The sequence below is a fragment of the Pedobacter sp. GW821-FHT01D05 genome, assembly GCF_059422505.1.
Genome location: NZ_JBWKXA010000002.1, coordinates 782,156 through 897,498, shown reverse-complemented (window position 1 = coordinate 897,498; position 115,343 = coordinate 782,156). Strand labels below are relative to the sequence as shown.

At 38.7% G+C, this 115,343-nt stretch carries 95 protein-coding genes and 1 tRNA gene (2 of these 96 running past the window's edge); 52 read left to right on the top strand and 44 right to left on the bottom strand.

The features are described 5' to 3' along the window. The 3 genes from AC07VK_RS11935 to AC07VK_RS11925 all read left to right on the top strand — a co-directional run. Positions 1–1,083, top strand: partial view of a discoidin domain-containing protein gene (locus AC07VK_RS11935; protein WP_492960614.1) — the 3' portion only. The gene continues 663 nt to the left of window position 1, outside the view; the window shows 1,083 of its 1,746 coding nt (coding positions 664–1,746); its start codon lies beyond the left edge, outside the window; its stop codon occupies positions 1,081–1,083. A gap of 289 nt (positions 1,084–1,372) precedes the next feature. Continuing rightward, a complete protein-coding gene (gene bglX / locus AC07VK_RS11930; protein WP_492960612.1) occupies positions 1,373–3,670 on the top strand; it encodes a beta-glucosidase BglX in 2,298 nt (765 codons plus the stop codon). Between the two features lie 151 nt (positions 3,671–3,821). Continuing rightward, positions 3,822–4,601, top strand: coding sequence for a carboxylesterase family protein (locus AC07VK_RS11925; protein WP_492960610.1), 780 nt, complete (start codon positions 3,822–3,824; stop codon positions 4,599–4,601). Positions 4,602–4,837: 236 nt separating this feature from the next. Here AC07VK_RS11925 and AC07VK_RS11920 read toward each other — a convergent pair whose 3' ends face one another. Both AC07VK_RS11920 and AC07VK_RS11915 read right to left on the bottom strand, forming a co-directional pair. Then, the gene (locus AC07VK_RS11920) at positions 4,838–5,566 is read right to left on the bottom strand and encodes a YebC/PmpR family DNA-binding transcriptional regulator (RefSeq protein ID WP_492954871.1); all 729 of its coding nucleotides are present in this window, start codon (positions 5,564–5,566) and stop codon (positions 4,838–4,840) included. A gap of 75 nt (positions 5,567–5,641) precedes the next feature. Then, on the bottom strand, positions 5,642–6,586 hold the full coding sequence (locus AC07VK_RS11915) for an NAD-dependent epimerase/dehydratase family protein (protein ID WP_492954870.1): 945 nt from the start codon (positions 6,584–6,586) through the stop codon (positions 5,642–5,644). Positions 6,587–6,855: 269 nt separating this feature from the next. On the opposite strand from AC07VK_RS11915, the gene AC07VK_RS11910 reads away from it, so the two are divergent. The 23 genes from AC07VK_RS11910 to AC07VK_RS11800 all read left to right on the top strand — a co-directional run bounded on the left by AC07VK_RS11910 (position 6,856) and on the right by AC07VK_RS11800 (position 32,291). Continuing rightward, on the top strand, positions 6,856–7,416 hold the full coding sequence (locus tag AC07VK_RS11910; RefSeq protein ID WP_492960608.1) for a sigma-70 family RNA polymerase sigma factor: 561 nt from the start codon (positions 6,856–6,858) through the stop codon (positions 7,414–7,416). A gap of 106 nt (positions 7,417–7,522) precedes the next feature. Then, entirely contained in the window at positions 7,523–8,545 is a 1,023-nt protein-coding gene (locus AC07VK_RS11905) for a FecR family protein (protein ID WP_492960606.1), read from the top strand. Between the two features lie 195 nt (positions 8,546–8,740). Further along, positions 8,741–11,671: a TonB-dependent receptor domain-containing protein gene (locus AC07VK_RS11900; protein ID WP_492960604.1), complete on the top strand. Its 2,931-nt coding sequence runs from the start codon at positions 8,741–8,743 to the stop codon at positions 11,669–11,671. A 49-nt stretch (positions 11,672–11,720) separates the two neighbouring features. Continuing rightward, positions 11,721–12,626, top strand: a complete 906-nt coding sequence (locus tag AC07VK_RS11895) for a TIM barrel protein (protein WP_492960602.1) — start codon at positions 11,721–11,723, stop codon at positions 12,624–12,626. A gap of 279 nt (positions 12,627–12,905) precedes the next feature. Further along, the gene (locus AC07VK_RS11890) at positions 12,906–13,490 is read left to right on the top strand and encodes a gluconate 2-dehydrogenase subunit 3 family protein (protein ID WP_215131336.1); all 585 of its coding nucleotides are present in this window, start codon (positions 12,906–12,908) and stop codon (positions 13,488–13,490) included. A 25-nt stretch (positions 13,491–13,515) separates the two neighbouring features. Continuing rightward, entirely contained in the window at positions 13,516–15,216 is a 1,701-nt protein-coding gene (locus tag AC07VK_RS11885; protein WP_492954865.1) for a GMC oxidoreductase, read from the top strand. Positions 15,217–15,297: 81 nt separating this feature from the next. Beyond that, entirely contained in the window at positions 15,298–16,455 is a 1,158-nt protein-coding gene (locus tag AC07VK_RS11880) for a Gfo/Idh/MocA family protein (protein WP_492954864.1), read from the top strand. 9 nt (positions 16,456–16,464) lie between these two features. After that, a complete protein-coding gene (locus AC07VK_RS11875) occupies positions 16,465–17,523 on the top strand; it encodes a sugar phosphate isomerase/epimerase family protein (RefSeq protein ID WP_492954863.1) in 1,059 nt (352 codons plus the stop codon). A gap of 94 nt (positions 17,524–17,617) precedes the next feature. Then, complete coding sequence (locus AC07VK_RS11870) at positions 17,618–18,004, top strand: c-type cytochrome (RefSeq protein ID WP_492960600.1); 387 nt, start codon at positions 17,618–17,620, stop codon at positions 18,002–18,004. Positions 18,005–18,035: 31 nt separating this feature from the next. Next, positions 18,036–19,493 carry a Gfo/Idh/MocA family protein gene (locus tag AC07VK_RS11865; protein ID WP_230146305.1) on the top strand — a complete coding sequence of 486 codons (1,458 nt, stop codon included), beginning with the start codon at positions 18,036–18,038 and terminating at the stop codon, positions 19,491–19,493. Between the two features lie 102 nt (positions 19,494–19,595). Beyond that, complete coding sequence (locus tag AC07VK_RS11860) at positions 19,596–20,276, top strand: 3-keto-disaccharide hydrolase (protein ID WP_426325563.1); 681 nt, start codon at positions 19,596–19,598, stop codon at positions 20,274–20,276. A 178-nt stretch (positions 20,277–20,454) separates the two neighbouring features. After that, complete coding sequence (locus AC07VK_RS11855) at positions 20,455–21,696, top strand: nucleoside permease (RefSeq protein ID WP_492954861.1); 1,242 nt, start codon at positions 20,455–20,457, stop codon at positions 21,694–21,696. A gap of 1 nt (position 21,697) precedes the next feature. Beyond that, on the top strand, positions 21,698–22,588 hold the full coding sequence (locus AC07VK_RS11850) for a hydroxypyruvate isomerase family protein (RefSeq protein ID WP_057933971.1): 891 nt from the start codon (positions 21,698–21,700) through the stop codon (positions 22,586–22,588). Between the two features lie 10 nt (positions 22,589–22,598). Then, positions 22,599–23,474, top strand: coding sequence for a sugar phosphate isomerase/epimerase family protein (locus AC07VK_RS11845; RefSeq protein WP_492960598.1), 876 nt, complete (start codon positions 22,599–22,601; stop codon positions 23,472–23,474). A gap of 9 nt (positions 23,475–23,483) precedes the next feature. Beyond that, positions 23,484–24,353: a sugar phosphate isomerase/epimerase family protein gene (locus AC07VK_RS11840; RefSeq protein WP_492954859.1), complete on the top strand. Its 870-nt coding sequence runs from the start codon at positions 23,484–23,486 to the stop codon at positions 24,351–24,353. 551 nt (positions 24,354–24,904) lie between these two features. Then, the gene (locus AC07VK_RS11835; protein WP_131530532.1) at positions 24,905–25,894 is read left to right on the top strand and encodes an aspartate-semialdehyde dehydrogenase; all 990 of its coding nucleotides are present in this window, start codon (positions 24,905–24,907) and stop codon (positions 25,892–25,894) included. 66 nt (positions 25,895–25,960) lie between these two features. After that, on the top strand, positions 25,961–26,563 hold the full coding sequence (locus AC07VK_RS11830; RefSeq protein WP_492960596.1) for a CDP-alcohol phosphatidyltransferase family protein: 603 nt from the start codon (positions 25,961–25,963) through the stop codon (positions 26,561–26,563). Positions 26,564–26,643: 80 nt separating this feature from the next. Next, positions 26,644–28,053 carry a D-alanyl-D-alanine carboxypeptidase/D-alanyl-D-alanine endopeptidase gene (gene dacB, locus AC07VK_RS11825; RefSeq protein ID WP_492960594.1) on the top strand — a complete coding sequence of 470 codons (1,410 nt, stop codon included), beginning with the start codon at positions 26,644–26,646 and terminating at the stop codon, positions 28,051–28,053. A gap of 43 nt (positions 28,054–28,096) precedes the next feature. Next, positions 28,097–28,618 carry a GNAT family N-acetyltransferase gene (locus tag AC07VK_RS11820; protein WP_492960592.1) on the top strand — a complete coding sequence of 174 codons (522 nt, stop codon included), beginning with the start codon at positions 28,097–28,099 and terminating at the stop codon, positions 28,616–28,618. Between the two features lie 62 nt (positions 28,619–28,680). Then, a complete protein-coding gene (locus AC07VK_RS11815; protein ID WP_492960590.1) occupies positions 28,681–29,532 on the top strand; it encodes a DUF2911 domain-containing protein in 852 nt (283 codons plus the stop codon). Between the two features lie 290 nt (positions 29,533–29,822). Next, a complete protein-coding gene (eno, locus tag AC07VK_RS11810) occupies positions 29,823–31,118 on the top strand; it encodes a phosphopyruvate hydratase (RefSeq protein WP_029278432.1) in 1,296 nt (431 codons plus the stop codon). Positions 31,119–31,284: 166 nt separating this feature from the next. Next, positions 31,285–31,584, top strand: a complete 300-nt coding sequence (locus tag AC07VK_RS11805) for an FtsB family cell division protein (protein ID WP_025145767.1) — start codon at positions 31,285–31,287, stop codon at positions 31,582–31,584. 92 nt (positions 31,585–31,676) lie between these two features. After that, on the top strand, positions 31,677–32,291 hold the full coding sequence (locus AC07VK_RS11800; protein ID WP_492954853.1) for a trimeric intracellular cation channel family protein: 615 nt from the start codon (positions 31,677–31,679) through the stop codon (positions 32,289–32,291). A gap of 143 nt (positions 32,292–32,434) precedes the next feature. Here the strand turns inward: AC07VK_RS11800 and AC07VK_RS11795 are convergent, their stop codons facing one another. Next, positions 32,435–32,983, bottom strand: coding sequence for an REP-associated tyrosine transposase (locus AC07VK_RS11795; protein ID WP_494939800.1), 549 nt, complete (start codon positions 32,981–32,983; stop codon positions 32,435–32,437). A gap of 248 nt (positions 32,984–33,231) precedes the next feature. Then, positions 33,232–35,316 carry a hypothetical protein gene (locus AC07VK_RS11790; protein WP_492960586.1) on the bottom strand — a complete coding sequence of 695 codons (2,085 nt, stop codon included), beginning with the start codon at positions 35,314–35,316 and terminating at the stop codon, positions 33,232–33,234. Positions 35,317–35,547: 231 nt separating this feature from the next. Here AC07VK_RS11790 and AC07VK_RS11785 point away from each other — a divergent pair, with 231 nt between their 5' ends. Continuing rightward, on the top strand, positions 35,548–36,255 hold the full coding sequence (locus AC07VK_RS11785; RefSeq protein WP_492954851.1) for a L,D-transpeptidase family protein: 708 nt from the start codon (positions 35,548–35,550) through the stop codon (positions 36,253–36,255). Between the two features lie 146 nt (positions 36,256–36,401). Here AC07VK_RS11785 and fabG read toward each other — a convergent pair whose 3' ends face one another. From fabG to sucD, 12 genes are all read right to left on the bottom strand, one after another. After that, positions 36,402–37,145 carry a 3-oxoacyl-[acyl-carrier-protein] reductase gene (gene fabG / locus AC07VK_RS11780; protein WP_492960584.1) on the bottom strand — a complete coding sequence of 248 codons (744 nt, stop codon included), beginning with the start codon at positions 37,143–37,145 and terminating at the stop codon, positions 36,402–36,404. A 175-nt stretch (positions 37,146–37,320) separates the two neighbouring features. Next, complete coding sequence (locus tag AC07VK_RS11775) at positions 37,321–37,485, bottom strand: GIY-YIG nuclease family protein (protein ID WP_492960582.1); 165 nt, start codon at positions 37,483–37,485, stop codon at positions 37,321–37,323. A gap of 135 nt (positions 37,486–37,620) precedes the next feature. Then, on the bottom strand, positions 37,621–38,697 hold the full coding sequence (locus AC07VK_RS11770) for an agmatine deiminase family protein (protein ID WP_492960580.1): 1,077 nt from the start codon (positions 38,695–38,697) through the stop codon (positions 37,621–37,623). Positions 38,698–38,856: 159 nt separating this feature from the next. Then, positions 38,857–39,732: a carbon-nitrogen hydrolase gene (locus AC07VK_RS11765; protein WP_116251669.1), complete on the bottom strand. Its 876-nt coding sequence runs from the start codon at positions 39,730–39,732 to the stop codon at positions 38,857–38,859. A gap of 434 nt (positions 39,733–40,166) precedes the next feature. Next, on the bottom strand, positions 40,167–42,134 hold the full coding sequence (locus AC07VK_RS11760; protein ID WP_492960578.1) for an SPFH domain-containing protein: 1,968 nt from the start codon (positions 42,132–42,134) through the stop codon (positions 40,167–40,169). Positions 42,135–42,741: 607 nt separating this feature from the next. After that, positions 42,742–42,963 carry a cysteine-rich CWC family protein gene (locus AC07VK_RS11755; RefSeq protein WP_492960576.1) on the bottom strand — a complete coding sequence of 74 codons (222 nt, stop codon included), beginning with the start codon at positions 42,961–42,963 and terminating at the stop codon, positions 42,742–42,744. Positions 42,964–43,138: 175 nt separating this feature from the next. Beyond that, positions 43,139–45,523 carry a ribonucleoside-diphosphate reductase subunit alpha gene (locus AC07VK_RS11750; protein WP_492960575.1) on the bottom strand — a complete coding sequence of 795 codons (2,385 nt, stop codon included), beginning with the start codon at positions 45,521–45,523 and terminating at the stop codon, positions 43,139–43,141. 190 nt (positions 45,524–45,713) lie between these two features. Then, entirely contained in the window at positions 45,714–46,685 is a 972-nt protein-coding gene (locus AC07VK_RS11745; RefSeq protein WP_025145778.1) for a ribonucleoside-diphosphate reductase small subunit, read from the bottom strand. A 455-nt stretch (positions 46,686–47,140) separates the two neighbouring features. Further along, a complete protein-coding gene (locus AC07VK_RS11740; RefSeq protein ID WP_492954845.1) occupies positions 47,141–47,521 on the bottom strand; it encodes a septal ring lytic transglycosylase RlpA family protein in 381 nt (126 codons plus the stop codon). Between the two features lie 144 nt (positions 47,522–47,665). Next, on the bottom strand, positions 47,666–48,169 hold the full coding sequence (locus AC07VK_RS11735; protein WP_492960573.1) for a methionine-R-sulfoxide reductase: 504 nt from the start codon (positions 48,167–48,169) through the stop codon (positions 47,666–47,668). 103 nt (positions 48,170–48,272) lie between these two features. Continuing rightward, positions 48,273–49,724 carry a WG repeat-containing protein gene (locus AC07VK_RS11730; protein WP_492960571.1) on the bottom strand — a complete coding sequence of 484 codons (1,452 nt, stop codon included), beginning with the start codon at positions 49,722–49,724 and terminating at the stop codon, positions 48,273–48,275. Positions 49,725–49,829: 105 nt separating this feature from the next. Next, the gene (gene sucD / locus AC07VK_RS11725; RefSeq protein ID WP_057931931.1) at positions 49,830–50,702 is read right to left on the bottom strand and encodes a succinate--CoA ligase subunit alpha; all 873 of its coding nucleotides are present in this window, start codon (positions 50,700–50,702) and stop codon (positions 49,830–49,832) included. Between the two features lie 638 nt (positions 50,703–51,340). Here sucD and AC07VK_RS11720 point away from each other — a divergent pair. Together AC07VK_RS11720 and AC07VK_RS11715 are read left to right on the top strand one after the other, a co-directional pair. Further along, on the top strand, positions 51,341–51,769 hold the full coding sequence (locus AC07VK_RS11720) for a cupin domain-containing protein (RefSeq protein ID WP_492954842.1): 429 nt from the start codon (positions 51,341–51,343) through the stop codon (positions 51,767–51,769). Between the two features lie 89 nt (positions 51,770–51,858). Then, positions 51,859–52,548 carry a VIT1/CCC1 transporter family protein gene (locus tag AC07VK_RS11715; RefSeq protein WP_492954841.1) on the top strand — a complete coding sequence of 230 codons (690 nt, stop codon included), beginning with the start codon at positions 51,859–51,861 and terminating at the stop codon, positions 52,546–52,548. A 211-nt stretch (positions 52,549–52,759) separates the two neighbouring features. Here AC07VK_RS11715 and rlmF read toward each other — a convergent pair whose 3' ends face one another. The 6 genes from rlmF to AC07VK_RS11685 form a co-directional block, all read right to left on the bottom strand. After that, complete coding sequence (gene rlmF, locus AC07VK_RS11710; protein WP_492954840.1) at positions 52,760–53,776, bottom strand: 23S rRNA (adenine(1618)-N(6))-methyltransferase RlmF; 1,017 nt, start codon at positions 53,774–53,776, stop codon at positions 52,760–52,762. A gap of 206 nt (positions 53,777–53,982) precedes the next feature. Further along, a complete protein-coding gene (gene dctA, locus AC07VK_RS11705) occupies positions 53,983–55,269 on the bottom strand; it encodes a C4-dicarboxylate transporter DctA (RefSeq protein ID WP_492954839.1) in 1,287 nt (428 codons plus the stop codon). A gap of 61 nt (positions 55,270–55,330) precedes the next feature. Beyond that, the gene (locus AC07VK_RS11700; protein ID WP_492954838.1) at positions 55,331–56,356 is read right to left on the bottom strand and encodes an isoaspartyl peptidase/L-asparaginase family protein; all 1,026 of its coding nucleotides are present in this window, start codon (positions 56,354–56,356) and stop codon (positions 55,331–55,333) included. A 57-nt stretch (positions 56,357–56,413) separates the two neighbouring features. Next, entirely contained in the window at positions 56,414–58,183 is a 1,770-nt protein-coding gene (locus AC07VK_RS11695; protein ID WP_492954837.1) for an ABC transporter ATP-binding protein, read from the bottom strand. Positions 58,184–58,306: 123 nt separating this feature from the next. Then, complete coding sequence (gene truA, locus AC07VK_RS11690; RefSeq protein WP_492954836.1) at positions 58,307–59,059, bottom strand: tRNA pseudouridine(38-40) synthase TruA; 753 nt, start codon at positions 59,057–59,059, stop codon at positions 58,307–58,309. A 73-nt stretch (positions 59,060–59,132) separates the two neighbouring features. Further along, positions 59,133–61,622: a prolyl oligopeptidase family serine peptidase gene (locus tag AC07VK_RS11685; protein ID WP_492960569.1), complete on the bottom strand. Its 2,490-nt coding sequence runs from the start codon at positions 61,620–61,622 to the stop codon at positions 59,133–59,135. Positions 61,623–61,904: 282 nt separating this feature from the next. Here AC07VK_RS11685 and AC07VK_RS11680 point away from each other — a divergent pair, with 282 nt between their 5' ends. From AC07VK_RS11680 to AC07VK_RS11655, 6 genes are all read left to right on the top strand, one after another. After that, a complete protein-coding gene (locus tag AC07VK_RS11680; RefSeq protein ID WP_492960567.1) occupies positions 61,905–62,372 on the top strand; it encodes a DUF4293 domain-containing protein in 468 nt (155 codons plus the stop codon). A 35-nt stretch (positions 62,373–62,407) separates the two neighbouring features. Then, a complete protein-coding gene (locus AC07VK_RS11675) occupies positions 62,408–63,190 on the top strand; it encodes a fatty acid desaturase family protein (protein WP_492954833.1) in 783 nt (260 codons plus the stop codon). Positions 63,191–63,745: 555 nt separating this feature from the next. Next, positions 63,746–65,650 (top strand): DEAD/DEAH box helicase, encoded by a 1,905-nt coding sequence (locus AC07VK_RS11670; protein WP_492960565.1) that lies wholly within the window; start codon positions 63,746–63,748, stop codon positions 65,648–65,650. A gap of 388 nt (positions 65,651–66,038) precedes the next feature. Beyond that, the gene (locus tag AC07VK_RS11665; RefSeq protein ID WP_492960563.1) at positions 66,039–67,883 is read left to right on the top strand and encodes an alpha-L-fucosidase; all 1,845 of its coding nucleotides are present in this window, start codon (positions 66,039–66,041) and stop codon (positions 67,881–67,883) included. Between the two features lie 156 nt (positions 67,884–68,039). After that, complete coding sequence (gene bshC / locus AC07VK_RS11660) at positions 68,040–69,626, top strand: bacillithiol biosynthesis cysteine-adding enzyme BshC (protein ID WP_492960561.1); 1,587 nt, start codon at positions 68,040–68,042, stop codon at positions 69,624–69,626. Between the two features lie 110 nt (positions 69,627–69,736). Beyond that, the gene (locus tag AC07VK_RS11655; protein WP_492960559.1) at positions 69,737–70,822 is read left to right on the top strand and encodes an Ldh family oxidoreductase; all 1,086 of its coding nucleotides are present in this window, start codon (positions 69,737–69,739) and stop codon (positions 70,820–70,822) included. Positions 70,823–71,056: 234 nt separating this feature from the next. Here AC07VK_RS11655 and AC07VK_RS11650 read toward each other — a convergent pair whose 3' ends face one another. The 10 genes from AC07VK_RS11650 to AC07VK_RS11605 form a co-directional block, all read right to left on the bottom strand. Beyond that, complete coding sequence (locus AC07VK_RS11650; protein ID WP_492960557.1) at positions 71,057–73,729, bottom strand: beta-glucosidase; 2,673 nt, start codon at positions 73,727–73,729, stop codon at positions 71,057–71,059. 2 nt (positions 73,730–73,731) lie between these two features. Further along, positions 73,732–75,156 (bottom strand): alpha-L-fucosidase, encoded by a 1,425-nt coding sequence (locus tag AC07VK_RS11645; RefSeq protein ID WP_492960555.1) that lies wholly within the window; start codon positions 75,154–75,156, stop codon positions 73,732–73,734. A 72-nt stretch (positions 75,157–75,228) separates the two neighbouring features. Further along, a complete protein-coding gene (locus tag AC07VK_RS11640; protein WP_492960553.1) occupies positions 75,229–76,812 on the bottom strand; it encodes a SusD/RagB family nutrient-binding outer membrane lipoprotein in 1,584 nt (527 codons plus the stop codon). Positions 76,813–76,841: 29 nt separating this feature from the next. Further along, positions 76,842–80,162: a SusC/RagA family TonB-linked outer membrane protein gene (locus AC07VK_RS11635; RefSeq protein WP_492954825.1), complete on the bottom strand. Its 3,321-nt coding sequence runs from the start codon at positions 80,160–80,162 to the stop codon at positions 76,842–76,844. A gap of 104 nt (positions 80,163–80,266) precedes the next feature. After that, complete coding sequence (locus AC07VK_RS11630) at positions 80,267–81,457, bottom strand: ROK family protein (RefSeq protein ID WP_492960551.1); 1,191 nt, start codon at positions 81,455–81,457, stop codon at positions 80,267–80,269. 148 nt (positions 81,458–81,605) lie between these two features. Beyond that, complete coding sequence (gene lepB / locus AC07VK_RS11625; RefSeq protein WP_492960549.1) at positions 81,606–82,799, bottom strand: signal peptidase I; 1,194 nt, start codon at positions 82,797–82,799, stop codon at positions 81,606–81,608. A 126-nt stretch (positions 82,800–82,925) separates the two neighbouring features. Next, entirely contained in the window at positions 82,926–83,660 is a 735-nt protein-coding gene (gene dapB, locus AC07VK_RS11620) for a 4-hydroxy-tetrahydrodipicolinate reductase (protein ID WP_086547546.1), read from the bottom strand. Between the two features lie 252 nt (positions 83,661–83,912). Then, positions 83,913–84,656 carry a DUF5683 domain-containing protein gene (locus AC07VK_RS11615; protein WP_492954821.1) on the bottom strand — a complete coding sequence of 248 codons (744 nt, stop codon included), beginning with the start codon at positions 84,654–84,656 and terminating at the stop codon, positions 83,913–83,915. Next, a complete protein-coding gene (locus AC07VK_RS11610) occupies positions 84,656–85,564 on the bottom strand; it encodes a ParB/RepB/Spo0J family partition protein (RefSeq protein ID WP_492960547.1) in 909 nt (302 codons plus the stop codon). The genes AC07VK_RS11615 and AC07VK_RS11610 overlap by 1 nt, the downstream gene beginning before the upstream one ends. A gap of 7 nt (positions 85,565–85,571) precedes the next feature. Further along, positions 85,572–86,375, bottom strand: a complete 804-nt coding sequence (locus AC07VK_RS11605; protein ID WP_492960545.1) for a ParA family protein — start codon at positions 86,373–86,375, stop codon at positions 85,572–85,574. 180 nt (positions 86,376–86,555) lie between these two features. Between AC07VK_RS11605 and AC07VK_RS11600 the strand changes: the two genes are divergently transcribed. Next, positions 86,556–87,077 (top strand): NADPH-dependent FMN reductase, encoded by a 522-nt coding sequence (locus AC07VK_RS11600; protein ID WP_492960543.1) that lies wholly within the window; start codon positions 86,556–86,558, stop codon positions 87,075–87,077. Positions 87,078–88,052: 975 nt separating this feature from the next. After that, positions 88,053–89,804, top strand: a complete 1,752-nt coding sequence (locus AC07VK_RS11595) for a HAMP domain-containing sensor histidine kinase (RefSeq protein WP_492960541.1) — start codon at positions 88,053–88,055, stop codon at positions 89,802–89,804. Between the two features lie 96 nt (positions 89,805–89,900). On the opposite strand, the gene AC07VK_RS11590 is transcribed toward AC07VK_RS11595, so the two are convergent. From AC07VK_RS11590 to AC07VK_RS11575, 4 genes are all read right to left on the bottom strand, one after another. Next, entirely contained in the window at positions 89,901–90,377 is a 477-nt protein-coding gene (locus AC07VK_RS11590) for an acyl-CoA thioesterase (RefSeq protein WP_116251707.1), read from the bottom strand. 516 nt (positions 90,378–90,893) lie between these two features. After that, complete coding sequence (locus AC07VK_RS11585) at positions 90,894–93,038, bottom strand: glycoside hydrolase family 97 protein (RefSeq protein ID WP_492960539.1); 2,145 nt, start codon at positions 93,036–93,038, stop codon at positions 90,894–90,896. Positions 93,039–93,199: 161 nt separating this feature from the next. Next, positions 93,200–94,453: a DUF2130 domain-containing protein gene (locus tag AC07VK_RS11580; protein ID WP_492954816.1), complete on the bottom strand. Its 1,254-nt coding sequence runs from the start codon at positions 94,451–94,453 to the stop codon at positions 93,200–93,202. A 91-nt stretch (positions 94,454–94,544) separates the two neighbouring features. After that, on the bottom strand, positions 94,545–94,925 hold the full coding sequence (locus AC07VK_RS11575; RefSeq protein WP_492954815.1) for an OsmC family protein: 381 nt from the start codon (positions 94,923–94,925) through the stop codon (positions 94,545–94,547). 113 nt (positions 94,926–95,038) lie between these two features. Here AC07VK_RS11575 and AC07VK_RS11570 point away from each other — a divergent pair, with 113 nt between their 5' ends. After that, positions 95,039–95,404: a YtxH domain-containing protein gene (locus AC07VK_RS11570; protein WP_426325679.1), complete on the top strand. Its 366-nt coding sequence runs from the start codon at positions 95,039–95,041 to the stop codon at positions 95,402–95,404. Between the two features lie 103 nt (positions 95,405–95,507). Then, entirely contained in the window at positions 95,508–96,254 is a 747-nt protein-coding gene (locus AC07VK_RS11565) for a YdcF family protein (protein ID WP_492960537.1), read from the top strand. A gap of 81 nt (positions 96,255–96,335) precedes the next feature. Here AC07VK_RS11565 and obgE read toward each other — a convergent pair whose 3' ends face one another. The 7 genes from obgE to AC07VK_RS11530 all read right to left on the bottom strand — a co-directional run bounded on the left by obgE (position 96,336) and on the right by AC07VK_RS11530 (position 101,881). Further along, positions 96,336–97,331, bottom strand: a complete 996-nt coding sequence (obgE, locus tag AC07VK_RS11560; RefSeq protein WP_029277724.1) for a GTPase ObgE — start codon at positions 97,329–97,331, stop codon at positions 96,336–96,338. Positions 97,332–97,486: 155 nt separating this feature from the next. Next, positions 97,487–98,062, bottom strand: a complete 576-nt coding sequence (locus AC07VK_RS11555; protein WP_492960535.1) for an adenylate kinase — start codon at positions 98,060–98,062, stop codon at positions 97,487–97,489. A 598-nt stretch (positions 98,063–98,660) separates the two neighbouring features. After that, entirely contained in the window at positions 98,661–98,924 is a 264-nt protein-coding gene (locus AC07VK_RS11550; RefSeq protein WP_492960728.1) for a DUF3471 domain-containing protein, read from the bottom strand. A gap of 41 nt (positions 98,925–98,965) precedes the next feature. Then, the gene (locus tag AC07VK_RS11545; RefSeq protein ID WP_492960533.1) at positions 98,966–100,003 is read right to left on the bottom strand and encodes a serine hydrolase domain-containing protein; all 1,038 of its coding nucleotides are present in this window, start codon (positions 100,001–100,003) and stop codon (positions 98,966–98,968) included. A gap of 231 nt (positions 100,004–100,234) precedes the next feature. After that, positions 100,235–100,308, bottom strand: a tRNA-Arg gene (locus AC07VK_RS11540). Positions 100,309–100,407: 99 nt separating this feature from the next. Further along, entirely contained in the window at positions 100,408–100,872 is a 465-nt protein-coding gene (locus AC07VK_RS11535; RefSeq protein WP_492960531.1) for a redoxin domain-containing protein, read from the bottom strand. 100 nt (positions 100,873–100,972) lie between these two features. Further along, entirely contained in the window at positions 100,973–101,881 is a 909-nt protein-coding gene (locus AC07VK_RS11530) for an SDR family oxidoreductase (RefSeq protein WP_492960529.1), read from the bottom strand. 161 nt (positions 101,882–102,042) lie between these two features. Between AC07VK_RS11530 and atpD the strand changes: the two genes are divergently transcribed. Both atpD and atpC read left to right on the top strand, forming a co-directional pair. Continuing rightward, positions 102,043–103,545 (top strand): F0F1 ATP synthase subunit beta, encoded by a 1,503-nt coding sequence (gene atpD / locus AC07VK_RS11525; RefSeq protein WP_029276465.1) that lies wholly within the window; start codon positions 102,043–102,045, stop codon positions 103,543–103,545. Positions 103,546–103,631: 86 nt separating this feature from the next. After that, positions 103,632–103,877: an ATP synthase F1 subunit epsilon gene (gene atpC / locus AC07VK_RS11520; protein WP_029276466.1), complete on the top strand. Its 246-nt coding sequence runs from the start codon at positions 103,632–103,634 to the stop codon at positions 103,875–103,877. Between the two features lie 64 nt (positions 103,878–103,941). On the opposite strand, the gene AC07VK_RS11515 is transcribed toward atpC, so the two are convergent. Continuing rightward, positions 103,942–104,811 (bottom strand): alpha/beta fold hydrolase, encoded by an 870-nt coding sequence (locus AC07VK_RS11515; protein ID WP_492960527.1) that lies wholly within the window; start codon positions 104,809–104,811, stop codon positions 103,942–103,944. Between the two features lie 477 nt (positions 104,812–105,288). Between AC07VK_RS11515 and AC07VK_RS11510 the strand changes: the two genes are divergently transcribed. The 11 genes from AC07VK_RS11510 to leuC form a co-directional block, all read left to right on the top strand. Continuing rightward, complete coding sequence (locus AC07VK_RS11510) at positions 105,289–105,426, top strand: hypothetical protein (RefSeq protein WP_492960525.1); 138 nt, start codon at positions 105,289–105,291, stop codon at positions 105,424–105,426. Between the two features lie 173 nt (positions 105,427–105,599). After that, positions 105,600–106,490, top strand: a complete 891-nt coding sequence (gene ilvE, locus AC07VK_RS11505) for a branched-chain-amino-acid transaminase (protein ID WP_131031715.1) — start codon at positions 105,600–105,602, stop codon at positions 106,488–106,490. A gap of 125 nt (positions 106,491–106,615) precedes the next feature. Further along, complete coding sequence (locus AC07VK_RS11500) at positions 106,616–107,194, top strand: O-methyltransferase (RefSeq protein ID WP_492960523.1); 579 nt, start codon at positions 106,616–106,618, stop codon at positions 107,192–107,194. A 244-nt stretch (positions 107,195–107,438) separates the two neighbouring features. Continuing rightward, on the top strand, positions 107,439–109,121 hold the full coding sequence (gene ilvD / locus AC07VK_RS11495; RefSeq protein WP_492954806.1) for a dihydroxy-acid dehydratase: 1,683 nt from the start codon (positions 107,439–107,441) through the stop codon (positions 109,119–109,121). Positions 109,122–109,168: 47 nt separating this feature from the next. Beyond that, positions 109,169–109,759, top strand: coding sequence for an ORF6N domain-containing protein (locus AC07VK_RS11490; RefSeq protein ID WP_492954805.1), 591 nt, complete (start codon positions 109,169–109,171; stop codon positions 109,757–109,759). A gap of 21 nt (positions 109,760–109,780) precedes the next feature. Next, a complete protein-coding gene (gene ilvB, locus AC07VK_RS11485) occupies positions 109,781–111,532 on the top strand; it encodes a biosynthetic-type acetolactate synthase large subunit (RefSeq protein ID WP_492954804.1) in 1,752 nt (583 codons plus the stop codon). A gap of 47 nt (positions 111,533–111,579) precedes the next feature. After that, positions 111,580–112,218, top strand: coding sequence for an acetolactate synthase small subunit (ilvN, locus tag AC07VK_RS11480; RefSeq protein ID WP_440827337.1), 639 nt, complete (start codon positions 111,580–111,582; stop codon positions 112,216–112,218). Positions 112,219–112,332: 114 nt separating this feature from the next. Then, positions 112,333–112,722 carry a glyoxalase superfamily protein gene (locus tag AC07VK_RS11475; protein WP_492954803.1) on the top strand — a complete coding sequence of 130 codons (390 nt, stop codon included), beginning with the start codon at positions 112,333–112,335 and terminating at the stop codon, positions 112,720–112,722. Between the two features lie 18 nt (positions 112,723–112,740). Then, positions 112,741–113,205 carry a DinB family protein gene (locus AC07VK_RS11470; RefSeq protein ID WP_492954802.1) on the top strand — a complete coding sequence of 155 codons (465 nt, stop codon included), beginning with the start codon at positions 112,741–112,743 and terminating at the stop codon, positions 113,203–113,205. 138 nt (positions 113,206–113,343) lie between these two features. Further along, complete coding sequence (gene ilvC / locus AC07VK_RS11465; RefSeq protein WP_029276477.1) at positions 113,344–114,825, top strand: ketol-acid reductoisomerase; 1,482 nt, start codon at positions 113,344–113,346, stop codon at positions 114,823–114,825. A gap of 107 nt (positions 114,826–114,932) precedes the next feature. Further along, a protein-coding gene (leuC, locus tag AC07VK_RS11460) for a 3-isopropylmalate dehydratase large subunit (RefSeq protein WP_492954801.1) crosses the window boundary here: on the top strand, positions 114,933–115,343 show its 5' end (the start). It continues 1,002 nt past the right edge of the window; the window shows 411 of its 1,413 coding nt (coding positions 1–411); it begins with the start codon at positions 114,933–114,935; its stop codon lies off the right edge, out of view.

The following is a 115,343-nucleotide window of genomic DNA, read 5'->3' as shown; positions in this document are numbered from 1 at the left end:
ACCAAACATAATGGCAAATATTATTTTCAATATGGGGCTCCAGGAACCGAGTTTAGTGGTTATGCTGATGGCGTGGTGGTTGGAACAAAACCTTTGTTTTATGATAGTCCATTTACCCCACAATCTGATCCTTTAAGTTATAAAAGCGGTGGATTTTCCCGCGGTGCTGGTCACGGTGCAACCTTTCAGGATAACGGCAAAAATTACTGGCACATCTCTACCAGCATTATCTGCGTAAAAAACACCTGGGAGCGTAGGATGGGAATCTGGCCAACGGGTTTTGATAAAGACGATGTGATGTGGACGAATACCGCCTTTGGCGATTACCCACTTTATTTACCCGCTGAAAGAAAAGAAGGTGGCCCTGCTGGCCCCGGCTGGATGCTCATTAACTATAAAAAACCCGTTACTGTTTCTTCAACTTTAGGAAGCTTTAATGCCAATAATGCTGTTGATGAAAGCATCAAGACTTATTGGAGCGCAAAAACTGCAAACAAAGGAGAATGGATCCAGACTGATCTGGGGAGCCTTGCAACCGTTACTGCCATACAAATTAACTATGCTGATCAGGATGCAGAATTTATTGGTAAACAGATCGGAATTTTTCACCAATACAAAATCCTTTGCTCAACCGATGGAAAAAAATGGACTACGCTGGTTGATAAAAGCCAAAACAAAACCGATGTACCGCACGATTACATCGAGCTCCAAAAGCCAGTTAAAACAAGGTTTATCAAAATGGTAAACATCCATATGCCAACCGGAAAATTTGCCATTAGTGGCTTACGTGTTTTTGGAAACGGAAATGGTGAAAAACCAACAACAGTTAAAAACCTGATTGTGCTGAGGACAGAAAAGGATAAACGCAGTGCCTACATCAAATGGGAACCCGTTGATCATGCATTTGCCTATAATCTTTATTACGGTACTGCACCAGATAAGCTATACAATTGCATCATGATCCATGATTTTAATGAGTACTGGTTCAAAGCAATGGACAGCCAAAAGGCATACTATTTTGCTATCGAAGCGATAAATGAGAATGGTGTATCGGCAAAAACCGAGGTAAAGAAAGTTGATTAATAAAAATACATAGCTCACACTCGTTCTAACGAGTGCGAAAATAACTAATCGCTTTTAGCGATTAATGTTAAAACACGATAAAATCGTAAAGCTATTTAGGCACTCGTTGGAAACGAGCGCCAGCTTAAATAAAAAAAGTTGATTAAATAAATGCTCACGCTCGTTTCTAACGAGTGTGAAAATAACTAATCGCTCTTAGCGATTAATGTTAAGACGATAAAATCGTAAAACCATTTAGGCACTCGTTGGAAACGAGCACCAGCTAATAAAAGAATAAAACACACATATAATGAAGAGAGCGAATATCCTGGTTGTTTTTTTAACCCTGCTTGTACTGAACGGATCAGCACAAACAAAAAAACTTGTTTCGACAGCAGATGCAAAGATGAATACCTTCATCAGCAACCTCATGGCGAAAATGACCGTTGATGAAAAAATTGGTCAATTGAACCTGCCAAGTTCTGGCGATATCACCACCGGACAGGCCAATAGTAGCGACATTTCAAAAAAAATAAGAGATGGACAGGTTGGTGGTTTATTTAACATTAAAGGAGTAGATAAGATAAAGGCAGTTCAAAAGATTGCAGTAGAAAACAGTCGAATGAAAATTCCTTTGCTTTTTGGAATGGATGTGATCCACGGTTACAATACTGTTTTCCCAATTCCCTTAGGAATGAGTTGCGTTTGGGACATGAATGCCGTACAAAAATCGGCAAGGGTTGCTGCAATAGAAGCCAGTGCAAGTGGAATTAACTGGACCTTCTCTCCTATGGTTGATATTTCGAGAGACCCACGTTGGGGCCGTATTTCGGAAGGAAGTGGCGAAGATGCTTATTTAGGTTCACAGATTGCCGCCGCCATGGTGAAAGGTTATCAAGGTAAACTTCAGGCTAATAACGAAATTTTAGCCTGCGTAAAACATTATGCGCTTTATGGTGCTGCCGAAGCTGGCAGAGACTACAATACCACCGATATGAGCAAAGTTCGCATGTACAATGAATATTTCCCTCCTTACAAAGCCGCTGTTGATGCAGGTGCAGCCAGTATCATGGCTTCTTTTAACGAAGTTGATGGCATCCCTGCAGCCGGAAGCAAATGGTTAATGACCGATGTTTTGCGTAACCAATGGGGCTTTAAAGGTTTTGTGGTAACCGATTATACGGGTATTCCTGAAATGATTGCACATGGTATGGGCGATTTACAAACTGTTTCAGCCCTGGCTTTAAATGCTGGCATTGATATGGATATGGTGGGTGAAGGCTTTTTAGGTACTTTAAAAAAATCATTGGCAGAGAAAAAAGTTGGCATGGCACAAATAGACAGGGCCTGCAGATTAGTGCTTCAGGCCAAATACAAACTGGGCTTATTTGCTGATCCTTATAAATTCTGTAATCCAGAAAGAGCAGAAAAAGAAGTTTTCAGCCCGGCTAGCCGCCAGGTTGCACGCGAAATTGCAGCTGAAAGCTTTGTATTACTAAAAAATAACAATAATGTACTTCCATTAAAAAAATCAGGTACAATTGGCTTAATCGGTCCATTGGCAGATAATACGGCCAATATGTATGGTACATGGAGTGTTGCAGCTCTTTTTGATAAATCGGTAACGGTACTTCAAGGTTTAAAAAATGTTTTGGGTGATAAAGCCAAAATTTTAACAGCACGTGGGGCTAATTTTTTAGCAGATTCTGCTATGGAGCACCGTTATGTAAACATACACAACCCTACTTACAAACGCGACCCACGGACCGAAGCTGAAATGATCAAAGAAGCGCTAGAGGTTGCTAAAAAATCAGATGTTATTGTGGCTACCATTGGTGAAGGTTCTGAATTTACAGGCGAAAGTAGCAGTGTAACCGATATCCAGATTCCTGAAACGCAAAAAAACCTGTTAAAAGCATTGGCTAAAACGGGTAAACCAGTAGTACTAGTCTTATTTACCGGCAGACCATTGGCATTAAACTGGGAGCAGGAAAATATTCCTTCCATTTTAAATGTTTGGTTCCCGGGTAGTGAAGCAGGAAGTGCAATTGCCGATGTACTTTTTGGCGATGTTAATCCTTCGGGTAAACTGAGTGCAACTTTTCCTCAAAATGTGGGTCAGGTACCTTTGTACTATGCACATAAAAACACCGGTAGACCATTGGCAGAGGGTAAATGGTTCGAAAAATTCCGTTCTAATTATTTAGATGTAAGCAACGATCCTTTATATCCATTCGGCTTTGGCCTGAGTTATGCTACGTTTAATTACAGCGATATTAAATTAAGTTCAAATACCTTAGCCAAGGGGAAAACGATCACCGCATCAGTTACTTTGAGCAATACAGGTAAATACGAGGGTAAAGAGGTCGTTCAATTATACATTCAGGATCTTGTGGGAAGTATTACCCGACCGGTTAAGGAGCTGAAAGGTTTCCAAAAAATTAATTTAAAAGCCGGAGAAAGTAAAACCATCACTTTTAATATTTCGGAGAACGATCTCAAGTTTTACAATGCTGATTTAAAATTCGTTGCTGAACCCGGCGATTTTAAAGTATTTATCGGAACAAATTCACGTGATGTAAAAGGGGCATCTTTTACACTGAAATAAAGACAATTAGGTTTGGTTATAAACCCTGAGCTATTGTAAAATAGCCAGGGTTTTCTATTTTTGTTAAATGAAACCATCATAATTTATCAAAAAAACACGTGGTAATAACAAATTATGATAGCTTCATTACGATTAAAAACACATTAAACAGATGAAAAAGATTATTCTAACTATCTGCATTCTTTTTTCTGTACTCTTTTTAAACGCTCAAGACTTAAAAAAATACGACAAGGGAAGCTATATCAAGGGAAAGGACTCTATTTACTACAGAATCCTGTTTCCCGAGAATTTTAATCCTGACCAAAAATATCCGATCATATTTTTTCTGCATGGAAGCGGAGAAAGAGGTAACGATAATGCGAGTCAACTGGTACACGGTGGAAAATTGTTCCTAAAAAACGATGTACGCAAAAATTTTCCTGCTATTGTTGTTTTCCCACAATGCCCATCAAACGATTTTTGGGCAAATGCCAATTTTGAGAAAGATGCCAAAGGTAAAAGGAGAATCAGTTTTGTAGAAGGTGGCCAACCAACCAAAATCATGCATGCGCTACAGGGCATGGTTAAAAACTTCCTTAATAAACCCTATATAAACAAAGAACAGGTGTATGTGGGCGGTTTATCTATGGGGGCAATGGGTACTTATGAGCTGTTAAGAAGAGAGCGCCGCAAATTTGCCGCTGCCATTGCCATCTGTGGTGGCGATAACACCAACAATATTAAAAAATATCAAAAAATACCGCTTTGGATTTTCCATGGCGCAAAGGATGATGTTGTTGATCCGGCATTCTCAATTGCCATCGCCGAGCGCTTAAAAACCGTTGGTGATGAGGTAAAATTTACCCTATATCCAAATGCCAACCACAATAGCTGGGACAGTGCCTTTGCAGAGCCAGAGTTGTTAAGCTGGTTGTTTTCGCACAAGAAATAGTAGATTAATTAAACCTCGCAGGTTTCCTTTCGATCGTCACCCTGAACCGAGCCTTAGCGAGCTCACCGAAGGTAATTTATTTCAGGGTCTTTCTTAGATAGATGCTGACCACGTAGTAGCTACAAGACAACTAAAAACACTATTTATACTTGTAAAACAAGTTCAGCATGACGATGATTGCACAAAAAAAGGCTTAAAGAAAAATCTTTAAGCCCTTGTAAATTATTCAATTGATATTACTCAGCCATGTTGTGATAAACGGCCTGCACATCATCATCTTCTTCTAACTTATCAATCAATTTCATTACATCAGCAGCTTGTTCTTCTGTAACTTCGTGATGCGATAAAGCAATACGTTCTAATTTAGAGCTTTTTAACTCAATACCTTTTTCTTCTAAAGCTTTTTGTAAAGAACCAAAGTTTTCGAAAGCACCCTGAGCAACTGCTACATCGTTTCCTTCTTCGTCAGCCTCAACATATAGTTCTTCTAAACCGGCATCAATCAGTTCAAATTCTAACTCTTCAAGGTCTAAACCTTCGGCCGGTACAAAACGGAAAACAGATTTGCGGTTAAAAACGAAATCTAATGATCCGGTTTTACCCAAAGAACCATCCGTTTTGTTAAAATAACTGCGAACGTTTGCTACGGTACGGTTGGTATTATCAGTAGCCGTTTCAATTAAAACCGCAACACCATGCGGCGCATAACCTTCATATACAATTTCTTCGTAATTGGCCATCGATTTATCAGAAGCGCGTTTAATAGCAGCCTCTACCCTATCTTTTGGCATGTTTACCGCTTTTGCATTTTGCATCGCCGTACGTAAACGCGAGTTGGTTTCCGGATGAGGTCCTGATTCCTTAACCGCCATTACGATATCTTTACCAATACGTGTAAACTGAACCGCCATTTTGGCCCAACGCTTAAATTTTCTCTCTTTTCTAAATTCGAATGCTCTTCCCATTTTTCGAGTATTGAGATATAAGATTTTGAGATAGGAGACCTTATGCCTTCAACCTTTCAACCCTCTACCTTTATATTATTTTTTTAAATTATTTAACATATCAATTGTCAGTTTCGATAAATCGAACGCTGGTTTCCATCCCCAATCTTTTGCCGCATAGTTATCGTCGATAGAACGTGGCCAGCTATTTGCAATTTGCTGACGGGGATCATTAGCGGCGTAAGATAATGTAAAATCTGGAATATGTTTTCTGATTTCGGCTGCTAAAACCTCAGGTGTAAAACTTACGCCACCAAAATTATAGCTGCTACGTACCGAAATCTGATCGGCAGGTGCATCCATAAGCTCAATAGTTCCGCGGATGGCATCATCCATATACATCATTGGCAATTCAGTTTCTGCATTTAAGAAACTCTGGTAACTGCCTTTTTTCAATGCATCGTGAAAAATATGGATCGCATAATCTGTTGTGCCGCCACCCGGGGCAGCTTTCCAGCTGATTAATCCTGGATAACGGATACTCCTCACATCCAATCCGTATTTTTGGTTATAATATTCGCACCAGCGCTCACCTGCCAGTTTGCTAATTCCATAAACTGTATTCGGATCCATTACGCAATATTGCGAGGTATTATCTTTTGGCGAATTCGGGCCAAATACAGCGATTGAACTTGGCCAATACACCTTTGCAGTTTTATATTCTAAAGCTAAATCTAAAACATTCAGCAAGCCGTTCATATTTAAATCCCAGGCTAATTTTGGATTTTGCTCACCTGTAGCCGATAATAAAGCCGCTAAAAGGTAAACCTGTGTTGGTCTGTATTTATGAAAAATGCCATTGATCATTTCTTTATCAAGTACATTCACAAATTCAAACGGTGCAGAGTTTTTGATGTCGTAATCTGGTCTGCGTATATCGCATGCAACCACATGATCATCACCATATATTTTACGTAACATGGTTACCAACTCGGTACCAATTTGCCCGTTAGAGCCTAAAACAACAATTTTTTCTTGCATAATTTTTTTGAGATTGAGCAAAGGTAAAAAAATGAGATAAAAGGCGATAAAATATTTATACTTAGTGTATCCTTGAGAGGTTAACCACATAAGTTATTTAATGGCCCGATTGTTTAATTGCCAATTGATAACTGCAAATTGCCAACTGAAAACTGTTAACTGACATCCCCAGCATTAGAACCTTTCAATATTGAAACAATCAAACTTGATTACATTTCAACATTAATTTTATTACATTTACTACACTTACCTGCATAACCAAATAACAAATGACTCACGCTGAGCCTGAAAAATCTAATGATTTACTTGATCGCTTAAAACAGGGCGATAAACAGGCTTACGAAAAAATATATTTTACTTATAGTAATGAGCTTTTATTGGCTGCCTACAAAAAAACAGGCGACAAGGTAATTGCTGAAGAATTGGTGCAGAATATCTTTATCTCCCTTTGGGAAAAGCGGCAGGAAGCAGTGATCAATAACCTCCAGGCTTATTTGTTCGGTGCCCTCAAGTTAAGTGTAATCAACCACATCAGGAGGCTCGTTATGGAGAATAAGTACATGGAGTACCAGACCCTAACCTATTCAGAAAACCATCATGATACCACAAACCTGGTCGATCTTCACGATCTATCTTCCATTATTGAAGAAGGAATTAATTCGCTCCCAAAAAAAACACAAGAGGTTTTCAGACTGAGCCGTTACCAACACCAATCTACCAAAGATATTTCTACTGGTTTAAACATTTCCGAAAAGGCGGTAGAATACCATATCACCCAATCCATTAAAAGGATAAAAGAATACATTAAAAATTTTTACATCTTTTTATAGCTGATTATCAGATAATTACAAATTATTTCAGCTTTTTCAGCTCCTACCTTTAGGGGTTCGCATTCATTGTGTTACTTGTATAGTATAGAGCCAAATATTCTTTCTTATGAACCAGAAATCATTTTACGATTTACTAAGCCGTTATGAAAACGGAAATTGTACCGAAGCTGAAAAGCTATGGGTAGATAAATGGTATCATAACTTAAATAACCAGAATTTTAAAGACTTATCATCAACTGCTCTCGAAGAAATGCAGATGAATGCTTGGCTCGGCATCAATAATATTGAGCAGAAACCAACAACCACATTAAAAGTTAAAAAGCTTTGGCCAAAATTGGCTATTGCAGCATCTATTATTGTTGCATTTTTTATTGCCGGTTTATATTTAACCAATTACAACCATGCCGAGCAATCTTTTATTGATGAAAATGAAGGCTTAAACTTAATCAGCAAAACCAATGATACTGATCGTTCCATCGTTATAGCGCTTAGCGATGAAAGCACAGTAACACTTAAACCGCAGGCCAATATTATTTATCCAAAGGCTTTTGCTTCCAATAAAAGAATGGTTTATTTAAAAGGAACAGCTTTCTTTTCGGTAAGTAAAAACCCTAAGCGTCCGTTTTATGTGTACAATCAAAAACTGGTTATACGTGTTTTGGGTACCAGCTTTTGGGTAAAATCATCAACAGATAAACTTCCGGCTCAGGTTGCGGTAAGAACGGGGAAAGTTCAGGTAGAGGAAAATCAGAAAAGTTCGCTATTCGTTTTCACTAAAGAAAAACTGGCTAAACCAATTCTGCTTACGCCAAATCAAAAAGGTGTTTTTGCCGACCACAAATTAAATAAAACATTGGTAAGCAAGCCTATTCCTTTGGCAGAGGCTTACAACATACCAACAAATTTGAGCTATAATTTTAAAGAAGAAAGCGTTAAAGAAATTTTCAAAACCTTATCTGAAGCTTATGGTATAGAGATAAAATCGGATAATGAGCAGATTTCGACCTATACTTTTACCGGAGATCTAAGCAAAAAAGGGCTATATGAGCAGCTCGACCTGATCTGTGGAACCATATCAAGCAAATATTACATCCAGGGAACCAGCATTGTGGTTTCCAATAAAAACTAACCAAATATATAAACATGATGAAGAAGAACCACAACACCAACAGCCCATAACCGCGGCTCCATTTTCCATAATATTTTTCTAAAAAACAAAGCCGACAATGTGGGGCATTGCCGGCGAGTTAAATACATCAGAAATGTATTCATGGTATTTCTATGTCCAATAAATCCAATCATTTAATGAACAATAACCAAATTTATGAAAAAAAATCAACTTATTTCGCTGGCGATATATGCAATGAGAGTTTCGATTTACCAAATACTTGCAATAATAATTTTTACTTGTGGTGCTTTTGCCAAAAATGTCGACGCACAAGATTTTCTGAACAAATCAATTTCGATCAAAGCCGATCAAACAGATATTAAAACCATTATAGAAAAAACAGAACACCTAGCCAATGTTAAATTTGTTTACAGCCCACAATTAATAAACTCCAACCGTAAAGTTTCTATTAATGTGGTTAACCAAAAACTTAAATACTTTCTTGAGAATTCGCTAAAACGTTATGACGTGGGATATAGGATAGTTAAAGATCAGATTCTGCTCTATTCTATTCCCGCCAATAACAACCTCGAACTACTAAAAGCCTTTGAAGGCATTGTTACCGGAAAAGTAACCGATAGTAAAGGGAATGCCATCCCTGGGGTATCGGTTACCGTTAAAGGGAAATCAATCGGGACCACAACCGACGAAAATGGTGCTTTTGCACTAAAAGGCTTAACTGTTGATAGCCGTGTCATCGTGGTGAGATACGTAGGTTTCATTTCCAAAGAAGTAAACCTATCACCAGGTAATGCCGACGAAAACCTAAATATCAGCCTGTCAGAAGATAACCTACAGTTGGAAAGTGTGATGGTAACCGGCGGTAATCCAAAGAAAAAGCTAGAAAGCAGTGTGGCCTTAACCTCGGTGAGCAATAAAGATATCACCAACAGAGCACCATTAAATAGTACCGATTTATTAAAAGCCATACCAGGTTTAACGGTAGAAAGTACGGGTGGAGACGGTCCGGGAAATGTTTGGGTAAGGGGCTTTCCGCAGCAGGGCGGATATATCTTTCTGGGCATTCAGGAAGATGGTTTACCGCTTTTACCAACAGGTTTCAACACCAACCCATCTGTAGATCAATACTATAAAACAGATTTAACCATTCAGAATATCGAAGCGGTTAGAGGTGGTAATGCCTCAATTATTCAGGCCAATACGCCAGGTGCTGTAGTGAATAACATCAGTTACGTGGGCGCCGATAAACAATATGGCCAGTTTAAATTTACCACTGGTTTTTCGCAAGGTTTATACCGTTTTGATGGGAATACCGGAGGCAAAATAAACGATCAGATTAAATATAACATTGGTGGTTTTTACCGTACCGATAACGGCGTGGTAGATCAGGGCTTTAATCCGGCCAACCAGGGCGGACAGGTTAAAGGCAACATGACTTTTAATTTTAAGAACAACAAGGGTTTTTTCAGGGTGTATGGTAAATACCTGAATGATAAAGTTCAGTTCTTACTAACGAGTTACTACCCTTACGATGGTACTGGCAAGCCAACCACTTACCGCGATTATAATATGGCTTCACAATCGATCCTACCTGTTCAAACCGAATGGAGTTATAACGATCCCGCAACCGGAAGCCATAATTTTAGTTTAACAGATGGTATCCATACCAAATTGGGCTCAGCTGGTTTACAGTTCAACTATTTAACCGATAATGGCTGGCAGATTGTAAACAATTTCCGTTATCAAAATACCCATACAAACTCAACCTATACTGTTCCTGCTGGAATTACAGCCAGAACAGTGGCTACACCTTACTATTACCCTGGAGGCGCCGTTGCACCGTTTGTAACTGGCGATTATGTAATTACATCAAACGCACAGGGACAAATTAACAGTGATGTTCAAATTGTTGATTATCTGGACCTGAAAAAGACCATTAAAAATCATAGTTTAAATATCGGTGCAGGTATTCACCAATACAATCGCGATGATTTACGCTATGCATTTAGGTCTTTTACAGAATTTAAAGAGCACCCAAGCATCATTTTGCAATCGCCAACAGCAGCAGAAAGAACCGTTCAAACCAAAAACACCTTTATTGGCAATACCAGAACATTATCAGCCTATGCAGGCGATGAGATTAAAATATCCGAAAAATGGCGTTTAGATATTGGAGCCAGAATTGACAACCAGAATGTTAAGGGGGACAGACCTTATTATGCACTTAATGCAAACGGCACAGTAAATATTGCAGCAGCAGCAACTCCAACCATATTGGGTTATACCAGCTATGATGAAACATTAACCAACTGGGCAGCATCAATTGGTGCAAATTATAAAATAAGCACTACGGCAAGTATGTTTGCGCGGGCTACAAAAGCCTATAACGCTCCTAATATAGGCGATTATAATGCTTCAGGATATAACGGTGCAAACATTAAAAAACGCCCGGTTTATTTAGGTGAAGTAGGTTTTAAATATGCCAAAAACAATCTGGCCATTTTTGCATCAGGAAGTTATTCTGCCATTAAAAATGTTTCATTAACGATTAATGTGCCTACAGCCGCAGCTGGCACACAGGCTTTGGTGGCCTTTGGCTCTACACGTACATGGAGTGCCGAGTATGAAGTTTCTTACAAAATATTCAAACCGCTGAGCTTGCGCTTAACCGGAACACTGCAAGATTCTAAATATACCGATTACGAAGCAAATACAAGTGGAAATGCCGCTGTAGCTGCCGAATTTGGCGACCGTGTATATAGTTTTACTGGAAAAAGAACCGAAAGGGTACCTGTATTGAATACAGAGCTAGGTGCCAACTATGATTACAAAAACTTTAACCTGTACGTGGCAGCCAATTATGTTGGCAGTCGCTTTACCTCACCTAGCGGCAGTTATGAACTCCCATCCTATGTGGTCATGAAAGCCGGAGCAGGATATAATTTTACGAAAAAGATTTCAATAAGATTTTGGGCAGACAACTTGTTAAATGCAAAAGTGTTGACAGAGGGCGATGTTCGCGGAGATCAGTTCAGAGATTTCTCAACCGTAACCCCTGGCACATTAATGATTGGCAGAACATTACTTCAACGTACGTTCTGGGGATCATTAGCTTATTCATTCTAACAAAATAAAACCGGAGTTTACGCTCCGGTTTTTTTAATTCTAAAACATCATGACAACAAGAAGATCATTTTTACAAAAGGTAAGCCTTGCTAGTGCAGCAGTTTTTTTAAGTCCATCATTAGTTACGAAGGCTTTAGCAGCGCCCGCTAAAGTTTCAAAAATCGGAATCGGACTTTTCACTTTAAGGGAACAGTTAACTGCTGATGTAAAAGCCACCATCGAACAGGTAGCTAAAATTGGGTATAACCAGGTAGAAACCTATTATGGTTATCCTGGCAAATACGAAATGAAAGGTTTTTGGGGTTTGGAAGCAAAAGACTTTAATACCTTATTAAAAGCAAATGGCCTCACTTCTCCTAGCGGCCACTATAACCTAACTGAATTTTTATCCTCTGGAGACGATAAAGTGCTAAAATCGCACATCGAAACCGCAGCCACCGTTAGCCAGAAATATTTCGTTATCCCAGCTTTGCCTACCGATATCAGGGCCAATGGAACATTGGATGATTACAAGCGCATGGCCTCAAAATTTAACCAGGCGGCTGAGCTTTGCCAAAAGTCAGGATTAAAATTAGCTTACCACAACCATAACTTCGAATTCAAAGATCAGGGCAATGGGGCTACAGGCTATGAAATCCTGCTCGCTGAAACCGATGCCAAACTGGTAGGTTTTGAACTCGATATCTTTTGGGCGGTAAATGCAGGTTTAAACCCTGTTGATATGTTCAAGAAAAATCCGGGCCGTTATAAAATGTTTCATGTTAAGGATATGGATAAAACAGACAAAGCAGTTTTCGTGGAAGTGGGTTCTGGCAGGATAGATTTCAAGCACATTTTTGCTGCCGCTAAATTGGCCGGAGTAGATTATATTTTCACAGAACAGGACATCATCAGGAAAGCACCTTATGAGAGTATAGCAGAAAGCTACAACTACGTCAAAAAAAACCTACTTTAAGCAGATTTTCCCCTTAAAAACCCGGTGTTTTTAGATTTATTAGTAAATAATATACTTACCAGTACTAAATGTACTTTTTACACCAAGTTAAATCGACATAAAAACACGGTTTAAATACTATTAGAGCGACAAAAAATCATTTATTTAGAATAATTCTACCAAGTAACAATCACATTGCACAGCGATAATTTAACTTAAAAAAGTTATTCTTTCCGTTATATTTTTTCTAATATTACTAATTCAACACATAAGTAACCAATATATAAAATCATAAAGACGATGCACAGAAGAGAAGCACTCAAAAACGTTGCATTTTTGCTGGGAGGAGCAATCTCAGCAAGTACAATGGGCGTTTTATTTGAAAGTTTTACGCTCCCGGAAAACGAAAAGAACTTTGTCCTCTATTCTTTGGAAGATGAAAAAATTTTTGCTGAATTCGCTGATATTATTGTTCCTACTACCAAATCGTCTGCGGGCGCCAAGGCTGCAGGTTTAGGGAAGTTTATCCCGATGATGATGAAAGATTGTTACCCTGCTACCATGCAAACCTCATTTGCGCAAGGTTTTAAAGATCTTCAGGCTAAATCAATGAAAGATTTTGGAAAAAGTTATATCACTTTAACACCAGCCGACCGTAAAAAACTAATGATCGATTTAAGGGCAATCGCGCTTGCCCAAAAAGAGAGCAAATCAGAAGAGAATAAAGATTTAGCTTACTTTTTTATTACCGCAAGAGATTTAACCCTACTTGGTTATTATTCTTCAGAAATTGGTTGCACCAAAGCACGCGAATATGTGCTTATTCCAGGCCGATATGATGGCAATGCGCCATTAAAACCAGGTCAAAAATCCTGGGCAACCTAATTTCTAACCACAACAACAAAACATCATGAATTTAAATACAAATTTAAAAGCAGAAAATACTTACGATGCTATTGTTATAGGATCGGGAATTAGCGGTGGCTGGGCTGCCAAAGAACTTACAGAAAAGGGCTTACGCGTGTTGATGCTCGAAAGAGGAATGAACATTGAGCACATTACCGGTTACGAAACGGCAATGAAAAATCCATGGGATTTTAAACATGCCGGAAAACTTACCGAAGAGCAAAAACGTACTCACCCGGTACAAAAAAGAGATTATCCTTACCAGGAAGCAAATGAAAAATGGTGGGTAAACGATTTAGAATGCCCATATACCGAAGATAAACGTTTCGATTGGTACCGTGGTTTCCACGTTGGTGGAAAATCGCTAATGTGGGGCCGCCAAAGTTATCGTTTAAGCGATCATAACTTTGAAGATAATGCAAAAGACGGACACGGAAGCGATTGGCCTGTTCGTTATGCAGAACTTTCACCATGGTACGATTATGCAGAACGTTTTGCGGGCATCAGTGGTTCAAAAGAAAACTGGCCTACCTGCCCTGACGGACAGTTTTTACCTCCAATGGATTTAAACATTGTAGAAAAATCGGTTAAGGCACGTATCGAAGAGCACTATAAAAGAGAAAGGATTATGATGATTGGCCGTGTTGCCAATCTAACGGTACCACATAAAGGCCGTGGCAATTGCCAGTACAGAAATTTATGTAGCCGTGGCTGTCCGTTTGGTGCCTATTTCAGCACGCAATCTTCTACCCTTCCTGCAGCTATGGCAACCAAACGTTTAACGTTAAGACCATACTCTATCGTAAATCATATTATTTATGATAAAGACACTAAAAAAGCGAAAGGTGTAATGGTTATTGATGCCGAAACGAACAAAACGATGGAATTTTATGCTAAAATCGTTTTTGTAAATGGTTCTACATTAGGCTCAACATTCATTTTATTAAACTCTACATCAGAAGCTCATCCAAATGGATTGGGTAATGGAAGTGGTCAGTTAGGACACAACTTAATGGACCACCATTTCCGTTGCGGCGCATCTGGAGACGCCGAAGGTTTTGATGACAAATACACTTATGGACGCCGTGCAAACGGAATTTATATCCCTAGGTATCAGAATATCGGCAACGATAAACGTGATTACCTGCGTGGTTTTGGTTATCAGGGCGGTGCAAGCAGAGCAAATTGGCAGAATGATGTAGCTGAACTTTCTTTCGGAGCAGATTTAAAACAAAAAATGACCACTCCAGGCAAATGGTCTATGGGCTTGGGCGGTTTCGGAGAGATGTTACCTTACTACGAAAATAAGGTATACATCGATAAAACCAAAAAAGACAAATGGGGACAACCCGTATTGGCTATCGATTGCGAGTACAAAGAGAACGAGAAAAAAATGCGTGTTGATATGATGAATGATGCTGCTGAAATGTTAGAAAAGGCTGGCATGAAAAACATCAAAACATTTGATAATGGCTGTTATCCAGGTATGGCGATCCACGAAATGGGTACCGCAAGGATGGGTAATGATCCGAAAACTTCTGTACTGAATAAATGGAACCAGATGCACGAAGTAAATAATGTTTTTGTAACCGATGGATCTTGTATGCCATCAATCGCTTGCCAAAACCCATCGTTAACATTTATGGCTTTAACTGCCCGTGCCTGCGATTACGCTGTAAAAGAATTAAAGAAAAAGAACATCTAGACAAGGTAAAAGGCGTAAGGTTTAAGGTATAAGGGAAATTGCCCTAAGCCTTACACCTTACGCCTCACACCTTTTATAAAAATGAAAAGAAAATTAAGAATGGGCATGATAGGCGGTGGAAAAGACGCTTTTATCGGTGCCGTACACCGTTTGGCTGCCAATATGGATGGCCTTATTGAATTATCTGCCGGAGCTTTAAGTGTAAATCCTGAAATTGGATATGAATCTGGAAAGCTACTTTTCCTTCCCGATAACAGAATCTACACCAATTACGAAGAAATGCTGACGAAGGAAAGTGAATTGCCAGCAGATGAAAAAATTGACTTTGTAACCATTGTTACCCCAAACTTCGCCCACTTTGCCCCTGCAATGATGGCTTTGGATAAAGGTTTTAACGTAGTAATCGAAAAACCAATGACTTTAACTTTGGAAGAAGCAAAACAGCTGAAAGCTAAAGTAGAAGAAACGGGCTTAACGTTATGTTTAACGCATACCTACTCGGGTTACCCAATGGTTAAACAGGCCAAACAAATGGTTAGCGAAGGTGCTTTAGGTGCAATCAGAAAAATCATCGTCGAATATCCTCAAGGCTGGTTAAGTACTTTATCTGAGCGTGAAGGAAATGCACAGGCAGCCTGGCGCACTGATCCATCTAAAACCGGAAAAAGCGGTAGCATGGGTGATATTGGTACACACGCCGCTCATTTGGCAGAGTATATCTCAGGTTTAAAAATCACAAAAATCTGTGCCGACTTAAGTATTGTTGTTCCAGGTAGAGCTATTGACGATGACGGAAACGTATTGTTAAAATTCGACAATGGTGCCAATGGTGTTCTTGTGGCTTCTCAAATTGCTGCCGGAGAAGAAAATGCATTAAAAATTAAAGTATATGGCGAAAAAGGTGGCATAGAATGGCACCAGATGGAACCGAACACCTTAATTGTGAAATGGTTAAATGCACCTGCTCAAATCTACAGAACGGGTAACGGTTATATGGGCAGTTTCGCACAGCACAACACCCGAACACCTGGCGGTCACCCAGAAGGTTACTTAGAAGCGTTTGCAAATATTTATAAAAACTTTGCATTAACAGTAGATGCAAAGTTGAATAACGAGCAACCTACTGCCGCAATGTTAGACTTTCCAGGTACTGATGATGGCATTAGAGGAATGGCATTTATCGAAAATGTAGTGGCTTCTAGCCAATCAGACCAAAAGTGGTTAGATTATAAATTATAACAATCAAGCATGACAACGATAAAAGGACCAGCGGTATTTTTAGCTCAATTTATAAGCGACGAAGCCCCGTTTAACTCCCTAGACAGCATTTGTAAATGGGCAGCAGGCTTAGGTTTTAAAGGTATTCAGATGCCAACTTTAGATGCAAGATTTATTGATCTTCAGCAGGCTGCCGAAAGCAAAACCTATGCCGATGAACTGAAAGGAAAAATTGCTTCTTACGGTTTAGAAATCACTGAACTTTCTACACACTTACAAGGTCAATTGGTTGCGGTACACCCTGCTTACGATGACCTGTTTGATGCCTTTGCACCAAAAGAAGTACACAAAAATCCAAAAGCAAGAACAGAATGGGCTGTACAACAAATGAAATATGCAGCTAAAGCCTCTCAAAACTTAGGTTTAAATGCGCATGCCACATTTAGCGGTTCATTATTGTGGCAATATTTTCATCCTTGGCCACAGCGCCCGGCAGGATTGGTTGAAGAAGGTTTTGCAGAATTGGCAAAACGCTGGACACCCATCCTAAACGAATTCGACCAATGTGGTGTTGATGTTTGCTATGAAATACACCCAGGAGAAGATTTATTTGATGGCGAAACCTACGAAATGTTCCTCGCCGCGGTAAATAATCATCCTCGGGCATGCTTATTGTATGATCCATCACACTTTGTGTTGCAACAATTGGATTACATTCAATACATCGATTTTTACCACGAACGCATAAAAGCATTCCACGTTAAAGATGCAGAATTTAACCCTACGGGCAGACAGGGCACTTTTGGTGGATACCAGAGTTGGGCAAACCGAGCCGGTCGTTACCGCTCACCAGGTGATGGCCAAGTTGATTTTAAAACCATTTTTAGTAAATTGGCGCAATATGATTTTAAAGGTTGGGCCGTTATGGAATGGGAATGCTGTATCAAAAACCAGCAAGATGGTGCCCGCGAAGGCGCAGAATTTATCAAAAAGAACATCATTAATGTAACCGATAAAGCATTTGATGATTTTGCAGCATCGGGTAGTGATAGCGCTTTCAATAAAAGGATATTAGGATTACAAGATTAACAAAACACACACAAAATGAAAACCTGCATAAGCAAAAACTAACAAAATATTACCGCTTATGCAAGCTTGAATACAATAAAAACAATAAACACACATGAAAAAAACATTTTTAATTTTAGGTGCCGTAGTCATTTTTATGGCGTCGTTTTCAAAAGCTGATATAGCGAAGGAGAAAACTGTGGTTGCAGCTGCAACAGTAACAAGTCATGCTGCTTTTCAATCAAATCCAGGTGAAAAACTGATCAACAAATCAGACTGCTTGGGTTGCCATAACAAGACTAACAAAATTATTGGTCCTGCATACGTAGAAATTGCAAAAAAATATCCGGCTACCGAGAAAAACATTAACATGTTAGCCGATAAAATCATTAAAGGTGGAACAGGGGTTTGGGGCAATATGCCAATGACTGCTCACGCTACCCTTAAAAAAGACGATGCAAAATTAATGGTAAAGTATATCTTATCGTTAAAGAAAAAATAATCGACCCCAGTTAGCAAATCGATTTACTTATATGAAAACAGAGCAAGAAAATAAAAACACGAGTAACCGTCGTGATTTTATTAAGACTACAGCTATTGCCGCTGCTGCGTTTATGATCGTGCCCCGCCATGTTTTAGGTGGACCCGGTTATCTGGCACCGAGCGATCGTTTATTGGTTGCCGGTATCGGTGTTGGCGGAAAAGGCCAAAGCGATTTAAGCATGTTTTACAAAAGCGGAAAAGCAGACATTGCCTTTTTATGCGATGTAGACGATCGCCGTGCAGCAAATAGTGTTAAAGCTTTCCCTAAAGCAAAATACTATAAAGATTGGCGCGAAATGTTAGATAAGGAACATAAAAATTTCGACGCTGTATCTGTTTCTACTCCTGATCATAATCATGCTATCCAAGCTTTAGCAGCTATGCAACTGGGGAAGCACGTTTATGTACAGAAACCCTTAACACATGATATTTATGAGGCACGGATTCTAACCGCTGCCGCAAAAAAATATAAAGTGGTGACCCAAATGGGAAATCAAGGTGCATCAAACGATGGTCCACGCCAAATGAAAGAATGGTACGAAGCCGGCTTAATTGGCGATGTACACACGGTTTACGCATGGACTGATAGACCAGTTTGGCCACAAGGCATTCCTCGCCCAACAAAAAAAGCCGAAATCCCTGCTGAATTAGATTGGAATTTATGGCTCGGCACTGCGCCCGAAAAAGATTATATTGACAAATTGGTCCCTTTTAACTGGCGTGGCTGGTGGGATTATGGCACAGGCGCCCTGGGCGATATGGGCTGTCACTTAATCGAAGCTCCATTTAGCGTATTAAACTTAAAATATGCAAAAGAAGTTCAGGCCAGTGTAGGTTCTGTTTATGTAGATGAATTTAAACGTGGTTATTTCCCTGAAAGCTGCCCTCCATCAAGCCATGTTACCTTAAAATTCCCTAAAACAGACAAAACCAAAGGTGATGTTACTTTACACTGGATGGACGGTGGTATCCAACCAGAACGCCCTGAAGAATTAGAAGCAAACGAAACTTTTGGCGATGGCGGTAATGGCACATTGTTTATTGGAACTAAAGGCAAAATGATGTCAGAAACATATAGTGCAAACCCAAAATTATTGCCTTTAAGTAAAAACAAAGACATTAAAGTGGCACCAAAATATACCCGTGTACCAGATGGCGCAAACGGGCACTATAAACAATGGGTTGAAGCGGCAATAGCGGGTTATGGCAAGCAAGAAGTAAGTTCGCCTTTCGAAATTGCCGGTCCATTAACAGAAGCTTTACTGATGGCAAATTTGGCAATCAGAAGTTTCGATATCCAAAAAACGGTAAACGGTAAGACAACTTACCCAGGCAGATACACTAAAATGCTTTGGGATAACGACAATATGAAGGTTACCAATTTTGACGAAGCCAACCAGTTTGTAAAACGCGAATACCGTAAAGGCTGGAACAATTTAACTCTTTAATTATCCTAACCTGATCGGTTTTTAAACGATGAAGTCCTCAATGAGGCCTTTGAAAACATTAAAAACTTCGAATTAATCCTATCAGGTTTTATTTTAAAAAAAATGAAAAAAATCTTTCTTTCTGCTTGCATCTTGTTAGCGGTAACACAAATATCAAAAGCTCAAAAGGGCTTTAAGCCACTTTTTGATGGTAAAACAACAACAGGCTGGCATACTTACAACAAAACTACGGTTGGTAGCGCCTGGCAGGTTCAGGATGGTGCCCTGCATTTAGATTTAGCAACCAAAGGTAAAGATGGCGGCGGCGATTTGGTTACTGACAAAGAATACGGCGATTTCCATTTAAAATATGAATGGAAAGTGGCTCCAAAAGCAAATAGCGGTTTAATTTTTTACGTCCATGAAGAACCTAAATACCATGCTACCTATTCTACGGGTTTAGAAATGCAGGTTATTGATAACGATGGACACCCGGATGGAAAAATTACAAAACACCGTGCCGGCGATTTATACGATCTGGTAAAAAGTTCATCAGAGCCTGTTAAAGCTGTTGGCGAATGGAATAAAGCAGAAATCATTAGCAAAAAGGGCAAATTAACGCTAATTTTAAACGGTGTTGAAGTAGTAAAAACCACCCTTTGGGATGATAACTGGAAAAAGATTGTTGCAGGCAGCAAATTTGCAACATGGGAAAACTGGGGCACTTTTAAAACAGGTAAAATTGCCTTACAAGATCACGGAGATGAAGTTTGGTACAAAAACATCTCTATTAAAGAACTGTAAATAAGGTTGAAGGCGGAAGGTATAAGGTTGAAGGTCATAGCCTTCGCTTCAACAATAATGCCTAAAACTTAATAATATAAAAAAGAGGATGAAGGCGTAAGCGTAAAAGATTGAGGGTTTTATATCCCTTGCTTTAACCTTACGCCTTAAACCTTAAACCTAATCTTATATAAACCAAATGAATAGCACTACTCGCTTCAAACTCTCTGCCATGATGTTCCTGGAATTTTTTATCTGGGGCGCCTGGTTTGTAACACTTGGGACTTTCTTAGGAAACAACCTTAAAGCCACGGGATCAGAAACCGGAGCTGTATTTTCAACTCAATCTTGGGGCGCCATCATTGCTCCTTTTATTGTAGGTTTAATTGCCGACAGATATTTTAATGCTGAAAGAATTTTAGGGGTATTACACATTATTGGTGCAGTATTAATGTATCAAATGTATAATGCTACTGATGTAAGTGTTTTTTATCCTTACGTATTGGGCTACATGATCCTTTTTATGCCAACACTGGCTTTGGTAAACTCAGTTTCTTTCAATCAAATGAAAGATCCGGAGAAAGAGTTTTCATCAATCCGCATCTGGGGTACCTTAGGCTGGATTGCTGCAGGTTTGTTAATCAGTTATTTCTTCCATTGGGATTCAAAAGAAGGTACAGAAGCTGGCTTATTGAAAAATACTTTCCTAATGGCTGGGATAGTATCTTTAGCTTTAGGTTTATTCAGCTTTACCTTACCAAAAACGCCACCTAAAGTATCTTCAGACGAAAAAATTACCGTTTCTGATGTATTAGGTCTTGATGCTTTAAAGCTTTTGAAAGACAGAAACTTCTTGATTTTCTTTATTTCATCTATTTTGATCTGTATTCCTCTGGCTTTTTACTATCAAAATGCAAATCCATTTCTTTCCAATATCGGTATGGATAACCCTACGGGAAAAATGACTATTGGTCAGGCTTCAGAAGTTATTTTCTTATTATTTATCCCAGTATTCTTTAAAAGATTCGGTTTTAAAATGACCATCTTGGTGGGCATGCTGGCTTGGGCAGTACGTTATGCATTATTTGCTTACGGCAATGCAGGCGAACTGAGTTTCATGCTGATTTTAGGAATTGCATTACACGGTGTTTGCTACGATTTCTTTTTCGTTTCAGGACAGATTTATACTAACTCTAAAGCTGGCGAGCGTTTTAAAAGTTCAGCCCAAGGCTTAATTACCTTAGCTACTTACGGCGTAGGAATGTTAATTGGATTTGCCGTAGCAGGTAAAATTTCTGATGCCTACAAAGCAGCAGATGGCGTGATGGATTGGAAAATGATCTGGATTATCCCTGCAGGAATCGCATTAGTGGTATTTTTATTATTTGCATTGGTTTTCAACGATAAATCCAAAGCTGAAATAGAACCTAAAACTGCTTAATATGGCATCGAACGTAAATAGAAGAAATGCTTTAAAGAACATCATTGCAGGAACCGCTGCGATTGGTGTTTCTTCAGGATTTTCAGCATTAGCAATGGATAAATCAGAATCAGATCAGCCACTAAGGCTAAAAGGAAATATTAATCATGCCGTTTGCCGTTGGTGTTTTAGCGGTTTGGATGTAGAAACGCTTTGTGTTGAAGCTAAAAAGATAGGCATTAAAGGCATTGATTTAGTTGGACCAAAAGATTGGCCGACTTTAAAAAAACATGGCTTAGAATCGACCATGTGCAATGGTGCGGAGATTAATTTGGTGGATGGCTTTAACGACGAAAAATTCCACGAAAAGTTAATTCAAAATTATACTGCAATGATTCCGCTTGTTGCCGAAGCAGGTTACAAAAATCTAATCTGTTTTAGTGGAAACCGCCGTGGTAAAGATGACGAAACAGGCTGGAACAATTGCGTTAAAGGGTTGAAACAATTAATCCCATTGGCAGAAAAGCACAATGTTGTGTTGGTAATGGAGTTATTAAACAGCAAAATTAACCATAAAGATTATCAATGCGATAGAACATCCTGGGGAGCTGAACTTTGCAAACGCTTAGGATCTGAAAACTTCAAATTGTTATACGATATCTACCATATGCAGATTGATGAGGGCGATGTGATCAGAAACATCAGAGATAACCATCAATACATCGCCCACTACCACACCGCTGGTGTTCCGGGCAGAAATGAAATCGATGATACGCAGGAGTTATACTATCCTGCAATAATGAAAGCCATTGCCGAAACTGGCTTTAAAGGTTTCGTTGCACAAGAATTTATACCTAAAAATGCAGATAAAATAGCCTCGCTTAAAAAGGCTGTTTCTATTTGCGACATTTAAAAATACACCTATGTTATCAAGAAGAAGTTTTATTTTAAACAGTAGTATGGCTGCAGCTGCAGCACTTTTGGTTCCATCATTTGCTTGTGTGGCTTCCGATAAAAAATCAGTTGGTCTGCAGTTATATTCTTTAAGAGATGAGCTTCCGAAAGATGTAAAAGGCACCATAGCTAAAGTGGCAAAAGCAGGATTTAAAGAGGTAGAAACCTATGGTTTCTCTATAAAGGATCAATTTTGGGGCTTAACACCAGCCGAATTCAAAAAATTGCTTGATGATAACGGATTAACTGCACCAAGCGGTCATTACGGTTTAGGCAGCTATTTAACTGATGGAAACACTGAAGAGTTAAAAGCAGCAATTGCTGCCGCTAAAGTGCTTGGAAGCGAATATGTAACCATTCCCTGGTTAGATGAAAGCATTAGAAAAAGTGCCGACGACTACAAAAAAATTGCGGTTAAAATTAACGAAGCTGGAAAATTGGCCAAAGAAGCGGGTATCAGGTTAGCTTACCACAACCACAATTTCGAATTCGAGAAACAAGGCGATACCACTGGCTACGAAATATTATTAAAAGGAACCGATAAAAATCTTGTTGATTTTGAACTTGATTTATATTGGGTAGTACGTTCAGGAAACGATCCGATCAAATTATTTAAAGAAAATCCGGGCCGTTTTACCATGTGGCATGTTAAAGATATGGATAAAGCAAATCCAGCCTTAAATGCTGAGGTAGGAACAGGTGCTATCAACTTCAAACCTATTTTTGCTGATGCCAAACTTTCGGGCATGAAACACTTCTTTGTAGAACACGAAACTAATTACAAGCCAAACCCAATAGGCTCTGTTACAGCCAGTTGTACATACATTAAAAAAGAAATTATTTAAATTTAAGAGATGAATTCAAGAAGAACATTCTTAAAACAGGCAGGATTGGCTGCCGGAGCGGCATTGTTAATCCCGTCGTTTGCTTTTGATAAAGCAAGTAAAAATGTTGGTTTACAATTGTACTCTTTACGTAATGAACTGCCAAAAGATGTAAAAGGCATTATCGAAAAGGTAGCACAGGCCGGATATAAAGAGGTAGAAACCTATGGTTTTTCTAATGGAAAATTCTGGGGCTTAACACCCAAAGAATTTAAAGCATTATTAAATGCAAACGGCTTAAAAGCGCCAAGTGGTCATTACCATATGGATGATTTTGTAAAAACCGGAAAAACAGACAGATTAAAGGCAGATATCGAATCTTCAGCAGCCATTGGTGGTAAATACTTTACCATCGCTGGTGCACATGTAGATATGAGTAAAGGAGTAGATGGCTTTAAGAAAACCGCTGATGATTTTAATAAGGTTGCCGAAATTGCAAAAGCTGCTGGTTTAAAATTCGCCTACCACAACCACGATTTCGAATTTAAAAAATTAGGTGATACTACCGGTTATGATGTTTACTTAAGCGAAACCGATAAAAATCTGGTCAATTTTGAATTGGATTTATACTGGGTGGTACGCTCAGGTAACGATCCGCTAGCCTTGTTTAAAAAATACCCAGGCCGTTTCCCAATGTGGCACGTTAAAGATATGGACAAAGCCAAACCTGAATGGAATACCGAGGTAGGCAAAGGTGCTATTGATTTTAAAAGCATTTTTGCCCAGGCAAAACTTTCGGGCATGCAACATTTCTTTGTAGAGCACGAAACCAATTACCAACCTGATCCAGTTGGCTCGATCAAAACAAGCTGCGATTATATCAAAGCCAATTTGATTTAAAACTTATCCAGCCCCCGCAGGTTTCTAAAACTTGCGGGGTTTTCTGCACTTATCGTCATCTCTACTGAAGCATAGCGGAATGGAGAGATCTATCTCCAAAACAGCAAACCTTCAATTCTTCAACAATATATTTTAGGTTAGAACTGCTGATCTAAGTTATCTAAACCTGATAGTAACGGAAAGCCCGTAACGCAGTGGAGGCTTGAAGTGGATAGCAGGACTTTCGGAACCGATATACACAGTAACATGCTTTCCAAAACAAAAAAATCAAGCAACTTACTAACGGAGAGTTGAATAGCTTGTCGTTTACAATCGATAAAATCGTATAGCTATTAATGCACTCGTTAGGAAACGAGCGCAAACGGCATTAAGACCACCGAGCCCTTCCTAAATCGAATTACACCTAATCTTTCTCACCTTATTTTCTACCAAAAAAGTAAGATTTTAAATATTAAAAGCAAATTTAATTGGTAACAATGGGGATATAAGCTTAATTTTTAGCATATTTGGGCTTATATCAAATGTTTAATAATATATAATTAAAATTTAAAATGAAAGTAGCAGTAGTAGGTGCCACCGGATTGGTAGGCACTGTCATGTTAAAAGTATTGGAGGAAAGAAATTTCCCTTTAACAGAGTTGATTCCCGTAGCATCAGAAAAGAGTGTTGGCAAGGAAATTACTTTTAAGGGTAAGAAGTTCCCAATTGTTAGCATGGATACTGCAATCAGCATGAAACCAGATATCGCTTTGTTTTCAGCAGGCGGAAATACTTCATTGGAGCATGCTCCACGTTTTAAAGAAGCTGGAACAACCGTTATCGATAACTCATCTGCATGGAGAATGGATCCTGCAATTAAATTAATTGTACCGGAAGTTAATGCACACGAACTTTCTATCGATAATAAAATCATTGCTAACCCGAACTGTTCTACCATTCAAATGGTGGTGGTTTTAAAACCTTTACACGATAAATACAAAATTAAACGTGTGGTGGTTTCTACTTACCAATCGGTTACCGGTACAGGTGTTAAAGCGGTTGAGCAATTAATGAATGAGCGTAAAGGCATTGATGGCCCTAAAGCTTATCCATACGAAATTGATTTAAATGTTCTTCCTCATATTGATGTTTTCATGGAAAACGGATATACCAAAGAAGAAATGAAAATGGTTAAGGAAACCAACAAAATCATGAGCGACGATAGCATTAAAGTTACCGCTACTACGGTTCGTATCCCGGTAATGGGCGGTCACTCAGAATCGGTAAACATCGAGTTTGAAAATGATTTCGATTTAGCTGAAGTGCGCAGTATTTTAGAAAAATCACCTGGTATAATCGTTGTTGATGATGTTGCCAACCTAAAATATCCAATGCCTAAGGATGCGCATGAAAAAGATGAGGTTTTTGTAGGCCGTATCCGTAGAGACGAATCGGCACCTAAAGCTTTAAATCTTTGGATTGTGGCAGATAACTTACGCAAAGGCGCTGCAACCAATGCCGTTCAGATTGCCGAATATCTAATTCAGAAAGAATTAGTTTAATCAATAACCTCAAAAAAAGTCCTCCGATGTAAAATCGGAGGACTTTTTTTATACCCGCTCTCCACCATGAAAGATATTCCAATCGCTTTAATATATTCCAGGTCACTGATTGGTTTTATAATAATTCTATTAAGCTCTTTTCACGTCAATCATTATTCTTTTCTTGCAATCACATTATTATCGATTGGTTTATTAACAGATGTATTCGATGGAATAATTGCCAGAAAACTCAATATCTCCTCCGAAAAATTACGACGTTTAGACTCCAGTATTGATCAGGTATTTTTTATCTCGGTTGCGGTTGCTACTTATATCCAATGTCCCGATTTTTTTAAAGTCAACCTGGTAAAGCTGATTGTCCTTGGTGCTTTCGAAGCTTCAACCTATGCATTAAGCTATATCAAATTCAGAAAAGAAATCGCTACGCATTCTATCGGCGCTAAAATCTGGACGTTGACTATATTTGCCACTTTGGTCGAAATTATAGTGCATTGCGAATCGGTGGTATTATCTGAGATTTGCTTTTGGCTCGGTTTGGCAACTCGAATAGAAATACTTGCCATCGTTTTCACGCTAAAAAAATGGACCAACGATGTACCTACCATTTATCACGCAGTAAAATTGAGAAAGGGAAAAGAAATTAAACGCAATAAATTGTTCAATGGGTAATGTTTGTAAAGATGTTATCATAACAACTATTGCCTTTTAATTAATTTTATCTTTGCTGATCTTCAACGGATAAAATCTCTATGCGATTAAAAATATATCCCCTATTGCTTCTAGTTTTTGCTGCAAACAGTACAATTGCCCAAAACCGAATTCAGAACCTCGAAAAAGCCTTCAATAATTTATTAAACGATGAACAGGCAAAACATGCCATCGCTTCACTTTGCATTTTAGATGCCAATACGGGCAAAACATTGTATGCAAAAAATGAACAGACTGGTCTGGCCACTGCTTCTACGCTAAAAACCATTACTGCGGCAACGGCTTTTAGTATTTTAGGGAAGGATTTTCAATTCCAAACCACATTGGCCTATACCGGAACAATTACTACAGATGGAATATTAAAAGGAAACCTGATCATTATTGGCAGCGGCGATCCAACTTTGGGCTCCTGGCGATATCAAAACAAAGAGAATGCCGTTTTAACGCAGTGGGTTACTGCAATAAAAGCTGCCGGAATCAAAAAAATTGAAGGTACAATAATTGGTGATGACCGTATTTTCGGTACGCAAACTACACCCGAAGGTTGGGTTTGGCAGGATATTGGCAATTATTATGGTGCCGGGACATCTGGCTTAGCCTGGCGCGAAAATCAATTTGATATTCATTTGAAACCCGGAAGTAGAACAGCAGATGAAGTGAAGGTAGTAAAAACAGTTCCGGCAACACCTTATGTGCAGATCATAAATGAACTAAAAACCGGAAGTTCGGGTTCTGGCGATAGAAGTTACGCTTTTCTTCCACCTTACAGTAATGTTGCTTACCTCCGCGGAAGCTGGGGAATAGGCATTGCCAAAACTGGCATTTCTGTAGCCCTCCCCGACCCTGCTTTCGATTGCGCTTACCGTTTACAGGATACTTTGAAAAGGTTAGGTATTTCGACCGGCCAGCAAGCCACAACAGCGAGGTTAATGACCTTGAATAATCAAGTCATTCCTTCAGTTACACAGAAAATAAACACCGTTAGTTCACCTAGTTTAAGCGAAATGACCTATTGGTTTCTAAAGAAAAGCATCAATTTATATGGCGAATCACTTTTAAAAACCATTGCAATAAAATCAGGAAAAGCAGGCACAACAAGTAAAGGAGCAGAAACCGAAATCAATTTCTGGGCAGATAAAGGCATTGATAAGACGGCATTAAACATTATTGATGGCAGCGGACTTTCTCCAGGCGACAGAATAACAACTTCGGCTATGGCTAATATACTTTTCCAGATCCAGAAAGAAAACTGGTTCGCAGATTATTATAAGGCCTTACCCGAATACAACGGTATGAAAATTAAAAGCGGAACGATAAATGATGTTTCGGCATTTGCAGGCTATCATACTGATGCTACTGGCAATAAATATGTAATCGTTATTAACATCAATAACTATAGCGGAAGCGGAATTAATAAGAAATTGTTCAATGTATTAGACGCGCTGAAGTAGATTGATTATTGTTTTAATTGTATAATTGGTGAAGAAAAATAAAATGAGGTTTACTTTACGCCCATACCAAGCTACTGATGTTGAAAGTTTGGTTAAACATGCCAACAATTTCAATATTTCGAAATATTTAACCAATAAATTTCCTTTTCCTTATGAGAAAAAAGATGGCGAGGCTTTTATTCGATTAGCCTTAAGCCACGAACCTTTGCAAATCAAGGCTATTGTCGTTAACAATGAAGTAATCGGATCGATAGGCGTACATCAACTGGCCGATATTTACAGCAAAAGTGCAGAAATAGGCTATTGGATTGCCGAGGATTTTTGGGGCAAAGGCATTGTTTCGCTTGCCATAAAAGAAATGCTTAAATATGGCTTCGACACTTTCGATATTGAAAGAATTTTCGCACGGACTACACATACGAACCTGGCCTCGCAACAGGTTTTGAAAAAAGCAGGTTTTATTTTCGAGGCCGAGTTGAAAGGAACCATTTTTAAAAATGGTGAATATTTTGATGAATTGATTTTTGGATTTAGGAAACATCAGCTAAGCAAAGAACAGAATTAAAACACTTTGCTAAACTCGAAGCTTATTGCGTAAATTAGTATAAAACCAAAAACAACAAAACAATGAAATTATCGATCAAATCAGTAATGCTGTTTGTTGCACTTTTAGGTGCAACAGATTTCGTAAACGCACAAGGAGGAGTCAAGTTTCCACAACCGAGTAGCGGACAAACCATTATCCAGGATTTTGGATTGGGAAAAATAACTTTAATGTACTCTCGCCCGAATGTGAAAGGCCGAAAAATTTTTGGCGGCATGGAGCCTATGGGCGTAGTTTGGCGCAACGGTGCAAATGCAGCAACACGCATAAAATTTACAGATGCCGTTAAAATTGAAGGCAAAGACCTACCTGCCGGCGAATATGGCCTGTTCAGTATCCCGGGCAAAAACGAATGGACGGTTATTTTTAGCAAAACGCCCGATCAATGGGGTGCCTATACCTATAAAGAAAGTGACGATGTACTGCGTGTAAAAGTAAAAACGACAGCTTTAAAGGATAAAGTAGAAACCTTAACCATGCAATTTTCGGCTGTTAGCGAAACTTCGGCACAGTTAAATATGATGTGGGAAAATAGTGCCTATGCGCTTAACATTACCACTTCTATTGATGAAAAAGTAATGGCGAATATTGCTGAGGCGATGAAAGGCGAAAAAAAGCCCTATTTTAATGCTGCTTTGTATTATTTTCAGAATGGAAAAGATTTAAAAACCGCTTTAGAATGGATGACGGAAGCAGAAAAATCAGATCCGAAAGCACCCTGGTTTAAACTATGGAAAGGCCGTATCCAACTAAAAACGGGTGATAAAGCCGGTGCTGCAATTACTGCGCAGCAAGGCATTGATGCTGCAAAAGCGCAAAATATTGATGAATATGTTCGCTTAAACACTGAACTTTTGGCGCAAGCTAAAAAATAAAGAACCGTCATTTCGACCGCAGCGGAGAAATCTATCTGTTTGATATTGTACATAGATCTCTCTCCCGAAAATTCGGGACTGCGCTTCAGTCGAGATGACGACCTTCATCCGGCATACAGACAGCCAATATTAACTTAAAATTAACCACTGGTTAACTTGAACAGCTATCGTAACATTAACCCTTAAAACGCTTTATTTATTTAAAAATAATACTAACTTTGATGTTGCGCTTAGTAATTGTACTTTATACACTAAGCAGGTTAAAAAATCAATAAAAAATCAAATAAAAAATGAGCATAATCGTTAATGTCCATGCCAGACAGATTCTCGATTCGAGAGGCAATCCAACAGTAGAAGTTGAAGTAGTAACAGAGGCAGGCGCTTTTGGCCGTGCAGCTGTACCAAGCGGTGCATCTACTGGACAATATGAGGCTGTTGAATTACGTGATGGAGATAAATCTACATATTTAGGTAAAGGTGTTTTAAAAGCTGTAGAAAATGTAAATACTAAAATTGCTGATGCATTAAGAGGTATTGATGTTTTTGAGCAAAATACAATTGATAAAATCATGTTAGACCTGGATGGTACCGAAAACAAAGGTAACTTAGGTGCTAATGCTATTCTAGGTGTTTCCTTGGCTGCTGCTAAAGCTGCTGCTGATGAAATCGGTCAACCATTATACCGTTATATTGGTGGTGTTAACGCAAACACTTTACCAATTCCGATGATGAACATCATTAACGGTGGTTCACACTCTGATGCGCCTATTGCTTTCCAGGAATTTATGATTATGCCAGTTGGCGCTCCATCTTTCTCTGAGGCTTTACGTTGGGGAACTGAAGTTTTCCATAGCTTGAAAAAAATTCTTCATGATAGAGGTTTATCTACTGCAGTAGGTGATGAAGGTGGTTTTGCACCAACTTTCGATGGTACTGAAGATGCAATTGAAACAGTATTAAAAGCAATTGAAACTGCTGGTTACAAACCAGGTTCTCAAATCTGTTTAGCTTTAGACTGTGCATCATCTGAGTTTTACAAAGATGGTAAATATGATTATACCAAATTTGAAGGTGCTACTGGGGTAATTCGTTCTAGCGAAGAGCAAGCACAATATTTAGCTGATCTTTCTGCAAAATATCCAATTATCTCTATCGAAGATGGTATGGACGAAAACGACTGGACTGGTTGGAAAAGCTTAACCGATAAAATTGGTGACCATGTGCAATTGGTTGGTGATGATTTATTTGTAACCAATGTTACCCGTTTACAACGTGGTATTGATGAGGCTACTGCCAACTCGATCCTGGTAAAAGTAAACCAAATCGGTTCTTTAACTGAAACCATCAATGCGGTAACTTTAGCACAAAACAATGGCTATACTTCGGTAATGAGTCACCGTTCTGGCGAAACTGAAGATGTTACGATTGCTGATTTAGCTGTTGCATTAAACTGTGGACAGATTAAAACTGGCTCTGCATCACGTTCTGACAGGATTGCAAAATACAATCAATTATTACGTATTGAAGAAGAATTAGGTGAAAACGCTCGTTTCATCGGTTCAAAATTCAAATACGCTAAGAAATAATTATAGGATTGGGTTTAAACCCGTCGCTATTGTTAACAAGTTGAAAAACTTATTTGCGAAACATCCGGAGATTTTAAATCTTCGGATGTTTTTATTTTAATACTATATTTGTTTGTTGGATTTGGGTTTTCTCAAATCTCACATCTAAAATCTCATATCAAAATATATGAAACGTTTAATAGATCTTTTCCGCAATAAATATTTCCTTGCTACTGTCGCTTTTGCGATGTGGATGCTATTTTTCGACAAAAACGATATGATGTCGCAGTATGAATACCGCAGTCAGGCCAATAAACTACAGGAAGAAAAGGAATATTTCGAGAAAGAAACCGCTCAGGTTAAAAAAGATTTAAACGAATTGAATACCAATCTGAATACGGCTGAAAAATTTGCCCGCGAAAAATACTTCATGAAAAAAGACAATGAAGATGTTTTCGTGATTATTCAGGAAGAGAAGAAGGATTAGTGTCCAGTTGGCAGTTCTCAGTTGGCAGTTAAACCATAGAACAATTCCCCTTCCAGTTAACCGATTAAGCAATCAAACAGTTAACCATCCGAATGCTCCACATCCTCTACATTATTGCCATAACCGCTGAAGCCATGACCGCAGCACTTTCTGCAGGCAGACGTGATATGGATTGGGTTGGTGTTTGCATTATTGCCTGGGTAACGGCATTAGGCGGTGGAACGGTTAGAAATGTATTATTTGGCCATTATCCAATGAGCTGGGTAGAACATCCCGAATATTTGGTAATTACCGCAGTAGCAGCATTGTTTGCCGCTTTTATTGCCTCAATCATGACTAAACTCAAAAAGCTTTTTCTTTACCTTGATGCTTTAGGTTTGGTGGTTTTCACTATCATTGGCTGCCAGGTTGCGCAGGAAATCCATCTACCCTATTTAATTGTACTTTTTAGCGGAATGATTACGGGTTGTGCAGGCGGCGTACTTCGTGATGTACTCTGTAATGAAGTTCCATTTCTTTTTAGAAAAGAGATTTATGCCAGTGCTGCGATAGTTACCGGTGCCGTTTATATCGGCATAGAGCATTTTCACGGAAGCGAGATGCTGGCTACCATAACAGCTGCTATAATCGGATTAGCCCTTAGATTACTTTCCATCCGCTTCGAATGGCACATGCCTAAGTTTGTTTATAGGGATGAATGGCACTAAAACAGTTCGGAGTTTTATTCGTGGTGTCAGATGTTACCATCTGACACTTTCAAATGTAATTGAATACCATCTATTACTCACCAATTTCAAGATAGTCTATCAGTCAGATGGTAACATCTGACTACACATCCACCAACTAATATTCATGCGAAAATATCTCTATAATCAATTGTTTTAACAACATTATCCGGATTACCTAAGTAAAAAGCAGCACTGCTGTATCTATAATTTTCTGGATACTCGCTCAAATTCCAGTGAGATTGTAACGGATTCTGATGAATATATTCCAATTTAACTTCAAGAAGCTCTTTGCTACCAATCCAGACATCATCAAACCTATCCTCCCAAACTTTAAAAACCTGCTTATCCTTTTCAATCCTTATCACATTTAGTAGTGGACTCTCACTGGATTCCAGATGTTTTCGAATCTCAAATGCACAAAACTTCTTTAAATCGCGCATGCTATCCGATAATTTATTTTCATTGTTAAAATAGAATAAAACATGAAAGTGATTAGGCATGATTACGTAACCCAGAATTGAAATCTTATATTTTAACGCGACAAAATTTAAACTATTAGCAATGGTTAGTTTATATGAGTCACTTTCGAGAAGTTTTAAATGTTTATAACAACTTGTAGTAACAAAAAAACACTTTTCTTCAAGAAATAATTTTCTATTCCTTAGCCCCATACCTATATAAATTAAACTTTTTGTGATGTCAGGTGTTACCACCTTACACTTTCGTAATTGATGGGATATCATTAATTACTCGCAAAAACAGTCTAATATTCGTGGTGTCAGATGTTACCATCTGACACTTTCAAATGTAATTGAATACCATCGATTACTCACCAATTTCAAGATAGTCTATCAGTCAGATGGTAACATCTGACTGCACAACGAGATAGTAACATCTGACTGCACAAGCAACTCCAAACTTAGAGTTCACCGTTTCTTTTTCTTAAAAACCACTCTGTAACCAGCAAAATCAAAATTAGGCCGAACAGCCATTTCATACTGATCAATTCGTCGTATTTACGGTCTTCGTAGCTGATGGTTTTAATATTTTCATTTTTGGCAATCTCATCAGCTATTTTCAACAGATTTTCAGGCACAAACAGTTTACCATTACTTTGCTTAGATATGGTATTTAAAAGCTGGTGATTGGCTGTTGTTTGCTGAAATTCTGCAATCAACGCATTTATATAGAAACTGCCCGTGGCCGTGAATTTCTTTCCACCCAGTTCGGTATTAGCGAGATAAGAATAGTTCCCTGCAGGCATGGTTCCTGCATCTAGCTGATAACCATTTTCAGTTTTAGAAAAAATATAGTTAAACACTTTGCCCGCTTCATTTTTAACCTGAAGATTAACTTCCGACTCATTTACAGGCTGATAGCTATCGTTATAAAGGGTGCCGTTAAACTGGATGGTTTCATTTTCATCATAGGCTGACTTTGACGTAAATACCTTGAATCTACGCTTATCATCTTTAACAGACAGGTATTGAACTGTTTTTGAAATCAGGTCGTTTAAAACTGATTGATTGCTTTCATTTTCAGCCTCCGAAAGTTTCCATCGCCAAAGCCCCTCGCCCATCAAATAACCTGCCTTTAAGCCATTTTCATTCGCGAAGAACAGTAATGGCTGCTGTGTGCTTACTTTGCCAATACGCTGATTAAAAACAGGTATTGCGCCTGCATTTACGGTTAATCTTCCAAACGGACTTAGCACAGGATCGAAAGATGAAAACTGCTTCTTGTTATCTTCAGTAAGATTGAAGCTTGTAAATCCATTTGCAAAATCGGCATATACTTCCTGAATGGAGCCATTTGCAGCACTTAAGTTAACCTGATTTTGCATTTGGTTAAAAGCATTTATATTGCTCTGTGCACCCAAAATGTACCAGATCGGTTTCTTCAGTCCAGTTAATTTCTTTAAAAATGCTGACGAAATATTTTGCGCATCAGGTAATTGATACAATACGATTAGATCGAATTTAGCGGGATTTGTGGTAATTAAATCATCAGCAAGTGCAAGTTTAGCCTCGTAGTGTTTATTGAGCGAAATAGCCTCTTTTAACACGGCCAAATCAGGATGTGGTGCAACCGCTGCAAGCAATACTTTCTGCCTGCCATCAATCACTTCTACATAAAAGGTTTGAACATTATTCCGGGTAGTAATTTCATTTTTCAGTGCGCCGAGCTGAACAGTATATTTCTGAACACCAATTTTACCCGCATGGATCTTAACCGGGATCGTTTTAACAAAGGAAGCTCCATTAATCGATAGGTTTTGCTGTTCTACCTTTGCACCATTTTGGCTAACCGTTAAAGCAGTGCTTTCGCCGTCACTTTGAAAAGCCTGAACCTGAACTTCGATCGTAAAATCGTCATCCAGGTACACAATATTATTGTAATTTACATTCGAAATTAAGACGTCACGTTTTGGGATACTATCACCCAAGGCAATCGTATAAACCGGCGCATTAATCTGATTTACGCTGTACAGCGGATTTCCACCGTGATTAAAAATACCATCGGTGGCTAAAATAATGGCGCCAACATTTCTGTTGGTATATTCATCTCTAACTTTCTGAAAAAAAGCCGAGGCATCTGTTAATTTACCCTGATTTTTAAAATCGAAACCATCAGCCACCTGATCGCCAAAGTGAAGCGTTTTTACCTCGTACTTATCTGATAGTTTATCCTGTAAAGCTTTAAGATTATTTTCATATAATTTCTGGTCGAAGCCGGCTGCCTTAACCTGACCTACAGAAAGAGAATTATCTTGTCCGATAATGATCACCGGTTTATCTAAGGTATAATTTAATGTTTTGATGAGCGGTGCAAATATTAACCATGCAATGGTAGTCACTACGATAATCCGCAAGGCAGTTAAGCCATACCGAAGTTTTTTATCCAAATTTTTGTTGCCGCGATACAGCAACCAGGCATACAGCACGCCCAACGCCAAGCAACCGAGAAAAAACAAAATAGATGTACCCGAAAAAAAACTGTTCATACTTTTATAAAGATGGTAATTTTGGGGAAATTTTCAAGATTATTAACCGCAAAGTACGCAAAGAATTTACGCAAAGCATCGCAAAGAGAACAGGTATCTACAATTTCTAAACTTAGCAACCTTTGCGCCATGTTAATAAGGAAATCTCAGCGGCCTTTGCGGTTAAAAAAGATAAATTCGTTAGTTTTAACCAAATCAAAATTTATGAAATTAATCTGTTTAACGTTTCTAGTGTCTCTAAGCCTTATGGTAAATGCTCAAAATAATTTTAAAGCCACTCAAATTAAATTCGAAAGAGTAGAAAAGGCCTACAATGAAAAATGGGAAACATTGAGAAAATTTGTTCAGGCTGGTGGCTATGGCGATCAGTTTTCGATGATAATCAATGCTTATAAAACAGAAGGCAAACTCGAAGTATGGTTAAAGAATAATTCGGCTAAAACCTATTCTCTATTTAGAACTTACGATTTCTGCGCACATTCTGGCACCATTGGCCCGAAAGTAATTGAAGGTGATGGGCAAACGCCGGAAGGTTTTTATTACATTAATGTTTTTAACCCGATGAGTAATTTTCACTTATCGCTAGGGGTAAATTATCCGAATACGGTTGATTATGCCAGAACAGGAAAAGATAGAAAACCCGGAAGCGATATTTACATCCACGGCAATTGCGTTACCGTTGGCTGCATTCCTTTAACCGACGAAAAAATTAAAGAAGTGTATATTTTGGGTGTTGAGGCTAGAAATGCAGGTCAGGAAAAGATTCCGGTTAACATCTATCCTTTCAAAATGACTGATGCTAATATGAAGAAATTCATCGCTCAATTTCCTACACAGGCCAGTTTTTGGAAATCGCTGCAGCCTGGATATTTAGCCTTTGAGAAAAATAAAAACCAAGTTAATGTAAGTGAGGTAAAAGGGAAATATATTGTGAAATAGTTTTAATGTTGTAAAGTTGAAATGTTCTAAATAAGGTAAAAGCTAAAAGACGTAAGGTTTAGGGTTAAACCCACCTTACGCCTTTGCTATTTTTATGGTATTGGAACGAAAGCCCTCTACCTTAAACCTTCCGCCTTCAACCCCTCTTAAAGCATCCCGCCGCAAACAGATAAAGTTTGGCCAGTTACATACGCACTCATATCTGAGGCTAAGAACACGCAAACATTGGCGATATCTTCCGTTTCTCCGGCACGTTTTAGTGGAATATCTTTTTCCCATCCTTCAACAACTTTCTGATCAAGGATATCTGTCATTTCGGTTCGGATAAAGCCCGGCGCAACTACGTTAGCACGGATATTTCTCGAACCTAATTCTTTAGCGATTGATTTGGTAAAACCAATAATACCAGCTTTAGATGCGGCATAATTTGCTTGTCCCGCATTACCTGTAGTACCCACAATAGAACCCATATTGATGAAAACACCTTTACGGGCTTTCATCATTACTTTAGAAGCTGCTTTTGTTACGTTAAAGATCGATTTAAGGTTAATATTGATCACATCATCCCAATTTTCTTCGCTCATACGCATCAATAAACCATCTTTAGTAATCCCCGCATTGTTTACTACGATATCAATGGTACCAAATTCCGCTACGATATCGTTGATCAATTGCTCAGCTTCAGCAAATTTAGAAGCATCAGAACGATAACCTTTAACTTTTGTTCCGAAACTTTGTAACTCCTGCTCTAAAGCTTCACCTTTTTCTACTGATGATAAATATGTAAAAGCTACATTAGCGCCCTGCTCGGCAAATTTTTCAGCTATTTTACGACCGATTCCTTTAGATGCGCCTGTAATTAATGCTGTTTTTCCTTCTAATAATTTCATTCTTTATTTTTATTGTTTGTCAGTCTGAGCCTGTCGAAGACCGAATGTGTTATTTATTTTATAGTTTGATAATCTTACAATTTCATTCCAATCTTCTTTAAATAAAGCTTCTTTTTTCCTTCTACTCCTTAAGCTGCTTTTCAAAATCTATAGCATCTCCTATTTGGTTAAATCTTTAATATTTTAAAGTAACTGGCCTTCTTGAAAAAGTATAAGCAAAGACATTTTCACCATCATTGTGCTGAGAAAGTCTAGCCTCTAAATCATTTGTTACCCCAACATAATAACTTTTATCAGCGCATTCCAGGATATAGACAAAATAGTTATGTATTATAGTCATAAAAATCTTTAGGAACATAAAGTTACTAAAATATTTCTCGCTAAAACTGTCATCCTGAGCTTGTCGAAACACCACAAAAAGTCCTTCGACAAGCTCAGGATGACAACCACACAAGATTGACTGCCAACTCCAAACTTAAACCGCTGGTTCCTGCTGGCTCAAACAATGAAAGCTTCCCAATCCCCAGATAATATCAACCGAATTGATACCGATAACCTTTCTATCTGGGAAACAACCTTGAATAATAGCTAAAGCTTTCTGGTCGTTTACATCATCAAAAATTGGCACAATTACCGCTGCATTAGCAATGTAAAAATTGGCATAAGACGCTGGTAAACGGGTATCTTCATAAATAACCGGCGACGGCATCGGCAATTGAACAATATTCAATGCTCTGCCATCTTTCAGCTTCATGGCTTTTAAGGCTGCTAAGTTCTCTTGTAACAAGATATAATTTTCATCCAGCGGATTGCTTTCTACAACAGTTAAAACCGTATCCTCGTTTACAAAACGCGTAATATCATCAATATGGCCGTCGGTATCATCGCCAACAATACCATCTCCCAACCATAATACCTGATCCTGGCCATAATATTCAAGCAAATATTGCTCAATCTGTTCTTTGGTTAAATGCGGATTACGATTTTCGTTCAATAAACAGGCAGTTGTGGTTAAAACCGTTCCGGCGCCATTAAATTCTACCGAACCTCCTTCCATCACAATATCGGGGATAAATAAAGGAAGGTCAAAATGTTTGGCAATTTTAGTTGGCACAACATCGTCCAGATCAAATGGTGGATATTTTCCGCCCCAGGCATTGTAACCCCAATCTACAACAGCCTTTTCATTTCCTTTCAGCAAAAATGCAGGTCCGTGATCGCGGCACCAGGCATCGTTCGTTTCGTTAAAATAAAATTCGATCTGGCTTAAATCGGCATCTACTTTTGTTAATTCAGAAACAGCAAAAGCTTTCATTTCTTCATCTTTCACATTGATGCGTACTTTTTCGCCTTCGGCAACAGCTTTAATAAACTGACAGTACGGTTCATAAATGGTTTCGATTTTCCCAGGCCAGCTCTCCTCTTTATGTGGCCAGCTTAACCAGGTTGCCTCATGTTTGGCCCACTCGGCAGGGAAAGCATAACCTTGTTGTTTCGGTGAATAATCGAATTGATTAATATTTAGATCTTTTTTTGGAGGAAAGTTTGACATTTAATTCTAATTTATAAAATGAATGGTCCGTGAGGACACAAACCATGGATTTGGATGGTCGTCATCTCTACTGAAGCGCAGCGCAATGGAGATATCTCTTAATAAGATAACTATCATCCATAGTTCTTCGCTTTAAGCTTTGGTCTTTAACCTTTCAGCTTAATCCCCGTCAATATATCTTTTCGTAATCGGCTGGTAGGAATCAATTCTTCTGTCTCTTAAAAAAGGCCAGTGTTTACGGAAGAAATCGGATTCTGATAGATCCAGTTCAACAACCTCGGTTTCTTCCTGATCGTGAGAACCTAAATAAAGTATTTTACCCTGTCCGTTTGTGGCGAAACTTCCACCCCAGAATTTCATGGCACCATCTTGCTCAAAACCTACGCGGTTTACACTCACTACAGGCACACCGTTTGCAACCGCATGTGAACGTTGGATGGTTTGCCAAGCATTGTATTGATCTTGGTTGGTTTCTTCGTCCTGATCGGTAGCCCAACCAATTGCAGTTGGATAAAACATGATATCTGCTCCCATCAAGGCCGTAATACGTGAAGCTTCCGGATACCATTGATCCCAGCAGATCAGAATACCAATTTTAGCAAACTTGGTTTGAAAAACCTTGTAGCCTAAATCGCCTGGGGTGAAGTAAAATTTTTCGTAGAAAGCAGGATCATCAGGAATATGCATTTTACGGTATTTACCTAAATATGAACCATCAGCATCTAAAACTGCCGTTGTATTGTGGTATAAACCTTCAGCACGTTTCTCAAACAAAGAAGCGATAATGACCACGCCCAATTCTTTGGCTACCACTTGCAAAGCATCGGTAGATGGACCCGGAATAGCTTCAGCTAAATCGAAATTGTCGTAATCTTCAACATCGCAGAAATACAAAGAAGTAAAAAGCTCTTGCAAACACACAATCTGTGCACCTTTTGCAGCTGCTTCCCTTACTTTAACAATCGCTTTATCTAAATTCTCCTGTTTATCTTTAGTACAACTCATTTGCACTAAGCCAACTTTTACTTTCTTCATGTTTTTTTGAAATGAGAGAATGAGCGAATGATTAATTGAGAGAATGTCGTAAACCGCATTCACTCGTTCAAAAATTCATTCATTCAAAATTAGGCTGCAAAGTTACTATTTTGTTAAAAGTAGAACGGCATAATTATGTAATTGTTTTTCGGAAAAGCAAAATGTAAGTGGAACCAGATGTTATATTTATAATACGAATTTGCCTTTTGTTCGATTAATATTGCAAGCCCAATGATTGTTTTTGGTTACTTTGCCAAACGCGATCGTCATGCTGAATTTATTTCAGCATCTTTTATATCACTAAGACCCTGAAATAAATTCAGGGTGACGTAACTGATAAAAAAAAACCTAAAAGTATTCTACTAACTATCGATGGGATTACAACAAAAAGCCCCAACTTACGGTGAGGCTTTCCGTCTTAATTTAAAACCAAATTAAGGGTTGATATTATCCTTTTTAGGCTTTGGTTTTGTTTCTGCAATTTCTGCAACGGCCACCACTTCCTTACGTTTTTCTGGGTCCATGAGCTCCATCAGTTTCAAGCCCAGCAGGCCATCCATCGCCGAGCCTCCATGATTACCACCATTGCTTCCAATCAGCACATCTGGGATCAGCTTCACGTTACCTTTCGATAACTCTTCGGTAATTTTGTAACGGGTAAAGTTTTCGCCGCCCAAAGCTTTCACGGCAAGCTCGTAAGCTTCGGCAGTTGATTTACCTACGGCTAAAATTTTACCTGCTTCTGCACTACCGGTTAACGAAATCTGTTCAGCCTCCGCTGATGCACGCAACTTAATGGCTTCCGAATCGGCCTGTGCTCTTGCCTTGGTCGCTTCAGCCTCGGCATGCGCTCTCATTTTAGTGGCCTCAGCCTCCGCTCCTACAGCTAATTTTACACCAGCTGCATCACCTTCCGATTTTTTCACCGTTGCACTTGCAGTACGTTCGGCAATCTCTACACTTTGCTGTGCCTTTACAATATCTTTCTGCATATCGGCAATCGCAGTTTCTTTTTCCATCCCCTGGCGCGTTTCCTGTGCCTGTTTCTGGGTTTCATAAGTAACCTTTTGCTCTTCCGCAATTTTACGGTCAGTTAAGGTTTTCATTAACGATTCTGGCGGAACAATGTCACCGATTAATGTATCCACTGCGTTTACATTATATTCATCAAGCACTTTACGGATATGTTCTTTAGCCGATTCCTGACGCTCTTTACGGGTACTCAGGAAAGCAATCACATCACTTCCCTGTGCGGAGTTACGGAAATAGTTGCCAATTGTGGGTTCTAAAACCTGCGAAACCAGATTCACCATATTGCCGAAACGTGCAATTACTTTTGGTGCTTCGGTTGTTGGTACGTGGATAATCTGCGCAACATCTAAATTAAAGGGGAAACCATCTTTTGAACGTACAGTAATGGTTGATAGGTTTTTATCCAGATTATGTGCCTCACTACGTGCCGATGCCCAGTTTAGCACCAAGTTGGTTGTTGGCACCAGCTCTACCTTCATAATATATTTGTTAATCGGATATTTACCCGGACCGAGGGGTTCCAACCAAACGCCTTTTGAGCCCTTGCCAACAATATTACCATGTTTAAAATCGGCACCGGTTAAGTCATTTCCATCAGTACCAATAAATGAGATTACCACACCAACATAACCGATTGCTATTTCGGTCATCGGAATTTCCTCTAACTGGATTGCCCAAGGATTAAGGTTATAAGAACCCGCCAAAATTACCTGGGGCTGCAAACCGCGGTTACCGCCTTGTTTTATAAAGGCATCAAAATCCTGGAAATTGTTGTGTCCATCAACAAGCTTACCCGCAATCTGATTGGCCTCAATCGGTAAACCATCCAACGTGGTTACAATGCCCACCATGCTTTCCTGAATGCGGATCATATCCGTAACAGAAACCTGAAATAACATGGTATTGATACGATAAGAACCCGAGGTAATGTAAGATGTTTGCCGGCCTCGCTGACCGCCATTTTCGAGAAACTTCACTGCATCCTGAAAATTATCAGACTCTACCTTTTGCCCAAGGATATTCCCCGTTGGGATTTCGGAACCATCTTTGGCCATAATCAGTCCGATTTTACCCTCCGGTATAATGGTAAACTGTTCCATGGTTACGCTATACTGCCAGAACCACATTCCGAAATACAGTCCTGGCGCCAGTGTTTTTCCCTGAAAACCGGCTTCGCCTTTAACCGCGATAATGCGGCCATCGGGCAGCTCCCGGTCCGAACCAAAGAGTACGAATTTTTTGGTAATCAACCCGATCCTATCTTCGGGTACGATGACCATCCCGAATAGGAAACGTAAAATATATTTGTATAAAACTACGCACAACAGTGCCACTAAAACCCACCAGTAATTAGAAATGAGCGCTTCCATAATGTTATATTTTTTCTTTTTTTTAACGCCTGATAAACCATTTATCAAGCACGATATAGCTATCAAACGGTGTGCTTTGTTATCATTTATAACACTTATTTTTAAACTATTTTTTGTTGATTTTAAGGCCCAAAAGATGACTCAGGATCGATTTAGAGCAAAATGTCATCTGCAGATGACATTTTGCTAAATAGCCTAGCTGAATGCTTATAAATGCCAAAAACTAACCATTTAGGTTTACCGGGATAGTTGCAGAAATTTTAATTGTATAAATTACAATTAATCGAAAAAATGTGTCCTTTTTTAGACCTATACAGTTGACCGAATTGGGATACACTAATGAATCAGTTTTAGTGATTTATATAAATGAAAGCTGCCTGATATAAAAGTAATTCTGGAAAAACCCGGAACCCAGATTAACTAAACCCGATTGCACGAATGCCGATTCTTTCAATCTGCAGAAGGAAAAGCGGACAGGAACCAACCGACAGACACAGAAACTTGCTTTTCAAATGATTTATTCAGCTTATATTTTGATGATCAGTAATTCACAAAATATTAATAGATCCGGTCTGTGAGCACAGACCGTGGAACTTTGGAAGAAAGATTATACGCCTATTTCTTCTCTGTATTCCTGTTGCAGTTCGAATAAGCATTTGGCGCAGAGGCAGCCATCGTACAGTTCGGAGATGTATTGTACTTCGTTTATACTCAGCTGTACCACACTGCACTGGCATTTGGTATATGAATTTGCCTTGCATTCAATAGCCGTATTACATCGTTCGCAAGGAATGATTTCGTGTTTGCTATGTTTTAAGGTTGAAGGCATAAGGTATAAGGCTTAAGGTAAAACCTATTGCATTACAAAAATATAAACAAAAAATAAGGTTTTGAGCGTTTGCCCAAAACCTTACGATATGATTAGATTCGTCATCCTGAACTTGTTTCAGGATCTATGTTATACAGATGCTGAACTAAATTCAGCATGACGATATTGTGCGAGATTATCCAGAACAGCTGATACAGCCTTCTTCCATTGAACAAACTGGTCCGTCAACGATTTCTTCTGCAACCTGATCTTGTGTCATTTCAGCTGGGATAACCGCTTCAATTGCTTTACCACCCTGGTTCTCTACTGTAAATTTAACGGCCTGAGAAGCTGCTTGTGTACGCAAGTAATACATACCGGTTTTTAAACCTTTCTCCCATGCATAAAAGTGCATTGAAGTTAATTTTGATGTATTTGGTGCGTTTACGAACAAGTTTAACGATTGCGATTGGCAGATATAGGCACCACGATCGGCAGCCATATCGATGATATTACGCATCTTGATCTCCCAAACGGTTTTGTACAATTCTTTAATGTAATCCGGAATCGAATCAATCGCCTGAATAGAACCATTCGCCAATATGATCTGATTTTTCATATCGTTGTTCCATAAACCTAATGCTACTAAGTCCTTCAATAAATGTTTGTTTACCACTACAAACTCTCCGCTTAATACACGACGGGTGTAAATGTTAGAAGTATATGGCTCGAAACATTCGTTGTTACCTAAAATCTGAGAAGTAGATGCAGTTGGCATTGGCGCAACCAATAATGAGTTGTACACACCATCTTTAACTACTTTTTTGCGTAATGCATTCCAATCCCAACGGCCGCTATCTGGTGTAACATTCCATAAATCGAACTGGAATTTACCTTTTGATAATGGAGAACCTTTAAATGTTTGGTAAGGACCATTTTTCACAGCCAAATCGTGCGAAGCTGTCATCGAAGCAAAATAAATCGTTTCGAAAATATCTTTATTTAAACGTTTAGCCTCATCACTTTCGAAAGGTAAACGTAATAAGATAAAGGCATCAGCCAAACCTTGTACACCTAAACCAACGGGACGATGGCGCATGTTTGAGTTTTCGGCTTCTGGTACTGGATAATAGTTATGATCGATGATTTTGTTCAGGTTTAAAGTAGCCTGATACGTTACATCGTATAATTTTTGGTGATCGAAAGCACCATTGATTACGAAACGAGGCAATGCCAATGAAGCTAAATTACAAACCGCAACTTCATCTTTAGAGGTATACTCGATAATTTCGGTACATAAGTTAGAGCTCTTAATGGTACCTAGGTTCTGTTGGTTAGATTTGCTGTTTGCTGCATCTTTAAACAACATGTACGGTGTACCCGTTTCAATTTGCGAATCTAAAATGGCAAACCAAAGTTCTTGTGCTTTAATGGTTTTACGGCCACGGCCTTCTGCTTCGTATTTAGTGTATAATTCTTCAAATTCTTTGCCGAAACAATCTGCCAAACCTGGTGCTTCGTGTGGGCAGAATAAGGTCCAATCGCCATTATCTTTAACACGTTGCATAAACAAATCGTTAATCCAAAGGGCATAGAACAAATCGCGCGCACGCATTTCTTCTTTACCATGGTTTTTACGAAGATCTAAGAATTCGAAAACATCTGCATGCCAAGGCTCTAAATAAATAGCGAAAGCACCTTTACGTTTACCTCCACCCTGATCTACATAACGGGCCGTATCGTTAAATACACGTAACATTGGAATAATACCGTTACTTGTACCGTTCGTACCACCAATATACGAGCCAGTTGCACGGATATTGTGGATACTTAAACCAATACCGCCAGCACTTTGCGAAATTTTAGCCGTTTGTTTTAAAGTATCGTAAATACCTTCGATGCTATCATCCTGCATGGTTAACAAGAAACATGACGACATTTGAGGTTTTGGTGTAGCTGCGTTGAACAAAGTTGGTGTAGCATGTGTAAACCAACGCTCGCTCATTAAATTATAGGTTTTGATTGCGCTCTCGATATCTTCTTTGTGGATACCAACAGAAACACGCATAAACAAATGTTGCGGGCGCTCTACAATCTGACCGTTAACTTTTAAAAGGTAAGATTTTTCTAACGTTTTAAAACCGAAATAATCGAAACCGAAATCGCGGTCGTAAATGATAGAACTATCTAAAATATCCTTGTTTTTTTCTATAATCTCATAAACATCAGCAGCAATAAGAGGAGCATCTTTCTGCGCTTTCGGGTCGAAATATTCGTACAACATTTTCATCGTACCCGAGAATGATTTAGTGGTGTTTTTATGTAGGTTAGAAACCGCAATACGTGATGCTAACAAAGCATAATCAGGGTGTTTTGTTGTTAACGAGGCAGCAGTTTCTGCAGCAAGGTTATCCAACTCCGATGTGGTTACACCATCGTATAAACCCTCGATAACCTTTTTGGCTACATCGATTGGATCTACCAGATCTGAATTTAAACTATAGCACAACTTTTGAATGCGGGCTGTGATTTTGTCAAATTGCACCGCTTCTTTGCGGCCATCTCTTTTTAGTACGAACATATTTTATGAGATTTAAGTTTTATTATTAAGTCGTGAGTATCAAGTATCAAGACCTAATCATCACTTTGTATTTTTTGTTATTTATTTATTAGTATCGAGTAGCAGGTATCAAGTATCGAGTAGCAGGTATCAAGTAGCGGGATTTTAGTATCAGGATTAACCTTCCGCCATCTACCTTTTAGCCCTCTACCTAAAAGTCTTCATCTAAAGAAAACGCCTGTTTGTTGTTATCAGCAGAGGTTAGTACACCACTTTTCTGATAATCGCCAACACGTTTTTCGAAAAAGTTGGTTTTACCCTGCAATGAAATCATTTCCATAAAATCGAATGGATTGGTTGCATTGTAGATTTTTTTGTAACCAAGCTCCTGCAACCATCTGTCGGCCACAAATTCGATATACTGGCTCATTAATTTTGCATTCATACCAATTAAAGCAACCGGTAATGCATCAGTAATAAATTCTTTTTCAATTTCTACAGCATCACTAATAATGCCATGAACTGCTTCTTCGCTCAACTTATTGCTTAACATGCTGTAAAGTAAACAGGCAAATTCGCAGTGTGAACCTTCGTCTCTCGAGATCAGTTCGTTACTGAAAGTTAATCCCGGCATTAAACCACGTTTCTTTAACCAGAAAATAGAGCAGAAACTTCCGCTGAAGAAAATACCTTCAACCGCAGCAAATGCCACTAAACGCTCAGCAAAAGTTCCGTTTTCGATCCAGCGTAAAGCCCACTCCGCTTTTCTTTTCACCGCAGGTACGGTATCAATGGCGTGGAACAAACGGTCTTTTTCTTCGGGATCTTTAATATAAGTATCGATTAACAGCGCATAAGTTTCTGCATGGATGTTTTCCATCATGATCTGGAAACCATAAAAACAACGTGCTTCTGGCAATTGAACCTCACTCATGAAGTTTACCGCAAGGTTTTCGTTCACAATACCATCACTAGCAGAAAAGAAAGCAAGAATATGAGAAATGAAATGTCTTTCGCCATCATTTAAATTGTCCCAGTGTTTCTGGTCATCAGAAAGATCAATCTCTTCTGCAGTCCAAAAACTAGCTTCGGTCTTTTTATACATTTCCCAAATTGCCGGATACTTAATCGGCAAAAGCACAAATCTATCTTTGTTTTCTTGTAGTAATAATTCCTGTTCCATACGCTGATATTTTTAATTCTATTTTTTTAACAGGGCCGACAAAGGCACGCATCCATCAATTTTATATGATGATTGTAATGTCTTTTATCAAAACGCTGTTGTGAAAGTGCTAACTCTATTGCCTGACAAACAACTGGGTTTTTAGTTAGGGAAAATTTAAAATTGCAATCAGGTGATATACGTATAAATTACTAAAAACTAAGCTTTTATATTTGTTTTCAAGCGCAAGAAGTTAAAGAACTTTGTTATAACAAATATATATACGGCGGCCCTTTTTTGTGAACCAAAGTTGTTAACACCCTGTCCAATTGCTGGGGAAAAACGATCAGTCGAATATCATTTTCAAGCGAAAAAAAAGCTAATCGTTTCTTTTCAAGGGCTTAGCAAACCAAAACGAGTGTTAATAACTTAAATTTGAGGGGTATAACAAGCCTTAAATAGAGCTAAAAAGAGTATTACTCAACGGTATAACTAAGGCTTACTTTAGCTATGCCTTTACGGAAGATACCGATCTGTTTTGCAGCACGTTCAGACAGATCTATAGCCAATCTTTTAGAGAAAGGACCACGGTCATTTACCTTTACTACGACCGATTTTCCGTTGTCTGGATTAGTTACTGTAACCAGGGTGCCGAATGGCAGCGTACGATGGGCAGCTGTTAGCTTTTTTGCCCGGTATTTGGCGCCGCTGGTGGTGCGGCGGCCTTCAAATTTTCTGTGATAATAAGTGGCGAGAACTGTTTTTTTGATGCTATCCGGTCCGTTTGATGAATCAGAATTTTGTGCTTTACCTTGTAAAAACAGGAAACAAAAACTTAATAACAGCAGATACTTCATAGGCTAAATTTTATTTATCGAGCCTGCAAATATAAGCATTTAGTTTATAATCAATAATTTGTGGAAAAACAGCCTGATTTTGTGCATTAAAAAAGGCGTACAGCTTACCGCCATACGCCTCTACCTAACCCTTCTACATCCACCTTATTTTTGATCCGGCACGAAATTCATGGAGATCGAATTTACACAATGACGGGTGTCTTTATTGGTAAATCCTTCGCCCAAAAATACGTGGCCAAGATGCGCGCCACAGTTGGCACAAACAATTTCTGTACGGGAACCATCGGCATCAGGAATGCGCTTTACAGCACCTTTAATTTCATCATCAAAAGCAGGCCATCCGCAATGTGCATCAAACTTACTTTCCGAACGATATAGGGCTGCATTACAACGTTTACAGGTATAAGTCCCTTTATCTGTTGTATGTTCATATTTACCTGTACCAGGGTATTCTGTACCTTTATTTACAATTACTCTTTCTTCTTCGGGTGTTAATGGATTCCAGTTCATTTTCTTCTTTGGTATGATTTGTTCTGTTTCCTTCGATTGTTTTACGGCTTTCTTATCTTGCTTTTGGGCACAAGCAGAAAGACCTGTTATTAAAACAACAGCAGTAAGCAAAAATAGTTTATTTAACATCTTTTTCATACATCAATATACGACATAGATTTTGTTTTGGTTTGCTGGCTTTAAATTATGGCTTACAGTTTACAGAGTGGTGATAAATGAATTTGAATTTTAATCAGACATCTCATTTTATCATACTTTGGTTGCTATATAAATCTATCAAATAATACTTATTGTCGAGTTTTACTTTAAATATCCCAACCACGTCTACTAAATCTTCAATCTCTTCATATTTTATCGGCACCAATAATTTATTACCGGGGCTAACAATACCCTTCTTATTTTCTTTGGTAACAATATATAGAAATTTAGAATAAAGCTTATTTCTGCTTTCTTTTATATTATCATAAATAAGTGGGATGAGGTAATCTTGCTTGATGTTGATCAAGCCATATTTATTATCCAACTGAACTATAAATGGAGCAGTGCAATTGTATTCCAATATCTCGTCATAAATGGGTTTAATAACCTCATTTCCTTTAGCATCAATATAACCTACCTTTTTCTTATTGTTATCATTTATATAAATTTGAGCTATATTATTTTTAAAATAACCTACAGATCTGTAAATCTTCGATGTAAGCATATCTCCTTTAAAATCAATCAACTGCGAAGTCTTGTCGGTGTATGTTCCTTTTTGCAGAGAGATGATACTATCGCTCAGATACCGTACTTCATCATAAATAGGTTTTGCTATTTCTTTACCTGTACTATCTACAACGCCATAAAACCTAGCACTACCTTTATTTAAATAAGTAGTGGCAAGACCATTTTTATTAAATCTTTGGATAGAAGAATATTTTGGTTCTAACAAAATTAAACCTTTCTTATTTGCTAAGCCCCATAGTCCATTGTTATTAATTATAACCAACGATCTGACATCCCACGAGCTTTGTATTTCTTCGAATTCAGGTTTCAAAACCTCCTTACCCTCTGGAGATAACAAACCCCACTTTCCATCTTTTTCTACTATAACAGCTTCACCAACCAATCCTTTGCGACCCTGCACAAAATTACCTAATGATTTAAGACCATCGTATTGAACTGGTAGCACTTCTTTGCCTTGCTTGGATATCACTCCCCATTTACCACCCCGCTCAACCATCACAAAATTAAACTCAGATAGCCAGATATTGTTGTAAACTGGTGGGATGATGGTTATATTAGTTTTTCTGTTGACTAAACCATATAGGTCATTTTCTTTGATTATCTTCAAATCAACATTTGATGGATCTACATAATCTAATCTACCAGAGTTTAATTCACTATTATTATCCCCTTTCAATCCTTTTTTTTCATAAACAGCTTTATCAGAATTATTCTGCACTTTATTCATTGAATTATCTATCATAATCCATTTACCATCAGCTGATAACACTTTTGCATACTTAATAGATGAGTTTTCTTTAACTTCTTCAAACGCTCCAATTAAACTATATCCACGGCTCTTAGCCAATGATTTAAAACCGGGGGAGGAAACATAGCCAGCTTTATTTGATATAAAAGGCTGCGAACTAACTTTATAATTTACAAAAAATAGGACTATTACAATTAATCGTTTTAATATTTTTTTCATTATTATTTTATTGCATAAACAATATAAGTGTTATAACAGTAATATCACAAAAAAAAGCGTCCCGAAGTTAATCGAAACGCTTTTCTATAAAGAGATTTTTAAATCTTATTTTGCTAATTCTTCTGCCATTGCAGCACCGATTTCAGCAGGACTTTCTACTACACGGATACCACACTCGCGCATGATTTTCATTTTAGCAGCTGCAGTATCATCAGCACCGCCAACAATAGCACCAGCGTGGCCCATTCTACGTCCCGGAGGCGCAGTTTGACCAGCGATGAAACCAACAACAGGTTTAGTACCGTTTTCTTTAATCCAACGGGCTGCTTCTGCTTCCATTCCACCACCAATTTCACCAATCATGATGATACCGTGAGTTTCAGGATCGTTCATTAATAATTTCACCGCTTCTACAGTTGGTGTTCCGATAATTGGGTCACCACCGATACCGATAGCCGTAGTAATACCTAAACCAGCTTTAACCACCTGGTCTACTGCTTCGTAAGTTAAAGTTCCCGATTTAGAAACCACTCCTACATGACCTTTTTTGAAGATAAAACCTGGCATAATACCTATTTTAGCTTCATCAGCAGTAATTACACCCGGGCAGTTAGGGCCGATAAGCGTAACATCGCGGTCAGCAATATATTCTTTAACCTGAATCATATCCTTAGTTGGAATACCTTCAGTAATACAAACAATAACTTTAATACCACCTTCGGCAGCTTCCATAATGGCATCAGCAGCAAAAGCTGGTGGCACGAAAATGATAGATACATTTGCACCCGTTTTATCAACGGCATCTTTAACAGTATTAAAAACAGGCTTTTCTAAATGCAATTGCCCACCTTTGCCAGGCGTTACACCACCAACTACGTTTGTACCATAGGCCAGCATCTGCTCAGCGTGGTAAGTTCCTTCGTTTCCGGTAAAACCCTGAACGATAACCTTAGAATCTTTATTTACTAAAACGCTCATGTATCAATATTTTTTTTGTGCAAAGCTAATATTATTGTAATGGAATTCAAATCTAAAACCATATTATTTAGTCTGTTTTTTCAGTAAAATGTAAGGAAATGCTTTATGGCAGCTGTAGCCCGCTATATAGATTGTAATAGCAAAATGAATAGGAAACATTTAGACTAAAGACCAAAGCGGAAAGACTAAAGCTAAAGACGTGATGCAGAATTAACTATCGTGATGTTTCGCGCCTCCGTATGAATAAAGAATAATACCTTTTAGGCATTATACCTGGAGCAAGCCCTTCGGCTATAAACCTGACAGTAACGGCAGCCTCCGATTTTTTCTATCGGAGCTACAGTGGATGGCAGGACTTCACTTGCCAAGAACCACAAACCGTTCGTTTTCAAATCAAAAACATTAAGGCTTAAGATTAGGAAATGAGCAGTCCTGTGCTTTTGGGGAGCTCCACTCCCGCTCTCCGTTCTTTCCGATGAAGAATCGGAACCACTGCGATCGGGTTTATTAACAAAGTGATGGTGCTTGTGGCAACATCCATGCAAAACGCCTAAATTTACCTTTTGAGCGAAAAGACTAAAGACCAAAGCGGGAAGTCTAAAAACCCAGACAAAACTTAAGCCAATTATAAAACGTATATGATCAAGAAGCTAATCCCAATCGTAACCATTTTTACTGCTACTTTTATTTCAGTTAAGGCCAGTGCACAAAGTACCGATACGAGTAAATATATCCTTCAAAACGATATTGAAGTAGCTAAAGAAGAACCCGGTACACATAACGGTGGGGGCAAAACCATCGGCTTTAACTTTTTTGCGGAGGCGAAAAGCCTGAAAACGGTCTTTAAAAAACGTACTTTAAAATCGGGCTCTGCTATAGGCTATCATTTGCAGAAAGAGGATGAAATTTATTATGTGATTAGTGGAAACGGAACCATGCAGATGAACGGAAAAACTTTCGCTGTTAAACCTGGTGATGCCATTTTAACCCGCCCTGGCAGTTCGCATGGTATTGCCCCGAATACGGGTAATGATTTGACTATTCTGATTGTTTACGAGAAGAAATGATGATATTAGGAGTTGCGTTAGTTTTTCATCCCCCAGCCCCCTTCGAAGGGGGACATTGAATACTACAAGTACAGCATACTTAACCAAAAATGGAATTAGAAAAACATTATACCAATAGAACAGGTTGGCTAAGGGCGGCAGTGCTTGGGGCCAACGACGGCATTATTTCTACAGCCAGTTTAGTTATTGGTATTGCTGCAGCGAGCGATACCAGAAGTCCGATTGTATTGGCGGCACTGGCCGGTTTGGTTGCCGGAGCATTATCTATGGCTGCCGGAGAATATGTTTCCGTAAGTTCTCAGTCGGATATTGAAAAAGCAGATTTGGCGAGAGAAAAGATAGAACTCGAAACCATGCCCGAATTGGAACTGAAAGAGCTTGCAAAGATATATGTTGCGCAGGGGCTTGACGAAGATCTGGCCATGCAGGTAGCCATAAAATTAACCGAAAAAGATGCCTTAGGCACACATGCCAGAGATGAACTGGGTATTAACGAAATTACACAGCCCAAACCGCTTCAAGCTGCTTTTGCATCTGGAGCCTCCTTTATCAGCGGCGGTATTTTACCTTTTTTAGTTGCTTTTCTTGCCCCAATAAAATCGATGGTGTTTTACCAATACGGTTTCGCTATTATGTTCCTAGCTTTATCGGGGGCAATTGCGGCAAAGGCAGGAGGCTCTAGTATGATTAAAGGAATATTGCGGATTTGTTTCTGGGGAACAGTGGCCATGGTAATAACTGCTCTGGCCGGGTATATTTTTGAAGCAAAGACCAGTTAATCAATGGGCAGTTTACAGTTCTCGGTTGACGGTTCTATAGTTGCAAAATCTGCGCACATCCGTGTAATCTGTGTGAACCATTTAAACGTATTTATTCCCGCTGATTTTAAATGATAAACGCAGAATGTAGCTTGGCTTTTCCCGTATCATAATCCTAAAAACGAAAAGCCGGACTAACTTTATAATCCGGCTTTGCTTTACTATTATTAGACTAAAGACTTTTAACTTCAGCCTTTGGACTATCTGCTTTTGGTTTCGGTTCGGTTTTCCAGGCTTTTACCCATTCAGCTTGTGCAGCTTCGTCATGAAAGGTCCACGCTACGAAACGGCTTATTTTTTGCCCCTGGCTCATTTGAACGGTGGTTACCTCAAAAGCATTTGCTTTAACCAATGCGCTGTAGATACTTTTTAAGTTAGCACTTTTTGATACCAATGACGTAAACCATAAAACCTGATTTTTGATCTGCTCGCTCTGGATAATCATCTGCTCTACGAAAGCGCGCTCACCACCCGGGCACCAAAGTTCGGCCTTGTTACCGCCAAAGTTTAATACGTGTTTTACTTCCTTTTCATTTCCGCCCAGGTTACGCCATTTCTGACGGGTACCTTGCTCGGCTTCTTTTAAAGAAGCATGAAACGGTGGGTTACAAACTACCGCATCGAACCTTTCTTTACCACCTACAACACCTCTAAAAATACCCATTTTTGAAGATTGTTGACGAATTTCTACTGCCCCTTGTAATGGTTTATTGGCTTCGATAATGCGTTTTGCCGAATCGACCGAAAGTGGATCGATCTCAGAACCTACGAAACTCCAGCCATATTCCTGGTGCCCAATGATGGGGTAAATACAGTTAGCACCTACGCCGATATCCAATACATTGATGTTAGCTCCTTTTGGATTTTTACCCTTATTGCTCGACCCTAAAAGATCGGCAACGTAATGGATATAATCAGCCCGGCCCGGAATAGGCGGACAAAGAAAATCCTGAGGAATGTCCCATTGTGAAATGTTATAGAAATACTTCAACAATGCCCTATTAAGTGCCTTAACGGCACTTTGATCAGCAAAATCAATAGAATCATCATTGTGTTCGTTTTTAAAAACGAAACGTTTTAATTCTTTTGAGGTTGCAATAAGTTGTTTGAAATTGTAACGCGAACGGTGTTTGTTGCGTGGGTGTAACTCGCTTTTTTCTTTGCGGTTATTTTGTTCTTCTTGAGCCAATGTGCTGTGGATTAATTAAACAAGCTGTGTGCATGTTTCTACGACAAAGGTACATAAAAAAGGCTGAAGGTGTGAAGGCTGAGGGTAGAAGGGTTTTGCATGTGCTATAAAAACAAAGATTTACGATAACATAATTACAAGAAATTTTCCGTGATTTCTGTGCTTCCGTGGCTAAATTATCTGCACCCAGAACTGAAAACTCACAACTACACCTCCTCTGCTTTTTCTATCATTGCAGGCTGAATGGCTTTCTGATACTTTGCCTCATCGAACTGCTTTTCGCTTTTAGCTATCACTATCGTAGCCACGCCGTTTCCGATTACATTGGTTATTGCTCTGGCTTCACTCATAAAACGATCTACGCCAATTAATATGGAGATATGTTCTATCGGCATAATTTTCAAAGCGGTTAAGGTTGATACCAAAACGATAAAACCACTACCCGTTACCCCAGCAGCACCTTTAGAGGTAACCATGAGCACACCTAAAACCGTAATCTGCTGACCTAAGGATAAATCGACATGAAAAACCTGACAAAGAAATATAACGGCCATGGCCAGGTAAATTGCCGTTCCATCAAGATTAAAGGAATAGCCGGTAGGAATAACCAAACCAACAACTGATTTATCGCAACCAATAGCCTCCATTTTCTGCATCATGCTTGGCAGGGCCGATTCAGAAGAAGAAGTACCCAGTACAATTAAAATTTCCTGTCGGATATACTTCAGGTAAGCCCATAGGCTAAATTTATAGTACATGCAAATTCCATTTAAAACGATAAAAATGAACAGGATGCAGGTTAAATAAACCGAACCCATTAGTTTAGCCATGCCCACTATGCTTTCCAAACCATGTGTACCAATACTGAAAGCCATTCCGCCGAAAGCACCAATTGGTGCTAAACGCATAATTACCTTCATAATTTTGAAGAGTACTTTCGATATTTTATCGAAGGCATTTAAAACGCTTGTTCCCTCTCCGCCCAATTTATTCAGGCCATAACCAAAAAGAATGGCAAACAGCAAAATCTGTAAAATATTTCCTTCAGCAAAAGCGGCAATCACATTATGCGGAATAATATGCAGGAAAAATTCTGCCCAGTTCATATCTTTAGCCTGCTCGGCATAACCTACAATTTTTGTAGCATCGCTAGCCTTAGTTATCATTCCGGCACCCGGCTTTAAAATATTAGCCACCAATAAACCAATTGCAATAGCCACTGTGCTTACAATTTCGAAATATAACAATGCTTTGCCACCCACCCTGCCTACTTTTTTCATATCGCCCATGTGTGCGATTCCTAAAACAATGGTAAAAAATATAATTGGTGCAATTAACATGCTAATCAGGTTGATAAAACCCTGACTGATTAATTTAGCCGTGGGCGCAAAACCCGGGAAGAAAATCCCAACATTAATCCCGATTATGATGGCTATGATAACCTGAAAGGTTAAGTTGGCAAATAATTTCTTTACGAATTCTATAAATGTCATCTTTATTTTTTTAGGTGTTTTGGCTTGCTATTGAATACAACAGAGTAGGCATAAAATAATTTTATTTATAAATACTGACTTCAATTTTCCCGTCGGCAGTAATTGCGCCTCTATACATGCCTTCGGTATTAAATGGCATAGCTATATTGCCTTTTTTATCTAAAGCAATTAAACCACCATCACCACCCATTTTGCCTACTTTATCTAAAGCAATTTTCGATGCCTCTGCAACAGACAATCCCTTATATTCCATTAAATCGGAAATCGTTTTGGCCACCACATTGCGGATATAAAACTCGCCCCAACCAGTACAGGAAATACCAGCCGTTTCGTTATTGCAATAAGTACCCGCACCAATAATCGGCGCATCGCCCACACGTCCGTATTTTTTGTTCGTCATACCACCGGTTGATGTTCCAGCTGCCAGGTTTCCAGCCTTGTCTAAAGCCACGCAACCCACTGTACCGAATTTATAATCGTGGTTTTTAATTCCAAATAATTCCGATTTCTTGTTTCCATGATCTAACACCGCTTTGGTAGAATCTTCTTTAATGGCTTTTTGTAAGCCATCCCAACGTTCCTTAGTCCAGAAGTATTTTGGATCTACGATTTCCAGTCCGACTTCTTTTGCAAATTGATCGGCACCAGCGCCAACCATCATTACATGTTCCGATTTTTCCATCACGGCCCTGGCTGCAGAAATTGGATTTTTTATGGTAGTTACTCCGGCAACCGATCCAGCCATTAAGGTTTTTCCATCCATTATTGCGGCATCGAGCTCATTTCTGCCATCATGAGTAAAAACAGCGCCTTTACCCGCATTAAAATGAGGATCGTTTTCTAAAACGTGAATGGTTGCCTCAACAGCATCGAGGCTCGATTTACCTGCTTTAATTTCTGCATAGCCTGCATTTAATGCTTTTGTTAAGGCAGCGATATAAGCAGCCTCTTTTTCGGGACTCATGTTCTTTTTGAGAATGGTGCCGGCACCACCGTGAATCACCATTACATATTTTTTCTGCTGTGCAGAAACCTGCAAGGCTAAAGCCGAAAACAAGAACAAGGCAAGTAATTTTAACCGTTTCATCCTCCTATTGGGTTTAAGAAGCTGTTAAATTAAGAAAATCCTCGGGAATAAATGTGTTTAAACTTTAGCTATCCCTTTGGATGAGAACTGCAGATCGTAAAGTTTTTTATAATAGCCGTTTAACTTTAACAATTGTTGGTGGGTTCCTTTTTCTTTTATCTCGCCCTTATCGAGCACAATAATCTGATCGGCCTTTTGAATGGTGGATAAACGGTGGGCAATTACAATTGAGGTTCGGCCTTCCATTAAGTTATCAATGGCTTTCTGGATCAATAATTCGGTTTCGGTGTCAACGGATGAAGTGGCCTCATCTAAAACCAAAATAGCCGGATTATGCACGAGGGCGCGGATAAACGAAATCAATTGCGCCTGGCCAGCTGACAGGGTAGCTCCCCTTTCCATTACATTATACTGATAACCACCCGGTAAACGTTCGATAAAATCGTGCGCACCAACCTTTTTAGCAGCATTCACCACTTCTTCGATGGTAATTTCGGGGTTATTTAGTGTAATGTTGTTTAAAATGGTATCTGAAAACAAGAAAACATCCTGAAGTACAGTGGCAATATGGCTTCTTAAATAATCCAGATCAAAATCTTCGATATGAATGCCATCTACGGTGATATCTCCCTTTTTCACTTCATAAAAACGGTTCAGGATATTAATGGTAGAAGATTTACCAGCACCTGTAGCGCCTACCAAGGCCACAGTTTCGCCAGCCTTCACTTCAAATGTAAGGTCTTTCAGTACGTAGTTCTCATCATTATAGGCAAACCAAACCTTTTCGAATTTAATATTTCCGTCTAATCTGGCTGGCTTTTGCGTCCCCGTATTTGGCGTAGTTTCGTCAGTATCCAAAACTTTAAAAACACGTTCGGCGCCAACCATACCCATCTGTAATGTGTTAAATTTATCTGCCAACTGGCGGATTGGCGTAAACACCATCCCCAGGTACATGATAAACTGTGTGATCGTTCCGGGCGTTACATCTAACGGTTTAGAAAGGATACTTTTTGCGCCGTACCATACCAACAAACCTAAAGACATGGCTGATATTAACTCAACCACCGGAAAAAAGATAGAATAATACCAGTTAGAACGGATATTGGCATCGCGATAGCGCTTATTAATGGCATAGAATTTTCTGTATTCCTGTTTCTCCCTTGCAAAATACTGCACAATAGAAACGCCAGTAATGTGTTCTTGCAAAAAAGTGTTCAGGTTAGAAACCTCATTCCTGATTTCCTGGAAAGCAACCTTAATCGCTTTCTGAAATTTTCGGGTAGCAATAATCAACAACGGAATGGGCAAAAGCACCACTAAACTCAATTGCCAATCGGTGTATAACATTACGCACACAATCACCACCACCTGCAAACTATCGCCTATCATCGAGATTAAACCTTCCGAAAAGATATCAGCAATGGTTTCCAAATCGGAAACAGTTCTGGTAATTAATTGTCCGATGGGTGTTTTATCAAAGAACTTTAAGCGGAGTTTGGTAATGTGGTTAAAAACATTGATCCGAAGATCGCGGATAACCGATTGCCCCAGTGTATTGGTTAAAAGTGTGTGATTATACTGGATCAAAGTCTGTAAGATCAACATAAAGATCATCAGCATAGTCATATTTACCAGACCAGAATAATTACCTGTTAAAATATAATGATCGAGTGTATATTTAATTAAAAACGGACGCACCGGAGAAATGGCCGCCAGCAGAATGGTTAAAATAACCGACCACACAAAAACGGCACGGTAAGGCTTTACGTATTGAAAAATACGTTTCAGTAATCCGGTGTTATATACGTCGCCTGTAACTGCCATGCTTATGGTTTAAGGTGTAAGGTTTAGGGTTTAAGGCCCTACATATCTTACACAAATTTCAATAAAGGAAAAGTTTATCTTGTAAAGCGGTCGCCAAACCTTTTACCTTACACCTTTAACCTTCTACCTTATATAAGGGTATTCTATCTTCACTAAGTATAAACCGCAAGCAGGCACCGATTGCCCGGCATTGCTGCGGTTTTTACTTTCTATTATTGCTTTAAAATCCGTTAAATTTATTTCTTTTTTACCAATCTGTACCAAAGTACCCATAATGGCCCTCACCATGTTCCTCAAAAAACGATCGGCCTGGATGGTAAAAACTAATCCATCTTCCTGCTGCTCGAAAACGGCTTTGGTTATTTTACAGTTATTTGTAAAAGTTTGCGTGTTTGATTTACTAAAACACGAAAAATCAGTATAATTTAATAACAGTGAGGCCGCATTGTTCATCGCTTCTACATCCAATTTATCTTTAACCAACCATGACCGGTTAAGTTTAAAAGGATTTTTTTCAAAGTGAATATAGTATTTGTAAGCGCGGGCGGTTGCATCAAAGCGGGCATGGGCATCATCATGCACGGGAATAATTTTTTTTACCGCAATTTGATAGGGCAACATGGCATTGATGCCTGTTACTGCGTTTAAAACCTTTGCCTCTTCTACACCTTCCACATCAAAATGGGCATAAAAATCAGTTGCGTGCACGCCAGCATCCGTTCTGCCGCAACCCAAAGACTCTATTGGCTGTCTAAAAAAAACAGACATCGCCTTATCCAACAATTCCTGAACGGTGATTGCATTAGGCTGTGTTTGCCAGCCATGGTACAAGCTGCCATCATAAGCCAATTGGATGAAATACCTTTTTTTACTCAAAGTGATGCAAAAATACTTTTTTCCTTTTTATTTAGAAGGAAAGCGCGCTACATTTATTATAAGTAGCCCGTAACTAAAGCTTAGCGGTATTTTTTTCGTCAAATTGCCATTTATTATCGTAAAAACCAGCCAGCTTTATGCCTTTGCTTCCTTCTTTTGGTAATTCAGACGAAAATATCATAAAATCAGGAAAACCGCTACCGCCGGCAAAATATTGGTTGGCATAAGCCGCTTTCATCCCCGTTACCCCGGTACTGGCCACTACGCCTATCAATAGTTTACTGTCCTGTTGAGGCCAAATGTAATAAGCTGCTAAATCATCACCTTTCCAGCTGCCTTGTCCTGTGGTTATTTGCGAATTGCTTACCTGTATCGGGCAATCTTTCAGTAATGTTTTCCAGGCTGTATTATTTTCGGAATTTCCGTACAAAATAATATTACGCCCCTGGTATTTTGATGCCGAAAATTCTTTATCCATGATGATATCAATTGCGCCGTTACCACGGTAATACCAACTTTCAGCGTCGTATCTGGCTTTATTTAAATTAGCCAGATTGGCTTCGGCAGTGCCATTTGTCCCCACTACAAAAACCATTTTATGATTAAAAGCCTCTTTAAAAGTGCCATATCGCAACGGGTTTTTATCTCTTTTATCAATTTTGGTGATGATTTGCCATGCTTCGTTATTTTTCTCCAAAAACAGGGTATCGTTAATATTTTGTGTGGTATAATTAATAGCCGTTAAACTATCTAAAGTAATTTTTATGGGTGTTTTAGCTGCAAAATCTGTTAAAGCCAACTTTAAAAGCGCAACGTTTTCGGTTTTACCAACAATGGTTGATAGCTTCCTGTCTCTTGTTAAAGTGATGCGACTATATTGTAAAGGCTGCGTTTGCTGATAAATGGTGGCCCAGCGGTAGGTAGCCGAAATACCCGGACTGGATGTGGTAAAATCGATTCGGTTTACAGCAGAATCGGCGGCAATAGTATGCCACTTAAAAAAACTAAAAATAGGTGGCCAATCTACACTTTGATCGCCAAACCAATGCTCGCCGCCCGGGTATTCGTAATAACTAAAATCGGCATGAAAACCAGCAAGCAATTCCTTCATTTGTCTTGCATAACTAACCGGTACGACCCTATCGGCATCACCGTGAAGAATATAAACACCCAGTGGTGTATAATTAGTTACTAATTTTGGAACATCGCTCTGGTTTCCAGCCCTTAACAACATCCTTTCTATCAGATTTTTACTGCTATCAGGAATTTTCCCATCAGCAGAGCCGTAATCTTTAAGCGAAGCATAACCAGCAGCAGGCGCAATAGCAGCCCATTTATCGGGATAAGTGGCACCTAAAAACCACGTTCCATGGCCGCCCATAGAATGGCCGGTGAGGTAAATCTGTTTATCGTTTGGTTTAAACTGATCTTTTGCCAGAGCCAATACTTCTAAAGCATCCTGACGGCCCCAATCTTCCCAATTAAAACCGCGTGGCCTGCGGTTAGTGGCAGCAACCACTGTTCCCCAGTCTTTAGATTTATAGGCTTTCGCCTGACCAATAGCTTCTACACCAGCACCATGTACAGAAAGAAATAATGCTGAATTTGGTTTCCAGCCGTTAAGTTGCGGCGTAACTGCGAAATACTGCAAGCTGCCGTCAATTTTACTGATAAAAGTCTGTTTATAGCTTGATGAATTGCTTAAAGCTTCAATTACAATCGTTTTCTGATCTAAAATTGTCTTGTTTTGCAGCAGCTGTATTTCAAGATTATAATTACCTGATGTACTTATAGCACTTGCATCCAGTTCAAAAATCACCTTTCGCATGCTGAGTTTTGCAATGCGCGAAATGGCCACTTCCCGCTGTTTGCCATTTAAGATGGTTTTAATGTGCAAATCGTTAACATCCTTTAATGAAGAATTACTTACCGTTAATGCACCACTTAATACAGTGTTTGCCTGATTAAGCACAATGCTCGGCAAGGTAATATCATCCGTATGAATAAGTAACTTTTTGGTGTTAATAATAATCATTGGCAATATGCTGGCACCTCTTACAAAAAGTTCGTTTACACCTTTTTTTAATTGAACCGGAATATTCATATAAGCCGATGCATAAGGATCGCCCATATGTGGCGTACCATTGAAAAACAAACTATTGCCACCAATTACATTTAAAATTGCAGTTTGTTCTTTAGGAGAAGTGTAAGCAATGTAGATATAATCAGAACCCCTATCTATGCTCCCCGGATTTAGGAAAGGATTATTGGTAGTCTGAAAAGATCTTCTAGTGAATGCACTAAAACGGCCATTAGCATCTGCTTTAATGGCTTTCCATAATACTTTTTGACCATCTTTTCCTGCTGAAAACGCTCCGTTTTCGGTCGGCTTTTCTAATTTTCCATTGGCCATTTTCCAGGCCAGTAAATCGGTATAAACAGCTTCTCGCCCATAACGGCTACCACTGGCTACCGTTAATGCCAGTTCAAATTTAAGGGTATCTTGAGCAAAGGTGTTTGTTGCAGCAAGCAGGAGAATTAGAAAAAGTATTTTTTTGAGCATAAATCGTTTTATTGGCATGGTTGATCAAAGTTAACCGATTTAAAAGACTGCCATCGCAGAACAGTTGGATGTAATATTTTTTTTACCCAAAGCGATCTAAAAATACAGTTGAGGGAAAAGTACAGAATAGTGTATTTGGCGTTAAGTGTTTGGCGTTGGGCGGAAAATATCTATCGTAAATTGCATTTAATGCATCTTATTAATCCCTGGCCTGGCCGGGAACTTTAATCTTTCTTTCTTTTCTCAAAAAAGGCTAGATTTGTTCCCATACATTTTTCATTCATGATACAAAGAATACAATCGATCTGGCTCTTTTTAGCAGCACTAACCTTAGTTTTAATGTTGTTTTTACCCATCGCCACAAAAGATGTTGCAGGAACAGAATCAGCGGTATACACCACCGGGCTATACCAAACTTTAACCATTAAAGCAGGCATAGGTCTTAAAGTTCAATCTTTTCTACCTTTAATTATCACCAACATAGCTGTTGCATTTATTTGTTTAATGAATATCTTCAACTATAAAAAAAGAAGTTTTCAAAAACGCACTGCAGTTATTTCGATCATTCTAATTGGAGGTTTTGCTTTTTGGTGCAGTGTTTATGCTAAAAAACTACCTGGTGGTATTGAAGGTGCCAGTTTTGGTATTGGTGCTTATTTACCGGCATTGGCCATTTTATTCGTTGTACTGGCTATTTTTGGCATCAATAAAGATGAAAGATTAATCCGTTCTGCTGAAAGGTTAAGATAGAAATACATCGACAGAGAATAATTAATCACAGGGGTATGACACACTCAGAAATACTTAAAAAAGTTGAATGGAAAGACTTAAGAAGTCTTTCGTTAAAAGAAATGTTGATAGAAAATAATTTAACCATCCCTTGGTTATTGATTTCTCTAACATTGGCCTACTATGGTTATTATTTATTTGCATTACCATTTTCAGCATTCTTTTTCTTAACTGGATTAAGGCAAGTTCATAATGGCTTTCACAATTCGTTGGGAACAAACAAATTCTTAACCTGGTTCTCTTTGTATTCTAATAGCATACTGATGGTATCCTCAATACATGCCATCAAATTTAATCATATCCGGCACCATAAATATTGCTTAACTGCAGAAGATTACGAAGGTAAATCGGCAGGGATGACATGGTACGGTGCAATACTTTATGGCCCGATACACATGTTTTTAATCCATAAAGTCACTTTACAATTGGGCAACAAAAAATATGTCAAAAATGTAATTATTGAATTATTATCCATTATTGTATTTTTAGGATTGATCTTTTATTTTCAAATTAACTTCTTAATTTACCATGTTATTATTATGGTAATTGCTGAATTTTTAATGGCATTCTTTGCTGTTTGGTCAGTTCATCACGATACAGAAGAAAATCCTGATTTTGCGAGAACACAAAGAGATGGATGGAAAAATAAAGTTACTTTCAGCATGTTTTATCATCTCGAACACCATCTATTCCCTGCAGTACCAACAATTAAATTACCAGAGCTAGCCAGAAGAATCGATGAATCTCTACCTGATTTAGAGAAGAAGAATACATTCTAATGTCTAAAAAAATTTGTCAATCCACCTTTTTTCTGCTAATTACTTCAGTTATTTTAAGTTCTTGCAACAGTCGCATCCAGACTTTTGGTAAGGCTAAAATTGCCAAAAGCCCTGATTCGTTTTATCTTAAGCGGAGATAAAAGGCTTGAATACCGATGTTTTTAGCAATGGCTCGTTAAAGACCATCTAAATAAAACTGTTTGATGGTCCTGATGCGGTAAACTCAAATTTTTACCTCCAGCCCTGCCAACTAAACCCGGTTGGAGTGAAAATCCTTTTGAAACCTGAAAGGTTTAAAAAGATTGAAACGGAAAACGGGACTGAAGTAACCTAAGCCCCACTGCAGCCGCTTTCCAAATAAAAAACACCTGTCTCTATTACAATCACGACCTCAACTTAAACCAGTTCCGTCCCACCTTTTCCATCATCCATTCTTACATCCACTGTTACTTCCTTATTTTCAAATATTTAGCTTAAAAAACTATTTACTTGATTATCTGTGAAATACGGAATATTAACCGTACCTTTGCGGCTCAATTAAAAATAAAAAGACGAATGACAAACCCATTTCAATTATTGGGGATAAGTGATGACGTCGTTAATGCCGTAAAGGATCTTGGATTTGAAACTCCAACACCTATTCAGGAGCAAAGTATTCCTGTACTGTTAGAAGGCACTAATGATTTTGTTGGTTTGGCCCAAACAGGAACAGGAAAAACAGCCGCATTTGGTTTGCCGCTGTTAGAACTAATCGATTTTAAAGTTAATAAACCACAGGCATTGATTTTATGCCCTACCCGTGAGTTATGCTTGCAAATCGCTAACGACCTTAAAAACTTTTCTAAAAACGTTGCTAATGCCCACGTTGTTGCCGTTTACGGTGGCGCGAACATTATGCAACAACTACGCGAAATACGCCAAGGCGTTCAGATCGTAGTGGCCACGCCCGGCCGTATGTTGGATATCATTGGCCGTAAAGCCATTGACTTCACTAACGTTAAATATGTTGTGCTTGATGAAGCTGACGAGATGTTGAACATGGGTTTCCAGGACGATATCAACGACATTTTATCAACCACTCCTGATGACAAAAAAACCTGGTTATTCTCGGCTACCATGCCTGCAGAAGTTCGCCGTATAGCTAAAAACTATATGGATAACCCTGTTGAATTAACCATGGGCACAAAAAATACAGGTAATGTAAACATCGAACACGAATATTATATTGTTCGTGCACGTGATAAATACGCTGCCTTAAAACGTATTGTAGATTTTAACCCTGAAATTTTTGCTGTAGTATTTTGTAAAACCAAATTGGATACGCAAGATGTTGCCGAGCACTTAATTAAAGATGGTTACAATGCTGATGCTTTACACGGCGATTTATCGCAACAACAACGTGATAAAGTAATGCAACGTTTCCGTGAGCGTAACATGCAATTGTTAATTGCTACTGATGTTGCCGCACGTGGTATCGATGTAAACAATGTAACACACGTAATCAACTACTCTTTACCTGACGAAATTGAAAGTTATACCCACCGTTCTGGCCGTACCGGCCGTGCCGGTAAAACAGGTATTTCTATCTGTATCATCAACTCTAAAGAATTAGGTAAAATCCGTCAGTTAGAGCGCATTATTGGTAAACAATTTACCAAAGCTGAGCTTCCTACAGGATTTGATGTTTGTGAAAAACAATTATTCTCTTTGGTACATAAAGTACACAATGTAGAAGTTAATAACGAACAGATTGATCAGTACATTCCACGTATTATGGATGAATTTGCTGATTTATCAAAAGAAGATGTAATTAAACGTTTTGCTTCATTAGAATTTAACCGTTTCTTGGATTACTATTCTAAAGCACCTGACTTAAATGCAGCAGTTGGCGACGACCGTGGTGCAGACAGAGGCGAAAGAGGTGCCGGACGTGGACGTGGTAGCGAAGGCTACACCCGTTTGTTCATCAACTTAGGTTCTGTAGATGAGTTTACCCGTGGCGATATGTTGTCATTTATCTGTAACAACGGTAAAATTGGCGGCAAAAGCGTTGGTAAAATCGATTTAAAAGGTGTTTTCTCTTTCTTTGAAGTGGAAGACGATGTAGCTGACAAAGTTTTTGAAGGCTTTAAATCTGTTGAGTTTAACGGACGTCAGGTACGTATCGAGAAAAGCGGAGATGGTGGTCGTGGTGAAGGTGCTGGCGAAAGACGCGGTGGCGGTGAAAGACGTAGCGGTGGTTTCGGCGGAGAACGCAGAAGCGGCGGCGGCGGTGGTTACCGTGGCGGTGGCGAGAGAAGATCTGGCGGTGGTAGCGGAAGACGCGAAGGCGGAAACCGTGAAGGTGGTGGTTTCAGAGATTTCTCTGGACGTAGCCGTGACGACAAAGGTGGTAACACTGGAGGCCCACGCAGAGAAGGCGGAAACCGTGAAGGCGGCGAACGCAGAAAAAAATGGTAAATCACTAAACCAAATATTTTACAGCCGTCCCGATTTTTCGGGGCGGCTTTTTTTATGCGTAAAAGTTTGTTGTTTTGAGGATCGTCATTTCGAGCGAAGGGCAACGCAGTTGAGAACCACGAAGTGCTCAGCGAAGCTAAATCTATTCGTATATCTGTCGGTATCTCATCAACAGACATATGTGATGTCAGATGTTACCATCTGACATATAACAGAATTCTTAGTTTAAGGCTTCGATAGTTACCTTCAAGCAAATATAATATCCATTTACAATTTCTTTACTAAATCTATCTCCAGTCAGATGGTAACACCTGACTTCACACCCAATTTTTGTTTAAAAAACAGCTATAAAACATTATATTTAACGTTTAGATATACTAAACAGATCATGCGTTATTTAAAGTCTTTCATCATTTTATTTTCCCTATTCATCACTAGTGAACTTTCTGCCCAACAAAAGGTTTCCGATCAAAAAATGCAATGGTTTGCTGATGCCAAACTGGGTATTTTCATCCACTGGGGTATTTATTCGGTTAATGGCATTTCCGAATCGTGGTCATTTTTTAACAACTACATCAATCATGATGCCTACATGAAACAGCTTAATGGCTTTACGGCAGCAAAATATAAACCTGAAGAATGGGTAAACCTGATTAAAGAAAGCGGGGCTAAATATGCAGTAATTACCACAAAACATCATGATGGCGTGGCCCTTTGGGATAGTAAAGCTCCTTTAGCCACTACCACATTAAAAAATAGTGCTGCAAAAAAAGATTTAATCACTCCATTCGTGGCCGAACTTAAAAAATCTGGCCTTAAAACAGGGTTATATTTTTCATTACCCGATTGGAGTTATCCGGATTATGATGGTTTTACCCGCGACAGAAAACGTTATGATTATAAACAGGATCCCGTACGCTTTAAAAAATTTCAGAATTATTTCCAGGGGCAATTAAACGAACTTTCGGCCAAATATAATCCCGACCTGGTATGGTTTGATGGCGATTGGGAGCATAGTGGAGAAGAATGGCAGGCTAAAAACATATTATCTAACTTACGTAAGGTAAATCAAAATATCATTATCAACTCTCGCTTAAACGGGCATGGCGATTACGATACGCCGGAACAAGGTGTTCCCGTTGTAAAACCAAGCTCACCAGAATGGGAACTTTGTTACACGATGAACGATTCGTGGGGCTATCAGCCTTATGATAATCATTATAAATCATCAAACATGATCATCCGCACCCTGGTTGATTGTATCAGCATGGGCGGTAACTTATTGCTTGATATTGGACCAAAAGCGGATGGAACTATTGCGCCAGAACAGGTTAAAATTTTAAAAGATTTAGGCCGCTGGACTCAAAAACACGCAGAAGCTATTTACAGTACACAGGCCGGGATCCCAGATGGGCATATCGATGGAAAAACTACTTTATCCAAAAACAAAGATATATTGTACCTGTATCTCGATTATAAAACCAAAAACGGGATTTTACTATCAGGTATAAAATCAAAAATAAACAAGATTGAGGTAGTTGGCAGCAAAGCACAGCCATATATAATTAAGCTAAATGAAACAGATTATCTGCTTAATTTAAAAGATGCCGATTTTGACAGCGATGTAACCGTTCTAAAAGTATCATTAAACGGCCCTATTCAGCTCGTTGAAGACAAACAGGAAAGCCTTTCGCTCGCAGACTTATATGCTGCGCCCAAACAACGGGGTTTAACCAACTTAAACCTGAGCAAACTGGCCATTAACTTAAATTCAGGTACAAATATATTTCAAAATACCGGTTTACCTGCTGATGGCTTAGACTTTAACCCTGGAATTAACAACGTAGATCAAAAGGTTAGTAACTGGGTAATCAAAAATGCCGAGGTCCTTTACAAAACAGGCAAAGGCATCCCTAGTGGCCATTACCAAGGCAATACGGCACTTTCTGCAGATAAACAAACCCTTTATTTATTTGTAGAAGGTACACCAACCGGACCTATTGCCATTAAAGGTTTAAAAAACAACATCAGCAGGATCAGGATTGTGGGTGAAGGTACCATGCTGCCACATGAAATTTATAACAAACTGTACTGGAGCAAAATACCGGGTATTGTTTACATTCCGGTGCCTAAAGACAAACTAGATCCAGAATTAACCGTAATTGCAGTACTTTTAGATAGCCCGATTGATTTGTACCGTGAAAAAGTTGGCGCGATTGAGAGCAATCTTTAATTATTTTCTATCCTAAAGATTCTTCGACTCCGCTCAGGATGACGGCTATATGGAAATTCCGTGATTCTGTGCTTCCGTGGCAAAAAATTATTTAACAATTGTAAAATAGTGGCGCGACTTTACGATTATCCTTAAATTGCATTACTTTCGCACATCATGCAGGCAAAATATATCTCATATCAGGAAACCGGATCATTTTCAAAACTGGTTTTAGATTATATTAACGACGAAGAACAGCTTAAAGCTTTTTACAGCTATCGTCCTGATATGGAGGGCTTGGCCAAAGCAATTGAGCATAGAAATTTCTTAGGGAACAGAGAAACTTTAGTTCAGGTTTTACAAGATCAATACCGGCATTTACAGCCGAATAAATCGGTTACCAAAAACATAGAACTTTTAGGCTTAGCGAATACCTTTACGGTTACCACGGGCCACCAGTTGAACCTTTTTACCGGTCCGCTTTATTTTATTTACAAAATTGTAACTACCATTAATTTAGCCATTGAGTTAAAAATGGCCCATCCCGATAAAAACTTTGTTCCGGTTTATTGGATGGCAACAGAGGATCACGATTTTGATGAAATTAACCACGTAAGTGTTGATGAAAAGAACATTAGCTGGATACAACAAACCAACGGTGCTACCGGAAGACTAAGCACCAAAACCGTCGCCGCAGCAGTAACGGCTTATAAGGGATACCTCGGAATTTCTAAAAACGGAAAACGAATTGCCAAATTGGTAGAACAGGCCTATTTGCAACACGATAATTTAGCCGACGCCACCAGGTTTTTGGTGAATAACTTATTCGAGAAATATGGCCTGGTGATTGTAAATGCTGATGATGCACAACTAAAAAAACAATTCGCGAATATCATTACCGAAGATGTTATTCAGCATAATAGTGCAAAAAATATCGACGAAAGTTCGAAAAACCTGGAGGATTTAGGCTATAAAACCCAGGTAAACGGCCGTGACATTAACTTCTTTTACCTTATCGATAATTTGCGTGAGCGTTTGATCTTCGAAAAAGGAAAATACATTGTAAATCATACAGACATTAGTTTTACGGAAGCGGAACTAAAAGCCGAAATCGAATCATATCCCGAGCGCTTTAGTCCGAATGTGGTGATGCGCCCCATGTACCAGGAAGTGATTTTGCCAAACATTGCGTATATAGGTGGCGGTGCAGAAGTAGCTTATTGGATGCAGTTAAAAGCAAATTTCGACTTTTATAAAGTTGATTTTCCGGTTTTACTATTGCGTAATTCGGCTTTATTGATTGATAAACGCAGTGCACAGAATTTATATCATTTAGGTTTCTCTCTGGAAGATATTTTCTTACCTGTTGAAGAACTAAAAAACATTTGGGTAAAGCGAAATACCACGGCATTGCTGAGTTTAGCCGATGAAACCAGAGCAATTAACAGCATTTTCGATCAGATTAAACTAAATGCCTATAAAATAGATAAAACACTTTCTGTTTCTACTGATACGGCAAAACAACGAACCAATCATTTATTGGCTAACCTGGAAAAGAAACTATTCCGCGCCGAAAAAAGAAAACACGAAACGGCATTGCTGCAGATCGACAATGTTAAGAAAAGACTTTTCCCAAATGGAACACTGCAAGAAAGAATCTTAAATATTGCCCCTATGTATGTTAATTACGGAGAAGATTTTCTTTCCTCATGCATAGAAAACTTTGAGCCACTGGGCGGCGATTTTACCGTTTTGTTACCGTAATTTATTTTTAGATTCGTCATGCTGATCCCGAAGCTTCGGGATCAGCATCTATCAAAAAAGACCCTGATGCCGATGTAAAATCGGGACAGGCTAACGACAAATAGTATAAAATGAACTTCATCACTTTTACCGAAACCAACCTCAGGACTTTTACTTATAACGTTTTTAAAAAAATGGGCTGCTCTGATGAACATGCCGATTTAGCAACCGATGTGTTGATCCGCTCAGATTTACGCGGAATCGACTCGCATGGCGTTGCCCGTTTAAGTGGTTATGTACGCCTTTGGGAAAAGAAAAGAATTAATGCTACTCCTGACATTAAAATTGTACATGAAACACCTACTACTGCCACTGTTGATGGCGATGCCGGATTAGGTCTGGTTGTAGCCCCTTTCGCGATGAAAGTTGCCATCGAAAAAGCAGAAAAGTATGGTAGTGGATGGGTATCCGTTAAAAACTCCAACCACTTCGGTATTGCGGGATATCATGCCTTAATGGCGGTAGAAAAAGATATGATCGGCATCAGCATGACCAATGCAAGCCCTTTGGTAGCCCCTACATATGCTAACGAACGTTTACTGGGTACCAACCCGATGTGTTACGCTTTCCCGGCCGGAAAATATCCGCCTGTAATTGTGGATATGGCTACTGCAGCTGCAGCAAATGGCAAATTGGAAATTGCCCAACGCGCCAATAAAAGTATTCCTGATGGCTGGGTTCAGGATAAAAGCGGAGAAAACTCTACCGATCCGAACGAATTAAAAAACGGCGGTTCGCTTTTACCTTTAGGTAGCGACAAAGACCATGGCAGTCATAAGGGATATGGACTGAGTGCTACGGTTGATATTTTATCAGCGGTATTATCTGGCGCCAATTACGGGCCCTGGGTACCTCCTTTTGTAGCTTTCTTAGAACCATCGGCAAATCCGGTCGGCGAAGGACTTGGCCACTTTTTAGGCGCTATGCGAGTAGATGGCTTCAGGCCGGCTGCAGACTTCAAAAACCATTTAGATAATTGGGTAGAACGCTTTAAAAGTGCAAAAACGATCGATCCTGACAAAAAAGTAATCATCCCTGGCGAACCTGAACATGAATTTGAGCAGGAAAGGAAAATCAGCGGTATTCCGATCATTGATGTTGTGGTAAAGGACCTGAATGAACTTGCAGTGAAATTGGGTATAGAAGAGCTAAAATAGTTTCATTTAACCGCAAAGGGCGCTGAGAAAAAGTGCGAAGATCGCGAAATTATCATAGCGGCTGGATATGAAGGAGCCGAAGCAATCTTAATACTGTAAAAATAATCTTGCGTTTTAGATTGCTTCGTCGTTCCTCCTCGCAATGACGGAATAAAATAAAAAGCCGCAGATTTAACCAGAATCTGCGGCAAAATTACTTGATATGGTTTATACCCAACCATAGGAGATATTTTTTTAAGGTTTAACAGTTAAGTTATCTTTTAAGTAAAGTGATTTACTTGATGATCCGATCATAATTCTATACTCCCCGGGAGCTATTTCCCATACATTATTGATATTGAGTGTTTGAAGCACCTCTTTATCCAGTTTGAATGAAATTACCTTTGTTTCACCAACCTTTAAATGTATCCGCTGGAAAGCACGTAGTGCAAGAACAGGTTGAGCCAATTTGCTTAACAAAGGCCTCATGTATAACTGTACTACTTCTTCACCATCGTAATTGCCGGTATTTTTAAGCTCGAAGCTTACAGTAGTTGTTTCATTTTTAGCGATACTTTCACGATTAAACTTCAAGTTTGTGTAAGAAAAGTTGGTATAACTTAATCCATATCCAAATGGAAAAAGTGGTTCACCGCTTAAGTTGTTATAATCATCGCCTCTGCCCGTAGGTTTATGGTTGTAAACCAGCGGTAATTGCGATTCGTCAACCGGGTAGGTAATTGGAAGTTTACCTGATGGATTTACCTTTCCAAGCAGTACATCTGCAATGGCGCTACCGCCTGCTTCGCCTGGGTACCATACATTTAAAACTGCGTTTACTTTATTTAACCAAGGCTGCATATTAATGGCGCTTCCGCCTGTTAATACCACGATAATGGGTTTCCCGGTTTTTGCGAGCTCTTCCAGTAACATTTCTTGATTACCAGGCAAGTTGAGCATTGCCCTGTCCAGAAACTCTCCTTCTTTTATCCCTGCAACAAATACAATTGCATCGTTATTTTTTGCGGCAGCAACTGCATCGGCTATTTCGTTTGATTTTCTGATATTATAATCCCAGATCAGTTTGATTTTACCATTGCCTTTAGGTTCAAAAAATTCGACCTTAATTGCATACTCCTTATTTTTTTCGAAATGAAATGGAACGATCTTCGTATTGAAAGATTTTTTGTCCCAATTATCGATAAGTAATTGGTTATCCAGGTATAATCGGTAACCATCATTTCCCTCCAATCCGATATTAACATCAGCATTTTGTGGCACCTTAATTTTACCAGTCCACCTTACCGAATAATCATCCAGCTGGAGCTGCTCATCTGGCGGGTATAATGTCCAGCTAAAATTAACGGCCTTATCATTTACTTCTTTAACGGGTTTCCCTGAGAATTGAAGCCCTTTGTAGTAGCTTCCCATTAATCCTGCTTTCTGATTAACAGAAAGAAACTGGCTATCTACCGGAATATAAGATTGCAGTTCTCGGCTACTGCCTTTTACATAATTAACCTTAACATTATTGGATACTGCGTTTTTTAAGCCATCCAATATATTTATCTTATTGTTTCCAGTACCGCTGTAGCCACCTAACCTGGCTTCTACAGCATCTTCCCCTACCAGTAGTATCTGCTTTGCACTTTTTAACGGAAGCGTGTTTCGATCATTTTTCAGAAGCACGAAAGATTTTAAGGCAGCTTCTTTGGCCAAATTATGGTTACTTTGATCGCTTAACATCTTTTCGGCTATATTTTCATCAACATAAGGATGTTCAAACAGCCCAAGCTCGAATTTAGCTTTCAGCACCCTTGACAATGCATCATCTATTCTCGTTTTTGGAATGCTACCATCTAAAAATGCAGGTAGAAAAAGTTTGTAATGGTTATAATCTACCTGAAAGATTACATCAAGGCCCGCGTTAATTGATTGCGCTGTGGCATCTTTATAATCTTTAGCTGTAAAATGTAATACATTGGCCCCGCCAACTGCACCTGCATCAGAAATTACGAAACCTTTAAAGCCCCATTCTGTTTTTAGTTTAGTGGTAAGTAGCCATTTATTGGAAGTTGCCGGAGTACCAAAAACACTGTTATAGGAAGTCATTAATGAACGGATACCTATGTTTTTAACCCCATCTTTAAATGCCGGAAAGTGGATTTCTTCCAAAAAGTGTTTATCCATTTCAATCGGATAACTATCGCGACCGCCATCGCCAACATTGGCAATAAAATGTTTTGGGGTAACAATGATATTCTGCCTTTCTATGGCATTCATAAAAGCATGGCCCAGAACGGTTGTTAAATAAGGATCTTCTCCGTAGGTTTCTTCTACCCTGCCCCATCTTACGTCTGTAGCCATATTGATTACAGGCGCCAAAAGATCTCTCAAACCGCGTGCCCTTGCCTCATTGGCAATAGCGGCACCGATTTTGGCCACTAAAGTAGTATCGAAACTTGCAGCCAAACCGATTGATTGCGGGAAGGCCGTGGCACCTTGCCTAACCAAACCGTGTAAAGCCTCATCAAATGGAATAATCGGGATGCCCAAACGGGTTTCCTCAACAAAATATTTTTGAATTTTATTGACCTTTTTAGCCAGAGAAAGTCCGTCTTCAGAAGTATTATAGGTCAACATTTGTTGTGCATTGCCACTTCCCTGTGCGGCTGCACTCACCTGCAAACCGAAAATACCATTTTTAAATTGTGTCTTATTTTCAGGTGTAACATCACCTGGGATCATAAATAACTGCCAGAATTTCTCTTCCGGTGTCATTCTCGAAATGAGGTCTTTTACCCTCAAGTCGATACTTAATTTCGGATTTTTATAGGGTAAAGATTGCCCTTTTTTAACTTGAGCAAAAAGGCCACTGCAGAAAAACAAGGCAGGCAATAAGTAAAGGTATCTCCTTGGTTTCTGCATTGCTAATTAGTTTCGGGTGTAAAAGAAAAAGTTAAGGCTATTTTCTCCTCTGTTTTAGGAAAATCGAAGTGTACCTTGCCATCTTTCAATGTCCATTTTACCTTTTGGTTGGTACTCAAAATAGTAATGAGACTTCCTTTTTTAGGCATACTCCCTTGCCATGAAATTTCTTTGTTTGGGGTACTGCCAATTAAACTGATGCCATAAATAGTTTTACCATCTTTACTTTGCGTAAACCAGTTTTGCCCATCATGGTAGTTTTTAGTAATCCTTGTTCCGTATAGGGCAACACCATTTTTACTGGTCCACTTACCAATTTCATCCAATCTTGTAATCACATGATCAGGGAGCGTTCCATCAGCTTTAGGACCGATGCCTAAAAGCAAACTTCCACCTTTGGCTACTATTTCTACTAATTTATGAACCACTTCGCCTGCCGATTTGTACTGATCGTTGGGTACAAAACCCCAGGCTCCACCTAAAGTCATGCAGCTTTCCCATGGATAATTTAACTGATTTTCAGGGATTTTCTGTTCAGGGGTTTGGTAGTTTTCAAACTGGCCATGTACCGTTCTATCTACCACAATTAAACCAGGTTGTGCTTTTCTGGCATCAGCGGCAATTTTAGGCATATCGATATCCTGACTCCACTCTGGAATAGGTGCACCCCAAGAAAGTACTTCTTTATTTACACTAGCCCTGGGACGAACCCATCCGCCATCTAACCATAAAATATCAATGCTTCCGTAATTGTTCATTAACTCGCCAATCTGGTTCTGAGTATAACTTTTGAACATATTCCACCGCCACTGATTCTTTCTGATGTCGTAATTGTTATTTCTATCTGCGGTGGCATATTTGTCCCACCAATAGTATTGAGAATGCCAATCGGGTTTAGAAAAATAAGCACCGATCATAAAATTTTCCTTACGGAAAGCATCGAACACATATTTGGCTACATCTTTTTTAGCATTGGTTGAAAAAGGACCTTTTGCAATGCTAAAATCAGATTGTTTGGTATCGAACATGGCAAAGCCATCGTGATGTTTGGTGGTAAACACCAGATATTTCATTCCTGCACTTTTACCAGCTTTGGCCCATTGCTCAGGGTTGAATTTTGTTGGGTTAAATTTTTCATTTAGGCCCCAATACCATTTCTTATAATCATCGTACTTTATCGTACTATCTCTATCAATCCAGTCTTCAGAACAGATTGACCAAGATTCGATAATCCCTGGAACAGCGTAAAGCCCCCAGTGGATAATCATTCCAAACTTTTGATCTTGCCAGTGTTCTAATTTCTTTTTTACTGCTTCATCTTTGGGCCATTCGTAAATCTCGGATTGCGGCATAATATCGTTTTGCTGGGCAAGTGCAGTATTTACAAGGAACGAAAAAAGTACGAGCGGTTTAAAGAAGTTTTTCATAATTTATTTAATTTAAATCCCAGCCCTTTTTGAAAGAGCTGGGATTAGAAAATTGTTTAAACTTGCTATAATTTAATTAATATCCCAAAACAATTTGGTCGTTAATTTATCTTTTGAGGCCACAGCCTGATAGTTAGCGGTGTTATAAGAAATTTCACTTGAGGGATAAATCCATCTAACAGGTGGAGCTGTTTGCGGACTAGAATTATCAGGTGAAAAGCTTAAAGCCGGTAAATCTAAGCGGCGCAATTCAGCCCAACCTTCAATTGGTTCTACCACACTGTAATGAATCCATTTCTGTGTTGCTATTAAATTCAATTTAGCTGCGTTTGTTCCAAGCCAAATTACGGTAGGTTTAGCAATATAAAGGTTAATCTCTGCATCCGAAGTTGGTGTTAATGTACCGGCTGTGTTATCTTTACTAAAAGTTCTTAGCCAATAATAATAGTTAACAGATTCCTTTACACCTGTCTCATAAGCAGTTTTTGCAGCTCCATCGTTACCAGCTTTCAAATAATATTCTGCCAAAAGATAATTCACTTCAGCTGATGTGATTAACAAGCCAGGGAAGAACTCGTTTCGACTTAATGTAGATCTATTGTAAATGGCTAATTTACCTGCTGCGATATCAGCTGTCTGCGTTGTTGCATTTGCCAAAGGATCTAAACCCACATAAACACCAGCAGCACTTGCACCAGGCTCAAACATTGCCCTCAATCTCGGATCTGCAGTGGTGTTCATCATATCAATCATTTTTTTACCGGCAATATTTCCATTCCAATCCTCCAAACCAGTTCTGAAACCTTTAGCATTTATATCAGTGCCCAGATCATAAACTTTAAGTGCAATATTATCAGTATTGGTTAGAACCAAGGGATATTTTGCAGGATTGGCAATGATTGCTGCAATCTCTTGCGTTGCCCTTGTACTGAATTTAGTAGTTCCGGAAACACGTGTCAACATACGCAATCGAAGGGAGTTACAATATTTCTTCCATAAAGTAACATCTCCTTTATTGATTAAATCCTGCGCTTTAAATTTATCAGAAATACTTGCTGCAACTGTAAGTGTTGATAACTCATCAGAATAGGCCTTTAAATTGTCGAGCATAGTGGTATAAATATCATCAGCGTTTTGATATTTAGCATATGATGCACTGTAATCTCCTCCGTTTGAACTCAGCATTCCTGCTTCAGCCCAAGGAATATCACCATGTAAATCAACCACTTTTTGCGAATGATCGTAGAAGTAAATAGTTGCTGCCAACATATAAATTCTGTTAATCGCCTGTTCTGCAGGTGTGCTCGCATTGTAGATTTTCATAAATTCCTTATACTGCGCAAGAAAATTATAATAGTTATTCCACCTATCTGTAATACTGGCTGCACCTGGAACATATTGACCAATGGCATTAGTAAAACCAGTAACCTGATTGTAAACATGAACTGTTGTTCTTTGAATTACAAAATAGTTCCAATACGAAGGCACAACGTATTCCCTATTTGCATAAATCATGCCTGCAAACTGCTTATCAACTGATGAGGTAACTACTTTACTTGGATCCCTGTAAGCTTCCTCGAAGCTTGATTTTTTACACGAGCTAGCAAATGTCATTGCAATTGCTGCCGTAGTTATAAATGATAATGTCTTTTTCATTTTAGTTTTATTTAGCAATTAACAATAAGTTAAAATCCAGCTCTAAGCATTAAACCATAGGTTCTGGTTGCAGGATTTGATCCGGCGTTGTTAATGGTCTGTGTCCATCTTGATCCTGATGTCATTTGTTCCGGATCCAGATCTTTGATAGTTCTGTATACAAAAAACAGGTTACGCCCGAATGCCGATATCTGTACATTTTTAGCACCAATTGTTTTAGCAAACCTAACCGGAAGTTTAAATCCTAAGTTGATTTCCCGCATTTTGATGTAGTTGTTCTTCTTAACATACAATTCATATCTTGAATAGCTGTATTGCGGACCTCCCCAATTGTAAGTTTGAGTATAATAATAAGCTTGAGATATTACATTTGTATTGGTTTTACCATCAGCTGTAGCACCATCCATAAGCATACCATCATGATATACCCGTTCACCATTAGGGCCTGTACTGGCACTTGTTTGGATTCCCTTTCCACTTGCATCACGATAGTAGCTTAAACCACCACTAGCCGCGTCCATGTAATTTAAACTTTCCTCAAGCAAACCACGGCTAATCATCCAGTTAATACCGGTTGGCATTACGTGTCCGCCAAAGCGAAAATCCATTACAACATCTAATGAGAAGTTCTTATAGCTAAAGTTATTAATGAAACCACCTACCATTTTGGGCATTGCATTACCTGCTTTGATCATATTTACTTCATCAAGCTTATACAATCCATTATCATTAACAATCATTTGACCAGCTGCATTTTTTGCAACCGGGTGTACCATAATATCTCCCATTGGCTGACCGACAAAAGATTTTAACTGTGCTGCATTACCATCATAGTCTGCATGTAACAACTCAGTAGCTCCGTTAGCCAACGCTTCAACAACGTTCTTGTTGCTAGAAAAGTTAATGATGGTATTCCAGTTAAAAGTTGAACTTTTTATTGGCGAACCTGTTAACGCTACTTCGATACCTTGGTTTCTTAGGGTACCTACGTTAGCCAAAATTGAAGTGGCACCTGAAGTTGATGGTAAGGTAAGTGGTAAAATTTGATTTTTAATTTGGCCATTATAATAGGAAACATCAAATCCTACACGCCCCTTTAGAAACCTCATTTCCAAACCTAGTTCATACTCATTTTTACGCTCTGGTTCGATAAATTCATTTCCGTATGATCCTGGAATAGTAGTGTACAAAACACTTGCACCACCCTGCGCACCAAGGGATTGTTGGTTATAAGCCACGTTGGCTACATAAATGCCTGGGTAATTACCCACAATTCCCCATGATGCTCTTAACTTACCATAGCTAACTGCCTCTGGTAATTTAAATGCTTCAGAAAACACAAATCCTGAGTTTACTGATGGATAAACAAAACTATTCTTGTTCGGATTCATTGTTGATGTTCTATCGCGACGAACCGTACCTTCTACAAAGAAATAATCTCTGAAGTTGAAATTCATGGTTCCCAAAAGTGCATCTTTAACTAATCTTTGTCTATAATTTAAGCCTTGATTAAATCCAGCTCTATCTACAGAAGCATTTAGATCATACCAATTTCTAACACTTAAACCAGTAGTAGTTTCTCGTTGTAAAGATGTATAAGTTTCTCGCGTCGCCGTATAACCTCCTAAAACCGACATATTCAAATCCTTAGTTAATTTTTTAGAGTAGGTTAATAACGCATCTCCATACATAATTTTACCTTGGTAATTCGTGAATGCAAAGGATCCTGAGTTTCCGAATTCAAGAGGTCTTTCATTCGGGTTCATATTCTCTCTTTTTTGAGAAGTTACATCAGCAGAAGCTCTAACTCTAAGTTTTAAATCATCAATAATAGACCAGGTATTAGTTAAGCTACCAATTATACGATCACTATATTCATTCTCGGTATTTTCTCTAACATTCCAGATATAATCGGCAACATCAGCTTTGAAGCCCGGATAAATAATATTCTCGCCGGGGGTCAAACTCTGATTTTGATCCGTTACATATTTATAGCCCAAACTGGTTTTATATTTAGCATAGTACCAATCTGGATTATCAAAACGGCTAATCATACCCGTAAAGTTATTGATCATCCTATCAATCATAAATGGACGATTATGTGTATACTGATTGATGTAATTTACCACCACATCAGTTGTTACTTTGTTGCCTAATTTAATGGTACTATTTAAATTAGCGATGTTCTTCTCATTTTTTGCACCGTAACTTACACCTTCATTATCCTGACGGGTTAATGAGAAGCGAATATTTGAATTATCTGTAGCGTGAGAAATAGCCACATTAACATTCGAATTATTTGCTGTCTGAAAAAATTTAGAAAAATTATCTGTCTGAGCCTCGTAAGGTCTAATCTGCCCATCCCAAGTTAGCGTTGGCTTACCATCGAAAACAGGGCCAAAGTTTAATGTAAAAGCACCAACGCCTCTGGTTTCTGCAGTTCCATTTTTATCTAAATCTTGATAAACAAAACCATCAGCAGCCGTAACTACTGTTGTTAACCATGGTTGAGTACCTGGCCCTCTAACGTTTTGATATCTTGGCAAATAAGCCACCTTATCCTGAGAATAATTTGCATTGAAATCTACACTAAATCCTTTACCACCTTTACCACTTTTAGTGGTGATTAAAACAACACCATTAACAGCTTCTGATCCGTATAAAGCTGCTGCAGAAGCACCCTTAAGAATAGATATAGTTTCGATATCCTCATTGTTAATATCTAACAAACCATTACCACGCATACGTTGATCTCCCCAATAATCATTGTTATTGTACTCTCCGTCACGAATCGGAACTCCATCCAATACGATAAGAGGTTGAGTTTTATTGGTTATTGAATTTACACCACGAATGTTAATATTAACCCCACTTGTGGCGCCGCCCGTTGCCGATGAAATACGAACACCAGGAGCTTTTCCATACATGGCACCCGCAAAGTTCGTAGCACCCGCTTGTGTAATCTCCTTTGAAGAAATGGTGCTTACCGCATATCCCAAAGATTTGGCTTCTCTTTTAACACCTAGTGCCGTTACAACAACTTCACTTAATGCATTTGCATCTTCAATTAATGTTATGTTTAGTGTACTTTGTTCACCAATTGTTACTTCATTTCTACGGAAACCTACAGCAGTAAATACCAGTACATCATTAGGTTGTACATTTATTGAAAATTTACCAGATGCATCGGTCTGTGTTGCTCTGGATGTTCCTTTAACAGAAACGCTTACGCCAGGAAGAGCCCCTGAAGCGTCTTTTACCGTACCGGTAATATTCTTCTGTGCATAAGTTGTTATTGTAAATAAACATAACAACAGCATACTTAAGCACCTTAAGTACGTTTTTTTCATAATTTCTTAGTTTAGTTTAGTTTAAGATTAGTTAAGGTAGTGCGAGACTTGGTAAGTTGATTTTTATTTTTGCATATACATTGGTTTTATGTTTAAGAATCTCTTTAGTCAAATTGATTATATTCTACTGTTAAACTCCCAGCGGCCAATAATTCAGCTTCATCCGTTAGGGTAGAGAGCTTTATTTCGGTTTGTTCTGCTATTCGCGGAATACAAAACTCATGGATAGCTTGTTGGATTGGCGGCAAAAGCATTTTACCTGCCTTAGCCCCTCTTCCACTTAAAACAATACACTGAGGGTTTAAAAGATGGATTAATGTGGCTACTCCTTTGCCCAATTGAAAAATAGCTTTAGCTAATACTGATATGGCCACAGGGTCTTGCTGGCTTACAGCATGCAAGAAATGATCTGCAGGGTGTTTACTTTTATCTTTAAACAGTTTTTTCATGCTCGATTCAGCACCTCCGGCTATTGCTTCTTCTGCCCGCTTAGCCATTACCAATAAGGAAGTATCAACCTCTAAACAGCCTCTTCTGCCGCAAGAACACAAATTGTCGCTGTCTGAAAGCGGAATGTGACTAAACTCACCGGCACTGCCACTACTGCCGCGGTATAATTTGCCGTTTACAATTATTCCCAAACCTGTTCCCCAGCCAATATTAACCACCATTACATCTTTTAAATTAACAGCTTCTCCGAAATTTAATTCGGCCAGCGCAATCAGACTAGAATCATTATCTATATACACAGGTAAATTGATTTCAGAAGAAAGATAATTTTGTAAGGTTGTTCCTTCTTTAACTTTAAGAAAAGAGTGGTTAATTCCTTCATCGGCATTAACAAAACCTGGCATACCAATACCAACTCCTAAAATATCTGTTCTGTTGATTTCAGATTGATCGATACTGGTGTTGATGAAATTTACAAGATCGCCTATGTTGCTTTCATTTGATGCCAATTCAAATTCCAAGGTTCGAATTGGCGTAACCATTCTTCTTGAAAGGTCGTAAATGGTTAACCTGGATGTTAGCTGATCCATGGCGATGGCTACAATGTATTTTTTCAAATTTGGATTGATCAAGAACATTGCAGCCCTTCTGCCGCCTGTTGATGGTGCAAAACCCTCTTCTATGATATAGCCTTCAGCTATCAAATTATTAACCACAGTGGTAACCAAAGGCAAACTCTTTTGCGTCAGCTTACTCAAATCTGTAAGTGATAGCGATTTCTTATAGTATAAATGCTTAATAATACCAGCCCTTAGACGCTGATTTTTCTCTACAATTACAGACATGATATTTGATTACAGATCAAACTTAAAAAATATTTTTAAAACATCATAATACTTTTTAATTTTTTTTAAAAGTTAATTATCAATTGGCTATAAATAAAAAGGGCGAATAATCTTCGATTATCCGCCCTTTTTAAAGAATTATATTTTATTAATGAATCCCCATAAACAACCTGCTCCATCTTATTTTATGCAATAAAGATGCCGTACTATCCCAGCTCATCCAAACAAATAAAGCTTTGCCTACAATATGGTCTTCGGGCACAAACCCCCAATAGCGCGAATCAGCCGAATTGTGTCGGTTATCACCCATCATCCAATAGTAGTCCATTTTAAAAGTATAAGTAGTAGCTATTTTATCATTAATATACCAAACACCAGCTTTTTGCTCTACTTTGTTTCCTTCGTAAGTTCTAATAGCCCTGTAATACAGCGGCATGGTATTGCTATCGATTTTAACCGTCCATCCTTTTGAAGGGATTTTAATCGGCCCGAAGTTATCCCTGTTCCAAACCCTGTTGGGATCATTCGGAAAAACACCTCCTGGAACAGCTCCGGCAGGATCAGGACTTAAGGTAACTGATTTTACAAAATCAAATGCTTTTAATTTATCGGCAATTTCTGGCGATGCATCTACAACGTAGGTCTTATCTGCAATAGCTGGTGTTCCACCCAAATTTAAGTTAAACTCATCAAGCGCCGCATAATTAAAATCCATGGTTTTAAACTCGATGCGATATGGCATCATCCCCGTGTTTTTTAAAGGCTCATTTTTGCCGTTTACATTTGCAATACCATTGCTCATCGAAATTACGTCGCCCGGAATACCAATACATCTTTTAATAAAGTTCTCCCGTTTATCTACAGGGCGGTCTATTATCGTAAACGTGCTTCTCACCTGCTGCCGGCCCATGCTGCGTTCTAATGCATAATAACTTTCTGCCTGGTTTTCTACTGCAACAGTGTCTCCTTCGGGAAAGTTGAATACCACAACATCGTTTCTCTTAATTTTTGATAAACCTGGTAAACGGTGATATTTCCATTGTACACCGTCCCAATAAGCTTTGGTAGAAGTGGTTAATGGCATAGTATGATGTGCGAAAGGAAAAGCAACCGGAGTCATCGGGATACGTGCACCGTAATTAACTTTGCTTACAAAAAGGAAATCGCCAATAAGCAAAGATCTTTCCATCGAACCAGACGGAATGGTGTAAGCCTCGATAAAAAATACACGGATGATGGTTGCTGCTACTACAGCAAAAACAATTGCATCAACCCACTCACGGGTTTTAGTTTTTTTCTTCTTTGGGGCATCTTTTTTTCGTTGCCAGAATTTATAATTCATATATCTTTTTTTTGGTTTCGCGATTTATTTAATCGGCTACCTGTTATCTGTACTTCTTTTGGCGTGATTTCACTGATTGCGTGATTTCACAAATTATATTGTGCTTTGGTCTTTCAGCTTTGGACTTTATTCAAAAATATCAGTAATACTGAAAAATCCTTTTTTATCTTTTAACCATTCTGCCGCCACAACCGCACCTAAAGCAAAACCAGCTCTATTATGAGCCGTATGTTTAATTTCGATTTCATCCACCTCACTACTGTAAATTACAGTATGCGTGCCCGGGATATTTTCTATCCTATGCGATTCTATCAGCAATTGCTCTGCTTTCGGAAACAATTCAACATCAGTTCCTACCACTTCATTCAACCACTCCTGTTTTCTGTCCAGGTTATCTACAATCCCCTCTGCAAGGGTAATGGCTGTACCACTTGGTGCATCCAGTTTCTGTGTATGATGTATTTCCTCAACCTGAACCTCATAGGCAGGGTAGTTATTCATCAGCTTGGCCAAAGTTTGGTTAAGCTTAAAGAATAAATTTACGCCAATGCTAAAGTTAGACCCATAAAGCAGCGTATTGTTACTGTTGTTGCAATCGTCTTTCACTTCCTGAAGTTTGCCATACCAGCCTGTTGTACCTACAACGATAGGCACATTGGCATCAAAGCAGGCATCAATATTTTTTAGAACCGAATCAGGCGTACTAAAATCGATGGCTACATCAGCCGATTTTAAATTTTGTCTGGTTAAATCTTCCTGGTTATCGATCGTTATTTTTAAAACAATTTCATGGCCACGTTCTACTGCAAATTTCTCGATAATCTGCCCCATTTTACCGTACCCTAAAAGCGCAAGTTTCATCTGTTTATAGTTTAGTTTTAATGTGCTGAAGCGATCAGATTTTTCACCAAGGTAGTTGTTTTTAACGGTGCTCAAGAAGGCTTGAGCCGTTTATTCATCCCAGGCGTGGTTTGAAAAATCATGATGGTTTCATCTGTTTATATTTTTTCAGTTTCTATTCTAATTTTTGTGCTTAACCTTCGCAGTTAATTGGCCGCTCATCACCATTTAAAATGTTTCTCCTAATATTGAGTATCATGGTGGTTTTCGGTGTTAAAATGTCAGTGATACTTTTAATGCAGGCGTTGCATTGAAACCATACATTGAATTGGTATTAATTATAGATGGCATTACCTTAAAAGAAAGGTTATCATCAATATTGAAGAAATGCAAACGGGCTGCAACATAGGCATCAACTATATTAGCAAAATAAACCAAACCGTATGAGAACAATACAATCTGTTTATTTCTTCTATAGGTATCTTTACCGGTTGTTATTCCTTGTGTAGAATACCTTGTAGTTACCTTGTCTGCGTTTACAAATGGGCCATCCGGATTTGGTTTATCATTGTGATCGTTGCGATACTGCAGTTCTGTCAAGTAAAGATTATATTGTTTGCTACTTTCGATGTACGACATGGTTAGCACGGTTATCCCACCATAAATAGCCGCAATTTTGCCGCCGGTATACAGCTTTTGAAAAAACTGACTTTTTCCTGCTCTTGTACCATAACCATCGTTTAGCAATTGCATATTATACAATTGCCCCCACCCTGGTATAATCATCGATCTGAAAACAGCTTTTCTACCGGCAACCTTACCCGGGTTAACATATTTGGCTTTCATCGAATCCTTTCTGGTCATCGGTTTTTTAGCCGCCGTATCTAACGATTTAGATAATTTAATTTTCGAAGTATCAGCAGGTTTTAATACCGTATCCTTAACCTGCGCCGAGGCTAAGTTTACAAGAAAAAATGTAAATGCAGCAACCAGTATTAAAAGCTTAGTCTTTTGCATTACCAGTCTAATAACTCTAAAATTCGGTTTAAGTCGTCATCACTCATAAAAGGAATTTCTATAGCCCCTTTACCGTTCTGACTTACTTTTAACTTTACGCGGGTAGCAAATTTAGAGGCCAGATCGTCCTGTAATTTTTGATATTGAAAAGAAACAGCTTTTTCTTTCGATTTTTCACTGCCTTTTAAAGGTACATGCTGCAGATTACGTACAAGCTCTTCTACCTTGCGTACCGATAATCCTTTTTCTAAAATTTCCTGGTGGATAAACAATTGTTTGTCTACACCATCAACATTAATTAAGGCTCTTGCATGCCCCATGCTAATTTTCTGATCGCGGATGGAAGCCTGAATGGCTGGCGGAAGTTTTAACAAACGCAGGTAATTGGTTACCGTGGTACGGTTTTTCCCTACACGCTCGCCTAATTGTTCCTGTTTTAAACCTACCTCATCAATCATCCGCTGGAAACTCAATGCTACTTCAATGGCATTTAAATTTTCGCGCTGAATATTTTCGATTAAGGCCATTTCCAACATCTGTTGGTCGTTGGCACTACGGATGTAAGCAGGAATCTGTGTTAAACCAGCCAGTTTAGAAGCCCTGAACCTACGCTCACCCGAAATGAGCTGATATTTATTGGCTCCAATTTTCCTAACCGTAATAGGCTGTATTAAACCTTGTACCTTGATCGAATCGGCAAGCTCGTTTAAAGCTACCTGGTCAAATTCGGTACGGGGCTGGTATGGATTGGTTTCAACTTCAGTTAAACTTACGTGACTGATATTGCCAATCTGCTCGGTTTCGCTCACAGCATTTACCTGCTGTTTCGGCGGATGAGAAGATTCGCTATCATCTAAAAGCGCACTTAACCCTCTTCCTAAACCTGTTTTTCGCTGAAAAGATGTCATCTATAATTTATAAAGTTGCTGTTCCTATGTTTTCTTCTTCCTTTATAAGGCCGTTTTTCTTTACAATTTCGCGGGCAAGGTTTAGGTAATTAATGGCGCCTTTGCAATTCGCATCGTGCATAATTACCGAAACGCCATAACTAGGCGCCTCACTTAAACGCGTATTACGCTGAATAATGGTATCGAAAACCAGTTCGTGGAAATGTGTTTTTACCTCTTCTACTACCTGGTTTGATAAACGTAAACGCACATCGTACATGGTTAGTAAAATACCTTCAATTTCCAGATCAGGGTTTAAACGGTTCTGAACAATTTTGATGGTATTTAATAATTTACCCAAACCTTCAAGCGCGAAATACTCACACTGAACGGGAATAATAACCGAATCGGCCGCTGTTAAAGCATTAATGGTGATTAAACCTAAAGATGGTGAACAATCGATGATAATAAAATCATACTGATCTTTGATTTTCTCCAAAACCGCTTTCATTTTGTACTCGCGGTTATTCAGGTTAATCATCTCGATTTCTGCACCAACGAGATCGATGTGCGCAGGCAGTAAATCTAAATTTGGTGTATCCGTTTTTTGGATGGCCTGTAAAGGATCAATATCATTGATGATACACTCATAAATACTATCTTTAATATTCCGGGGGTCGAAACCGATACCTGAAGTCGAATTTGCCTGAGGATCAGCATCAACCAGTAAAGTTTTGTATTCTAGTACGGCCAAACTCGCAGCCAGGTTTATAGATGAAGTTGTTTTACCAACACCACCTTTTTGATTTGCTAATGCAATAATTTTGCTCATCTATGTATCCGAAATTTACTTAACGTTTATTTGGGCTGTGTTATTTATGCGTTTTAATTGGCAAAAAGTTCTATTTTTGCGTTGTTTACGGCCTTTTTCACAATCAGCTAAGATACAAACTATATGGCAATTTTAGCAAGAAGCATGTTTGGGTTTTACACATCTTATTAACAATTATCCATGATCACAATTATAGCTGCAACTAACAGGCCCAATAGCAATACGCTAAAAGTTGCTAAATATTACCAAAGGCAACTAAAAGAAAAAGGAGCTGATGCCAGTTTGTTCAGCCTGGAGCACCTGCCTGCAGATGTTCTGAACACGGATATGTACGGCAAAAGATCAGAAGCTTTTCAGGAAATCCAGAACATGATCAACGACACCGAAAAGTTTTTATTTATCATGCCAGAGTACAATGGAAGCTACCCAGGCGTATTAAAAGTGTTAATAGATGCCTGTAATTTCCCCGATAGCTTTTATGATAAAAAAGCTGCTTTGGTCGGAATTTCTTCTGGTAAATATGGTAACATCCGCGGGGTTGATCATTTCACGGGCGTTTGCCATTATATTCATCTGCATATTTTACCCTTACGTTTGCACATTCCGAATATTAAAACCGAGTTAGATGCAGCGGGTAACCTAAGCCAGCCAGATACAGTTAAATTTACCAATGAGCAGATCGAGAAGTTTATTAAATTCTAGTCTTCATTCATTTTTCTGCAGCCTGCAACCCCAAATCTTAGTACAGACCGCGCCACCTAAACCCGATGGAAGCGGCACGCAGTAAAGCGGACAGCGGGAATACATGATCCAAAACGCTCCGTAAACTGCTTTCCGAAAAAAACAAAAAATCTATTCTTTTTTTTGAAAAGCAAAGCCTGCATTTCATATGAGCGTCACTCCTGCTTTTCATTCCAAGTCCTCGCTGCGCTGCGGGCTTTCCACGTCAATCAGGTTTAGGGAACAAAAAACAATGGTTTAAACTTCCAGAAAAAATAGTCCATTATTATAAAAGATTTCTTTCATAATCTTGCAGCCCCGAATCTTAGTACAGACCGTGCCACCTAAACCCGATGGAAGCGGCACGCAGTAAAGCGGACAGCGGGAATGCATTAACCTAAATGCTGCCAAATCTGCTTTCCAAAAAACAAAAGCTCATTTTTTGTTTGGAAAAGCAATACCTGTATTTCATATGAGCGTCACTCCTGCTCATATCTGTTACAAGTCCTCCAGCGCTGCGGGCTTTCCACGTCAATCAGGTTTAGGAACGTAAAAACAGCGCACTAAACCTTCAGAAGCAATGGTTCAAAATGATAAAAACCCTTCCAAAATGAAAAGGTTTTTTTGCTTAACACAGCTACAAAAACATCCTATCAATCTAAAAAACAACAACTTAAACAACACCCTCAATCTACTGGCATAGCTATTGACTACAGGCTAACAGATGCTATTTATTTAACCTTTATTATATAATTTAGTTGATCAGGAAACAGATTTAATTATAACCTATTTTTACCACAAAAAAGAGAGAAATTGCTTTGCGTTAATAGCAAAAACCTCTCCTCCCTTTGCGGTTAAACTAAAAAAGTCATGAAACCATCAATGATTTTCAAATATCACACAATAAAATAAGCAAATCATGATAGCTTCATCACCCATTAAAAAAAACATAAACAGATGAAAATAAAAACCAAGCTCCGCCTCGGATTCGGGTTTCTCTTTATAATTGTTTTATCCTTCGGGTTAATCGCGCTCTTTTTCTTAAACGAGCTTTCCGATAAATCGAAGGTAATCCTTAAAGACAACTACAAATCGCTAAAGTATGTGGCCGCTATGCGCAATGTAATCGATCAGAACCAATTTCCATTAAGCAGTACTCAACTGGCTGTATTTATTAAAAATTTGAAAAACGAAGGGTTAAACATTACCGAACCTGGCGAGAAAGTGGCTTTCCAGAAATTAGAAGCGGCTTTTAGCATGCTGAACAACTCACCATCATCAGCCAATAAAGAAAATAGCATCAAAAATTTACGCGTTGCGCTGCAAAATATCGAACAGGTAAATATGAAAGCCATTTACGATAAAAATGAACTGGCTAATGAAACCTCATCAAGGGCAAACCTCTACATCATGATTGCCGCTACCCTGAGTTTTATTATCCTTTTTACATTCATTGTAAACTTCCCTGGTTTTGTGGCCAACCCGCTCGCCGAATTTAGTTCAGCGATTAAACAGATCAGTCGTAAAAACTATAAACAGCGCCTGCATTTCGAAAACGAGGATGAGTTTACAGAACTGGCAGATTCCTTTAACGGGATGGTGGTTAAACTAAACGAATGGGAAAACAGCAACTTATCTAAAATTAAATCCGAAAAATCGCGTATCGAAGCCATTATAGCACAAATGCAGGATGCCATAATCGGCTTAAATGAAAAGGGAGAAGTACTCTTTCTAAATCATTTAGCTGCAAAACTGATGAGCCTAGATGAAGATAAGGTTATTGGTCAAAACGTGGCCGAACTGATGCAAAAAAACGAGTTGCTTAAACGGATCATTAAACCCGAAACCGATGATAATACTTTAAAAATTTATGCTGATGATAAAGAATCTTATTTCCTGTTGGAAAACCGCGAAATCATCATCCCAAATTATGAAGAGCAAGACGAAAACACTTTAATTGCCTCTTCTAAATCTGCCGGAAGCGTTTACACCTTAAAAAATATTACGCAGTTTAAAGAGCTCGATGAAGCCAAAACAAATTTTATCGCTACGGTTTCGCACGAGTTAAAAACACCGCTATCATCTATCAAAATGAGCCTGAAATTGCTAAACGATGAGCGTGTGGGTGCCATGAACGAAGAACAGCATGAGCTGCTCAACCACATCAAAGAGGATAGCGACAGGCTGCTAAAAATCACCAGCGAGCTTTTAGATCTTTCGCAAGTAGAAACCGGCAATTTAAAACTCACTTTTGCCATAACCAAACCTGAAGAAATTGTAAGTTATGCCGTTGATGCCGTTAAATTTCAGGCTGAACAAAAATCAATTCAATTGGTGCTAAACTGCGACCAGAATTTACCTAATGTGAATGCCGATATCCAAAAAACAGCATGGGTACTGGTTAACTTTTTATCTAATGCATTGCGGTACAGTTCGGAAAAATCAAAAGTAATTATCGATGTTTTCCAAAAAGATAATTTTATCGAGTTCTCTGTGCGCGATTTTGGAAAAGGGATTGACGAAAAATACCAGAAAAGATTATTCGACAGGTATTTCCAGGTACCAACCGATGGTCAGAATAAATCGGGATCAGGATTGGGCCTTGCCATTTCGAAAGATTTTATTGAAGCCGAAAATGGAAAAATATGGGTAGTAAGCGCTATTGGCGAAGGCAGCAAGTTTTGTTTCAACTTGCCTGTTGTGGAGTAGGTTCTATTTCCTTTTAACCGCAAAGAGCACAAAGTTTTACGCAGAGGACACAGAGAAATTTGGAAGATAGACAACTACAGCAATACTCGCCCAGCGCTATACGATATACGGCTCCATTTCCTTATCGATGCTTTTACGCAATTCCATTAATTTAATGGCGTAACCATGCATGGCAATTTCTTTTTCGGTTTTGGGCTTAAAAGCTGGAATTGCCTTCGGTTGTCCATCGTCGTCAACGGCCACAAAAACAATAATACAGTGTGTATTTTTAACAAAATCGGTCTGCCCTACGGGTTTAGAAAAAGCATCAACGGCAATATGCATACTGGTTTTGCCTGTATAAATAATACGCGCTTCCATTTTAACCAAGTGGCCGATATGAACAGGATGAAAAAAGCGGATACCACCAACATAAACCGTTACACAATAAGTTTGGCTCCATTGTAAAGCACAGGCAAAAGCAGCCTGATCAATCCATTTCATCATCATTCCACCATGTACCTTACCGCCATAATTAACGTCAGAGGGTTCGCTTAAAAATTGAAGTTCGATATGGTTTTTGGTTCTGGGCATGGTAATATTTGTTAAAAATTGCTTGGTTTTAATGTGTTTGCTAAGATATTATAAAATAAGCTATTTTCCTGCAGTCAGCTGTTATGATCTGTTAAGGCGACTCGATACAATAATAATGGCACCTGATCAAGTGTCAGCTGGTAACAACTGACACCACAAACAAGAATTCTCCCAGCGGCCGTCATCCTGAGTTCATTTCAGGATCTAAATTACATGATAAATATTGAAGCAAGTTCAGTATAAAATTGGAATTCCGGTGCAGTCAGATGTTACCATCTGGCTGATGGATTTAGCTTACTGTCAGTTGGCAACAACTGACACCACAAACAAGAATTCTCCCAGCGGTCGTCATCCTGAGTTCATCTCAGGATCTGATCAGCATGATAGATACTGAAATAAATTCTTACTCCGTGTTTATCCGTGTACATCCGTGGCAAAAAACAATAAAAAAGCCGCAGCGGGGCGCTACGGCTAGAAGCAGTGTCAGTTGGTAACAATTGGCACCACCAACTTAATTTATTTCGCCATAATACTTATCGCATACCCTCCACCCGGTGCGCAATACTGCGTTAATTTAGTTTTACTGGTTACCTCCATTTTACGGATAGTATAGGCTTTAGGATTGGTTTCGTAATGGGCATCTTTTGCATCGGCATAAATGGTTGCAGTATATTTTTTCCCGGGATCTAAAAAGCTGAAATCGATCTTAGATGTCCGCGCCACTTCATCATTGGTACGGCCAACAAACCAGTTGTTTTTACCTTTTGCCTTACGCGCAAAAGTGATATAATCGCCTGGCTCTGCTTCTAGAACTTTGGTATCGTCCCAATCTACTGCCACATCTTTAATAAACTGAAAAGCATCCATATACTTATTATACGTTTCAGGTAAATCGGCAGCCATTTGCAAAGGACTATACATGGTAACATAAAGTGCCAGCTGGCGGGCTAAAGTACTGTGCACAAAAGAAGTATTTTCGGGGTTATAAACACTTACTTTAGTTTCAAAAATACCTGGCGTATAATCCATCGGACCACCAATTAAACGTGTAAATGGCAAAATTGTAGTATGATCGGCATTATTGCCCCCAAAAGCTTCGTATTCTGTTCCCCTTGCCGATTCGTTTCCAATTAAGTTCGGATAAGTACGCGCCAGGCCTGTTGGCCGAACAGCTTCATGTGCATTCACCATAATTTTATAATCAGCTGCTTTTTGGATGGCATACAGGTAATGGTTATTTAACCATTGGCCATAATGATGCTCTCCCCTTGGGATCATGTTGCCTACATAACCGCTTTTAACGGCATCGTAACCATTGGCTTTCATAAATTTATAAGCGGTATCTAAATGGCGCTCATAATTACGTACCGACGAAGAAGTTTCATGGTGCATAATCATTTTAATGCCTTTGCTTGCAGCGTAACGGTGCAGTTCTTTTACATCGAAATCGGGATAGGGCGTTACAAAATCAAACACATAATCTTTTGTTTTACCGAACCAATCTTCCCAGCCTTCGTTCCAGCCTTCAACTAAAACAGCGTCCAATCCGTTTTTAGCAGCAAAATCGATGTATTCTTTTACATGTGCCGTATTTGCAGCATGTTTTCCGTTAGGTTTTGTTTTGGCATAATCGGTTATCCCTAATTGCACACTGGTTAAATCATTATAGGCCCAGGTACTTTTACCTGTAATCATTTCCCACCAAACACCTACATACTTGGTTGGTTTTATCCACGATACATCTTTAAATTTTGTTGGTTCATTTAAGTTATAGGTTAGCTTTGAGGTTAAAATGTCACCTGCTTTATCGCTTACAATAATGGTTCTCCAGGGCGATAAACAAGGCGCTTGCATATAACCTTTATCGCCAACTGCATCAGGCGTTAGCCACGATTCTAACACCATATTTTTATCGTCGAGATTTAACGACATTAAAGAGTAGTTGATCAGTGCCGCTTCATGGATATTGATGTATAAACCATCTTTACTCTTCATCATCAAAGGTGTTTGTAAGCCCGTTGGCGAAAAAGTAGTTTGTGAAGCATTTGGTGTAACCGCAGCCTTCATTTTACCGCGTACTTCTGATAAGTTTGAGGTTACCGTACTGTATTCCTGTGTATCATAATCACCCGGAAGCCAAAATGCTTTATGATCGCCTGCTAAGGCAAACTGGGTTTTCTCTTCTTTAATTACGAAGTAATCTAAGTTTTTTTGCTCTGGAAATTCGTATCTAAAGCCTAAACCATCATTAAAAAGGCGGAAACGTACAATAATATAACGGTTGCTTTCTTTTTGGGTTAGCGTTACCGCCAATTCGTTATAATGATTTACAATTTCTTTAACCTCGCCCCAAACCGGTTTCCAGGTTTCGTTAAAAGTGCGCGTTTTGGTATCAGTAATAGTGAAACCATTCAGGAACGATTTACCATCTTTAAGTTCAAGCCCCAACTTGCTGGTTTTAATAACGTCTTTTCCTTTGTACTTTAAGCTATAGGTAGGTACCCCCCCTTCAGCCAAAGCAAAGCTGGCCAACAGGTTGCCATCCGGCGACTTTAAATCTTTTTCGGGAACGTTCCCGAAAACATTCCCGAAAAATAGCAACGTGCATAGTAAAGTAAGGATTCCAGAGCGGTTAAAGGATTGGTTAGGTTTCTTATTCATGTTATCATTTATTTTTTGTTGTTACTATTTATATACATTAGAACTGGCGGTTTCCACTCCACACATGGCAATGAGCACCGTCAGTCCATTCAAATAGATCCTGAAACAAGTTCAGGACGACTATACGTTATAAAAATCGGGACAGGATGACGTACTGCAAGTTACTCTAAAAGCAACGTATCATCATCCTCATCGGTTAAGCTCAGCTGCACACTATCGCTACCGGCAATACCTTCTATCGAACCCCTGATATGGGTCGCATTTAACAATACTTTTTCTAACTGCTTTTCGCGTGCTTTCCATAAGCGTTCCATCGCATCACGCTCGCGTTGTATGGACAGTTTCATGCTCATAAAACCTTCTCTAATGGCTTTCCATTGCTCTGAAAACTCTGCGCCCATTAAATAATCGTAAAGCATGTGCATTTTTTCTCCGCGGTTTTCCTGCGATTTTACTGCACCTGCCAAGCGCAATATTCCTTCGCGCAACACGTATGCTACAGCATTTACTTCTTCGAAAGAGCAGATCCAAACCCCATCGCGCTGCCCGAAACAATCCATGCCTTTTGGGTAACATTGACTTACGATTACCGCTACATCAATTCCCATACTGCGCATATCTTTCTTCAGTTTTTCGATCCAGTCGCCACCAAAATCTTTGGTACGCTTGCTTTCGTAAATAATTTTACCGCATTCTTGTCCAAATTGGTTGCGTACCACCTGTACACAATCTGCACCACGCACTCCTTTGCCAACTTCTTCAATTAAATCAAAAGGATAATTGGTACGGAGTAATTCTTCCAAAATCAGTTCCTGCACTTCGCCCTGCAATTGCATACTGCCCTGCTCAGCCTTACGTTTCATTTCTTCGGCCAATTTTTTCTGGTCGTCGAGCTGTTTTTCTAATTCTTTTAAACGCAATTGGTGTTCGGTATCTTTAATACTATTTTTTTCTGCCTCCTGCTTACGGATCTGTTCTACCAGCTCGTTACGCTGTTCTTGCATTTTACGTTGAAAGGCAAGTTCCATTTCTTCTTCCTTTACCTTAAGGCTTTCCTCGCGGCGTAAAAACTCAAGTTCCTTTTCGCGGGCCAGCTTTAATTTTTCTGCATTATCTTTCGCGTTGCCCTCCAACATTTGCAGTTTGGTTTCAAAATCAGCCGAAATGCTTTTACGCAGATTTTCCTCCAAATCATCCTTAAGCTTGCTTTTCTCTTCTGCAAGTTTGGCATCAAAAGCTTTCAATTGCTGTTGTTTTTCTGATTCAAAAACCTGCAGTTTACGTTGATATTCATCATCTTTCTGCCTTGCATAAGCAGCCGCTTTCTCACGTAACTCTTTCTTATAATCTTCGGCCATGGCTTCTTCCATCGGAAAAACATGGGCACAATTGGGGCATTTTATTTCGGTAGGCATAAATTATTTTTTTACCACAGCGAACGCTTGGGTTTTGACAAAGATATTAAAGCTTTTTGTCAATGTATAAACGAGTTTTGCACCGTTACCATTAAAGTACCTTCGATCTGATTTCGTGACCGGACGCTAAAATTTTACTTACCGGGCATTTTGCGGCAATTTCTTCCAACCTGATTTTTTGTTCTTCAGTAAGTATCCCAGTACATACAATTTCTTCAAAAAATATGGTTTCTCCGTTTTCGGTATCAATATTTACTTCCACCTCAATTTTATCGATAGGCCACTCCTTTCTATCGGCATACATCCTTAAGGTAATGGCTACACACGATGCCAAAGAGGCCATTAATAATCCCTTAGGGGCAAAACCTTTATGTGTTCCACCTAAGTCTAAAGGTTCGTCTACTATAATATCATGAGAACCATTGGTTACCGAACACGCATAGTGTTCCCTGTTTATTGTTGCTTTTACCATTTATTAGATATTTAAAATATTAAACTTACCAAATATTATGCTTTATTGCGATTTGGTTTAGATTTTACGAAACATTATATGATGGCATTTGTTCTTTTTAAAAATGCTACGTTATGAAATACAGAAAGTTAATCGGAAAATACTTAAAGCACGAATCGGACAACAGTGCAAAAATAGCACTAGCCTTAGTGGCTGGTTTAGCAGCGGGCGCAGTAATTAGTATCTTATTTGCTCCTGATAGTGGTGCAGGTACCCGTGGAAAAATTGCCGGCGGGGCCCGAAATCTTCGTTATGGATTTCAGGACAAATACAACCTTTTAAAAGAGAAAGTTTTTGGTGTTGAAGCCATTGAAGAAGATATTGTTGAGCATGAAGTGCCACATTTTAAACATACTGTTACTAAGAAACGTAAATCGGATGTGAAGGAAATTTTAGAAAACGCTCATGAAAACGGTCAGGTACAGGAAGGCCAGGGATAAAAATATAAAGACATGAATTGGTTATTGGCATGCATTAATTAATACATGCCAAAACCTTTCACCGTTTAAACAATTTCTTAGTTTTACAGGATAATATCTGCATATGATTTTTATCCTCTCGAAGATTTTGCTCTTCCTCATTAAGCCTATAGTGTGGATTTTTGTACTTTTGATTTTTGCAATTGTATCAAAACATCCTAAAAGGAAAAGACAATTCTTAATACTTACCCTAGTTATCTTCATCTTTTTCTCTAACGGTTTAATCGTTGGCAAAGTTATAAACAGTTACGAAGCCAGCTATCCAAAAATAGGGAAATACGATGTTGGAATAGTACTAGGAGGCTTTTCTGGCTTAAATAAACGAAATAATGAAATTGCTTTTAATTGGGCAGGAGATAGATTGTTCCAGGCAATTGCACTTTATAAAAAAGGACAGATTAAGCAGATATTGCTTAGTAGCGGGAGCGCAAATTTAGTAGACCGAGAAATAAAAGAGGCTGATTTAGCCATTAAGTACTTAAAGCTGATCGGTATTCCTGATTCTGCAATTCTGATTGAAAACCAAAGCAGAAATACTGTCGAAAATGCTAGGTACAGCCTGGCACTCATTGCGAAAAGTACCCCTAAAGCTAAAGTTTTGGTCATTACCAGTGCCTGGCACATTCCAAGGGCAAAACTGATTTTTGATAAACAGGCTAAACAAAAAATTGAATATTACCCAACCAATTTTTCTGGAGATACTGAATTCGACTTAAGTGATTTCATTATTCCAGATGCCAGCGCATTAGGAACATGGGAAATGTTATTTAAAGAATGGATTGGTTTGGCTGTAGATCGGATAAGGGCTTAACTATCTAATTGTTCATTAGTCATTGGTTCATTGGTTGAAATTCGCACCAATAAACAACCGGCTAATGAACTGATGAACTTCCTATCCTTCAATCGCTTTCCAAAGCATATCTTTCAGTTCTAAAATATTTTTTTCAGCTACTGAGGAAATAAATATAGATGGAATATTTGGCAGATCCTGTTTCATTTCTTCCATCAGTTCTTCATCTAACATATCCGATTTGGTAATGGCTAAAACATGCGGTTTCTGCATCAATTCAGGATTGTAAGATTCAAGTTCGCTTTTAAGGATTTCGTATTCTTCTTTAATTGAACGACTTGTATCGGCCGGGACCATGAATAACAATACGGAATTTCGCTCAATATGGCGTAAGAAGCGATAGCCTAAACCTTTACCTTTCGATGCACCTTCGATAATTCCTGGAATATCGGCCATTACAAAAGATTTTCCGCCCCTGTAACTCACAATACCCAGGTTAGGAACAATGGTAGTAAAAGGATAATCGGCAATTTCTGGCTTAGCAGCTGAAACTACTGAAAGTAATGTAGATTTTCCTGCATTTGGGAAACCAACCAGACCAACATCGGCCAAAACTTTTAATTCTAAAATGTTCCAAACCTCTTGTCCCTGCTCGCCTGGTTGTGCAAAACGAGGTGTTTGCTGAACAGAGTTTTTAAAGTGTGCATTACCCAAACCGCCACGGCCGCCGGCTGTTAATATTTTGGTTTCGCCATCTTTGGTAATTTCGAAAAGAATTTCTCCTGTTTCAGCATCTTTTGCTATGGTACCAAGCGGAACCTCCAAAATCTCATCTTTCCCTTGTTTACCGAATTTATGAGAACTACCGCCTGCGCCACCATCTTCAGCAATAATGTGCTTACGGTATTTAAGGTGTAATAATGTCCAGATATGGATGCTACCTTTAACGATAATGTGGCCGCCACGACCGCCATCACCACCATCGGGCCCGCCCATTGAGGTTAAAATATCACGATGCAAATGTGCCGAACCTGCCCCGCCCTTACCAGAACGGCAACAAATTTTTACATAATCTACGAAATTCGAACCCTGTGACATATTTTAATATTGAAATGTTAATACTGGAACGTCGAAACAACAATTCCTTTAAAATTAAAGAGTTATAACGTTTTAACATTATAACTCTTTTTATGTTTTTGAATATTGGATCAGGAATTAATTAAACCTTTTCTTTTATATCCACTACTTGAACTTTATACCTTATACTGATCAATTACAGCGCAAAGATCATTATATACGGTTTCTATTTCACCAATTCCGTTTACCTTGTTCAACTTTCCTTGCTCTTCATAATAAGGCAATACGTGGATGGTTTTATCAAAGTATTCTGAAATCCGCTTTTTCAATTTTTCAGCATCATCATCGGGGCGACCGCTGGTTTTATGACGTTCGGCAATACGTTTTGTTAGCTCCTCCTGATCAACATCTAAAGCAATTACGCCAGCAATTTTACTGCCTTTACGCGCTAAAAATAAATCAAGCTCAATTGCTTGTGGAACGGTACGTGGAAATCCATCAAACACAAATCCTTTAGCATCAGGATTTTTATCTACCTCTTCTTCAAGCATGGCAATTGTAATGGCATCTGGAACCAATTCTCCATCAGCTAACAATTGACTTACTTTTTTTCCTAATTCTGTTTCTCCTTTAACGTGTGCTCTAAAAAGATCGCCTGTTGAAACATGTACCAACTGATATTTTGCAATCAGCTTTTCAGATTGGGTGCCTTTACCCGCCCCTGGAGGGCCAAAGAGAACTAAATTAAGCATTCAAGTTGTTTAGGTTGTCTTCAAAAATTAAAAAAGCCTTATTCCTATGGCTTCGTTAAAAGTAATATTCAAATCACTGATTAATAGGATTAGACATTGCTTACTTTCAAGGCTGCAAATATATAATTATTAATTTAGATGCCATTTAAAATTGATGATTTATTTAAAAATGGGCTATTTTAATGGCATTTATCTTCTTCCAAGAAGAATCTTGTGCCATTTTTGTATTTAACAGAATTTTCTTCAAATATTAAGGGGGGCTGACCAAACAATCCTTATACATTTTTATTAAATCTGACCAAAAACTTAAGCATTTACTGCATTACTGAACTGACATTTTTCATTGTCCCACGGATGGGTGTCCACTTAAAATTTTCACAGAACGCCATAAAGATCATTTCGAGCCGTGCATGTGGACAACTAATGTACGGTAGAGCAAGTTTAGAATTACTTATAAAAAAATTGATACTCAAGCCGACTTAACCACCAAAACCGGGGAGGAACCACTTTCAACGAAATACATGAACCCGGACCCAAAAGAATTGCCAAATCCAAAGGAAAACAATCAAACGCGAAAGGGATAACAAAATACAGTGCTTTAATCCAATCTACCACCAATTTTAGTGGATAAACCTGATTTAATCGTTAAAAATAGTTTCCCATCCTTGCCTACATTGAAAGTCAGGGTCATATTTGAATCCGCAATAAAGAATCTATTCTGGCTTTCAGCAAAGAGCCTTACCGGAACAGCATTAGCAGTACTGAGATAAAGGTTACCCGAAACAAGGTCAACCGAAGTGGCGTAACTCCCCGATATATCATAGCTCCCGATATAACTGGTTAAAGTTTTAGTGGAAACCAGTATTTCCTGTTTAGGCTTCGGAAGGGCATAAGGCTTTTTATTTAAGATGGCAATAATTTTAGCTCCAATAGCTCAATAATGGTACTGGTTTGATTTGTAAGCATAATGATGCAGATATCATCCTGTGGTATCCGGGCAAAGTAGCTTGTTGCACCCTCAAGATTCCCCGGATGATAGGCAATCTTTTTTCCGTAGAGTGAATCTATGAACCAACCGTAGCCATAATCGCCCTTACCTGGCGTATAACATTCAGCAAGAGCCCTCGAAGAAATAACCTTATTGTGCCTAAGCGCATCATTCCATTTTACCAGATCACCCACCGAGCTGTAAAGACCACCTGATGCATAAGTCCAGCTTTCATCCCAGATCTTCGCTGTTACAAAGCGGCCAGAGGAAAGATACTCATAACCAACAGTCTTTAGCCCACTTTTTAACCTTGAATAATCATAACCGCTACTCCTCATGCCGAGCGGCCTGAATATCATTTTACTTACCGCCTCACCATACTGCATGCCGGTAACTTTTTCGATAATCATTCCGAGCAGATCATAACCTGAATTACTATATAAAAATTCACTTCCCGGAGTAAATTCCAGCGGCTGTGATGAAAAATATTGCAATAGTTCTTCACGATCAGCTTTCAGACCTGAAAAGACCCTTTCACGCAAGGCTGAATCAGCGAGTACTTCCCGAATTCCAGATGTGTGCCCAAGCAGCTGCGCTACTGTTATTTTTTGCTCGGGATGCAATACCGGAAAAAAATCAGATATCCTGGTGTTGAGCGATAGTTTTCCCTCTTCTATCAATTTCATGGTCAGTACAGCAGTGAAAGTTTTGCTCAAAGAGGCTAACTGGAAAATTTCATTGCCATTGCATTTAATACCCTTTTCCACATCTCTAAACCCATAAGAGCCATTGAAAACCGTTTCCCCTGATTTGATTACGACAATATTACCGTTAAACTTATTCAACTTTGCATAAGCCCCGATAAGGCTATCGATCGCTTTAGGAACTGACTGGGCAAAGGCACAAATGGAAATAAAACAAAAAAGGAAAAAGGCAAGTATAGTTTTCGTCACAACGTCGAGTATTTTAAATGTAGACTACTTTTTCCCTAAAAAGGTTACAAACTATTTTAATAACTTTCCTATTAAAATATAAATTATTAGCGCTCTGGAAAACCTTTGTCGATTGACCTCATCTCGCCAATAATAGATGAATCTATTATCCGACAAATATCTTAAAATGAGATACTTAGACATGGTGATTGTAAACAAAAAAAGGGATGATTTAAAAATCATCCCTTCAAGTGCACTTGTAGGGATTCGAACCCCAAACCTTCTCATCCGTAGTGAGATGCTCTATCCAATTGAGCTACAAATGCGTTTCCGTATCGTTAACGGACTGCAAAGGTATAATTTGATATTTTAATTTCCAATTAAATTTTAAAAAAATCTAAAAATAATTCTTTGCAGAATAAGCTTTACGCGCTCAATGCATCATTAATTGCTTTAAAATCAGGCAAATCCTTTGCATCTTCTAAAACTTCTGCATAGGCGATTTTTCCTTCTTCATTGATCACAAAAGCTGCTCTTTTGGAAACACCTTTCAATCCGAACACAAATTCATCATAAAAAGCACCATAAGCTGCTGATACTTCTTTGTTAAAATCAGACAATAAAGGGAACTGATAACTTTGAGTTTCTTTAAACTTAGCCAAAGAGAACGGAGAATCAACTGAAATGCCAATTACCTGCGCATCTATCCCTTCGTAATAGCTAAAATTATCGCGCATGGTACATAATTGTTCTGTACATGTTCCGGTAAAAGCCATCGGGAAAAAGTGAATAATAACTTTTTTGCCTTTGAAACCAGAAAGCGCAATTTCGGTTAAATCTGAACTGTATAATTTGAAATCAGGGGCGTTATCGCCAATTTGTAATGCCATTATGTATTTTTTATGGGTTAAATATATTAATTGGTTTAGTAGTTCATTGGCTATTAGCTTATTAGTATTGTATCCTCCCAATAAAATAATAACCGGTGAACTAATTATCTTTTTTCATCTGCTGATCTAAAATGGCCAAGCCTTCTTCAAAACTATGTGGACGGTAATCTAAATCTTTAATGGTCTTACCCAAAATAAAACCAGTTCTAACCGGTCTATTAGCCATCTGGTTTAAACTTGTAGAACTTATTTCATTAATAAAAGATTGATCGAGCCCCCAATAATCGGCAACTTTTCGCACTAAATCTGCAATACTCATGTAATCTTTACCCGACACGTGATAAATTCCTTTTGCATTTTTTTCTACAGCCAACAGGCAGGCTTCAGCTAAATCTTCGGCCAAAGTGGGCATGCGCCACTGGTCGTTTACTACGTTAATAGGTGATGCTTTTTCTAATGCCGCTTTGGCCCACAATACGATATTGCTCCGGCTCATATCACTACTTATCCCATATAACAATATTGTTCTTAAAATTGCCCAGTTTACTTTTGAGTTCTTCAACAGCGCTTCTGCCAGTACTTTCGATTCGCCATAATAACTTACAGGATTAACGGCATCTTCTTCTTTATATGGTCCGTCGGCACCATCAAAAACAAAATCGGTGCTTAAATGAATAAGCTGAATATTTTTTTCTTCACATATTGATATCAGCGTTTGAACTGCATCTACATTTAACTGGCGACAAAGCGCTTTATTGGCTTCACAAGTATCAACATTGGTCATTGCTGCAGTGTGCACAATGGCATCAGGGCTGTATGTTTCGATAACTTCCCTAACCCGAACAGCATTTAAAATATCCATTTCTGCATATCCATACCCACCCTTTACCGGATAGCGATTTGTTCCTTTAGAAGTGGCAACAAGCTTTACCCTGCCCTCGGCGAGAATTTTTTCAGTTAATTTCTGCCCTAAAAGACCGTTGCTACCTGTTGTTAAAATGGTTTTCATATGCCTTATTTATAGCACTAAATTATCTATAAAAATCATGTTGAAAAAATTTATAATATATATTTAAAATTAAGTAAGAAAAACTTAACTTTGCCAACCGAATTGGAGCCCCTGTAAACAGCTTTAATTCATTGACTGTAATAAATTTACTCACAACAGATATGCCTAACTTAGGAAAAATAGCACAAATTATCGGCCCTGTGGTTGACGTTAGCTTTGCTAATGATGCCCATCTACCTAAAATTTTTGATGCGTTAGAGATAACGAAAGAAAATGGACAAAAAATTGTTTTAGAAGTTCAACAGCACTTAGGTGAAGATCGTGTACGCGCAATCTCAATGGACTCTACAGACGGTTTAGTTCGTGGAATGGACGTAGTTGATACTGGTGCTGCGATTAAAATGCCAGTTGGCGACCAAATTAAAGGTCGTTTATTTAATGTAGTTGGTGAAGCGATTGATGGTATCAACACAGTTGATAAAACTGATGGTCGTCCTATCCACGCTACTCCTCCTAAGTTCGAAGATTTATCAACTGAAACCGAGGTACTTTTTACAGGTATTAAAGTTATCGATTTATTAGAGCCATATGCAAAAGGTGGTAAAATCGGTTTATTCGGTGGTGCTGGTGTAGGTAAAACCGTATTAATTATGGAGTTGGTAAACAACATCGCTAAAGCTTATGCTGGTTTATCAGTATTCGCAGGTGTTGGTGAGCGTACTCGTGAGGGTAACGATTTACTTCGTGAGTTTATCGAGTCAGGTGTAATCAACTATGGTGACGAATTCTTACACTCAATGGAAAAAGGTGGATGGGATCTGAAAGCTGTTGATACTGAAAAATTAAAAGAATCTAAAGCAACATTGGTTTTCGGTCAAATGAACGAGCCTCCTGGTGCACGTGCACGTGTAGCATTATCAGGGTTAACTGTTGCAGAATATTTCCGTGATGGTGATGGCGAAGGCGCTGGAAAAGACATCCTTTTCTTCGTTGATAACATCTTCCGTTTTACGCAGGCAGGTTCTGAGGTATCGGCTTTATTAGGTCGTATGCCATCAGCTGTAGGTTACCAACCAACATTGGCAACTGAGATGGGTTTAATGCAAGAGCGTATTACTTCAACAAAACGTGGATCAATTACATCAGTACAAGCGGTATATGTACCAGCGGATGATTTAACTGACCCGGCTCCGGCAACAACTTTTGCCCACTTAGATGCTACTACAGTACTTTCGCGTAAAATTGCTGAGCTAGGCATTTACCCAGCGGTAGATCCATTAGATTCTACTTCACGTATCCTTTCTCCTGCGGTTTTAGGTGACGAGCATTATAATACTGCACAACGTGTTAAAGAAACTTTACAACGTTACAAAGAATTACAAGATATCATCGCGATCTTAGGTATGGACGAATTATCTGAAGAAGATAAATTAGTGGTATCAAGAGCTCGTCGTGTTCAACGTTTCTTATCTCAACCTTTCCACGTAGCTGAGCAATTTACTGGCTTAAAAGGTGTATTGGTTGACATTAAAGATACCATCAAAGGATTTAACATGATCATGGATGGTGAAGTTGATGAGTATCCAGAAGCTGCATTTAACTTAGTTGGTAGCATTGAAGATGCGATCGAAAAAGGTAAAAAATTATTGGCAGAAGCGAACTAGTATCGGGATTTGAGTATTAAATACCAGGAATACTAACACGATCTTGATACTTGATACTAGCTACTTGATACTTAAATCTAAAAAAAATGAATTTAGAAATATTAACTCCAGATAAAAAAGTTTTCGAAGGTGAAGTAACAGCGGTTACGGTTCCTGGTACTTTAGGCTCTTTCCAGATTTTAAAAGACCATGCTCCTATCATCTCTACTTTAGAAGATGGAGAAGTTATTATAAAAGCAAACAAAGCTGATGAGCAACGCTTTTTTATTAAAGGCGGTGTAGTAGAAGCTATTCACAATAAAATTGTGGTTTTAGCTGAAGGCGTCGCTTAAGCAAAATAATTAAACATTTAGAAAGCCTCCCGATTTAAAAATCAGGGAGGTTTTTTGTTTTATGTTATTGTTTAACAAAATCACAAACCGCCGCAGTAAATTCCTTATTCTTTTCGTAATAAAGCATGTGCGAACCATCTATCTGCACTACTTTTTGATTGGGGAATTGATAATTTTTATAATAATTTGCTCCAACAGCGCGATCATCCTTACCCGTTATAATTAAGGCCGGCGTTTTAATTTCACTGGTAAGTAAAGCATAATCTTTAAAATATTCAGGATACTGTTGCGCCTTTGTGCTATCCATCAAAGGCATAAAAAGTGTCATTCCGAAATCTGATGTACGCTTATAGGAATTTTCGATGCTGTCCATTTTGATAATGGTATTTATATCATTAGCAATATATTTATACCCAAGATGCACTGCGCTTAACTTTTTTCTAACCAGCGCCGCTTCATTCATTAATTTTTTAAAATCTGTTTCATTTATCATGGTATCCTTTTTCAATAACCAGTATCCATATTCAATTTGTTCCTTAACCTGATTTGGATTCATAAAATGGGCTATTGTATTCGCCATGATGATGCCAGATAAATGTCCGGGATACTTCAGCGCATAATTAATTGCCAGAACACCACCGAACGAATGACTAAGTAAGTACACTTTTTCTGCGCCCAATTTTAACCGCAGTTCTTCAACATCTTGAACGATCCGGTCTAAACTATAATTTTTTGCATTTTGCGAACGACCAGATCCTCTTTGATCCAGATAAACCATCGTTAAACATTTCTCCAGGTTAGACCCACCCATTTTTTCAAAAGAAAGAAAATCCTGACCAGGGCCTCCATGCAAATAGATACAAACAGGGCCTTTGCCTGCTACCTTAACAGATAACCTTATAGTATCAGAAGTTAAAATGGTCTGGTTTCCCATTTTGAGATGGGCGGTTGAATCTGATGGGGAACATCCACTAAATAATCCAATTAAAAGAATCGAAAGGATATAAATTATTTTCATAGGAATAGTTTCTAATATTAAATTACATAACTATTTTCAATAAGCAATCAAAGGAGTTTAATAATACCATGATATGCACCAAGAAAACATCAATAATGCTTCGCATTTTAACGTCAAAATATCGCCTGAATTTTCAATTTTACATCGCCATTAGCTCGTTTTAGGCAGAAAAACAGAAAATTTATAATGCAAGCATAACAAACATACCGTATACCGTTTTGATATTTGGTCTACGGCTATCGGCATTAAATAACTAATCCAATAATAGTTAAGAATAATATTCCGATTGTTAATGTATTTTCAGAATAATATTCTTATTTAACTTTTTTCTGATTTCTCTTGCATATTAATGAACCAAAAACTAAATTGGTTTTTATAAACAATAAGATAAAAATGACCATTCAGAACAACATATTTTCTACCGCTACTACTGCAAAAGCAGCTGGTAATGTAGTGTTGTTACCTGTCATTTTACTTAACCTCCTACTCCTAAACATTTTATGGGGCAACAAGCGGACGCAGTTTAAATAGATTTTAAAAAACTAAATATACCTAAAGCGTCCCGATACAAACGGGACGCTTTTTTTAAATAACAAAAGGACAGTATTATGAACCGCCCATGATAAATAGTCAAAATAAAAAAATGGAATGCTTATTTATCATGGTAAGCTCCATCTGACGGTTAAAACAATAAGAATAAACAGATGAAATACTATAATTCTAATACGATTATTTACCTTGACGGACAGTTTGAAAAGGCTGTAAATAGCAGCACTGACCTTTACGGGCAGTCGCTACACTACGGCTATGCTGCTTTCGAGGGTATTAGAGCCTATAAAACACACAACGGTAACCGCATTTTCAAAGCTGCTGCCCATTTCGATCGCTTAGAGCGTTCTTGCCAGTTGGCAAACATTCCTTTCCCATGGGATAAACAAGAATTAATTGCTGCAACCTATAAATTACTTCAGTTAAACAAACTGAAAGATGCTTATATCCGCCCCTTGGTATTTTGCCACCCAAACATGAAATTAAACGAGCCTAGTGGGGTTTCGATCTTAATCTGTGCCTGGGAATGGGATGCATATTCTGGCAACAAATTGTTAAAATTAACAGTTTCTGATTATGAAAGACCAAACCCAAAATCGATTCCAATGGAGGCGAAATTGAGTGGAAACTATGTTAATTCTATTTTAGCTACTACAGCGGCAAATATTAAAGGTTATGACGAAGCTTTGCTTTTAGATATGCACGGTTTTGTTGCCGAGGCATCTGGAGCGAACATCTTTCTTGAAAAAGACGGAAAACTGTTTACACCATCGTTAGGAAATATTTTACCAGGTATTACACGTGCAACCGTAAAAGAACTTTGCACCGTTCTGGATATAGAATGCATTGAGAAAAAATTAACCATAGAAGATCTTAAAAATGCGGACAGCGCTTTCTTATGTGGAACAGCAACTGAAATAGCAGGTATAGCATCAATTGATGATATTGTATATCGCCCATTGTGGAGAGAATCTCTCGGTTATACCATACAGCGAGCTTATAAAAACCTTGTACTCGAAAAAGTGAATTACGAAGTGATTATATAGCGAGAAGCATACTGGCTGATAGTTAAATAGTTCATTGTTGATGGCCAATTAAGCTATAAACCATCGACTAAAAAACCATCAACCAGTAACAAAATAATTAAATAATAGAAAGCGATTAAAAGCAGATGACCGAAGAAATCAATCAACACTTCCCGAAAGCCTATCAGCAAATTAATGGTGCAACAAAAGCATCAGGATTTGACATGGCTTCTGATGTGTTGACCTGCTCTTTGCTCAGAACACTTGCTGCTACAAAGCCTTCAGGTAAATTTCTGGAGCTTGGAACGGGTACAGGCTTGTCTACTTCATGGATTTTAGATGGTTTAGATCAGGAAAGTACATTGACCTCGATTGATAACGATGCTAAATTTTTAGCCATTGCCAAAACATTTCTTGGTGGCGACGATCGTTTAACATTGCTTGATACCGATGGTGCCGAATGGATTGAAAAGAATAAAGACAAAAAGTTCGATTATATTTTTGCTGATACATGGCATGGGAAATACCTGCTTTTAGAGGAAGCTTTATCTATGCTTAATACCGGCGGACTTTACATCATCGATGATATGCTGCCACAATCGAATTGGCCTGATGGCCACCAGGATAAAGCTATAAAATTGATCAAAGATTTAGAATCCCGCGAAGATCTGCACTTAACCAAGCAGGTTTGGGCAACAGGAATCGTAATCGGAGTAAAAAAATAAATAATATTAAAATAGTTCTTTTCTTTTTTTAAATAGTTAGTATGTTTGTGATTCATCAAAAACATGAATATAAACACAAACATTATTAGCAACTTAATTATTGTCATTTCTCAAAAGAGAGGTGGAAATCGTTGCGTATAATATAAAAAATATACCACATCGAAACCGCCTCCCACAAGAGGCGGTTTTTTTTTGCCTCAAAAAGAAATAATTGAAATACAACAGCATACATACAATTTAAACAATGAGCGAATTAAACAAGTACAGTAAAACATTTACACAAGACCCTACACAACCGGCAGCGCAAGCTATGCTTTACGGAATCGGATTAACTGATGCTGATATGGCTAAAGCACAGGTCGGTATTGCAAGTATGGGTTACGATGGTAACACCTGCAATATGCACCTTAACGATCTTGCAAAAGATGTGAAAAAAGGGGTCTGGAATAATGATTTAGTGGGCTTGGTTTTTAATACCATTGGCGTAAGTGATGGGATGAGCAACGGTACAGATGGCATGCGTTACTCACTCGTAAGCCGTGATGTAATAGCTGACAGCATCGAAACCATCTGCGGTGGTCAATACTACGATGGAATTATCTCTATCCCTGGCTGTGATAAAAATATGCCCGGCGCGATCATGGCCATGGCACGCTTGGATCGCCCTTCAATTATGGTTTATGGTGGAACAATTGCCCCAGGCCATTACAAAGGCGAAGAATTGAACATTGTTTCGGCTTTCGAAGCCTTAGGGCAGAAAATTTGTGGCAACCTTTCTGAGGAAGATTACCAGGGCATCATAAAACATACCTGCCCTGGTGCAGGTGCCTGCGGAGGGATGTATACTGCAAACACAATGGCATCAGCAATAGAGGCTTTAGGTATGAGTTTGCCTTATTCATCTTCAAACCCAGCAATCAGCCCAGAAAAAAAACAAGAATGTTTAGATGCGGGTAAATACATCAAAATCTTATTAGAGAAAGATATCAAACCATCTGATATCATGACGAGAAAAGCATTTGAAAATGCCATTCGTTCTATTATTATTTTAGGTGGCAGTACGAATGCAGTATTGCATTTTATTGCAATGGGTAAAGCTATCGGTATCGAAATCTCCCAGGATGATTTCCAACGCATGAGCGACGTAACACCAGTACTTGCCGATTTCAAACCTAGTGGAAAATACTTAATGCAGGATTTACATCAATATGGAGGTATCCCTGCAGTACTCAAATATTTATTGAACGAGGGTTTATTACATGGCGATTGCCTAACCGTAACCGGAAAAACTGTAGCTGAGAATTTGGCTGACGTAAAATCGATCATGGATTATGATCAAAAAATCATTCAGAAACTAAGTGAGCCAATTAAAGCAACAGGTCACTTACAGATTCTTTACGGAAACCTGGCAGAAAAAGGTTCAGTTGCAAAAATAAGTGGTAAAGAAGGTGAGAAATTTGAGGGGCCTGCACGCGTATTTGATGGCGAACACGATTTAATCGCCGGAATTTCTAGCGGACGTGTTCAACCTGGTGATGTAATCGTAATTAAAAATTCTGGTCCGGTAGGTGCGCCAGGTATGCCAGAAATGTTAAAACCAACCTCAGCAATTATTGGTGCAGGTTTAGGTAAATCAGTGGCTTTAATTACCGACGGACGTTTCTCTGGTGGCACACACGGTTTTGTGGTTGGCCACATCACGCCTGAATCTTACAAAGGTGGCTTAATCGGCCTGGTGGAAGATGAAGACCGGATTTTGATCGATGCAGTAAACAACATCATTAGCTTACAAGTAAGTGATGAAGTGATTGCCGAGCGTAGAAAAAACTATGTACAACCAGCCTTAAAAGTAACAAAAGGTGTTTTATATAAATATGCTAAAACAGTTTCAGACGCAGCTAGTGGTTGCGTAACTGACGAATATTAAAATCAAAAAATCATCCCCAGATTAATTGATTACTAAGAAAATAGATTATGCAAATAATTAAAAGTATTCAGAATAGGATTTATGAAATCCGGGGAGAAAGAGTAATGTTAGATTTCGATTTGGCATCACTTTATGAAGTTGAAACGAAGGCACTGAATCAGGCAGTAAAGCGTAACATAAAGCGTTTTCCAGATGATTTTATGTTTCAGTTAACTTCGGCTGAGTTTGAAGAGATAAGACTTCATATTGATGCAAGTAATCAAGGTACATCATCACAAATAGTGATGACAGGCGGAACCAACTTGAAGTCACAATTTGTGACTTCAAGTTGGGGAGGTACCCGAAAAATGCCTTATGCCTTTACAGAGCAAGGTGTAGCCATGTTGAGTGGTGTTTTAAAGAGCGATAAGGCGATTAATATGAACATTGCCATTATGAGGGCCTTTGTTGATGTTCGGAAAATTTTGCTGAAGCAAAGCAACCTTAACGAACAATTGACAGAAATTAAAGAACGGATTGGCGAACATGATGTTCAGCTCAACGAGCTTTATGATGCAATGGAAAATTTAATAGACGATAAAATTGCTCAATTAAAATGGAACGACAGACAAAGAATTGGGTTTAAAATTAAAGAATAGTAGAACCGCAAAAACATAACTATGGAAACTGCACAAGATACAATACAACAAAACGAGGCGAAAGCAGAAACCTCAAAAACCTTATTCAAAGGAACAGGCTCGCAAGTTTTGTTGAATGGATTAATTGAAGAAGGTGTAACCACCATTTTCGGTTATCCGGGAGGAGCAATCATGCCTATTTATGATGCTCTTTATGATTATGCCGATAAATTAGAACACATCTTGGTTCGCCATGAGCAAGGTGGTATCCACGCTGCTCAGGGTTTTGCAAGAGCAAGCGGCGAAGTTGGTGTTGTTTTCGCAACCAGCGGGCCAGGTGCAACCAATTTGGTTACCGGTTTGGCAGATGCACAGATAGACAGTACGCCATTGGTTTGTATCACCGGACAGGTTTTTGCTCACTTATTGGGAACGGATGCTTTTCAGGAAACCGATGTGATTAACATTACCACTCCAGTTACAAAATGGAATTATCAGGTTACTGATGCCAAAGAAATTCAGGAAGTATTGGCTAAAGCTTTTTACATTGCAAAAAGCGGCAGGCCAGGCCCTGTACTGATCGACATTACCAAAAATGCACAGTTACAATTGGAGGAATTTCCTGAATATGTAAAATGCAATCACATCCGCAGTTATCGCCCGAAACCAAAAGTTAGGGTTGAATATATCGAGCAGGCAGCAGAATTAATCAATTCAGCAAAAAAACCTTTCATTCTATTTGGACAAGGTGTTATTTTAGGTAAAGCTGAAGAAGAATTTAAAGCTTTTATCAATAAATCAGGAATCCCAGCTGCATGGACCATTATGGGCGAAGGTGCTATCCCAACTTCACATCCGCTAAATGTAGGTATGTTAGGCATGCACGGTAATTACGGGCCAAACGTATTAACCAACGAAGCTGATGTAATTATTGCCATCGGGATGCGTTTTGATGACCGTGTAACCGGTCGTTTAGATAAATATGCTAAACAAGCTAAAGTGGTGCATTTAGATATCGACCCTGCCGAAATTGATAAAAATGTTAAAGCAGAAGTTGGTGTTTGGGGCGACTGTAAAGAAACCTTACCCCTACTAACCAATCTGGTTAACGAAAATAAACACGAAGACTGGTTAGCCAAGTTTAGAGATTATAACCAACAGGAAATAGATCAGGTCATTACTCCTGAACTTTACCCTACAGGTGATGAAATGACTATGGGCGAAGTATTACGCAACATCAACGAAATCTGCGGTGGCGATGCCGTAATCGTTACCGATGTTGGTCAACACCAAATGGTGGCCTGTCGTTATGCTAAATTCAATAATACCCGCAGCAACATCACTTCTGGTGGTTTAGGTACAATGGGTTTTGGTTTACCAGCAGCAATTGGTGCTAAATATGGTGCACCTGACAAAACGGTTATCGCAATTATCGGTGATGGAGGTTTTCAGATGACACCTCAGGAATTGGGTACCATTATGCAGTTCGGCGCAGCAGTAAAAATTCTGATCTTGAACAACCGCTTTTTAGGTATGGTTCGCCAATGGCAACAACTTTTTCATGATAAACGTTATTCTTTCGTGAATATCACCAGCCCTGACTTCGTGGCTTTAGCAAAATCGTACTATATCGAAGCGAGCAAAGTTGATGAGCGTGCAAACCTAAGAACTGCACTAGAAACCATGATCAACCATGAAGGTTCTTATTTATTAGAAGTAATGGTTGGTAGAGAAAACAACGTTTTCCCTATGGTTCCTCAAGGAATGAGTGTAAGCGAAATCAGGCTGAAATAATGTAGAAGGTTCAAAGGCCTAAGGTTTAAGGTAAAAAAGAAATTATCATGAGTACTGAAAATACAATAGAACATAAAATAGATAAAGCCGATTTAGACGGAAAGCAGGAATATACCATTACGGTGTATGCCGAAAACCGCATTGGTTTATTAAACAGGATTGCGATTATTTTCTCGAAAAGAAAAATCAATATCGAAAGTTTAAACAGTTCCGCATCAGAAATTGAAGGAATACACCGTTTCAACATCGTTATCCACGAAGGTTACGAAGTAGTGAGAAAGCTGGCCCGTCAGATAGAAAAACAGATTGAGGTATTGAAAGTTTATTTCAACACCAACGAAGAAATTATCTGGCAGGAACTGGCGCTTTACAAAGTTTCTACAGATGAAATTGCAGAAAAAGTAACCGTAGAGCGTTTATTAAGACAATATGGTGCAAGCGCGGTGGTAATCCGTAAAGATTATACTGTTTTTGCAGTAACTGGTCACCGCGAAGAAACTGATGCTTTGGTAAAAGCTTTAGAACCTTACGAACTAATTGAATTTGTGAGATCTGCCAGAGTAGCAATTATTAAAGACAGTGCCGGTTTCCACGAAAAATTAAAGGAATTCGAAGCTTTCGAACCAGGTGAAGAATTGGTAGAAAACGAGTTTTTAGAAAAAGGACAGAAGATTTTTACGATGTAAACCACAACAAATCCGTCATTGCGAGGAGGAACGACGAAGCAATCTTTTAAACTAGTTCAAATAGATTGCTTCGGCTCACACAAACGCGGCCTCGCAACGACGAAAAACAAGAATATGAAATGCAATAAAGTCATACCGATTTTAAGAATATTCGATTACGATAAAGCAGTTGAATTTTATGTAAACTGGTTGGGCTTTAAAATAGACTGGGAACATACTTTTGAAGAAAATACCCCTGTTTATATGCAGATTTCGTTAAATGGGATTGAATTGCATTTGAGCGAACATCACGGAGATAGTTCTCCAGGTGCACATATTCATATTGATTGTACAGGTTTAAAAGCGTTTCATAAAGAAATTATAGATAAAAAGTACAAGTATAACAGGCCAGGTTTGGAGAAAACTTTTTACGGAACCTGGGCAGTAACCGTAAACGACCCGTTCTTTAACAAGATTACCTTTAACGAAGAATTAAGTGAGGCTGAAAAACAAAATGATAATTAGATAGATACGAATTATAATATGATGAACGAGGTATTTGATTTTATAATAAACTCACGCAAGGCATTTATTAAGTTAATAGATGGTTTAACAATTGAAGAATTGAATAAAATTCCCGATGGTTACAACAACAACATCATCTGGAACTTTGGTCATATTGTAGTGAGCACACAAACGCTTTGTTATGTTCGTACAGGTATATTACAAGATGCAACCTCGGTAAAATTTAACGAGTATTATAAAAAAGATACGAAGCCAACTTACACCGTAACAGAAGAAGAAGTAGCAGAACTAAAAGTTATAGCATTGGAGAGCATTGAAAAAATAAAAGAAGATTATGCGAACGAAAAATTTTCGAGCATCACTCCTTTTACAACAGCTACCTATGGCGTACAGATGAACAGCATTGAAGAAATTCTGATCACAACTATTGGCCACGACAATGTACACCAAGGTTATGCATGGGCACTGAAGAAACTGGTATAAACTGGGAGATGTGAGATAGATGAGATATGAACCGATAATAAAAAAAATCCAGTGTAATCACCTCATCTGTGCAATCAACCCGAAGGAAAAAAAAGAATATATAACGATAATTAAATAGAAATTAACCAATAAAAAACAATGGCAAATTATTTTAACACATTACCTCTTAGAGAAAAATTAAACCAATTAGGTGTTTGCGACTTCATGGACAGTTCTGAATTTTTAGATGGCGTTAGCGCATTAAAAGGCAAAAAACTGGTAATTGTTGGTTGTGGTGCACAAGGCTTAAACCAAGGTTTAAATTTAAGAGATAGTGGTTTAGATGTAAGCTACACTTTACGCAAGGAAGCAATTGAAGGCAAACGCGATTCGTGGAAAAATGCAACTGAAAACAATTTTACAGTTGGCACCTACGAAGAACTGATTCCAAATGCAGATGTAGTAATTAACCTTACTCCAGATAAACAACACACTGCTGTTGTAAATGCAATTATGCCTTTAATGAAAGAAGGTGCTACTTTGTTATATTCTCACGGTTTTAATATCGTTGAAGAAGGTATGCAGATCCGTAAAGATTTAACCGTTATTATGGTTGCACCTAAATGCCCTGGTAGCGAAGTTAGAGCAGAATATGTTCGTGGTTTTGGTGTTCCTACCTTAATTGCAGTTCACCCTGAAAACGATCCTCAAGGTAAAGGATTGGCACAGGCAAAAGCATATTGTGCTGGTACAGGCGGCCACAGAGCCGGTGTATTAAAATCATCTTTCGTAGCTGAGGTAAAATCAGATTTAATGGGCGAGCAAACCATCCTTTGTGGTTTATTGCAAACAGGTTCTATCCTATCTTTCGATAAAATGGTAGAAAAAGGAATCGATGCAGGTTATGCTTCTAAATTGGTTCAATATGGTGTTGAGGTAATTACCGAAGCCTTAAAACAAGGTGGTATTACGGCCATGATGGACAGATTAAGCAATGTAGCTAAAATCAAAGCTTTCGAAATTTCGGAAGAATTGAAAGATATTATGCGTCCATTATTCCAAAAACACCAGGATGATATTATGAGTGGCGAATTTAGCCGTATCATGATGGAAGATTGGGCAAATGGTGATAAAAACCTATTGGCTTGGAGAGCTGAAACTGGCGAAACCGCTTTCGAAAAAACACCTGCCGGTGATGTTAAAATCGGTGAGCAGGAATATTTCGATAACTATACTTTAATGGTTGCTTTTGTTCGTGCTGGTGTTGAATTGGCTTTCGAAACCATGGTACAGGCAGGTATTAAACCAGAGTCGGCTTACTACGAATCGTTACACGAAACACCACTTATTGCCAACACCATTGCACGTAAGAAATTGTTCGAAATGAACCGCGTAATTTCTGATACGGCTGAATACGGTTGTTATTTGTTCGATCAGGCTTGTAAGCCACTTTTAGGTGATTTCATGAAAAAAGTAGATACTGATTTAGTGGGTAAAAACTTCAACGAAGGTAAAGATGGCGCTGTTGATAACAGACAATTAATCGATATCAACGAGGCTATCCGCTCTCACCAGGTAGAGCAGATTGGAGCAACCTTGCGTAAAGCAATGACTGCAATGAAAGCGATTAAAACAGCATAACCTCACCCCTAAATCCCCTCTCCTAAAAGAGAGGGGACTTTGGACAGGTCTTATAAAAATAATAATTACAAACTTAAATTCCCCCTTTAGGGGGCTAGGGGGTTAAAATGTCAAAAACATTAGTAGAAAAAATTTGGGATGCTCACGTTGTAAAAAGTGAAGAAGGATTTCCTGATATTTTATACATTGATACACACTTAATACACGAGGTAACCTCTCCGCAGGCATTTGATGGTTTGCGCAAAAGAGGATTACCTGTTTTTCGTCCGAAGCAGACTGTAGCGACAGCCGATCATAATGTACCTACGTTAAATCAATTGTTGCCAATTAAAGAGGAGCTTTCGCGCTATCAGGTAGATATGTTAACGAAAAACTGTGCAGAATTTGGTGTGGAGCTTTATGGCTTAGGTCACCCTTTTCAGGGTATTGTGCATGTTATCGGCCCTGAATTGGGCATCACCTTACCAGGTAAAACCATGGTTTGCGGCGATAGCCATACCTCAACCCATGGTGCCTTT

Bases quoted from the DNA above. Each gene is read 5' to 3' on its own strand.
- bglX (WP_492960612.1), top strand. From the start codon at position 1,373: ATGAAGAGAGCGAATATCCTGGTTGTTTTTTTAACCCTGCTTGTACTG.
- AC07VK_RS11925 (WP_492960610.1), top strand. From the start codon at position 3,822: ATGAAAAAGATTATTCTAACTATCTGCATTCTTTTTTCTGTACTCTTT.
- AC07VK_RS11920 (WP_492954871.1), bottom strand. From the start codon at position 5,566: ATGGGAAGAGCATTCGAATTTAGAAAAGAGAGAAAATTTAAGCGTTGG.
- AC07VK_RS11915 (WP_492954870.1), bottom strand. From the start codon at position 6,586: ATGCAAGAAAAAATTGTTGTTTTAGGCTCTAACGGGCAAATTGGTACC.
- AC07VK_RS11910 (WP_492960608.1), top strand. From the start codon at position 6,856: ATGACTCACGCTGAGCCTGAAAAATCTAATGATTTACTTGATCGCTTA.
- AC07VK_RS11905 (WP_492960606.1), top strand. From the start codon at position 7,523: ATGAACCAGAAATCATTTTACGATTTACTAAGCCGTTATGAAAACGGA.
- AC07VK_RS11900 (WP_492960604.1), top strand. From the start codon at position 8,741: ATGAAAAAAAATCAACTTATTTCGCTGGCGATATATGCAATGAGAGTT.
- AC07VK_RS11895 (WP_492960602.1), top strand. From the start codon at position 11,721: ATGACAACAAGAAGATCATTTTTACAAAAGGTAAGCCTTGCTAGTGCA.
- AC07VK_RS11890 (WP_215131336.1), top strand. From the start codon at position 12,906: ATGCACAGAAGAGAAGCACTCAAAAACGTTGCATTTTTGCTGGGAGGA.
- AC07VK_RS11885 (WP_492954865.1), top strand. From the start codon at position 13,516: ATGAATTTAAATACAAATTTAAAAGCAGAAAATACTTACGATGCTATT.
- AC07VK_RS11880 (WP_492954864.1), top strand. From the start codon at position 15,298: ATGAAAAGAAAATTAAGAATGGGCATGATAGGCGGTGGAAAAGACGCT.
- AC07VK_RS11875 (WP_492954863.1), top strand. From the start codon at position 16,465: ATGACAACGATAAAAGGACCAGCGGTATTTTTAGCTCAATTTATAAGC.
- AC07VK_RS11870 (WP_492960600.1), top strand. From the start codon at position 17,618: ATGAAAAAAACATTTTTAATTTTAGGTGCCGTAGTCATTTTTATGGCG.
- AC07VK_RS11865 (WP_230146305.1), top strand. From the start codon at position 18,036: ATGAAAACAGAGCAAGAAAATAAAAACACGAGTAACCGTCGTGATTTT.
- AC07VK_RS11860 (WP_426325563.1), top strand. From the start codon at position 19,596: ATGAAAAAAATCTTTCTTTCTGCTTGCATCTTGTTAGCGGTAACACAA.
- AC07VK_RS11855 (WP_492954861.1), top strand. From the start codon at position 20,455: ATGAATAGCACTACTCGCTTCAAACTCTCTGCCATGATGTTCCTGGAA.
- AC07VK_RS11850 (WP_057933971.1), top strand. From the start codon at position 21,698: ATGGCATCGAACGTAAATAGAAGAAATGCTTTAAAGAACATCATTGCA.
- AC07VK_RS11845 (WP_492960598.1), top strand. From the start codon at position 22,599: ATGTTATCAAGAAGAAGTTTTATTTTAAACAGTAGTATGGCTGCAGCT.
- AC07VK_RS11840 (WP_492954859.1), top strand. From the start codon at position 23,484: ATGAATTCAAGAAGAACATTCTTAAAACAGGCAGGATTGGCTGCCGGA.
- AC07VK_RS11835 (WP_131530532.1), top strand. From the start codon at position 24,905: ATGAAAGTAGCAGTAGTAGGTGCCACCGGATTGGTAGGCACTGTCATG.
- AC07VK_RS11830 (WP_492960596.1), top strand. From the start codon at position 25,961: ATGAAAGATATTCCAATCGCTTTAATATATTCCAGGTCACTGATTGGT.
- dacB (WP_492960594.1), top strand. From the start codon at position 26,644: ATGCGATTAAAAATATATCCCCTATTGCTTCTAGTTTTTGCTGCAAAC.
- AC07VK_RS11820 (WP_492960592.1), top strand. From the start codon at position 28,097: ATGAGGTTTACTTTACGCCCATACCAAGCTACTGATGTTGAAAGTTTG.
- AC07VK_RS11815 (WP_492960590.1), top strand. From the start codon at position 28,681: ATGAAATTATCGATCAAATCAGTAATGCTGTTTGTTGCACTTTTAGGT.
- eno (WP_029278432.1), top strand. From the start codon at position 29,823: ATGAGCATAATCGTTAATGTCCATGCCAGACAGATTCTCGATTCGAGA.
- AC07VK_RS11805 (WP_025145767.1), top strand. From the start codon at position 31,285: ATGAAACGTTTAATAGATCTTTTCCGCAATAAATATTTCCTTGCTACT.
- AC07VK_RS11800 (WP_492954853.1), top strand. From the start codon at position 31,677: ATGCTCCACATCCTCTACATTATTGCCATAACCGCTGAAGCCATGACC.
- AC07VK_RS11795 (WP_494939800.1), bottom strand. From the start codon at position 32,983: ATGGGGCTAAGGAATAGAAAATTATTTCTTGAAGAAAAGTGTTTTTTT.
- AC07VK_RS11790 (WP_492960586.1), bottom strand. From the start codon at position 35,316: ATGAACAGTTTTTTTTCGGGTACATCTATTTTGTTTTTTCTCGGTTGC.
- fabG (WP_492960584.1), bottom strand. From the start codon at position 37,145: ATGAAATTATTAGAAGGAAAAACAGCATTAATTACAGGCGCATCTAAA.
- AC07VK_RS11775 (WP_492960582.1), bottom strand. From the start codon at position 37,485: ATGACTATAATACATAACTATTTTGTCTATATCCTGGAATGCGCTGAT.
- AC07VK_RS11770 (WP_492960580.1), bottom strand. From the start codon at position 38,697: ATGTCAAACTTTCCTCCAAAAAAAGATCTAAATATTAATCAATTCGAT.
- AC07VK_RS11765 (WP_116251669.1), bottom strand. From the start codon at position 39,732: ATGAAGAAAGTAAAAGTTGGCTTAGTGCAAATGAGTTGTACTAAAGAT.
- AC07VK_RS11760 (WP_492960578.1), bottom strand. From the start codon at position 42,134: ATGGAAGCGCTCATTTCTAATTACTGGTGGGTTTTAGTGGCACTGTTG.
- AC07VK_RS11755 (WP_492960576.1), bottom strand. From the start codon at position 42,963: ATGCCTTCAACCTTAAAACATAGCAAACACGAAATCATTCCTTGCGAA.
- AC07VK_RS11750 (WP_492960575.1), bottom strand. From the start codon at position 45,523: ATGTTCGTACTAAAAAGAGATGGCCGCAAAGAAGCGGTGCAATTTGAC.
- AC07VK_RS11745 (WP_025145778.1), bottom strand. From the start codon at position 46,685: ATGGAACAGGAATTATTACTACAAGAAAACAAAGATAGATTTGTGCTT.
- AC07VK_RS11740 (WP_492954845.1), bottom strand. From the start codon at position 47,521: ATGAAGTATCTGCTGTTATTAAGTTTTTGTTTCCTGTTTTTACAAGGT.
- AC07VK_RS11735 (WP_492960573.1), bottom strand. From the start codon at position 48,169: ATGAAAAAGATGTTAAATAAACTATTTTTGCTTACTGCTGTTGTTTTA.
- AC07VK_RS11730 (WP_492960571.1), bottom strand. From the start codon at position 49,724: ATGAAAAAAATATTAAAACGATTAATTGTAATAGTCCTATTTTTTGTA.
- sucD (WP_057931931.1), bottom strand. From the start codon at position 50,702: ATGAGCGTTTTAGTAAATAAAGATTCTAAGGTTATCGTTCAGGGTTTT.
- AC07VK_RS11720 (WP_492954842.1), top strand. From the start codon at position 51,341: ATGATCAAGAAGCTAATCCCAATCGTAACCATTTTTACTGCTACTTTT.
- AC07VK_RS11715 (WP_492954841.1), top strand. From the start codon at position 51,859: ATGGAATTAGAAAAACATTATACCAATAGAACAGGTTGGCTAAGGGCG.
- dctA (WP_492954839.1), bottom strand. From the start codon at position 55,269: ATGACATTTATAGAATTCGTAAAGAAATTATTTGCCAACTTAACCTTT.
- AC07VK_RS11700 (WP_492954838.1), bottom strand. From the start codon at position 56,356: ATGAAACGGTTAAAATTACTTGCCTTGTTCTTGTTTTCGGCTTTAGCC.
- AC07VK_RS11695 (WP_492954837.1), bottom strand. From the start codon at position 58,183: ATGGCAGTTACAGGCGACGTATATAACACCGGATTACTGAAACGTATT.
- AC07VK_RS11685 (WP_492960569.1), bottom strand. From the start codon at position 61,622: ATGCTCAAAAAAATACTTTTTCTAATTCTCCTGCTTGCTGCAACAAAC.
- AC07VK_RS11680 (WP_492960567.1), top strand. From the start codon at position 61,905: ATGATACAAAGAATACAATCGATCTGGCTCTTTTTAGCAGCACTAACC.
- AC07VK_RS11675 (WP_492954833.1), top strand. From the start codon at position 62,408: ATGACACACTCAGAAATACTTAAAAAAGTTGAATGGAAAGACTTAAGA.
- AC07VK_RS11670 (WP_492960565.1), top strand. From the start codon at position 63,746: ATGACAAACCCATTTCAATTATTGGGGATAAGTGATGACGTCGTTAAT.
- AC07VK_RS11665 (WP_492960563.1), top strand. From the start codon at position 66,039: ATGCGTTATTTAAAGTCTTTCATCATTTTATTTTCCCTATTCATCACT.
- bshC (WP_492960561.1), top strand. From the start codon at position 68,040: ATGCAGGCAAAATATATCTCATATCAGGAAACCGGATCATTTTCAAAA.
- AC07VK_RS11655 (WP_492960559.1), top strand. From the start codon at position 69,737: ATGAACTTCATCACTTTTACCGAAACCAACCTCAGGACTTTTACTTAT.
- AC07VK_RS11650 (WP_492960557.1), bottom strand. From the start codon at position 73,729: ATGCAGAAACCAAGGAGATACCTTTACTTATTGCCTGCCTTGTTTTTC.
- AC07VK_RS11645 (WP_492960555.1), bottom strand. From the start codon at position 75,156: ATGAAAAACTTCTTTAAACCGCTCGTACTTTTTTCGTTCCTTGTAAAT.
- AC07VK_RS11640 (WP_492960553.1), bottom strand. From the start codon at position 76,812: ATGAAAAAGACATTATCATTTATAACTACGGCAGCAATTGCAATGACA.
- AC07VK_RS11635 (WP_492954825.1), bottom strand. From the start codon at position 80,162: ATGAAAAAAACGTACTTAAGGTGCTTAAGTATGCTGTTGTTATGTTTA.
- AC07VK_RS11630 (WP_492960551.1), bottom strand. From the start codon at position 81,457: ATGTCTGTAATTGTAGAGAAAAATCAGCGTCTAAGGGCTGGTATTATT.
- lepB (WP_492960549.1), bottom strand. From the start codon at position 82,799: ATGAATTATAAATTCTGGCAACGAAAAAAAGATGCCCCAAAGAAGAAA.
- dapB (WP_086547546.1), bottom strand. From the start codon at position 83,660: ATGAAACTTGCGCTTTTAGGGTACGGTAAAATGGGGCAGATTATCGAG.
- AC07VK_RS11615 (WP_492954821.1), bottom strand. From the start codon at position 84,656: ATGCAAAAGACTAAGCTTTTAATACTGGTTGCTGCATTTACATTTTTT.
- AC07VK_RS11610 (WP_492960547.1), bottom strand. From the start codon at position 85,564: ATGACATCTTTTCAGCGAAAAACAGGTTTAGGAAGAGGGTTAAGTGCG.
- AC07VK_RS11605 (WP_492960545.1), bottom strand. From the start codon at position 86,375: ATGAGCAAAATTATTGCATTAGCAAATCAAAAAGGTGGTGTTGGTAAA.
- AC07VK_RS11600 (WP_492960543.1), top strand. From the start codon at position 86,556: ATGATCACAATTATAGCTGCAACTAACAGGCCCAATAGCAATACGCTA.
- AC07VK_RS11595 (WP_492960541.1), top strand. From the start codon at position 88,053: ATGAAAATAAAAACCAAGCTCCGCCTCGGATTCGGGTTTCTCTTTATA.
- AC07VK_RS11590 (WP_116251707.1), bottom strand. From the start codon at position 90,377: ATGCCCAGAACCAAAAACCATATCGAACTTCAATTTTTAAGCGAACCC.
- AC07VK_RS11585 (WP_492960539.1), bottom strand. From the start codon at position 93,038: ATGAATAAGAAACCTAACCAATCCTTTAACCGCTCTGGAATCCTTACT.
- AC07VK_RS11580 (WP_492954816.1), bottom strand. From the start codon at position 94,453: ATGCCTACCGAAATAAAATGCCCCAATTGTGCCCATGTTTTTCCGATG.
- AC07VK_RS11575 (WP_492954815.1), bottom strand. From the start codon at position 94,925: ATGGTAAAAGCAACAATAAACAGGGAACACTATGCGTGTTCGGTAACC.
- AC07VK_RS11570 (WP_426325679.1), top strand. From the start codon at position 95,039: ATGAAATACAGAAAGTTAATCGGAAAATACTTAAAGCACGAATCGGAC.
- AC07VK_RS11565 (WP_492960537.1), top strand. From the start codon at position 95,508: ATGATTTTTATCCTCTCGAAGATTTTGCTCTTCCTCATTAAGCCTATA.
- obgE (WP_029277724.1), bottom strand. From the start codon at position 97,331: ATGTCACAGGGTTCGAATTTCGTAGATTATGTAAAAATTTGTTGCCGT.
- AC07VK_RS11555 (WP_492960535.1), bottom strand. From the start codon at position 98,062: ATGCTTAATTTAGTTCTCTTTGGCCCTCCAGGGGCGGGTAAAGGCACC.
- AC07VK_RS11535 (WP_492960531.1), bottom strand. From the start codon at position 100,872: ATGGCATTACAAATTGGCGATAACGCCCCTGATTTCAAATTATACAGT.
- AC07VK_RS11530 (WP_492960529.1), bottom strand. From the start codon at position 101,881: ATGAAAACCATTTTAACAACAGGTAGCAACGGTCTTTTAGGGCAGAAA.
- atpD (WP_029276465.1), top strand. From the start codon at position 102,043: ATGCCTAACTTAGGAAAAATAGCACAAATTATCGGCCCTGTGGTTGAC.
- atpC (WP_029276466.1), top strand. From the start codon at position 103,632: ATGAATTTAGAAATATTAACTCCAGATAAAAAAGTTTTCGAAGGTGAA.
- AC07VK_RS11515 (WP_492960527.1), bottom strand. From the start codon at position 104,811: ATGGGAAACCAGACCATTTTAACTTCTGATACTATAAGGTTATCTGTT.
- AC07VK_RS11510 (WP_492960525.1), top strand. From the start codon at position 105,289: ATGACCATTCAGAACAACATATTTTCTACCGCTACTACTGCAAAAGCA.
- ilvE (WP_131031715.1), top strand. From the start codon at position 105,600: ATGAAATACTATAATTCTAATACGATTATTTACCTTGACGGACAGTTT.
- AC07VK_RS11500 (WP_492960523.1), top strand. From the start codon at position 106,616: ATGACCGAAGAAATCAATCAACACTTCCCGAAAGCCTATCAGCAAATT.
- ilvD (WP_492954806.1), top strand. From the start codon at position 107,439: ATGAGCGAATTAAACAAGTACAGTAAAACATTTACACAAGACCCTACA.
- AC07VK_RS11490 (WP_492954805.1), top strand. From the start codon at position 109,169: ATGCAAATAATTAAAAGTATTCAGAATAGGATTTATGAAATCCGGGGA.
- ilvB (WP_492954804.1), top strand. From the start codon at position 109,781: ATGGAAACTGCACAAGATACAATACAACAAAACGAGGCGAAAGCAGAA.
- ilvN (WP_440827337.1), top strand. From the start codon at position 111,580: ATGAGTACTGAAAATACAATAGAACATAAAATAGATAAAGCCGATTTA.
- AC07VK_RS11475 (WP_492954803.1), top strand. From the start codon at position 112,333: ATGAAATGCAATAAAGTCATACCGATTTTAAGAATATTCGATTACGAT.
- AC07VK_RS11470 (WP_492954802.1), top strand. From the start codon at position 112,741: ATGATGAACGAGGTATTTGATTTTATAATAAACTCACGCAAGGCATTT.
- ilvC (WP_029276477.1), top strand. From the start codon at position 113,344: ATGGCAAATTATTTTAACACATTACCTCTTAGAGAAAAATTAAACCAA.